Annotated in this window: 94 protein-coding genes and 1 pseudogene (1 of these 95 only partly in view); 55 read left to right on the forward strand and 40 right to left on the reverse strand. The window is 74.9% G+C overall.

The window, feature by feature from the left end:
- Window positions 1-420, reverse strand: the 5' portion of a protein-coding gene (locus A2CP1_RS04000; RefSeq protein ID WP_012632175.1) for a MarR family winged helix-turn-helix transcriptional regulator. 84 nt of this gene lie to the left of the window's left edge; the window shows 420 of its 504 coding nt (coding positions 1-420); it begins with the start codon at window positions 418-420; the stop codon falls past the left edge of the window.
- Window positions 421-576: 156 nt separating this feature from the next.
- Here A2CP1_RS04000 and A2CP1_RS04005 point away from each other — a divergent pair, with 156 nt between their 5' ends.
- Window positions 577-2340, forward strand: coding sequence for a sensor histidine kinase (locus A2CP1_RS04005; RefSeq protein ID WP_012632176.1), 1764 nt, complete (start codon window positions 577-579; stop codon window positions 2338-2340).
- A gap of 29 nt (window positions 2341-2369) precedes the next feature.
- Entirely contained in the window at window positions 2370-2849 is a 480-nt protein-coding gene (locus A2CP1_RS04010; RefSeq protein ID WP_012632177.1) for a YbhB/YbcL family Raf kinase inhibitor-like protein, read from the forward strand.
- A 10-nt stretch (window positions 2850-2859) separates the two neighbouring features.
- Here A2CP1_RS04010 and A2CP1_RS04015 read toward each other — a convergent pair whose 3' ends face one another.
- Window positions 2860-3330: an aminoacyl-tRNA deacylase gene (locus tag A2CP1_RS04015; protein WP_012632178.1), complete on the reverse strand. Its 471-nt coding sequence runs from the start codon at window positions 3328-3330 to the stop codon at window positions 2860-2862.
- 149 nt (window positions 3331-3479) lie between these two features.
- On the opposite strand from A2CP1_RS04015, the gene A2CP1_RS04020 reads away from it, so the two are divergent.
- The gene (locus A2CP1_RS04020; protein WP_245529976.1) at window positions 3480-4001 is read left to right on the forward strand and encodes a hypothetical protein; all 522 of its coding nucleotides are present in this window, start codon (window positions 3480-3482) and stop codon (window positions 3999-4001) included.
- Here A2CP1_RS04020 and A2CP1_RS04025 read toward each other — a convergent pair.
- On the reverse strand, window positions 3998-5068 hold the full coding sequence (locus A2CP1_RS04025) for a 4Fe-4S binding protein (RefSeq protein ID WP_012632180.1): 1071 nt from the start codon (window positions 5066-5068) through the stop codon (window positions 3998-4000). The genes A2CP1_RS04020 and A2CP1_RS04025 overlap by 4 nt on opposite strands.
- Before the next feature lie 125 nt (window positions 5069-5193).
- Window positions 5194-6099 carry an EamA family transporter RarD gene (gene rarD, locus A2CP1_RS04030; protein ID WP_012632181.1) on the reverse strand — a complete coding sequence of 302 codons (906 nt, stop codon included), beginning with the start codon at window positions 6097-6099 and terminating at the stop codon, window positions 5194-5196.
- Window positions 6100-6216: 117 nt separating this feature from the next.
- Here rarD and A2CP1_RS04035 point away from each other — a divergent pair, with 117 nt between their 5' ends.
- The 3 genes from A2CP1_RS04035 to A2CP1_RS22745 are packed head-to-tail and all read left to right on the forward strand — an operon-like array spanning window position 6217 to window position 8388.
- A complete protein-coding gene (locus A2CP1_RS04035) occupies window positions 6217-6678 on the forward strand; it encodes a universal stress protein (protein WP_012632182.1) in 462 nt (153 codons plus the stop codon).
- A 35-nt stretch (window positions 6679-6713) separates the two neighbouring features.
- On the forward strand, window positions 6714-7700 hold the full coding sequence (locus A2CP1_RS04040; RefSeq protein ID WP_012632183.1) for a dihydroorotate dehydrogenase-like protein: 987 nt from the start codon (window positions 6714-6716) through the stop codon (window positions 7698-7700).
- A gap of 46 nt (window positions 7701-7746) precedes the next feature.
- Entirely contained in the window at window positions 7747-8388 is a 642-nt protein-coding gene (locus A2CP1_RS22745) for a diacylglycerol kinase (protein ID WP_245529977.1), read from the forward strand.
- A gap of 172 nt (window positions 8389-8560) precedes the next feature.
- On the opposite strand, the gene A2CP1_RS04050 is transcribed toward A2CP1_RS22745, so the two are convergent.
- Entirely contained in the window at window positions 8561-8887 is a 327-nt protein-coding gene (locus tag A2CP1_RS04050) for a hypothetical protein (RefSeq protein WP_232288366.1), read from the reverse strand.
- A 263-nt stretch (window positions 8888-9150) separates the two neighbouring features.
- Here A2CP1_RS04050 and A2CP1_RS04055 point away from each other — a divergent pair, with 263 nt between their 5' ends.
- From A2CP1_RS04055 to A2CP1_RS23395, 4 genes are all read left to right on the forward strand, one after another.
- Window positions 9151-9570 (forward strand): rubrerythrin family protein, encoded by a 420-nt coding sequence (locus A2CP1_RS04055; protein WP_011419823.1) that lies wholly within the window; start codon window positions 9151-9153, stop codon window positions 9568-9570.
- Between the two features lie 116 nt (window positions 9571-9686).
- Window positions 9687-11054 carry a heterodisulfide reductase-related iron-sulfur binding cluster gene (locus A2CP1_RS04060; RefSeq protein WP_012632185.1) on the forward strand — a complete coding sequence of 456 codons (1368 nt, stop codon included), beginning with the start codon at window positions 9687-9689 and terminating at the stop codon, window positions 11052-11054.
- Window positions 11055-11073: 19 nt separating this feature from the next.
- Window positions 11074-11634 carry a DUF3501 family protein gene (locus A2CP1_RS04065; protein ID WP_012632186.1) on the forward strand — a complete coding sequence of 187 codons (561 nt, stop codon included), beginning with the start codon at window positions 11074-11076 and terminating at the stop codon, window positions 11632-11634.
- Window positions 11635-11979: 345 nt separating this feature from the next.
- On the forward strand, window positions 11980-12117 hold the full coding sequence (locus tag A2CP1_RS23395; protein WP_012632187.1) for a hypothetical protein: 138 nt from the start codon (window positions 11980-11982) through the stop codon (window positions 12115-12117).
- 22 nt (window positions 12118-12139) lie between these two features.
- Here A2CP1_RS23395 and A2CP1_RS04070 read toward each other — a convergent pair whose 3' ends face one another.
- The gene (locus A2CP1_RS04070) at window positions 12140-12763 is read right to left on the reverse strand and encodes a 3'-5' exonuclease (RefSeq protein ID WP_012632188.1); all 624 of its coding nucleotides are present in this window, start codon (window positions 12761-12763) and stop codon (window positions 12140-12142) included.
- A gap of 114 nt (window positions 12764-12877) precedes the next feature.
- Between A2CP1_RS04070 and A2CP1_RS04075 the strand changes: the two genes are divergently transcribed.
- Window positions 12878-13735 (forward strand): EAL domain-containing protein, encoded by an 858-nt coding sequence (locus tag A2CP1_RS04075; protein ID WP_012632189.1) that lies wholly within the window; start codon window positions 12878-12880, stop codon window positions 13733-13735.
- A 141-nt stretch (window positions 13736-13876) separates the two neighbouring features.
- On the opposite strand, the gene A2CP1_RS04080 is transcribed toward A2CP1_RS04075, so the two are convergent.
- The 3 genes from A2CP1_RS04080 to A2CP1_RS04090 form a co-directional block, all read right to left on the reverse strand.
- Entirely contained in the window at window positions 13877-15688 is a 1812-nt protein-coding gene (locus A2CP1_RS04080; RefSeq protein WP_012632190.1) for a DUF294 nucleotidyltransferase-like domain-containing protein, read from the reverse strand.
- Between the two features lie 66 nt (window positions 15689-15754).
- Window positions 15755-16264 carry an adenylyl-sulfate kinase gene (locus A2CP1_RS04085; RefSeq protein WP_012632191.1) on the reverse strand — a complete coding sequence of 170 codons (510 nt, stop codon included), beginning with the start codon at window positions 16262-16264 and terminating at the stop codon, window positions 15755-15757.
- A complete protein-coding gene (locus A2CP1_RS04090; RefSeq protein ID WP_012632192.1) occupies window positions 16261-17373 on the reverse strand; it encodes a phosphotransferase in 1113 nt (370 codons plus the stop codon). The genes A2CP1_RS04085 and A2CP1_RS04090 overlap by 4 nt, the downstream gene beginning before the upstream one ends.
- 134 nt (window positions 17374-17507) lie before the next feature.
- Between A2CP1_RS04090 and A2CP1_RS04095 the strand changes: the two genes are divergently transcribed.
- The 5 genes from A2CP1_RS04095 to A2CP1_RS04115 all read left to right on the forward strand — a co-directional run bounded on the left by A2CP1_RS04095 (window position 17508) and on the right by A2CP1_RS04115 (window position 22431).
- Window positions 17508-18305 (forward strand): prolipoprotein diacylglyceryl transferase, encoded by a 798-nt coding sequence (locus A2CP1_RS04095; protein WP_012632193.1) that lies wholly within the window; start codon window positions 17508-17510, stop codon window positions 18303-18305.
- Between the two features lie 15 nt (window positions 18306-18320).
- The gene (locus A2CP1_RS04100) at window positions 18321-20177 is read left to right on the forward strand and encodes a molecular chaperone DnaJ (RefSeq protein ID WP_012632194.1); all 1857 of its coding nucleotides are present in this window, start codon (window positions 18321-18323) and stop codon (window positions 20175-20177) included.
- Window positions 20178-20354: 177 nt separating this feature from the next.
- Entirely contained in the window at window positions 20355-20894 is a 540-nt protein-coding gene (locus tag A2CP1_RS04105) for a hypothetical protein (protein WP_012632195.1), read from the forward strand.
- A 105-nt stretch (window positions 20895-20999) separates the two neighbouring features.
- Window positions 21000-21368 (forward strand): response regulator, encoded by a 369-nt coding sequence (locus tag A2CP1_RS04110; protein ID WP_012632196.1) that lies wholly within the window; start codon window positions 21000-21002, stop codon window positions 21366-21368.
- A 43-nt stretch (window positions 21369-21411) separates the two neighbouring features.
- Window positions 21412-22431 (forward strand): NAD-dependent epimerase/dehydratase family protein, encoded by a 1020-nt coding sequence (locus A2CP1_RS04115; protein WP_012632197.1) that lies wholly within the window; start codon window positions 21412-21414, stop codon window positions 22429-22431.
- 55 nt (window positions 22432-22486) lie between these two features.
- Here A2CP1_RS04115 and A2CP1_RS04120 read toward each other — a convergent pair whose 3' ends face one another.
- Entirely contained in the window at window positions 22487-23806 is a 1320-nt protein-coding gene (locus A2CP1_RS04120; RefSeq protein ID WP_081444571.1) for a hemolysin family protein, read from the reverse strand.
- A 223-nt stretch (window positions 23807-24029) separates the two neighbouring features.
- Here A2CP1_RS04120 and A2CP1_RS04125 point away from each other — a divergent pair, with 223 nt between their 5' ends.
- Complete coding sequence (locus A2CP1_RS04125; protein ID WP_012632199.1) at window positions 24030-25160, forward strand: Acg family FMN-binding oxidoreductase; 1131 nt, start codon at window positions 24030-24032, stop codon at window positions 25158-25160.
- Window positions 25161-25248: 88 nt separating this feature from the next.
- Here the strand turns inward: A2CP1_RS04125 and A2CP1_RS04130 are convergent, their stop codons facing one another.
- Window positions 25249-26409 carry a N5-glutamine methyltransferase family protein gene (locus A2CP1_RS04130; protein ID WP_012632200.1) on the reverse strand — a complete coding sequence of 387 codons (1161 nt, stop codon included), beginning with the start codon at window positions 26407-26409 and terminating at the stop codon, window positions 25249-25251.
- Between the two features lie 58 nt (window positions 26410-26467).
- Here A2CP1_RS04130 and A2CP1_RS04135 point away from each other — a divergent pair, with 58 nt between their 5' ends.
- Window positions 26468-29287: a 2-oxoglutarate dehydrogenase E1 component gene (locus A2CP1_RS04135; RefSeq protein WP_012632201.1), complete on the forward strand. Its 2820-nt coding sequence runs from the start codon at window positions 26468-26470 to the stop codon at window positions 29285-29287.
- An 18-nt stretch (window positions 29288-29305) separates the two neighbouring features.
- The gene (odhB, locus tag A2CP1_RS04140) at window positions 29306-30619 is read left to right on the forward strand and encodes a 2-oxoglutarate dehydrogenase complex dihydrolipoyllysine-residue succinyltransferase (RefSeq protein ID WP_012632202.1); all 1314 of its coding nucleotides are present in this window, start codon (window positions 29306-29308) and stop codon (window positions 30617-30619) included.
- A gap of 16 nt (window positions 30620-30635) precedes the next feature.
- Here odhB and A2CP1_RS04145 read toward each other — a convergent pair whose 3' ends face one another.
- From A2CP1_RS04145 to hrpB, 5 genes are all read right to left on the reverse strand, one after another.
- Entirely contained in the window at window positions 30636-31385 is a 750-nt protein-coding gene (locus A2CP1_RS04145; protein ID WP_012632203.1) for a DUF72 domain-containing protein, read from the reverse strand.
- A complete protein-coding gene (gene ligD / locus A2CP1_RS04150) occupies window positions 31382-33358 on the reverse strand; it encodes a DNA ligase D (protein ID WP_168165111.1) in 1977 nt (658 codons plus the stop codon). The genes A2CP1_RS04145 and ligD overlap by 4 nt, the downstream gene beginning before the upstream one ends.
- 102 nt (window positions 33359-33460) lie before the next feature.
- Complete coding sequence (locus A2CP1_RS04155) at window positions 33461-34030, reverse strand: hypothetical protein (RefSeq protein ID WP_012632205.1); 570 nt, start codon at window positions 34028-34030, stop codon at window positions 33461-33463.
- 92 nt (window positions 34031-34122) lie between these two features.
- Window positions 34123-34725, reverse strand: coding sequence for a hypothetical protein (locus A2CP1_RS04160; RefSeq protein WP_012632206.1), 603 nt, complete (start codon window positions 34723-34725; stop codon window positions 34123-34125).
- Between the two features lie 75 nt (window positions 34726-34800).
- Complete coding sequence (gene hrpB / locus A2CP1_RS04165) at window positions 34801-37383, reverse strand: ATP-dependent helicase HrpB (RefSeq protein ID WP_012632207.1); 2583 nt, start codon at window positions 37381-37383, stop codon at window positions 34801-34803.
- A gap of 276 nt (window positions 37384-37659) precedes the next feature.
- Here hrpB and A2CP1_RS04170 point away from each other — a divergent pair.
- Window positions 37660-38024: pseudogene (locus tag A2CP1_RS04170) on the forward strand (Hsp20/alpha crystallin family protein).
- 223 nt (window positions 38025-38247) lie between these two features.
- On the opposite strand, the gene clpA reads toward A2CP1_RS04170, so the two are convergent.
- Together clpA and A2CP1_RS04180 are read right to left on the reverse strand one after the other, a co-directional pair.
- Window positions 38248-40530, reverse strand: a complete 2283-nt coding sequence (clpA, locus tag A2CP1_RS04175) for an ATP-dependent Clp protease ATP-binding subunit ClpA (RefSeq protein WP_012632209.1) — start codon at window positions 40528-40530, stop codon at window positions 38248-38250.
- A gap of 2 nt (window positions 40531-40532) precedes the next feature.
- Window positions 40533-40859 carry an ATP-dependent Clp protease adaptor ClpS gene (locus A2CP1_RS04180; RefSeq protein WP_012524901.1) on the reverse strand — a complete coding sequence of 109 codons (327 nt, stop codon included), beginning with the start codon at window positions 40857-40859 and terminating at the stop codon, window positions 40533-40535.
- A 130-nt stretch (window positions 40860-40989) separates the two neighbouring features.
- On the opposite strand from A2CP1_RS04180, the gene A2CP1_RS04185 reads away from it, so the two are divergent.
- Window positions 40990-42951, forward strand: coding sequence for a S9 family peptidase (locus tag A2CP1_RS04185; protein ID WP_012632210.1), 1962 nt, complete (start codon window positions 40990-40992; stop codon window positions 42949-42951).
- Between the two features lie 21 nt (window positions 42952-42972).
- On the opposite strand, the gene aat is transcribed toward A2CP1_RS04185, so the two are convergent.
- From aat to A2CP1_RS04200, 3 genes are all read right to left on the reverse strand, one after another.
- Window positions 42973-43674 (reverse strand): leucyl/phenylalanyl-tRNA--protein transferase, encoded by a 702-nt coding sequence (gene aat, locus A2CP1_RS04190; RefSeq protein ID WP_012524903.1) that lies wholly within the window; start codon window positions 43672-43674, stop codon window positions 42973-42975.
- A 67-nt stretch (window positions 43675-43741) separates the two neighbouring features.
- A complete protein-coding gene (locus A2CP1_RS04195) occupies window positions 43742-44509 on the reverse strand; it encodes a hypothetical protein (RefSeq protein ID WP_012632211.1) in 768 nt (255 codons plus the stop codon).
- 153 nt (window positions 44510-44662) lie between these two features.
- The gene (locus A2CP1_RS04200) at window positions 44663-45541 is read right to left on the reverse strand and encodes a sigma-70 family RNA polymerase sigma factor (protein ID WP_012632212.1); all 879 of its coding nucleotides are present in this window, start codon (window positions 45539-45541) and stop codon (window positions 44663-44665) included.
- A 282-nt stretch (window positions 45542-45823) separates the two neighbouring features.
- On the opposite strand from A2CP1_RS04200, the gene A2CP1_RS04205 reads away from it, so the two are divergent.
- The 16 genes from A2CP1_RS04205 (at window position 45824) to A2CP1_RS04280 (ending at window position 64831) form a co-directional block, all read left to right on the forward strand.
- Window positions 45824-46474 (forward strand): cytochrome c3 family protein, encoded by a 651-nt coding sequence (locus A2CP1_RS04205; RefSeq protein ID WP_012524906.1) that lies wholly within the window; start codon window positions 45824-45826, stop codon window positions 46472-46474.
- Window positions 46462-49419 carry a Fe-S-cluster-containing hydrogenase gene (locus A2CP1_RS04210; protein ID WP_012632213.1) on the forward strand — a complete coding sequence of 986 codons (2958 nt, stop codon included), beginning with the start codon at window positions 46462-46464 and terminating at the stop codon, window positions 49417-49419. Before A2CP1_RS04205 ends, A2CP1_RS04210 begins: the two co-directional genes overlap by 13 nt.
- Window positions 49416-50852 (forward strand): NrfD/PsrC family molybdoenzyme membrane anchor subunit, encoded by a 1437-nt coding sequence (gene nrfD / locus A2CP1_RS04215; protein WP_012524908.1) that lies wholly within the window; start codon window positions 49416-49418, stop codon window positions 50850-50852. The genes A2CP1_RS04210 and nrfD (A2CP1_RS04215) overlap by 4 nt, the downstream gene beginning before the upstream one ends.
- Complete coding sequence (locus A2CP1_RS04220) at window positions 50849-51376, forward strand: DUF3341 domain-containing protein (RefSeq protein ID WP_012632214.1); 528 nt, start codon at window positions 50849-50851, stop codon at window positions 51374-51376. The genes nrfD (A2CP1_RS04215) and A2CP1_RS04220 overlap by 4 nt, the downstream gene beginning before the upstream one ends.
- Before the next feature lies 1 nt (window position 51377).
- Window positions 51378-51950, forward strand: coding sequence for a c-type cytochrome (locus tag A2CP1_RS04225; RefSeq protein WP_012632215.1), 573 nt, complete (start codon window positions 51378-51380; stop codon window positions 51948-51950).
- Complete coding sequence (locus A2CP1_RS04230; RefSeq protein ID WP_012632216.1) at window positions 51947-53131, forward strand: hypothetical protein; 1185 nt, start codon at window positions 51947-51949, stop codon at window positions 53129-53131. Before A2CP1_RS04225 ends, A2CP1_RS04230 begins: the two co-directional genes overlap by 4 nt.
- Window positions 53128-53565, forward strand: a complete 438-nt coding sequence (locus tag A2CP1_RS04235) for a hypothetical protein (protein WP_012632217.1) — start codon at window positions 53128-53130, stop codon at window positions 53563-53565. The genes A2CP1_RS04230 and A2CP1_RS04235 overlap by 4 nt, the downstream gene beginning before the upstream one ends.
- Window positions 53562-54437, forward strand: a complete 876-nt coding sequence (locus A2CP1_RS04240; protein ID WP_012632218.1) for an SCO family protein — start codon at window positions 53562-53564, stop codon at window positions 54435-54437. The genes A2CP1_RS04235 and A2CP1_RS04240 overlap by 4 nt, the downstream gene beginning before the upstream one ends.
- Window positions 54434-55486: a cytochrome c oxidase subunit II gene (coxB, locus tag A2CP1_RS04245; RefSeq protein WP_012524914.1), complete on the forward strand. Its 1053-nt coding sequence runs from the start codon at window positions 54434-54436 to the stop codon at window positions 55484-55486. The genes A2CP1_RS04240 and coxB overlap by 4 nt, the downstream gene beginning before the upstream one ends.
- The gene (locus tag A2CP1_RS04250; RefSeq protein ID WP_012524915.1) at window positions 55464-57128 is read left to right on the forward strand and encodes a cbb3-type cytochrome c oxidase subunit I; all 1665 of its coding nucleotides are present in this window, start codon (window positions 55464-55466) and stop codon (window positions 57126-57128) included. The genes coxB and A2CP1_RS04250 overlap by 23 nt, the downstream gene beginning before the upstream one ends.
- Window positions 57118-57747 (forward strand): cytochrome c oxidase subunit 3 family protein, encoded by a 630-nt coding sequence (locus A2CP1_RS04255; RefSeq protein ID WP_012524916.1) that lies wholly within the window; start codon window positions 57118-57120, stop codon window positions 57745-57747. The genes A2CP1_RS04250 and A2CP1_RS04255 overlap by 11 nt, the downstream gene beginning before the upstream one ends.
- 14 nt (window positions 57748-57761) lie before the next feature.
- Complete coding sequence (locus tag A2CP1_RS04260) at window positions 57762-58154, forward strand: cytochrome C oxidase subunit IV family protein (protein WP_012524917.1); 393 nt, start codon at window positions 57762-57764, stop codon at window positions 58152-58154.
- A gap of 249 nt (window positions 58155-58403) precedes the next feature.
- Window positions 58404-58790 carry a sensory rhodopsin transducer gene (locus A2CP1_RS04265; RefSeq protein WP_012632219.1) on the forward strand — a complete coding sequence of 129 codons (387 nt, stop codon included), beginning with the start codon at window positions 58404-58406 and terminating at the stop codon, window positions 58788-58790.
- A complete protein-coding gene (locus A2CP1_RS04270; protein ID WP_012632220.1) occupies window positions 58787-60568 on the forward strand; it encodes a thiamine pyrophosphate-requiring protein in 1782 nt (593 codons plus the stop codon). Before A2CP1_RS04265 ends, A2CP1_RS04270 begins: the two co-directional genes overlap by 4 nt.
- Window position 60569: 1 nt before the next feature.
- The gene (locus A2CP1_RS04275; protein ID WP_012632221.1) at window positions 60570-61667 is read left to right on the forward strand and encodes an enolase C-terminal domain-like protein; all 1098 of its coding nucleotides are present in this window, start codon (window positions 60570-60572) and stop codon (window positions 61665-61667) included.
- A gap of 11 nt (window positions 61668-61678) precedes the next feature.
- Window positions 61679-64831 (forward strand): FAD-binding and (Fe-S)-binding domain-containing protein, encoded by a 3153-nt coding sequence (locus tag A2CP1_RS04280; RefSeq protein WP_012632222.1) that lies wholly within the window; start codon window positions 61679-61681, stop codon window positions 64829-64831.
- On the opposite strand, the gene A2CP1_RS04285 is transcribed toward A2CP1_RS04280, so the two are convergent.
- Window positions 64798-65331, reverse strand: coding sequence for an O-acetyl-ADP-ribose deacetylase (locus A2CP1_RS04285; protein WP_012632223.1), 534 nt, complete (start codon window positions 65329-65331; stop codon window positions 64798-64800). The two genes, A2CP1_RS04280 and A2CP1_RS04285, sit on opposite strands and share 34 nt — an antisense overlap.
- 291 nt (window positions 65332-65622) lie before the next feature.
- On the opposite strand from A2CP1_RS04285, the gene A2CP1_RS04290 reads away from it, so the two are divergent.
- Window positions 65623-67023, forward strand: coding sequence for a sigma-54-dependent transcriptional regulator (locus tag A2CP1_RS04290; protein WP_012632224.1), 1401 nt, complete (start codon window positions 65623-65625; stop codon window positions 67021-67023).
- A gap of 122 nt (window positions 67024-67145) precedes the next feature.
- Here A2CP1_RS04290 and ccsB read toward each other — a convergent pair whose 3' ends face one another.
- Window positions 67146-68003 carry a c-type cytochrome biogenesis protein CcsB gene (ccsB, locus tag A2CP1_RS04295; RefSeq protein ID WP_012524924.1) on the reverse strand — a complete coding sequence of 286 codons (858 nt, stop codon included), beginning with the start codon at window positions 68001-68003 and terminating at the stop codon, window positions 67146-67148.
- Between the two features lie 10 nt (window positions 68004-68013).
- Window positions 68014-69642, reverse strand: a complete 1629-nt coding sequence (locus A2CP1_RS04300; protein WP_012632225.1) for a cytochrome c biogenesis ResB family protein — start codon at window positions 69640-69642, stop codon at window positions 68014-68016.
- Between the two features lie 321 nt (window positions 69643-69963).
- Between A2CP1_RS04300 and A2CP1_RS04305 the strand changes: the two genes are divergently transcribed.
- The gene (locus tag A2CP1_RS04305; RefSeq protein WP_012632226.1) at window positions 69964-70629 is read left to right on the forward strand and encodes a hypothetical protein; all 666 of its coding nucleotides are present in this window, start codon (window positions 69964-69966) and stop codon (window positions 70627-70629) included.
- A 33-nt stretch (window positions 70630-70662) separates the two neighbouring features.
- On the opposite strand, the gene A2CP1_RS04310 is transcribed toward A2CP1_RS04305, so the two are convergent.
- The gene (locus A2CP1_RS04310) at window positions 70663-71688 is read right to left on the reverse strand and encodes an ATP-dependent DNA ligase (protein ID WP_012632227.1); all 1026 of its coding nucleotides are present in this window, start codon (window positions 71686-71688) and stop codon (window positions 70663-70665) included.
- Window positions 71689-72058: 370 nt separating this feature from the next.
- Between A2CP1_RS04310 and gltB the strand changes: the two genes are divergently transcribed.
- Both gltB and A2CP1_RS04320 read left to right on the forward strand, forming a co-directional pair.
- Window positions 72059-76669, forward strand: coding sequence for a glutamate synthase large subunit (gltB, locus tag A2CP1_RS04315; protein ID WP_012632228.1), 4611 nt, complete (start codon window positions 72059-72061; stop codon window positions 76667-76669).
- Window positions 76670-76671: 2 nt separating this feature from the next.
- Entirely contained in the window at window positions 76672-78159 is a 1488-nt protein-coding gene (locus A2CP1_RS04320; protein ID WP_012632229.1) for a glutamate synthase subunit beta, read from the forward strand.
- 72 nt (window positions 78160-78231) lie between these two features.
- Here A2CP1_RS04320 and A2CP1_RS04325 read toward each other — a convergent pair whose 3' ends face one another.
- The 7 genes from A2CP1_RS04325 to fdhD all read right to left on the reverse strand — a co-directional run bounded on the left by A2CP1_RS04325 (window position 78232) and on the right by fdhD (window position 88103).
- Window positions 78232-78891 (reverse strand): hypothetical protein, encoded by a 660-nt coding sequence (locus A2CP1_RS04325; RefSeq protein WP_012632230.1) that lies wholly within the window; start codon window positions 78889-78891, stop codon window positions 78232-78234.
- 235 nt (window positions 78892-79126) lie between these two features.
- Window positions 79127-80488: an OFA family MFS transporter gene (locus tag A2CP1_RS04330; protein WP_012632231.1), complete on the reverse strand. Its 1362-nt coding sequence runs from the start codon at window positions 80486-80488 to the stop codon at window positions 79127-79129.
- A 51-nt stretch (window positions 80489-80539) separates the two neighbouring features.
- Window positions 80540-81553: a GTP 3',8-cyclase MoaA gene (gene moaA / locus A2CP1_RS04335; RefSeq protein WP_012632232.1), complete on the reverse strand. Its 1014-nt coding sequence runs from the start codon at window positions 81551-81553 to the stop codon at window positions 80540-80542.
- Window positions 81537-82736 carry an NrfD/PsrC family molybdoenzyme membrane anchor subunit gene (gene nrfD / locus A2CP1_RS04340; protein WP_012632233.1) on the reverse strand — a complete coding sequence of 400 codons (1200 nt, stop codon included), beginning with the start codon at window positions 82734-82736 and terminating at the stop codon, window positions 81537-81539. Before nrfD (A2CP1_RS04340) ends, moaA begins: the two co-directional genes overlap by 17 nt.
- Window positions 82736-83668 carry a 4Fe-4S dicluster domain-containing protein gene (locus A2CP1_RS04345; protein ID WP_012632234.1) on the reverse strand — a complete coding sequence of 311 codons (933 nt, stop codon included), beginning with the start codon at window positions 83666-83668 and terminating at the stop codon, window positions 82736-82738. The genes nrfD (A2CP1_RS04340) and A2CP1_RS04345 overlap by 1 nt, the downstream gene beginning before the upstream one ends.
- Before the next feature lie 20 nt (window positions 83669-83688).
- Entirely contained in the window at window positions 83689-86979 is a 3291-nt protein-coding gene (fdh, locus tag A2CP1_RS04350; RefSeq protein WP_012632235.1) for a formate dehydrogenase, read from the reverse strand.
- Between the two features lie 257 nt (window positions 86980-87236).
- Window positions 87237-88103 carry a formate dehydrogenase accessory sulfurtransferase FdhD gene (gene fdhD / locus A2CP1_RS04360; protein WP_012632236.1) on the reverse strand — a complete coding sequence of 289 codons (867 nt, stop codon included), beginning with the start codon at window positions 88101-88103 and terminating at the stop codon, window positions 87237-87239.
- 305 nt (window positions 88104-88408) lie between these two features.
- Here fdhD and A2CP1_RS04365 point away from each other — a divergent pair, with 305 nt between their 5' ends.
- Both A2CP1_RS04365 and tpx read left to right on the forward strand, forming a co-directional pair.
- Window positions 88409-90523 carry an ATP-binding domain-containing protein gene (locus A2CP1_RS04365; protein ID WP_012632237.1) on the forward strand — a complete coding sequence of 705 codons (2115 nt, stop codon included), beginning with the start codon at window positions 88409-88411 and terminating at the stop codon, window positions 90521-90523.
- 130 nt (window positions 90524-90653) lie between these two features.
- Window positions 90654-91217, forward strand: a complete 564-nt coding sequence (gene tpx / locus A2CP1_RS04370) for a thiol peroxidase (RefSeq protein WP_280959886.1) — start codon at window positions 90654-90656, stop codon at window positions 91215-91217.
- Window positions 91218-91293: 76 nt separating this feature from the next.
- On the opposite strand, the gene A2CP1_RS04375 is transcribed toward tpx, so the two are convergent.
- The 5 genes from A2CP1_RS04375 to A2CP1_RS04395 all read right to left on the reverse strand — a co-directional run bounded on the left by A2CP1_RS04375 (window position 91294) and on the right by A2CP1_RS04395 (window position 98569).
- A complete protein-coding gene (locus tag A2CP1_RS04375) occupies window positions 91294-93315 on the reverse strand; it encodes an ABC-F family ATP-binding cassette domain-containing protein (RefSeq protein ID WP_012632238.1) in 2022 nt (673 codons plus the stop codon).
- Window positions 93316-93374: 59 nt separating this feature from the next.
- Window positions 93375-95006 (reverse strand): L-glutamate gamma-semialdehyde dehydrogenase, encoded by a 1632-nt coding sequence (pruA, locus tag A2CP1_RS04380; protein ID WP_012632239.1) that lies wholly within the window; start codon window positions 95004-95006, stop codon window positions 93375-93377.
- Between the two features lie 122 nt (window positions 95007-95128).
- On the reverse strand, window positions 95129-95755 hold the full coding sequence (locus A2CP1_RS04385; protein ID WP_012632240.1) for a hypothetical protein: 627 nt from the start codon (window positions 95753-95755) through the stop codon (window positions 95129-95131).
- 97 nt (window positions 95756-95852) lie between these two features.
- The gene (locus A2CP1_RS04390; RefSeq protein WP_012632241.1) at window positions 95853-97253 is read right to left on the reverse strand and encodes a sigma-54-dependent transcriptional regulator; all 1401 of its coding nucleotides are present in this window, start codon (window positions 97251-97253) and stop codon (window positions 95853-95855) included.
- Window positions 97250-98569 carry a sensor histidine kinase gene (locus A2CP1_RS04395; protein WP_081444572.1) on the reverse strand — a complete coding sequence of 440 codons (1320 nt, stop codon included), beginning with the start codon at window positions 98567-98569 and terminating at the stop codon, window positions 97250-97252. The genes A2CP1_RS04390 and A2CP1_RS04395 overlap by 4 nt, the downstream gene beginning before the upstream one ends.
- A gap of 139 nt (window positions 98570-98708) precedes the next feature.
- Here A2CP1_RS04395 and A2CP1_RS04400 point away from each other — a divergent pair, with 139 nt between their 5' ends.
- The 4 genes from A2CP1_RS04400 to A2CP1_RS04415 all read left to right on the forward strand — a co-directional run bounded on the left by A2CP1_RS04400 (window position 98709) and on the right by A2CP1_RS04415 (window position 104041).
- Window positions 98709-99638 carry an ABC transporter ATP-binding protein gene (locus A2CP1_RS04400; protein WP_012632243.1) on the forward strand — a complete coding sequence of 310 codons (930 nt, stop codon included), beginning with the start codon at window positions 98709-98711 and terminating at the stop codon, window positions 99636-99638.
- The gene (locus A2CP1_RS04405; RefSeq protein ID WP_012632244.1) at window positions 99635-100396 is read left to right on the forward strand and encodes an ABC transporter permease; all 762 of its coding nucleotides are present in this window, start codon (window positions 99635-99637) and stop codon (window positions 100394-100396) included. The genes A2CP1_RS04400 and A2CP1_RS04405 overlap by 4 nt, the downstream gene beginning before the upstream one ends.
- A gap of 141 nt (window positions 100397-100537) precedes the next feature.
- Window positions 100538-101353, forward strand: a complete 816-nt coding sequence (locus A2CP1_RS04410; RefSeq protein ID WP_012632245.1) for a hypothetical protein — start codon at window positions 100538-100540, stop codon at window positions 101351-101353.
- Window positions 101354-102253: 900 nt separating this feature from the next.
- Window positions 102254-104041: a RecQ family ATP-dependent DNA helicase gene (locus A2CP1_RS04415; protein ID WP_012632246.1), complete on the forward strand. Its 1788-nt coding sequence runs from the start codon at window positions 102254-102256 to the stop codon at window positions 104039-104041.
- Here the strand turns inward: A2CP1_RS04415 and A2CP1_RS04420 are convergent.
- Entirely contained in the window at window positions 104036-104617 is a 582-nt protein-coding gene (locus A2CP1_RS04420) for a hypothetical protein (protein WP_012632247.1), read from the reverse strand. The genes A2CP1_RS04415 and A2CP1_RS04420 overlap by 6 nt on opposite strands.
- An 8-nt stretch (window positions 104618-104625) precedes the next feature.
- On the reverse strand, window positions 104626-105297 hold the full coding sequence (locus A2CP1_RS04425; RefSeq protein ID WP_041450430.1) for a hypothetical protein: 672 nt from the start codon (window positions 105295-105297) through the stop codon (window positions 104626-104628).
- 132 nt (window positions 105298-105429) lie between these two features.
- On the opposite strand from A2CP1_RS04425, the gene A2CP1_RS04430 reads away from it, so the two are divergent.
- The 8 genes from A2CP1_RS04430 to sufT all read left to right on the forward strand — a co-directional run bounded on the left by A2CP1_RS04430 (window position 105430) and on the right by sufT (window position 112647).
- Window positions 105430-105987 carry a YaeQ family protein gene (locus tag A2CP1_RS04430; RefSeq protein WP_012632249.1) on the forward strand — a complete coding sequence of 186 codons (558 nt, stop codon included), beginning with the start codon at window positions 105430-105432 and terminating at the stop codon, window positions 105985-105987.
- Window positions 105988-106163: 176 nt separating this feature from the next.
- Window positions 106164-106637 carry an SUF system Fe-S cluster assembly regulator gene (locus A2CP1_RS04435; protein ID WP_012632250.1) on the forward strand — a complete coding sequence of 158 codons (474 nt, stop codon included), beginning with the start codon at window positions 106164-106166 and terminating at the stop codon, window positions 106635-106637.
- Complete coding sequence (gene sufB, locus A2CP1_RS04440; protein ID WP_012632251.1) at window positions 106634-108073, forward strand: Fe-S cluster assembly protein SufB; 1440 nt, start codon at window positions 106634-106636, stop codon at window positions 108071-108073. The genes A2CP1_RS04435 and sufB overlap by 4 nt, the downstream gene beginning before the upstream one ends.
- Before the next feature lie 80 nt (window positions 108074-108153).
- Entirely contained in the window at window positions 108154-108960 is an 807-nt protein-coding gene (sufC, locus tag A2CP1_RS04445) for a Fe-S cluster assembly ATPase SufC (RefSeq protein ID WP_012632252.1), read from the forward strand.
- Window positions 108957-110270 carry a Fe-S cluster assembly protein SufD gene (gene sufD / locus A2CP1_RS04450; RefSeq protein WP_012632253.1) on the forward strand — a complete coding sequence of 438 codons (1314 nt, stop codon included), beginning with the start codon at window positions 108957-108959 and terminating at the stop codon, window positions 110268-110270. Before sufC ends, sufD begins: the two co-directional genes overlap by 4 nt.
- Window positions 110267-111556, forward strand: a complete 1290-nt coding sequence (locus tag A2CP1_RS04455; RefSeq protein WP_012632254.1) for a cysteine desulfurase — start codon at window positions 110267-110269, stop codon at window positions 111554-111556. The genes sufD and A2CP1_RS04455 overlap by 4 nt, the downstream gene beginning before the upstream one ends.
- Before the next feature lie 40 nt (window positions 111557-111596).
- Window positions 111597-112046 (forward strand): Fe-S cluster assembly sulfur transfer protein SufU, encoded by a 450-nt coding sequence (sufU, locus tag A2CP1_RS04460; protein ID WP_012632255.1) that lies wholly within the window; start codon window positions 111597-111599, stop codon window positions 112044-112046.
- Between the two features lie 43 nt (window positions 112047-112089).
- The gene (sufT, locus tag A2CP1_RS04465; RefSeq protein ID WP_012632256.1) at window positions 112090-112647 is read left to right on the forward strand and encodes a putative Fe-S cluster assembly protein SufT; all 558 of its coding nucleotides are present in this window, start codon (window positions 112090-112092) and stop codon (window positions 112645-112647) included.
- A gap of 18 nt (window positions 112648-112665) precedes the next feature.
- On the opposite strand, the gene A2CP1_RS04470 is transcribed toward sufT, so the two are convergent.
- Entirely contained in the window at window positions 112666-113028 is a 363-nt protein-coding gene (locus A2CP1_RS04470; RefSeq protein ID WP_245529978.1) for an FHA domain-containing protein, read from the reverse strand.
- Between the last annotated feature and the right edge of the window lie 140 nt (window positions 113029-113168).

Genomic DNA, 113168 nt, shown 5'->3' on the forward strand with positions numbered 1-113168 from the left:
CGCACGGCGCACCGCGTGCTCGACGGTGCCGCCCTTCAGCGCGTTCACCTCGCGCCCGCGCCGCGTGAGCCGGAGGAGCACGCGCCGCGCGTCGCAGGGGTCCGCCACGCGCTCGAGCAGCCCGCGCCCGGCGAGCCGCTTCAGCACGCCGGTGAGCGTGCTCGGGTGCAGGTGGAGGATCGCGGCAAGCTCGCCTGCCGAGATGCCCGGGTAGCGGCCGACGATCCGGATCACCAGCCGCTGCGGGCCGGTCACCCCGTGGCGCGCCTCCATCCGCTTCGACGCGGACTGCAGCGCGTGGTCCATGCTCCACAGCGCGCCCATGAACTCGAGCACCGGTCCGAGGTCGGCCCCGTCCGGCCGATCGCGCTGCTCGGCGCCGCGTGCCTCGGCGCCGTTCTTCTGCGGCTTCCCACCCATGGCGTCAGTCTGTCCCGTCTGGGGCGTTCGTCCAAGCCGAAAGTCGCACCTGAATCACCCGTTTGGCGCATCCGCACCGGGCTCCATGTCGCCTTGTGGTCCTCGGAAGGGTGGTGTCGAATGCGGCGACTGGGTGCTCGTCGGGGGACCGCACCAATGGATCGTCGGGAGTCACCGCAGGCGGCCGCGCCGGAGGCGTGGGAGTCCGAGCGCGCCGCCCGCCAGACCGCGGAGGCGGCGGCGGCGCGGATCGCGCGCCTGCAGGCCGCGACCGCGGCCCTGTCCGGCGCGCGCACGCCCGACGAGGTGGCCGAGGTGGCGCTGCGGGAGGGCATCGCGGCGCTCGGCGGAGCCCACGGCTTCCTGCTCGTGCCGGGGCGGGGTGGACTGCTGGACGTGCTCCGGTCCGCCGGCGTGCCGGACCCGGTGGCGCACGCCGCGGGCAGGCTCGACCACACGCCGGCCACCGACGCGTGGCGGAGCGGGGAGCCGGTCCTGGTGACGAGCGACGCCGAGCTCGCCGCGCGCTACCCGGTGGTCGCCGAGCTGCGCCGGCAGGTGGGCGTGCTCGGTGGCCTCGCCGCGCTGCCGCTCCGGGTCCGCGACCGCGTCATCGGCGTCCTCGCGGTCTCGTTCCAGGGCGACCAGGCGTTCGCGCCGGAGGCGCGCGCCTTCGCCGAGGCGCTCGCCGCCCAGGCGGCGCAGGCGCTCGACCGGGCCCGGCTGCTGATCGCGGAGCGGGTGGCGCGCGCCGCGGCGGTGGCGGCGCAGCAGCGGCTCGCGTTCCTGGATGCGCTCGCGGCGCTGCTCGCGGATCGGCTCGACGAGGCGGAGCTGCTGGACGGCGTGGTCCGGACCGCCGTGCCGACGATGTGCGAGTTCGCGGCGGTGCTGCTCCCGGACGCCGGGGGCGCGCTCGTGCCGGTGGCGCAGGCCGACGCGGCCGGGCTGGGACCGCGCGCGCTGGCGCTCGTCGCGGAGCGGCAGGCCGGGCTCGAGGCGGTGGTGTCCGGCGGTGCGCCGCTCGTGGTCGGGCCACGCGAGGGGGACTCCCGGCCGATGACGGTGGCGGCGGCGGGCCTGTCGGTGCAGGGCCGGAGCCTGGGCGCGCTCGTCGCGGCGAGCGCCGATCCCTCCCGCTGCCGCGGCCCCGCCGACCTGGCGCTGCTCGCCGACGTGGCGCGGCGCACGGCGCTGGCGCTCGCGCACGCGCGCCTGTTCCGGGAGGTGCAGCGCGGCGCCGAGGCGCGCGAGGAGTTCCTGCACGTCGCCTCGCACGAGCTGCGCGGCCCGCTCGGCAACCTGCGCCTGGCGGTGGACCTGCTGGCGCGCGACGTGCGCGCCGAGCGGGGCAGCGCGCTCGACGGCCGCCTGCGCAAGGTGGCGCGACAGGCCGAGCGGCTGGCGCGCCTGTCCGACCTGCTCCTCGACGTCTCGCGCATCTCGGCGGGCCGCATCCAGCTCCAGCCCGAGCCGGCCGACCTCGCCCAGCTCGCGCGCGACGCGGTGGCGCGCGCGGGCGACGAGGCGGAGGAGGCGGACTGTCCGCTCGTGCTGGACGCGCCGGCGCCGGTGCCGTGCACGGTCGACGTCCAGCGCCTGGACCAGGTGATCACGAACCTGCTCTCGAACGCCATGAAGTACGGGCGGGGCGGCGAGGTGCGGGTGGCGGTGCGGGCCGACGAGGGGCGGGCCGTGCTGGAGATCGCCGACCAGGGGATCGGCATCGCGCCCGAGCACCAGGCCCGCATCTTCGAGCGCTTCGAGCGCGCCGCCCCGGCCCGGCAGTACCCGGGGCTCGGGCTCGGGCTCTGGATCGTGCGCAAGCTGGTGGACGCGCACGGCGGGACGGTGCGCCTGGACAGCGCCCCGTCCCGGGGCGCCACCTTCACGGTCGAGCTGCCCCTCGACCGCGGCTGACGGCCCCGCCGCCGGCAGGAGGAGGCCGCGTGCCGCTCGCCATCGACTCGACCGCGTTCGCCGCCGGGGCCGAGATCCCCGCGCGCCACACCTGCGAGGGCGAGGACCTCTCGCCGACGCTCCGCTTCTCCGGCGTGCCCGCCGCCGCGCGCGCGCTGGCGCTGGTGGTGGACGATCCCGACGCGCCGGATCCGGCTGCGCCGCGCACGGTGTGGTCGCACTGGATCCTCTACGACCTGCCGCCGGCCACCCCCGGCCTGCCGGAGGGCGTCCCGCCCGACGCGCTGCCGCCCGGGACGCGCGAGGGGCTGAACGACTCGAAGCGCACCGGCTACGGCGGGCCCTGCCCGCCCATCGGCCGGCACCGCTACTTCTTCACGCTCTACGCGCTCGACGCGCCGCTCGGCGACCTGGGCCGCCCCACCCGCGCGCGCGTGCTCGAGGCGATCCGCGGGCACGTGCTCGAGCAGGCCCAGCTCATGGGCACGTACCAGAAGCGCGGGCGCTGACCCGCCGACGCTACATCCGGACCCGGCCCAGCTCGTCCACCACCGTGGCGTGCTCCTCGCGCAGCCACTCGTCGGTGCGCAGGCGGACCGCGTCCTCGTGCGTGCCCCCGCGCATCACGATCCAGGGCTGCTGCGCCAGCGCCGCGTCCACGTAGATGGGCAGCCCGAACACGCCGAGCGGCGGCTCGGCGCCGGCCTCGCACGGCTCGAAGCGGTTCGCGAAGGCCGTCTCCGGCACGAACCCGGCGTGCGCAGCGCCGCTCACGCTCCGCAGCACGTCGAGGTCGACCACGCGATCCGCGCCCACCACCGCGAGCGCCATGGCGCCGTCGAGGCTCACCACCACCGTCTTCGCCACCCGCGTCCCGCTCACGTGCTCCGCGGCGGCGAGGCGCTGCGCCGCCACCGCGCGCAGGTGGATGGTGTGCGCGCAGCCGGGGTGGTGCGCGCGCAGGTACCGGTCGATGCGCTCGGGGATCATGGCGCCCTCCTGTCCGTACGCGTTGACCCATATCCAGCCCGCCGCCCGGGCGGGAGGCGCCCAGGTGGAACCCCACCGGCGGGCCAGGCGCCCGGCCGCGCTGCGACATCCTGCCGCGGCGCGGCGCCGGGATGGGCTACAGTCCGCCGGTGCCCCCGCCCGCCGATGAAGCCGGCGCGTTCGCGCCCGTGCTGCTGGTCCTCGCCGCCGCCGTCGCGGCGGCGGTGCTCGCCGGCGTCCGCACGGCAGGCGGGCGCGCGTTCGCCCAGCGCGCCGCCGGCGGGGCGGCGGGGGCGGCGGCCGCGATCGCCCTCGCGCTGGCGGCGCAGGCGCTCGTGCCGCGCACCTCGGGCGAGGCGCTCGTCGGGCTGTACCTGCTGCTCATCGGCCCCGGCTTGTCGGCGCTGGTCGCGGGCGGCGTGCTCGCGGTGGAGGTGCTGGCCCGGCGCGGCGTCTCGGTGTTCGGGCTGGCGCGCACCGCGGCGGCGTCCTCGCTCTCGGCGCTCGCCTGGCTGGTCGGGTTCCCGATGCTGTTCGGGCGGCCGGCGTGGGTGGTGGCGGTCGGCTGGGCGCTCGCCCTGGCGGCGGTGGTGGCGGTCTCCGCGGCCGCGCACGGGCTGGGCAGCCGGCGGCGCGCGGCCGCGCCCCGCGCGCCGGGCTCGCGCGGCTAGCCGATCCCCATCACCCGGTACGCCCAGCGGAACGCCTCGGGCGGCACGATCGTCTGCCAGAACCCGGTCGCCGCGGCGATCGCCCAGAACCCGATCATCACCCCGAGCGTCAGCGCGGGCACGAGCCACGGCGAGAGCGTCCGCGCGCCCTTGCGCGTCACGCCCAGGCAGTCGCGCGTGGTGCACGCCGCGACGCACGACATGCAGCCGGTGCACTCGGTGGAGAGCACGCGGAGCTTGGTGTGGACCTGGATCTCGTTCGGGCAGGCGCGGGTGCAGGCGCGGCAGTCGTTGCAGGCCTCGGGGTCCCGGCGCACCGACACCGGCGAGAACCAGCTCACCACGCCGAGCAGGGCGCCGTACGGGCACAGGTACCGGCACCAGAAGTGCTTCACCACCAGCGACAGGAGCGCGAGGACCCCGACGACGGCGAGGAAGGTCGTCGAGGGGTGGAGGAGCAGCTCCAGCATCTTCGCGTCGGCGACCACGTTGTAGGGCGCCTGCATGAAGCCCTCGATGGCGGCGAGCGGCATCTGGACGAACACCGTCCAGACGAAGAAGCCGAGCAGGAGGTACTTCAGCGACGCGAGCGGAAGGTCCAGCCAGCGGGGTACGCTCGGCCAGCCGCGGCGCCACAGGAGCTTGCGCCCCAGCCACTCGAACGCGCGCGAGATCGTTCCCACCGGGCACACCCACGAGCAGAACGCCTTGCGCGCCACGAACGCCGTCGCGAGCGCCGCGAGCAGGATGGTGAGGCCGGCCGGGTGGATCTCGTCCCAGTAGCGCGTGAGCACGAAGCGCTTCAGCGACACGAGCGCGGCGATGGGCAGGAACGCCTCGACCGACGGTGGGCGCGCCACGTCGATGGGCCCGCCGCCGCGGACCGCGTCGTAGAAGCGCAGGAACTGCCAGCCGACCAGCAGGAGGAACGCGAGGTAGGCGAGCTGCACCGCCCACCGGACCCGGGGGAGGCTGCGCCACGGGTTGGTCCAGCGCTCGCCGCGCTCGGCGGCGGGCGGGGGCGGGGTGGGGAGCGCGGTGGGGAGGACGTCGAGCTTCGGGTTCACGGGGAGCCTTGCGGTGCGGGGGCGGCGCGAACCTACCTCGCGGGCCCCGGCAGCACCATCGGGCGGGGGCTCGGCCGGTGCAACGCCCGGCGCCCCGGCGGGATTCCCGCGCCCGGATCGCGGCCTCAGGCGGCCCGGGCGGCTCCGGAGGCCGCTGCCTCCACCCGCCGGACGCGCGCGAGCGCGTCCCAGGTGTACGCCGCCAGCGAGACCCAGATGCACCCGAAGGCGATCGCGTGCGTGCGCGTGAACGGCTCCCGGAACAGCGCCACGGCCATCAGGAACTGGATCGTCGGCGTGATGTACTGGACCAGCCCCATGGTCGAGAGGCGCAGGCTCCGGACGCCGATCGCGAACCAGACCAGCGGGACGGTGGTGACCGGCCCCGCCGCCACCAGGAGCGCGGTGCGCCATGCGCCGTGGCCGAACGCGCCCTCGCCGCCGGTCCCGCGCAGCACCAGGTAGGCGAGCGCCACCGGGGCGAGCAGCGCGGTCTCGGCCAGCAGGCCGCCGATGGGATCGATGCCGGCGCGCTTGCGGAGCAGGCCGTAGAGGCCGAACGAGAGCGCGAGGCTGAGCGGCAGCCAGGGCACGGTCCCGAGCCGCACCACCAGCACCGCCACGCCCGCGCCGGCCAGCGCCACCGCGAGCGCCTGCACGCGCGAGAGGCGCTCGCGCAGGAACGCCATGCCGAGCAGCACGTTGACGAGCGGGTTCACGAAGTACCCGAGGCTCGCCTCCAGCACGCGGCCGGCGTTCACCGCCCAGATGTAGATGAGCCAGTTCGCCGCGATGAGCACCGCCGTCACGGCGAGCACGCCGCGCCGGCCGGGCCGGAGCGCATCGCGGAGCTGGCCGGACCGCCCGCCCAGCAGGACGATCCCGGCGAGCAGGACCACCGACCACAGCACCCGGTGGGCCAGGATCTCGGGGGCCGGGACGCCGTGCAGCGCCTTGAAGTACAGGGGAAAGGCGCCCCACAGCAGGTAGGCGGCGAGCGCGTAGGCGAGGCCTCGGGACCGGGATTCCACGGGGCGGCATCCTAAGGCCCTGCGCGCCGAGGCGCACCCGATTCCCCCCTCCGGCCTGTCCGCAAGGCGGCGCCGAGGTTAGGATCCCCTCCGGACCTCCGGGAAAGAGGGGACGCGATGCCGAACGCCGACTGGAAGCGGATCTGCTGCCCCATCGACTTCTCCGACGCCTCGCGCGCGGCGATGGAGGTCGCCGCCGACCTGGCCCGCCGGAACGCGGGCTCGCTCACGCTCCTCCACGCCTACCCGGTGCCCGGCTACACGTTCCCCGACGGCTCGGTGGTGGCCAGCCCGAAGATGATGCAGGACCTGGCGGAGCAGGCGAAGCGGCACCTCGACGAGTGGCGCCGGGAGGCCGAGGCGCTGGGCGCGCCGGCGGTGGACACCGCCACCGCGGTGGGCGAGCCGGCCGCCGAGATCGTGGCCTGGGCGGCGGACCAGCGCGCCGACGTGCTGGTGCTCGGGACGCACGGGCGCACCGGCCTGGAGCACGCGCTGATGGGCTCGGTCGCGGAGCGCGTGGTGCGCCGCGCGCGCTGCCCGGTGGTCACGGTGCACCCGCACGGCCCGGCGAAGTAGGGGAGGGCGGCGGACGGCGCCGCCGGGGGAGACGCATGGCCGACCTCGTCACCGAGTACATGGGGCTCGCCCTGCCGAGCCCGGTCGTGCTCGCCGCGTCCGCCCTGTCGAACCGGCTGGAGAACCTCCAGGCCGCGGAGGCGCACGGCGCGGGCGCGGTGGTGCTCCGCTCGCTGTTCGAGGAGCAGCTCGAGGGGGCCGGCGCGACCATCGCGGCCGCGCTGGACGGCGCCGCCTGGGCGAGCCCCGACGTGCGCGCGCACTTCCCGCCGCAGCGGGTCGGGCCGCACGAGTACCTCTCGCTCGTCGAGCGGGCCAAGCGCGCGCTGGAGATCCCGGTCATCGCCAGCCTGAACGGCTCGGCCGCGGGCGGCTGGACCGAGTTTGCCCGGGACATCGAGCAGGCGGGGGCGGACGCGCTGGAGCTGAACCTGTACGCGGTGGAGGCGGATCCGGCGGTGAGCGCGGCCGAGGTGGAGGCGCGCTACCTCGAGGCGGTCTCGGCGGTGCGCGACGCGGTGACGATCCCGGTGGCGGTGAAGCTCTCGCCCTACTTCACCGCGCTCGCCCACTTCTGCGCGCGGCTCGACGCGCTCGGCGTGAACGGGATCGTCCTGTTCAACCGCTTCCTCCAGCCCGACCTCTCGCTGGAGCGCATGGCCGCGGTGCCCACCATGTCGCTCTCCACGCCGGCCGAGGCGCTGGTCCCGCTGCGCTGGATCGGCATCCTGCACGGCCGCGTCCGCGCGCACCTCGCCGCCACCACCGGCGTGCACGACGGGCTCGGCGCGGTGAAGCAGCTCCTCGCCGGCGCGCAGGTGGTGCAGGTCGCCTCGACGCTGGTGCGGCACGGGATCCCGCAGCTCGGCAAGATCGTGGCGGGCGTCGACGACTGGCTGGACCGCCGCGGCACCGGCACCGTGGACGAGATCCGGGGGCTGCTCTCGCAGCGCGCGGCGCAGGACCCGGGCGCCTACGAGCGCGCCCAGTACGTGCACCTCATCCTCTCCCAGAACATCTAGCCGCGCTCGCGCCCGGCCCCGCGTCCGTGGCACCATGCGCGCGACCATGCGCGCCCGCGAGCCCCACCCCGCGCCCCCGCCGCCCGCCGCGCGCGGCCACCACGGGCTCGCCGCCAGCTTCGGCTTCGCCTGGACCGGCCTCGCCGAGACCGCGCTGCGCGACCGCAACCTCCGCATCCACCTCGCGCTCGGCGTGCTCGCCGCCGCCTTCGCGGCCGCCGCGCCCCTCTCGCCGGCCGAGCGGGCCCTGCTGCTGGTGCTGGTGGCGCTCGTCCCGGCGGCGGAGGCGGCCAACTCGGCGCTGGAGGCGGCGGTGGACCTCGCCTCGCCGGGCCGGAGCGAGGGGGCGCGGATCGCGAAGGACGCCGCCGCCGGCGCGGTGCTGGCGCTCGCGGCGGGGAGCGTGCTCGCGTTCCTCGCCATCCTCCCGCCCGCCTGGCCGGCGCTGTGGGCCCGCGCCGGCGCGCTCGCGCCCGCGGCCGCCGGCGCGCTCGGCACCGCCGCCGCCGCCGGCCTGCTCCCCGGGCCGCTGCCGGGCGGCCGCGGCGTCCGGGCCGCGCTCGCGCTGGGCGGCCTCGCCGGGCTCGTGCCGCTCGCGCGCGCGGCCGAGGCGCAGGCCGGCACGGCGGCCGCCGCGCTGCTCCTCGCGCTCGCCGCCGACGCCGCCCGCCGGCGCGCCGCCCGCTGAGAGCACGTGAACCCATCCCCTCCCGTCGCCGCGGCGGCCGATCCGCGTCGCATCGCTTCGTTGCTCCTCCCTCACATGCCGACGGGCATGCTCGGTCGTCGCGCCTCGCGCTGCTCGCGGCTCGACCGCCTGGCTCGGTCCGGGGATGGATTCACGCGCTCTGAGGCGGCGTTCAGCTCGGGTCCGGCTCCTCGCGATCCGCCTGCGGCGGGTCCGTCCGCGCCGGCAGCCGGCGATCGTCGGGCGCAGGCGGGATCTGCGCCAGCGACCGGGCCTGCGCCTCCGGCTCGTCGTCGCCGTGCACCCGCTCGGCCTCGCGGTCGTCCTGGTCCTGCGTCCACGTGGTGGGCGCGGACGACAGCCCCTCGAGCGGCCGCTCGCCGTGGGTGTTCTCGGTCTCGAGGTCCTTCAGCTCCTGCTCGCGGCGCAGGCGCAGCTCGCGGTCGCGCTGGCGCTCGTCGGGATCCGCCATGGTGCCCTCCGCACCGACGGTGCTCACCGGCGAGCCTCCCCGCAGCGCACGGGCGGGCCGGGGCCCGTGCCCCGCGCGCGGCGACGTTCACGTACCGTGAATGGCGCGACGCGCCGCACGGCCCCCACAGGGTCTATGAATTCGGCGCCGTCGTCGCTACCACTCCCCCACCGCAACGAGCGACGGCCCGAGCGCCGGTGCTCCCGGCGGGCACGACGCGTGCCCGCCGGGGGATCGCGGCTCCGCCCGAGCGCGGATCGATCACCCTCACCCGAAAAAGGAGAAGTGACATGGCCCAGCTGAAGGGAAGCAAGACCGAGCAGAACCTGAAGGACGCGTTCGCGGGTGAGTCGCAGGCCAACCGCCGCTACCTGTACTTCGCGAAGATCGCCGACGTGGAGGGCTACCCCGAGGTCGCCGCCAACTTCCGCGACACCGCCGAGGGCGAGACCGGCCACGCGCACGGCCACATGGACTTCCTGAAGCCGGTCGGCGATCCCGCCACCGGCCTCCCGATCGGCGACAGCGTCGCGAACCTGAAGGCCGCCATCGCCGGCGAGACCCACGAGTACACCGACATGTACCCGGGCATGGCGAAGACGGCGCGCGAGGAGGGCTTCGCGGAGGTCGCCGACTGGTTCGAGACGCTGGCGAAGGCGGAGAAGTCGCACGCCGGCCGCTTCGACAAGATGCTGAAGACGATCGCCTAGGCGGTGCCCGATCCGCCGGCCTCGCCGGCGATCCTGCTGCGACGACCCGATGCGCCCCCATTGGGGAGTGCATCGGGTCGTTTCGTCCCCACCGATCCCGCGGGAGACTCCGCTCCATGAGCACCCCGACGCACGAAAAGACCGTCTCCTTCAAGCCCACCCCGGGCCTCTCCTACGATCCCACCGAGGAGCGCTACTGGGACCGCGCCGCGCTCGACGGCGAGGTGCTGCGGGCGTTCGAGATCTGCAACGGCTGCCGCATGTGCTTCAAGTACTGCGACAGCTTCCCGAAGCTGTTCTCCTTCGTGGACGACCGGCACGACGGCGACGTCACCCGCGTCACCGAGGCCGAGACCCGCGAGGTGATGGACGCGTGCTTCCAGTGCAAGCTGTGCGAGGTGCAGTGCCCGTACACCCCGCGTGACGGGCACGAGTTCCAGCTCGACTTCCCGAAGCTGGTCCACCGCTACCGCGGCGTGAACCGGCGCGGGAAGGCGCCCACCCTGCGCCAGCGCGTGCTGAACGACCCGGACGCCGCCGGCAAGCTGGCGCGCCTGTCGCTCGGCATGGCGAACGTCGCGAACCGCGCCCGGCCGCTCCGCGTGCTGATGGAGAAGGTGGTCGGCGTGCACCGCGACAAGCTCCTGCCGGAGTTCGCCGCCGAGCCGTTCGACGCCTGGGCGGAGAAGCACGGGCACGTCCAGGCCGAGCCGGGCGGCGACGCGGTGCTGTTCCAGACCTGCTTCGTGCAGCACAACGAGCCGGACCTCGGCAAGGACGCGCTCTACGTGCTGAAGCGCAACGGCGTGGACGTGCGGGTCGTGAAGGGGCTGCGGTGCTGCGGCATGCCGGCCTGGGAGACGGGAGACCTCGAGTCGCTCCGCCGCTGGGCGCACCGCGACCTCGAGCTCCTCCTGCCGTACGTCGAGAGGGGCGCGAAGGTGCTGGTGGTGAACCCCACCTGCTCGATGATGATGCGCCGCGAGTGGCCGCACCTGCTCGAGGGCGAGGACCGGGCCCGCGCCGAGAAGCTCGCGCCGGCCGTGATGGACGTGTCGGAGTACCTCTGGTCGATCCGCAACGAGCCGCGCTTCGACGCGACCTTCGCGTCGGTGCCGCCCGGCGGCAAGGTGGCGTACCACGCGCCCTGCCACCTGCGCGCGCAGGGGATCGGCTTCAAGGGGCGCGACCTGCTGCGGAAGATCCCCGGCGTCACGGTGGCGTCCACCGTGATGGAGTGCTGCGGGCACGACGGCACGTTCGCGATGACGGTGGAGGGGTTCGAGCCCTCGCAGCGCGTCGGCAAGAAGGCGTTCGACGGGATGAAGGCCGCCGAGGCCGAGGTGTGGGCCACCGATTGCCCGCTCGCGGCCGTGCAGTTCCAGCAGCACGCGGGCAAGAAGCCCCTGCACCCCATCACCCTGCTGGCGCGGGCGTACCGCGGCGAGGGGTTCGGGCCGAAGCGCGAGGGAGGCGAGCGATGAGCAGCGAGGGAGGCGAGCGATGAGGAAGGTCCGGCGCGACGAGATCCTCGACCCGTCCACCTACGAGCGGTCGCGCGAGGAGGTCCGCGCCGCGGTGCTGCAGGCCAAGGCCCGGCGCCGCGTGCACGTGGGCGGCGTGCTCACGTTCCTGTTCGAGAACACCGCCACCGTCCGCTACCAGATCCAGGAGATGGTGCGCGCCGAGCGGATCACGCGCGACGAGGACGTCCGGCACGAGCTCGACACGTACAACGAGCTGCTGGGCGGCCCGGGCGAGCTGGGCGTGTCGCTGCTCATCGAGATCGCCGAGCCGGAGGAGCGCGACCGGCGGCTGCGCGAGTGGCTGCAGCTCCCGGAGCACCTCTACCTGCTGCTCCCCTCCGGCGAGAAGGTGCGCGCCGCCTACGACCCGCGGCAGGTCGGCACCGACCGGCTCTCCTCCGTCCAGTACCTGAAGTTCGACGTGCGGGGCGAGGCGCCGGTCGCGATCGGGTGCGACCTGCCGGCGTTCACCGTGGAGACCCGCCTCGACGAGGCGCAGCGCGAGGCGCTCGCGGCCGACCTGAAGGCCGGCGGCTAGGCGGGGGTTCACCGGTCGTGCGTGGCCGCGGGCCGCACCCTCGCGGCTGTCCCCCCGTCGTGCGAGTTCCACCTACCCTGTGGGCGACGCACCATGGCTGGGTTCGCGCCGGATCGCCGGCGTAGGGGGCGCGAACGGGGGGAGCCGATGCGCACGCACCATCCGTCGTCGCGGGCATTCCGGCGGGCCGCGCCCGAGGGGCCGCGCTGGCTTCCCGGGAGCGTCCCGGTGCCCCGGCTGCGGCCGGCCCTCGAGGCCGGTCGCGCCCCCACCGCGTTGCCGAGGGGCCAGGGGACCGTTACGAGGATCCGGAGCGGCGCGCTCCGCGTCGCCCGGAGGACTCCGATGCCCCGCGCTCCCCGCATCGCCCGCGCCCAGGCCGTCGCGCTCGCCCGCACCGAGGCGCTCGACCACCGCTGGACCGGGTGGCTCACGGCCGCCGTCGCCGTGGCGCTCCTGGCGGCGGGGCTCCTCGGCCTGTAGCCGCCCCGGGCGTCTCGCCCGGTCAGCGCAGGTCGCGCAGGGTCCGCGCGGCGACCTGGCGCCGGAGCACCAGGAACAGCTCCGCGGTGGCGACCGCGTCGGTCAGCGCGTCGTGCTGGCCGTAGTCGGGCAGCCCGCGCTGCCGCCGCGCCGCGAGCAGGTTCAGGTCCGGCTCCATCGACGGCGCGTCCGGGTTCACGAACCGCTGCCGCTTCGCGGCCTTGATGAGCAGCGCCACCGTGTCCACCACCGGCGGCTCCGGCCAGCGGCGGCCGCACCGGCGGTAGGCGCGCTTCAGGAACGCCACGTCGAGCGACGCCTGGTGCACGAGCAGCGCACCCTCCCGCGCCCGCAGGTCCACGTCCGCCAGCACCGAGTCGAGCGACGGCGCCGTGGCCACGTCGTGCGGGACGAGCTGGTGGGCGAGGATCGAACCCGGGTCGATGGCGGCGGCCGCCGCCTCCGGCCGGATCAGGGTCGAGAACGACTCCCCCAGACGGACGCTGCCCTGGCGCACGGGGACCATGCCCACGGCCAGGATCGCGTCCCGGCGGGGGTCCAGACCGCCGGTTTCCAGGTCGAGGGCCCAGTAGACGACGCTGTCCCACGAAGGGGAGGGCCAGAACACGTGGTCGTTTCCTAGCATGAGGCGCTATCGGGTGGCAGCATGTAGGCGCTTGCACGACGTCACCTACCACACCCTAGCTTCGCACACCTTCCTGGCCGTCCCGGGCCGGGACATCGCGCCGGGGTCCCGCCGATGAGCGCCGTCGCCTGGCAGTACGGTCCCGAGGGCGTCGAGGCAGAGCTCCACGGTCTCGTCCCGCCGGAGGTGGACCCCACCCCCGCCGCGCCCATCCCGTTCGACCTGCACACCGTCGAGACGCGCCCGCGCATGCCGCGGCCGCTCGACCTGGACGAGATCCGCCGCGTGCTCGACGACGGGCGCTTCTGGACCGAGTACCAGGCCATCGTGCACTGCCGCACCGGGCGCACGGTCGCGTTCGAGGCGCTGGCCCGCTTCCGCCACCGCAGCGGCCGGCCCATCCCGCCGGATCGCGTGTTCCCGCTGCTGCGCGACGAGCCGGCGCTCCTGCTCCGCGCCGAGCTGACGCTGAAGCTGCACCAGGTCGAGCACGCGCCCCGGGCGCCAGTGTTCGTGAACCTCGACCCCGACTCGTGGACCCGCGCCGGCGATCGCCACCAGAACCCGTTCCTGGCGCTGTTCGGCTCGGCGCAGAACAAGGTGGTGGTGGAGGTGACCGAGGCGCTGGCCCGCACCGAGGCGCTCGCCGCGCGCGACATGCTCGCGTCGCTCCGCTCGCGGCACGTCACCGTCGCGCTCGACGACGTCGGCGCGGTGGACGGCCTGCTCTCCTTCGAGGCGATGACCGAGGCCGAGGTGCTGAAGTTCGACCGCTCGCTCATCCCGCGCTTCGAGAACCCGCGCTACCGCGCGCTGGTGCAGGCGCTCACGCGGATGGCGCGCGAGGTCGGCGCGCACACCGTGCTCGAGGGCGTCGAGACCACCGCCGAGTTCGTGCTGGCGCGCGACCTCGGCTTCGACCTGGTGCAGGGCTTCCTGTTCAAGGACCGCGCGCGCGTCGCCGGGCGGTAGGAGCGCGTCGGTCCGCGAGCGAAGCGAGCCGCCGGGGCGACCGGCGCGGAAGCGGCGAAGCCGCTCGCGCCGGCGCACGGGACCCGGCGAGCAGGGCGGGGCCCCATGGAGCTCTGCTCCATGGGGCGGGGCGCAGCCCCGTCAGAAAAGGTCGGTCCGGTAGTGGTAGGACGCCCGCTCCTGCCAGACCTCGATGGCGCGGAACGCGTCGCGGAGCCGGCTCCGCTCGATCGAGGACAGGTCGGACATCGAGACCACGTTCGACGGGATCTTCCCGTCCGAGATGGTCCGGAGCTGCTCGCGCAGGCGCAGGCGCAGGATGTAGCGGTACGCCTCGGAGAGCGTGTCGCAGGTGTCCTGCTCGATGAGCCCGGCCTTCACCGCGGCGGCGAGGCGCTCCAGCGTGTTCGAGGAGCGCGCGCCGGCCTCCAGACCGTAGACGCGCGCCAGGAACACGATCGGGCTCACGCCCTTCAGCTTCAGGTCGAACTTGGAGGACTCGCTGCGCAGCCGCAGCATCAGGCCGCCCGGCGCGTGGAAGGTGAGCGCGCTCTTCGCCATCGCGGCGAGGAAGGTGCGGGCGTTCCGCGCCCGGCGCACGATCGCCTCCAGCGGCTCGGGGTCGAGCGAGCCCTGCGCCACCCGGAAGTCGAAGAAGATCGACGCCTCGAGGAGCGCCTGCGGCGTCGGCCGGTCGAGCCAGGCGCGGAAGCGCTCCTCCCACTCGGCCAGCGAGCCCTGCCACCGCGTCGCCATGTAGCCGCCCGGACAGCGCGGGAACCCCGCCGCCACCAGGTCCGCGTTGGCCCGCTCCGCCATGGCCGCGAAGTAGGCCCGCGCCTCCGGCGTGTCGTCGCGCCAGGCGAGCGCGTTGTCCTGGTCGGTGAGGATCATCTGCTCCTTGCGCCCCTCGGAGCCGAACACCAGCCAGCCGTACGGGCACGGCGGCGGACCGAGGTCGTCCTCGGCCCAGCGCAGGATCCGGCCGGCCAGCGTCTCGTTCAGCCGCGCCACGAACCCGCCGATCACGGTCGGCTCGAGCCCGCCCGCGAACAACGCCGAGACCATCTCGCTCACCTTGGTCCCGTAGCCGGGCAGCGCGTCGCGGCCGCCCAGCCGCTCCAGCCGCTTCATCACCGCCACCGGCCCGGACGCGGTGCACTTCAGCAGGTCGGTCGCGGTGAGCACGCCGGCGATCTCGCCGCCGTTCCGGGTGATGGGCAGGTGGTGCACGCCCGAGTCGAGCAGGATGCGCCAGGCCTCGTACACCGGCACGTCGCCGCCCACCGTCCGGAGCGGCGCGGTGTACACGTCGAGGACCGGCGTCTCCGGCCCGCGCCCCTGCGCCAGCACCCGCGCGCGGAAGTCACGGTCGGTCACGATCCCGGGCGGCTCCGAGTCCACGATGAGCGAGCCCACCCCGCGCTCCGCCATCACCCGCGCCGCCTCGCCCACCGTCGCCGCCGGCGCGATCCGGACCGCCGGCCCGCGCAGCAGGGTCGAGACCGGGACGGCCAGGTCGGGCTGGAAGCTCGCCACCTGCGAGCGCTCCAGGCTGTTCCGGAGCCGCTCGGCCAGCCCGGACGCGAAGTGCCCGGCGAACGGCCCGTAGGCGAGGAGCGCCTGGAACTCCTGGCGCGGCAGCCGGTACGCGAGCAGGTCCTCCTCGACGGTCACGTCCAGCGTCGCCTTGCCGGAGATGAGCGAGGTGAACCCGAACACCTCGCCCTCCTCGAGGAGCTGGAGCGTCTGGCCCTCGCGCTCGAGCCGCACCGCGCCCTTGCGGATGACGTACAGGTGCTCGGACGGCGTGCCGCCGCGCTCCAGGACGCGCGTGCCGGTCGGGAAGAACACGATCTCGAGCGCGCGCGCGGCGTCGCGGAACGCGTCCGCCGGCAGCGCGTCGAACGGCGGGGTCCCGCGGACGAACGCGACCGGATCGAGGGCGGCCATCCCGCGAGGATAGCAGAGCGGCGCGCCCGCCCCGCGCGCCCGCCGGCGCTGCAGCTTCCGGGGGACTCACCCGTCCTCGAGCAGCGCCGCCGCGGCGGCGAGCGCCTCCCGGTCCTCCCCGCCGCCCCGCGCCACCACCTCCGGCGCGCGCGGCGGCTCGTAGGGCGCGCCGCCGCCCGGCAGCTCCGGCGCGCCGCCCGCGCGCGCCCGTGCCCAGAGCCCCTTGGGATCCCGGGCCGCGCAGGCCTCCGGCGTCGCGTCGATCCAGACCTCCACGAACCGCGGCGCCCGGACCCGGACGCGGTCGCGGAACACGCGCCGGGCGGCGGTCGCGGCCACCACCACCACCAGCCCCTCGCCCGCGAGCAGCAGCGCCAGGTTGCCCAGCGTCTCGTAGAACGCCGCGCGCGCGGCCGGGTCGTAGCCCGGCGCCGGCGAGAGGGCGGCCCGCACCGCGTCGCCGTCGAGCAGCACCGCCGGCCGATCCGCCGCGCGCACGCGCGCCACCAGCGCCCGGCCGAAGGTGCTCTTGCCGGAGGCGGGGAGCCCGGTCACCCACACCACCGCGCCGCTCATGCGCCCTCCCCGGCGAACAGGGCGTCCGCGTCGCCGGGCTCGAGCCGCCCGGCGTCGAGCGTCCGCTCCGCCAGCCCGAGGAGCCGGTCGCGCGCGGGCGCCGCGAGGTGCGGGTAGAAGCGCGGGCAGGCGAGGACCAGCGCGCGCCACGCCAGGTACGCCGGCGCGGTCTCCAGCACGCCGCGGTCGCCGGTGCCGGCGAGGTAGCGATCCCAGGCGCGCCGCCAGAGGGCGCGCAGCCCGCCCGCCCAGGCGCCGAGGTGGCCCAGCGCGAAGAACGGGTAGTTCACGGTGAGCGCGACCACGTCGTCGGCCGGGTCGCCGGCCCCGCCGCGGGAGGCGTCGAGCAGCGTGAAGCCGGTGCCGTCCTCGCCCGGGCCGGGGGGGCGGAACACCACGTTGAACGGGTGGAAGTCGCCGTGCGTGCGCGCGAGCCGGCCGGCCCGCGCGCGGAGCGCCCAGCGCGCGGCGAGGCACCGCTCCTCGAGCGCCCGGAGCCGCGCCGGCGGGGCGGCCGGCACGTCCGGCGGGTACGCGTCCACCAGGCCGAAGATCCCCTCGCCGTGGCCGAGCAGGTCGCGCACCGCGCGCCGCCACGCGGCCGGGTCGTCGAGGCGCTCCGCGTGCAGGCGCACCAGGTAGTCCACCAGCGCGTCGGCCCGGGCGCGGTCGAGCGGCCCCGCGCCGTGCACGGCCACGCGCCGGAGGTCGTCGGCGTAGAGCGTCCCGTCGGCCCAGTCGGTGGCGAGCCAGAACTCGCCGGCGCCGCCCAGCGACACCAGCCGGCCGTCGCCGGCGATCGCCCCCACGTCGAGCGCGCGCACGTGGCGCGGGAAGCGGTCGAACAGGTCGTACGCGAGCAGCGCGCCCTCGGCGCGGTCGGCGCGCCGGTCGTGGCCGAACTCGTTCGGCGCCTGCGTGCGGAACACGAAGCGCCGCTCGCCGCCACCGGGCAGCCGCACCGTCACGCGCAGCGGCCGGCCGTAGCCGACCGCCTTGTCGCCGCCCGCGTCGGGGCCGAGCGGCTCGATCCGCGAGACCGCGCCGCCCGGGAACAGCGCGGCGGCGAGCGCGCCCAGCGCCTCCGCGCCCGGGATGGTCGGAGCCATGGCCCACCTCCTCCTCCGCGAGGATAGGCCCGCGCGGGCGGGCCGGGGCCGGCGACCTCCGGGTCGCGGCGGGGTGCCGCGGAGGGCTGGCTTTCGCGTGGACCGCCGGCCGTCCGGGAGGTAAAGCTGCGCCGATGCCCCTCGCGATCATCCCCTGGTTCGAGCTCCCCAGCGCCTCGCTCGGCCCGTTCACCCTCCAGTCCTTCGGCGTGCTCTCCGCGCTCGGGATCCTCGCCGCCGTCCAGCTCTCCGCGCGCGGCGCGAAGCAGCTCGGCAAGGACCCGCAGGTCATCCTCGACTTCGCGGTGGTGGGGGTGCTGGCCGGCGTGGTGGTCGGGCACCTCGCGCACCTGTTCTTCTACCACCCGGAGGAGCTGCAGGACCCGCTGCGCATCTTCAAGTTCTGGGAGGGCCTCTCGTCGATGGGCGGCCTCGCCGGCGGCATGATCGCCGCGGCGGTCTACTTCCGGCGCAAGCGCGTGCGCTTCACCGCCTACGCCGACGCGTTCGCGCTGGGCGTGGCGCCGGGCTGGGGGATCGCGCGGGTGGGCTGCTTCACGGTGCACGATCACCCGGGCCGGCTCACCGACTTCTTCCTCGCGGTCCGGTTCCCGGACGGCCCCCGCCACGACCTCGGGCTCTACGAGGCCATCCTGCTGCTGGCGCTCGGGGCGGTGCTGTGGGCGCTGCACCGCCGCGACGTGCTGCGCGGCCGGCTGCTCCCGCTGCTCGCGCTCGTCTACGGGATCGGGCGGTTCCTCCTCGACTTCCTGCGCGCGACCGACGTGTCCTACGCCGACGCGCGCCACCTCGGCCTCACGTTCGCTCAGTACTTCGCGGTGGCGCTCGTCGCGTACGCGGCGTGGGGCTTCACGCGGCGGACGTCCGACGAGGAGCGGGTCCGGGTCTCCACCGGCGTCGGCCGCCGGTGATAGAACCGGGGGCGCATGTCCCCTCGCGAGCGAGCGCTCGGGCTCGCCCGGCTCCCCGCCCCGCCCCCCGGACCGGCCGATGCGGCCGAGGCCCGGCTGCGGGCGCTGCTCGACGACATCGGCGCGCTGGATCGCGAGCTGGAGGCGTGCTCGGCGGAGCTGGCGGCGTTCGCGCACCGCTGGGAGCGCGCGCTGGGCGACGCGTTCGCGGAGCTGGCGGCCGCGGAGCGGCTGGTGCGGACGCTCCAGGCGCTGGAGGACGGGCTCGCCGCGCTCGCCGAGCGGCTCCGCTCGGGCGCGCCGCCGGAGCGGCCGCGGCGCGATCGCCGGCGGGCCGCGCCGCCGCCCCCGGACGGCGACCCGTCGGACGCCGGCGGGCGCGCGCCGGCCGGCGCGGGCGAGGGCGGCGAGCTCGAGCCGCTCGAGGACGAGGCCGCCGCGCTGAAGCGGCTCTACCGGCGGCTGGCGCGGCTCCTCCACCCCGACCTCGCCCGCGACGCCGGCGAGGAGGCGCGGCGCTCCGGGCTCATGGCCCACGTGAACGCGGCCTACGCGCGGGGCGACCTCGCCGGCCTGCAGGTGATCGCGGAGCGGCTCGGCGCCGGCGAGGTGGTGGAGGGGATCGACGAGGCCGAGCGGCTCGCGCGCATCGAGCGGCGCATCGAGACGCTCCGGCGCATCGCCGCGTCCCTCGCGCGCGAGCGCGACCGGCTGCGCGCCAGCGACACCGAGCGGCTCCGCGCCGAGGCGGAGCGCCGGCGCGCCGCGGGCGGCGACCTGGTGGAGGAGACGCGCGCCGAGCTGGCCGCCGACGCGGAGGCGGCGCGGGCCGACGCGCGGGCGCGCCTGTCGCGGGCGGCGGCCGCGGCGGCGGAGCTGTCGCGCGCGAGGAGGAAGGCCATGGACGGCATCGAGCGGCGGGGGCCCACCGGCGCGCGCCGCGCGTTCGACCCGCTGGGCGAGAGCGCGCTGGTGCGCCAGGGCGCGGCGCGGCTGGAGCGGCGGAGCGCGAGCGCGGAGGCGCGCGCGCTGGCGCGGGCGCTCGAGGACGCGGCGCGCGCGGCGCCGTGGGAGGTCGCCCTCACCTGCCTCGCGTTCTTCGCGGAGGAGGGCGGCCGGCGCGTGCCGGAGGCGATGGCCACGGCCGCGGCGCTGGAGGCGCGCTGGGACGCGCTGCGCGCCGGGTGGCCCGGGGCGCCGGACCTGGGGCGGATGCTCGCGCGGCTCCCGAGGCACCTCGTGGTCGGCGCGCGAGAGGGCGGGGGCGAGGTCCACGCCGGCGTGCAGCTCGCCGCGGCCGACCTCGCGGCGGGCGTCCGCATCGCGCTCGACCGGCCGGCGGTGGCGGAGGTGGCGCGGGCGGTGCTCGCCGCGCTCGGGCCGGAGGAGGCCTGCCCGCGCTGCCGGGCGCGCGGGCCGGCGCGCCACCTGTACCGCACCCGCGGTCTCGACGCGCTGCACGGCATCGCCTGCGCCGCGTGCGGGGCGGTGCTGCGCAGCTACTGGCGGTACGGCGAGGTGGACGGGCTCGAGGCGCTCGCCCCGCACGCGCTCCGGCTCGGCCTGGTGGCGGAGGTCACCGCCGCGCTCGCCGGCACCGCCATCGGCTTCCAGCTCCTGCCCGCCGAGGCGGAGGCGCTCACCGCCGAGCGGCTGCGGCGTCGCTTCGCCGAGCTGTACCTGGGGCCGTGCGAGGTGGACCTCGCGCCAGCGGCGGTGCAGGTGCTGGGCGACGGCGGGCCGCTCGGCAAGGGCGCGCGGGTCCGCGGGCGCGGTCCGCTCCGCCTCGCGGTCGCCGCGGGGGCGGGCACCACCGCGGAGGAGCTGCTCGAGCTGCTGCGCTCGCGGATCGAGCGCCGCTTCCGGCGCTGACGGCGGAGGCGCGGCGCGGGCCTGCCGGCGCCGGGCTGCTGCCCCCAACGGACGCAGGGGCGGGTGGGCGGGTGCGGCCGGCAATTGCCCGACGGGGGGGCGGGCGGCCACGGCAGCGGCGGCGGGCATTGCTTACATCGGAGGGAGCGGGTGCGACCGCCCGCCGCGGAGGCTCCGATGAAGACCTGCACCCTGTGCGCCTCGACCCTCGACGTCGGCGCGAGCGCCTGCCCGAACTGCGGGATCGCCGTGCCGCAGGCCCGGCGGCCGTCCCGGCTCGCGCGGACCGCGCGGGCGAGCGTGGTCGCGTTCGCCGGGCTGGCGGTGCTCGGGGCCCTCGCGCTGCCGGTGCTGGGGCGGGTGCGCGGCGGCGACTGCGAGCCGCACAGCTGGGCGGACTGGCACGTCGCCATGGCGCGGGCGTGCCTCACGCCCGACTACGTCTGCGAGAACATGACCTCGGCGAAGATGCTCGAGGACCCGCAGCTCGCGGCCGAGCTGCGCCACGCGCTGCGCGGTGGGCGCGGCGGAGCGATCGCGCACCTCGACGCGCTGGTGGCCCACGTGCGCGAGGCCTACGGCTGCGCCTCGGCCGACTCCTCCCGCCCGGCGCCGGCGCTGGATCCGCCGGACCGGCGCCTCCCGCCGGGCCACCCGCCCGTCCCGGCGACGCCCGCGCCGCCCATCTTCCAGGCGCCCTCGTCGCTCACCATCTAGCCCCCCACCGCCAGGACCTCCGCCCGGGCACAGGCGGGGCGGAGCAGGCCAGGCGACTGCCGCGCCGGCGGCCGGGATGCTAGAACGGCCGGTGTGGGGGATCCCGTGAACGGTCGCAGCATCCTGCTCGTCGAGGACGACGACGCCATCCGCGAGAGCGTGGCCGAGTGCCTCGACGCGGAGGGCTACGCCGTCGCGACGGTGGAGAACGGCGTGGCGGGCCTGGAGTGGCTGCGCCGGTCCGGGCGGCCGGACCTCGTCGTGCTCGACCTCGTCATGCCGGTGATGAACGGCGCCCAGTTCCTGGAGGCCGTCCGCGGCGACCCTTCGCTGCGCGACCTGCCGGTGGTGCTCATGACCGCCGCGCTGCCCTCGGCGCAGCTCCCGGTGCCGGTGGCGGACGGCTACCTCACGAAGCCGTTCGAGCTGGACCAGCTCCTCGAGACGGTGGCCCGGCACGCGCGGCGCCGGTGACCGGGTCCTTGTCGTGGCCGCAGGGCCGGGGTAGACCGGCCCGGTGAACGTCCTCGTGACCGGCGGTACGGGCCTGGTGGGCGGCGCGGTGGCGCGCGCCCTGCTCGCGCGCGGGCACTCGGTGCGGCTGTACGCCCGCGCCTCCAGCGACGCCGCCGCGCTGGAGGCGGCCGGCGCGGAGGTGGCGCGCGGCGAGCTGGACGACCGGCCGGCGCTGCGCGCGGCGCTGGCGGGCCGCGACGCGGTGGTCCACTCGGCGGGCGTGGTGGGCTTCGGGCCGGGGCTGGAGGCGGCGCTCGAGGCGGTCAACGTGCGCGCCGTCGAGGCGGTGCTGGGCGCCGCGCTGGACGCGGGGGTGTCGCGCGCCGTGCTCACCTCGTCCACGGCGGTCATGGGCGGCACCGCCGCGCCGGAGGTGGCCGACGAGGCCAGCGCCGGCAACGCCGAGGCGCTCGGGATGCCCTACTTCGTCTCGAAGCTCCGGGGTGAGCGGGCCGCGCGGGCGCTCGCCGCGCGCGGCCTGGCGCTGGTGGTGGTCCGCCCGGCGTACGTGCTCGGGCCGGGCGACGTCCACGGCTCGTCGGCGTCGATCCTGCTCGCGTTCGCGCAGCGCCGCATCCCCGCGTACGTGGAGGGCGGCGCGTCCTTCTGCGACGTGCGCGACGTGGCGGAGGGGCACGTGGCCGCCCTGGAGCGCGGGCGCCCCGGCGAGGCGTACGTGCTCGCCGGCCACAACCTGGCCATGTCGGAGATGATCCGGCGCGCCTGCGCCATCGCCGGCGTCCCGCCCCCGCCGCGCGTGCCGGTGCCGCTGGCGCTCGGGTTCGCCGCGGTGCAGGAGCTGGCGGCGCGCGCGGCCGGCCGGCGGCCGCGGACGAGCCGCGGCCTGGTCCGCGCCAGCGCGCTGTACACGTTCGCGTCCTCGGCGAAGGCGGAGCGCGAGCTCGGCTACCGCGTCCGACCGTTCGAGGAGATGGTCCGCGACACCTACCGCTGGGCCATCGCCACCGGCCGCCTGCGGCCGGACACGCCCGAGCTGAAGGCGCTGAACGACGGCCCGTGAGCCGCGAACACCTTCGGGTCGCGGGTCACGTCCTCCGCTGCTCCGCTGGCGCGGGTCACGCCTCCGGCCCGGCCGCGCCGTTCTCCTCGCTCGCGCCCGCGCCGGCCTCGCCGGGCGGCGGCGGCACGAGCCGCACCCGCCGCACCACCCGCGGCGTGGCCTCCACCACCTCGGCCTCGGTGCCGTCCGCGAGCCGGAGGCGCGCGCCGCGCTCCGGCATCGCCCCGGCCACCGCGATGACCAGGCCGGCCACCGTGGTGTACCCCTCGCCCTCGGGCAGGTCGATGTGGAGGGCGCGGTTCACCTCGCGGATGGGCGCGTCGCCGCGCACCACCGCGGCGCCGCCGGGCTCGACCTCGAACAGCGGCTGCGGCTCCTCGGCCTCGCCCAGGATGTCGCCGACCAGCTCCTCGACCAGGTCCTCCAGCGTGAGGATCCCGGCCATGCCGCCGTGCTCGTCCACCACCACCGCGATCTGCGAGCGCCGCCGCTGCATGTCGCGGAGCACGTGCACCGCCTTGGCGCCCTCGGGCACGAAGTGCACCGGCCGCACCAGGTCGGCGAGCACGATGAGCTCGCGCTCCCAGGCCATGGCGGCGAGGTCCTTCGCCATCACGTAGCCGATCACGTCGTCGAGCGTGCCGTCGTACACCGGCATGCGCGCGCGGCCCTCCTCGAGCAGCAGCCGCTTCAGCTCCTGCTGGTCCGCGTCGGCGGGCAGCGCCTTCACCCGGCTGCGCGGGACCATCACGTCGCCGGCGGTGAGGTCGCGGAACGCGAGCGCGCGCGAGGCGATCTCCGCGGTGGGCGCATCGAGCGCGCCGGCGCGGCCGGCCTCGTCCACGAGCTGCTCCAGCTCCTCCGCGGACAGCCGCGCCTCGGCGAACGTGGTGCGGTCGCCGAACGGGCGCAGCAGCAGGTTGGACGAGGCCGTCAGCAGCCACACGACCGGGCGGACCAGGTGGGAGAGACCGAGCAGCGGCCGGCCCACCAGGAGCGCGTAGCGCTCGGGGGCGCGGAGCGCGAGCGACTTCGGCACCAGCTCGCCCAGCACCAGCGACAGGAAGGACACGAGCGCGACCACGAGCGCCAGCGAGAGCTGGTGCGCGTACGGCGCGAGCGGCGGGATCCGCTCGAGGACCGGGGCGAGGCGGCCGGCGATCGACGCGCCGCCGAACGCCGCGGCGCTGGCGCCGATGACGGTGATGCCGACCTGGACCGTGGCGAGGAAGCGCTCGGGGGCGTCGCGCAGCCGGAGCACCGCGCCGGCGGCGGCGCGCCCCTGCTCGACCAGCTGGGCGAGCCGCGTCTTGCGCATCGCGATGACCGCGATCTCCGCGCCGGCGAACACGCCGTTCGCGACCACCAGGGCCAGGACGATCAGGAGCTCGACGGCCGTGTCGTACAGGTGGCGCTCCCTCCCCGGATGGCCGCGGCCCCGGGGACGCCGCCGCTCGCGTGCGTGGCCGCGCCTGCGCGCAGCCGCGCACGCGGCAGGGGTCCGCCCGGGCGGGGACTCCCGGCGTGCGAAGGAGAGGTTTACCTGAAACGCTCCCGCAGCGCCGCTGCCCCGTGTGCCCGAGGCTCGGGAGGGACCCATGTTCGTCGATGCGCAGGCGCTCCCCGCGCCGGATCCGCGGGCCTTCCCGTCATGGGGCGGTCCCGCCGAGCGGCTCCGCTTCCTCCTCGCGTACGCCGTGCTCGCGCCGTCGCGCCACAACACGCAGCCGTGGTGGTTCGAGGTGCGCGGCGGCGAGGTCGGCATCCACGCCGACGGCGCGCGCGCGCTGCCGGAGGTGGATCCGGACGGCCGCGAGCTGGTGATGGCCTGCGGCGCGGCGCTCGCGAACCTGCGGCTCGCCGCGGCGCACTTCGGCCACGCCACCTCGGCGGAGATCATCGGCACGCACCGGCGCGACGGGCTGGTGGCCCGCGTGCGCCTGGAGGAGCAGCGGGCGCTGTCGCCGGAGGACGAGGAGCTGTTCCAGGCCATCCCGCGCCGCCGCACCAACCGGCTGCCGCTCGACGGGCGCGAGCCGCCGGAGGGGCTGGTCACGCGGCTGCTGCGCGAGGCGCGCGGGGAGGGGGCCTGGCTGCGGCCGGTGGAGGCGCACCAGCGCCGCGCGGTGGCCGAGCTGGTGGCGGAGGGGGATCGCCGCCAGTGGACCAACCCGCGCTTCCGCGCCGAGCTGGCCGGCTGGATCCACCCGAGCGGCAACGGCCGCCGCGACGGGATGCCGGCGTACGCGGTGGGCATGAGCGACGCCGCCGCCCGCCTGCAGCCGCTGGTGGCCCGGCTCTCCAACCCGGCCCGCGCCGAGGCCGAGCGCGACCGGCGCCGCGCGCTCGCCTCGAAGTCGCTGCTCGTGCTCTCCACCGCGCACGACGGCCTCGCCGAGTGGATGGTCGCCGGGATCGCGCTCCAGCGCATCCTGCTGCGCGCCACCGCGGCGGGCCTCACCGCCGCCTTCTTCAACCAGCCGATCGAGCAGGACGCGCTGCGCGGGCCGCTCCGCGAGGCGGTGGGCGATCCGGGCATGCCGCAGCTCCTGCTGCGGCTCGGCTACGGGCCGGAGGTGCGGCCCACGCCGCGCCGGAGCGTGGACGAGGTGCTGCGGCGCCTCGACGCCGCCGCGCGCCCGGCGCCGCTCGTGCTCCGTCGCGCGCCGCCCATGTCACCGATGGTGGATCCGGCGGCGGCCGCGATCGCTCCGGGGCCTCCGGCGTAGCAGGGCTGGCGGCGGGCGGGCCGCGCGGGTGCGTCCGCCGCTCCCCCTCCTCCCGCACCAGGGAGCGGGAGGAGGGGGTCTTTCCTCTTCAGTCCCGGCCTCGGCCCCGGCGCAGCCGGTGGAGCCGCGTCACCTCGGCGGCGCGCGCCGCGTGCAGCGGGTCGGCGCGGTCGCGCGAGCGCGGGTGTGCCGGGCGCGCCTCGCGGACGTCCACCCCCTCGAGCCCGGCCGCGCGCGCCAGCCGCTCGACCTCGCCCGGCGGGCGGAGCCCGAGCCGCTCGGCCAGGTCGGAGAGGACGATCCACGCCTCGCCGCCGGGGGCGAGGTGCGCCGGGAGCCCGCGCACCAGCCGCTCGAGGAACGCGCCGCCCGGATCGTAGACCGCCCGCTCGAGCGGGCCGCGCGCCGGGCCCGGGATCCAGGGCGGGTTGCACACGATCACGTCCGCCAGGCCCTCCGGGAACAGGTCCGCCTCCACCACCTCGACCTGTCCGGCCAGCCCGAGCCGGGCCGCGTTCTCCCGGGCGCAGGCCACCGCGCGCGGCTCGAGGTCGGTGGCGATCACCCGGGCGCCCGCCCGGGCCAGCACCAGCGCGAGCACCCCGGTGCCGGTCCCGACGTCGAAGGCGCGCTTGCCGTCCAGCGGCCGCTCCTTGGCCGCGGCGCCGACCAGGTCCACGTACTCGCCCCGGATGGGTGCGTACACTCCGTGAAACGGGTGCACCCGCGCCCCGAGCGCCGGGACCTCCACCCCGCGCCGCCGCCACTCGTGCGCGGCGACCAGCCCGAGCAGCTCCCGCAGCGGCAGCAGCGCGGGCCCGTCCGGCGGCGGCCCCAGTCCCTCGGCGCAGGCCGCCGCCACGTCCGGCGCGCGCCGCAGGGCGATCCGCCACCCGGGCTCGACCGGCACGAGCAGCCGGGCCAGCACCTCGTGCTCGAGCCGCATCCGCTCCCGCTCCGCGCGGAAGGCCGCCCCCAGGCCTGCGCCCCTGGGCGCAGGGTGCTCGAGGCGCCGGCCCATGGCCGCGAGGAGCTGGCGGGCGTTGTGGTAGTCGCCGGCGTAGACCAGCCCCTCGCCGCGCCGCGCCCGGGCCAGCGCCTCGCCGGCGCGGGTGGCGTCGCCGGCCGGGCCGAGGCGGGCCGGCGGGGGCGCCGAGCCGGACGCCCAGCGCGCCCTGTGCTCCCCGGTGGCATCCCGCCACACCAGCTCCCGGGGCGGCGTCCCGGCGGTCGGTTCGGTGCGCGTCATCGGATCGCGTGCGGTTGAGCGGCCAGGCGGGGGGTGTCTGGATTAAGAAGAGCGCGCCATGTCATCGCCGCCGGAACCCCAGGCGCTGCCCAGCGCGCCCAGCCTCTCCTTCGCCGAAGACCTCTACTACGCGTGGCTCGCCGATCCCAGGTCGGTGGACGGATCCTGGCGCACGTATTTCGAGGGCTTGCCCGCCGCGCCGGGCGCCGCCCCCGCGCCCGCGTCCTTCCCCCGGCGCCGGCCGGATGGCGCCGCCGGCCCGCAGCCCTCGGCGGGCGCGGGCGGCGACGCGGCCTTCCAGGCGAAGGTGGACCGGCTGGTGCAGGCGTACCGGGAGTACGGGCACCTCCGCGCCAACCTCGACCCGCTCGGCCTGGTCCGCCCCGCCGAGCCGTTCGCGCTCGACGCGTTCGGCCTCGGGCCGGCGGACCTCGACCGGCCCTGCGCCGACGCGGACGGCCGCGGCGATCGCACGCTGCGCGACCTGGTGGCGAGGCTGGAGGAGACCTACTGCCGGACGCTGGGCGTCGAGCTCGCCCACATGCACGACCAGGACCTGCGCGGCTGGCTCGAGCAGCGGATGGAGCGCACCCGGAACCGGCTCTCGCTCGCGCCGGACGTGAAGAAGCTGCTGCTCCGCAAGATCGTCGAGGCGGAGAGCCTGGAGCAGTTCCTGGGGACGAAGTTCCTGGGCGCGAAGCGCTTCAGCGTGGAGGGCGCCGAGGGCTTCGTGGCGCTGCTCGAGTTCCTGGTCGACCGGGCCGTCGGCCACGGCGTCCGCAACGTGGTGATCGGCATGGCGCACCGCGGGCGCCTCAACGTGCTCGCGAACGTGGTCGGCAAGCCGCTGCGCCAGATCTTCGCCGAGTTCCGCGACAACGCCATCGTCAACGCGACCGGCGGCGACGTGAAGTACCACCTCGGCCACTCGACCGACCGCGAGACGCCGGACGGCGTGCTGGTGCACCTGTCGCTCGCGTTCAACCCGAGCCACCTGGAGTGGATCGACACGGTGGTGCAGGGGCGCGTGCGCGCCAAGCAGGACCGCTACCACGACTTCGAGCGCGTCCGCTCCCTGCCGGTGCTGGTGCACGGGGACGCGGCGTTCGCCGGCCAGGGCATCGTGGCCGAGGCGCTCAACATGTCGCAGCTCGAGGCCTACGGCGTGGGCGGCACCATCCACGTCATCGTGAACAACCAGGTGGGCTTCACCACCTCGCCCCGCGACGCGCGCTCCACCACCTACTGCACCGGCCCGGCCCGGATGCTCCAGATCCCCATCATCCACGTGAACGGGGAGGACCTGGAGGCGGTGGCGCAGGCGGTGCTGCTCGCCGCCGACTTCCGCCAGCGCTTCCACCGCGACGTGGTCATCGACCTGTGGGCCTACCGCCGCCACGGGCACAACGAGGGCGACGAGCCGTCGTTCACGCAGCCGGTGATGTACCGCGCCATCTCGAAGCGCCCCACGCTCCGGCAGCTCTACGCCGAGGCGCTGGAGCGCGAGGGCTCGGTCACGCGGGCCGAGGTGGACGCGATGGCGGCCGAGTACCGCGCCCGCCTCGACGCGGCCTACCAGGCGTCGGCGCAGATCGCGGTGCAGCCGGGCGCGCAGGAGGCGGGCGGCTTCTGGGCCGGCATCAAGGGCGGCGCGATCACCGGCCCGGAGCCGGAGACCGCGGTGGCCGAGGCGGTGCTCGCCCAGGCCGCGGCCGGGCTCACCCAGGTGCCGCAGGGCTTCCACGTGCACCCGAAGCTCGCGAAGGTCCTCGAGGCGCGCGCCGAGATGGGCCGGGGCGCGCGGCCGCTGGACTGGGCCACCGCCGAGGCGCTCGCGTTCGCCACGCTGGCGCTGGAGGGCCGCCGCGTGCGCCTGGTCGGCCAGGACAGCCGCCGCGGCACGTTCAGCCACCGCCACGCGGTGCTGTACGACCACCAGACCGGCACGCCCTACTCGCCGCTCGCGCACCTGCGCGAGGGGCAGGGCGCGGTGGAGATCCGCGACAGCCTCCTCTCCGAGGCCGCCGCGCTCGGCTACGAGTACGGCTACAGCCTGGAGATGCCGGACGCGCTGACGCTGTGGGAGGCGCAGTTCGGCGACTTCGTGAACGCGGCGCAGGTGATCATCGACCAGTTCCTCTCGTCGGGCGAGGCGAAGTGGAACCGGCTCTCCGGCCTCGCGCTGCTCCTGCCCCACGGCATGGAGGGGCAGGGGCCGGAGCACTCCTCGGCGCGGCTGGAGCGCTTCCTCGAGCTGTCGGTGGACGACAACTGGTACGTGGTGAACGTCACCACGCCCGCGCAGTACTTCCACGCGCTGCGACGCCAGGTGTACTCGCCCTGGCGCAAGCCGCTGGTGGTCATGTCGCCGAAGAGCCTGCTGCGGCACCCGAAGGCCGTGTCGCCGCTCGGCGAGCTCGCCGAGGCGCGCTTCCGCCCGGTGATCGCGGATCCCGTCGCAGACCCGAGCGAGATCACCCGCGTGGTGCTGTGCTCGGGCAAGCTCTACTTCGACCTCGCGGCCGCCCGCGAGGCGCAGGGCGCGCGGCACGTGGCGCTGATCCGGCTGGAGCAGCTCTACCCGCTGCACGCGGACGACATCCTCGACGCCATCGCCGCGTTCCAGCCCGGCGCCGAGATGGTCTGGGCGCAGGAGGAGCCGTCCAACATGGGCGCCTGGGACTACGTGGACCTGCACCTCTCGCCGCGGCTGCCGTCGCGGCTCGACCTCGTCTCCCGCCCGCCGTCGGCCAGCCCGGCGTCCGGCTCCGCCACGCGCCACAAGCTGGAGCAGCAGCAGCTCGTGGCCGAGGCGCTCGGGGACCCCGTCCCCCGCATCCACCGCACCGACACGCGCGCCGCCGCGCACGAGCACTGATCCACCCGGAAGAACACCATGTCCATCCAGCTCAAGGTCCCGAACATCGGCGAATCCGTGCAGACGGCCACCATCGGCACGTGGCTCAAGAAGGAGGGCGAGCCGGTCCAGGCCGACGAGCCCGTGGTGGAGGTGGAGAGCGAGAAGGCCACCGTGGCGGTCCCGGCGCCCGCCGCCGGCGTGCTGCGGAAGGTGCTCCGGCAGTCGGGCGAGACCGTCGCCATCGGCGAGGTGATCGCCGAGCTGGACGAGGGCGGCGCCGCCCAGGCCGCGGGGGCCTCGCCGTTCGGCTCCGGCCCGGTGCCCGGCGGCACCGTCCCCGCCGCCCGCGGCGACGGCGCCCCGGCGCCGGCCCCGGCTCCCGCCATCGCACCTGTCGCTTCCGCACCGGCCCGGGCCGCCGCCGCGGCGCCCGCGCCCGCCGCGCCGCCGGCGGCCCCGCCCGCGCCTGCCGCCGCCGCCGGGTTCCGAGCGTCGCCCTCGGCGCGCCGCAGGATGGCCGAGCTGGGCGTGACGGCCGGGCAGGTGGAGGCGATCGCCACCGGCGGCCAGATCCGCAGGGACGACGTGGCCCGCGCGCTCGAGGCGCGCCCGGCCGCCCCCGCACCCGCGGCCCCGGCCGTGGCTGGCCCGCGCGAGCGCGTGGTCGCGATGACCCCCCTGCGCCGCACCGTGGCGCGCCGGCTGGTCGAGGCGCAGCACACCGCGGCGCTGCTCACCACCTTCAACGAGGTGGACATGTCGCGCGTGCTCGCGCTCCGCGAGCAGCACGGCGAGGCGTTCCTGAAGCGCCACGGCGTGAAGCTCGGCTTCATGTCGTTCTTCGTGAAGGCGTCCATCGAGGCGCTGCGCGCCTACCCGGGCGTGAACGGCGAGATCCGCGGCGACAGCATCGTCTACAAGGACCACTACGACGTCGGCGTGGCGGTGGGCGGCGGCAAGGGCCTGGTGGTCCCGGTGATCCGCGACGCGGACGCGCTCTCCTTCGCCGAGGTCGAGGCGACCATCGGCGAGCTGGCGAAGAAGGCGAAGGAGAACCGCATCACCATGGAGGACCTCGCCGGCGGCACGTTCACCATCTCGAACGGCGGCATCTACGGTTCGATGCTCTCGACGCCCATCATCAACCCGCCGCAGTCGGGCATCCTCGGCCTGCACAAGATCCAGAAGCGCGCGGTGGTGGACGCCGACGACCAGGTGGTGGTCCGCCCGATGATGTACCTGGCGCTCTCGTACGATCACCGGCTGGTGGACGGCCGCGAGGCGGTCTCCTTCCTCGTGAAGGTGAAGGAGTGCATCGAGGATCCGGAGCGGATGCTGCTGGAGGTCTGACGCGGCGCGCCGGGCTTCACCCACCGTAGAGCCCGGCCTCCGGCGCGGGGCGGCCCTGGCCGACGAGGTCGAGCAGCGCGAGCGCGTCGCGCACGGCGTCGCCGCGCAGGTCGTTGTTGAAGTAGACCCACGCGGCGCGCCCGCGCGCCGACCAGCCGAGCAGGTCGCGCGCCACCGGCGCCAGGGCCTCGCGCCCGTAGCGGCCGTGGTACCTGCCGGTGGTGCCGTGGAAGCGCAGGTACCGCCAGCCGCCGGTCGGGCGCGGGGGTGGGCGCGGGAGGAGGTCGTGCTCGCAGAACGCGGCGCCGTGCGCGTCCAGCACCGCGCAGGCCTCGTCCACGTACCAGCGCGCGTCCCGCACCTCCAGCGCGTGCCGCCCGGGCGGCAGGCGCGAGAGGAAGCGGTCCAGGCGCTCCAGGTCCGGCTTCATGCCGGGCGGGAGCTGCCACAGGACCGGCCCGAGCTTCGGCCCGAGCGGCGCGAGCGGCACGAAGAAGCGGTCCAGGCCGCGCTCGGTGTCGAGCAGCCGCTTCATGTGCGTGAGGTAGCGCGAGCCCTTCACGGCGAAGCGGAACCGGGCCGGCACCACCGCCCGCCAGCGCGCCGCCGCCTCGGCGGTGGGGAGCCGGTAGAACGTGGCGTTCAGCTCGACCGTGTCGAACAGGGCGGCGTAGCGCGGGAGCCAGGCGCGGGCGGGGAGGTCGTCCGGGTAGAGCACGCCGCGCCAGTGGCGGTACTGGAAGCCGCTCGTCCCGACCCGGATCACCGCCGCCCCCCGCCCCGCGCCGGCTGGTCCACCGGCGCGGCGCCCACCGCGGCGAGGTGCGCGTCGCCGAGCGGCCGGGCGGCGCGCGCCCAGCCGGCCCACGGATCCGCGCCGAGCCGCGCCAGCCGCCGCGGGACGGTGCGCGCGTCCAGCCGCTCCGGCCGCAGCCGCGGGCCCAGCTCGTCCCAGGCCACCGGCACCGAGGCCGGCGCGCCCGGCCGCGCGCGCAGCGAGAACGCGGCCACCGAGGTGTTGGTCCGGTTGTTCCGCAGGTAGTCGAGGAGGATCTTCCGCTCGCGCCCGGCGCGCGCGAGCGCCACGGTGAACGCGCGCGGCTCGTGGCGCGCCACCGTGGCGGCGAGCCCGCGCGCGAACGCGAGGCAGTCCTCCCAGCGCCGGCGCGGCACCAGCGGCGTCACCACGTGCAGCCCCGCGCCGCCGGTGGTCTTCACGAACGCGGCGAGGCCCAGCGCCTCCAGCGCCGAGCGCAGCAGCCGCGCCGCGCGCACCACCTCGCGCCACGGGACCTCCGGCCCCGGGTCGAGGTCGAGCACGATCCGGTCCGGCTGCTCCAGCGCCTCCACGGTCGAGTTCCAGGTGTGCAGCTCGAGGACGTCCATCTGCACCAGCGCGAGCAGCGCGGCGCGGTCGTCGGCGATCAGGTACTCGCCCAGCTTGGTCTTCTCCTGGATGCGCACCCGCCGCACGGCGGGCGGCGCCCAGGTCTTCGAGTGCTTCATGAAGCGGCACTCGCCGGCGATGCCCTCCGGGCAGTGGAACAGGGTCAGCGGGCGGCCGCGCAGGTGCGGCACCATCGCGCCGGCCACCGCGTCGTAGTACCGGGCCACGTCGGCCTTGGTGAGCGCGGCCCGCCCGTCGCCCGGGAACACGGTGCGCTCCGGGTGCGAGAGCCGGACGCCGCCGATCACCACCTCGCCGGCTGCGCCCGCCGCCGCGCGGCGCCTGGCGCGACCCGCGGCCGCCGGCGCAGGCGCAGGCGCCGGTGGGACCGGCGGGGCCGGTGGCGCGCCGCCGGGGACCTCGCGCACCACGTCCGCGGCGCGCTTGTCCTCGCGCAGCCCCTGGAACGACGGATGCCGCACCTTCCCGTCGTCGGTCCACTCGGTGAACGCCACCTCGGCCACCAGCTCCGGCCGCACCCAGTGCGCGATCCGCCCGAGCGCGCCCGGCGGCCGGGGCGTGAACGGCGGGTCGGCGCGGCCCAGGCGATCGAGGCGCGCGCGCAGCGCCCGCGCCGACGCCTGCGTGAAGCCGGTGCCGACCTTCCCGGCGAAGCGCAGCGCGCCGCCCTCGTGGAAGCCCACCAGCAGCGCCCCGATGCCCTGGCGGCTGCCCTCGGGATCGGTGAACCCGCCGATCACCAGCTCCTGGCGGGCGAGGCACTTCGCCTTCGTCCAGGTGGTGTTCCGCCCGGGGCGGTACGGCGCGTCGGCGCGCTTCGAGACGATCCCCTCCAGGCCGAGGCGGCACGCCTCGCGGAGCACCTCGGCGCCCGGCGCCTCCACGTGCGGCGCGTACCGGAGCACGGCGCCGCGCGCGCCGAGGAGCCGGCGCAGCGCGTCCTTGCGCTCGAGCAGCGGCCGCCCGGACAGGTCCTCGCCGTCCAGCCAGAGCAGGTCGAACACGAAGTAGGCGAGCGAGCGGCGGCCCCCGGAGAACGCCTGCTGGAGCGCCTGGAAGCTGGTCCGGCCGCCGGGCAGCACCGCCGCCACCTCGCCGTCGAGGAGCGCGCTCCGCGCCGCCAGCGCCTCGGCGGCCTGCGCCACCTCGGGGAACTGCGCGGTCCAGTCGTTGCCCCGCCGGCTCCACAGCGTGGCGCGCCCGCCCTCCAGCGAACAGCCGATCCGGTAGCCGTCGTACTTCGTCTCGTGGACCCAGCCGTCCCCCGCCGGCGGGGTCGCGACGAGCGTCGCGAGCTGGGCGCGGTAGATCGGGACGGGCGCGCGGGCCACGCGGGAAAGCTCACCACCCCCGGCGTGGCGGGGCAAGCGGCGCCCCCGGCGGGCGCCGGCGGGGCAGGCCGGCATCCAGGGGCGCGCCGCCGCGGCGGAGCGTCAGCCGTCGACCGGGCTGAGGTAGGTGATGGCGATGAGCGCCAGCCCGAGCTGAGGCATGACCGGCTGGTCGAGGTCGGCCGCCTCGCCGCGCAGCCGCACGCCGGGCTGGGCCCGGGCCTCCTCCACGCGGCAGTCGATCAGGTTGCCGTTGAACCGGCAGACCTTGCCGCCGGGGTTGGGAAGGCCGGGGCCGGGCCGGAAGCGCAGGCGGATCTTGAGGTCGCCGAGGTTCCCGAGCACCGCCAGCTCCTTGCCCCAGCGGAGAAAGTGCAGGTCCGCGCCGGGAGCGGTCAGACGGCCGTCGGCCCCCGGCTTCAGGATGTAGTTGCGGCCGACCAGCGTGCCGGCCCAGGTGCCGTCCGGCCGCCGCGTCATGTTCACCCGCGGTCCCACCACGCGCCAGGCGTTGAACGAGGTGCTCTCTCCCCGGGTCTGGATCTCGCCGGTGGGCACGTACTCCTCCGGCGGCTCGCCGGGCGGCGTCGCGGAGAGCGAGAGCGGCTGGGTGGACGCGCCGGCGCAGGAGAGCGCGAGCGCGGCGGCGGCGGCTGCGACGGGTGGGCGCATGCCCCCGAGCTTACCTCGCCGGTTTCACTCCGCGGAAGCCCGCCCGCCGGATCGGCGGCGGCGTGGCGCAGCCGCCGCCGCGCGGACGTGCGCTACGGGTTCGGGTCGCGGACCTGGAGGTGCTCCGACGGCGCGCTGACGCCCTCGATGTACATGATCGAGAGCAGCGCCAGGCCGAGCTGCGGCATCACCGGCGCGTCCAGGTTCGCGGCCTCGCCGTGCAGCCGGATGCCGGGCATCTCGCGCGACTCCTTCTCGCGGCAGTCCACCAGGTTCCCGCGGAACTGGCACGTCTTGCCGCGCACCGTGGGGACCCCGGGGCCCGGGTGGAAGCGCACGCGCACGCGCAGGTCGCCGAGGTTCCCGAGCACGGCGAGCTCCTCGCCCCACCGCACGAAGTGCAGGTCCGCGCCCGGCGCGGTCAGGCTGCCGTCGGCGCCCGGCTTCAGGATGTAGTTGCGGCCGACCAGCGTCCCGGCCCAGCTCCCGTCGGCGCGGCGGCTCATCTGCACCCGCGGGCCCACCACCTGCCAGGCGTTGAACGAGGTGCTCTCGCCCCGGGTCAGCACCTCGCCGGTGGGCGCGTAGTCCGCCGGGATGGTGCCCGCGGGGAGCGGCGAGAGGGGGAGCGGCTTCGTGCCCATGCCCGCGCAGGAGAGCGCGAGGAGGGCGGCGGCGGGCAGGTAGGTGCGCATGCGGCGGAGCTTACCGCGGCGTTTTCACCGAGGGGAAGGGGCCCGCCCGGTCGGACCGGGCCCCTGGCCGCGAGCTCAGCGCCGCCGCGGGGCCGGCGGCGCGGCGGTCCGCGGGTCCTCGGGCCAGGCGTGGCGCGGGTAGCGCCGCGAGAGCTCGCGCCGGAGCGCCGGGTAGTGGCGATCCCAGAAGCCGGCCAGATCGGTGGTGACCTGCACGGCGCGCTGGTTCGGCGCGAGCAGGTGCAGGACCAGCGGGACGCGTCCCCCCGCCGCGGCGGGCCCCTGCGCGAGGCCGAAGAAGTCCTGCAGGCGGCTCTCGATCCAGGGCGGCTTGCCGGCCTCGTAGTGGATCCGGACGGTCCGCCCGCCCGGCAGCGTCACCCGCTCCGGCGCCAGCCGCTCCAGCGTCGCGCGCGCCCGCGGCTCGAGCCGGCCGAGCAGCGCGCCGGGGAGATCCGCCTCGCGCAGCTCCGCGAAGCTCCGCCGGCCGCGCGCCGCCTCGCGCAGCGCGGCGGCCAGCTCCGCCTCGCCCGGCGCGGCCAGGCCCGCCTCCGGCGCGTGCTCCGCCGCGAACGCCATCCGCGCCACCAGCGCGTCGAGCGCCCCCTCCGGCGCGAACGCCCGCGCCCCGCGCGCCAGCGCCTGCGCGGCGAGCGCGTCCGCGATCGCGTCGGGATCCGGCCGCGCCGCGCGCGCCTCCTCCAGCACGAGCTCGCGGTAGAGCAGCCGCTCCGCCACCTCGACGCGCTCGGCCTGGGCGTTCCACTGGACCGCCTCGTCGTAGCGGAGCGCCTCCGGGAACAGGTCGAGCAGCAGCTCCTGCGTCACCGCGCTGGCGAGCCGCACCCGCGCCTCGGCCGCCCGCGCGCCCGGCGCGCGCCGGTCGCCCCGCCGCGCCTCCGCGTCCACCGCCACGAGCAGCGGTGCCTCGCGCACCACGCTGGCCGGGTCGAGCCGGGCGCTCCCGCCGCCGACCAGCACCACCTCGTCCGAGCCCGGCGCGCGCCGGCGCGCCACGCGGTCCGGGTAGGCGGCCAGCGTGGCGCGCAGCAGCGCCGCCTCGCGGGCCGGCGCGTCGCCGGGGGCGGGCGCTGGGACGGCGCGCGGCAGCGACCGGGCCAGCCGCTGGAGCTGGCGGCGGCTCCGCTCCACCGCCTGCGCCGCGCCCGGGCTCACGCCCATGCGCCGCAGCCGGTCGGGATCGAAGCGCGCCCGGGCCGCCTCCTCGAACGCCTGCGCCAGCTCGAGGAGGTCGGACGGGCCGGTGGGCGGGAGCGCCGACCCCTCCAGCGCGCGGCGCTCGCGCAGGTCGCGCTCGCCGAGCAGCGCCGCGAGCAGGGCGCCGTCGTCCGGCACGCCGCGCGCGGCCGCCTCCACCAGCAGCCGCCCGAGCCGCGGGTGGAGCGGGAAGCGGAGCATGGCGCGGCCGGCCGCGGTGGGCGCGCCGGCGGCGTCCACCGCGCCGAGGTCCGCGAGCAGCGCGCGCGCCGCCTCGAGCGCGGGCGCGGGCGGCGGCTCCAGCCACTCGAGGTCCGCGGCCGCCCCGAGGCCGGCCAGCGCCAGCAGCGTCTCCGACAGGTCCTCGCGCAGGACCTCCGGGACCTCGAACTCCGGCCGGGCGTCGTGGTCGTGCCGCGTGTAGAGCCGCACCGCGCGCCCGGGCCGCGTGCGGCCGGCGCGCCCGGCCCGCTGCGCCGCCGACGCGCGGCTGATCTTCTTCACCTCCAGCGTGGGCAGGCCGGACCAGGGCGAGTGCGAGGCGATGCGGGCCAGGCCCGAGTCCACCACCGCCACCACGCCGTCGATGGTGATCGAGGTCTCGGCCACGTTGGTGGAGAGGATCACCTTCGGGCGCGGCCCGGGCCGGACGGCGCGATCCTGCTCGTCCGGCGGCAGGTCGCCGTGCAGCGGCAGCACGTCCACGCCGGCGGTCGCGGCCCAGGCGGCGAGCGCCTCGCGCGCGCGCCGGATCTCGGCCGCGCCGGGCAGGAACACGAGCACGTCCCCGTCGATCCCCTCGCGGTGCAGCCGTCGCACCGCCCGCGCCACCCGCTCCTCCAGCCGCAGGTCCGGCGCGGCCGCCTCCTCGGGCGAGAGGTGCTCCACCGCGACCTCGAAGCGCCGACCCTCGGAGCGGAGCGCCGGCGCGCCCAGGAACGCCGCCACCGGGCCAGCGTCGAGCGTCGCCGACATGGCCACCAGCTTCAGGTCGGGGCGGGAGGTGCGCTGCAGCCGCCGCAGGAACGCGAGCGCCAGGTCGCCCTGCAGGTGCCGCTCGTGCAGCTCGTCGAGGACCACCGCGCCCACGCCGGGGAGCGCGGGCTCGGAGAGGAGCCGCCGGGTGAGCAGCCCCTCGGTCACGTAGCGGATGCGGGTGCGGGGGCCGGCCACCTCGTCGAAGCGCACCTGGTAGCCGACCGTCTCGCCCGGCCGCTCGCCCAGCTCCTCTGCCACCCGCCGGGCGGCCATGCGGGCCGCGAGCCGGCGGGGCTCGAGCACCACCACCTCGCCCGCGCCGGCCAGCCCGGCCTCGTGCACCGCGCGCGGCACGCGGGTGGTCTTCCCCGCGCCGGGAGGCGCCTCGATCACGAGCGACGGCCCGGCGCGGAGCGCCGCGATCACCTCGGGGAGGAGCGGGTCGATGGGGAGCGGCTGCACCGGCCCCTTCTAACCCGGCGCGGGGAGGAGGAGAACCGTTCCGGGGGCGCAGGGGGCGCGCTTGACAGCTCCCGGCGCGGACCTACGTGGATGGGCGAGGGCGCGAGGCGGCGCACCGAGTTCCGAGCCCCGCCGCCGCACGCCCGGGCCATCCCGACCACCCCGTACCAGCGCGCGGCCGCGATCCGTCCGCGCGAGGAGGACACGACCATGCTGACCCTGCTCAGGAACACCGATCCCGGCTTCGCCGCGCTCTCTGCCGAGGTGAGCCGGCTCATGAACGACATCACCCAGCCGGGCGCCCGGGGCTACGGCCTGGCGCCCAGCGCGGACATCGTCGAGACCGAGGCCGGCTTCCAGGTGGTGCTCGATCTGCCGGGCCTCGACCCGGCGGCCATCAAGCTCGACATCGAGAACGACACGCTCACCGTGCAGGCCGACCGCAAGCAGCCCGCGCTCGCCGACGGCGCGAACCTGCACCGGAGCGAGCGCCGCTTCGGCACCTCTTCCGGGCGTTCACGCTCCCGAAGACGGTGGACGGCGCGCGCGTCGAGGCACGCTACGACGCCGGCGTCCTGGCCGTCACGCTGCCGAAGCGCGACGAGGCGAAGCCGCGGACCATCGCGGTCCAGGTGAAGTAGCGCCGCGTCATCTCGATCGGATGATGCACGAAGCCCCTGCCGTCGCGACGACGGCAGGGGCTTCCTTCTGACGGGGCGGCGCCCCGCCTCACGGAGCGGAGCTCCGCGGGGCCCCACCCTGCTCGCCGGGTCCCCTGCGCAGCCGCGGGCGGCTTCGCCGCGCGCGCGGCGGCGCCCCGGCGGCTCGCTTCGCTCGCGTGCGATCCACGGATCGCGAGCTGCGCTACGCCGGCTCGGGCACCGGCTTCGGCGCCGGGGCGGCGACCGTCAGCACCAGCTTCGCGCCCTCCGCGTCCACGTCCACGCGGACCGTGCCGCCGGCGGCGAGGTCGCCGAACAGGATCCGCTCGGCGAGCGGCTTCTTCAGCTCGTTCTGGATGAGCCGCGCCATGGGGCGGGCGCCCATCTTGCGGTCGAAGCCGTGCTCGGCGAGCCAGGCCCGGCCCTCGGCGGTCAGCTCGATGCGGACCTTCTTCTCCGCGAGCTGCCCCTCCAGCTCCTTCACCATCTTGTCCACCACCCGCAGGATCACCTCGGGGGCGAGCGAGTCGAACGCCACCCACGCGTCGAGCCGGTTGCGGAACTCGGGCGTGAAGGTGCGCTCGATGGCGTTGCGCGCGTTGCCCGGATCCGACTGGTCGGTCCCGAAGCCGACGCGGCGGGCGGCCAGCTCGTGCGCGCCGGCGTTAGTGGTCATCACCAGCACCACGTGGCGGAAGTCGGCCTTGCGCCCGTTGTTGTCGGTGAGCGTGGCGTGATCCATCACCTGGAGCAGCAGGTTGTAGATGTCCGGGTGGGCCTTCTCGATCTCGTCGAGCAGCAGCACCGCGTACGGCGTCTTGCGGATCGCGTCGGTGAGCAGGCCGCCCTGGTCGAAGCCCACGTAGCCCGGGGGCGCGCCGATGAGCCGGGAGACCGTGTGCTTCTCCTGGTACTCGGTCATGTCGAAGCGCAGGAACTCGACCCCGAGGATGCGGGCGAGCTGCTTCGCCAGCTCGGTCTTGCCCACTCCGGTGGGCCCGGAGAACAGGAAGCTGCCGATGGGCTTCTCGGGCGACGCCAGGCCCGAGCGCGAGAGCTTGATGGCGCTGGCGATGGCGTCGATGGCCTGGTCCTGCCCGTAGATGACCTTCCGCAGCTCGGGCACGAGGCTGCGGAGCTGCGCCTGGTCGTCCGCCGAGACGGTGCGCTCGGGGATCTTGGCGATCTTCGCGACCACCCGCTCCACGTCGCGGCCGGTGATGCGGCGGTGCCGCCGGGCCTCCGGGCGCATCCGGTCGCGCGCGCCGGCCTCGTCGAGCACGTCGATGGCTTTGTCCGGCAGCTGCCGGTCGTTGATGTGCTTCGCCGACAGCTCGGCGGCGGCCCGGAGCGCGCGCGGCGTGTACTCCACGCCGTGGTGCTCCTCGTAGACCTTCTTCAGGCCGCGCAGGATCTTGACCGTGTCCTCGACCGAGGGCTCGTGGACCTCGATCTTCTGGAAGCGGCGGGCGAGCGCGTGGTCGCGCTCGAACGTCTGCTTGTAGTCGTGGAACGTGGTCGAGCCGATGCAGCGCAGCTCGCCCGAGGCGAGCGCCGGCTTGAGGAGGTTCGACGCGTCCATCGAGGAGCCGGTGGTGGCGCCGGCGCCGACGATGGTGTGGATCTCGTCGATGAACAGGATGGCGTTGGGGGTCTTCTTCACCCCGGCGATGACGCCCTTCAGCCGCTGCTCGAACTCGCCGCGGAACTTGGTGCCGGCGAGCAGCGCGCCCATGTCGAGCGAGTAGATCGCCGCCTTCTCCAGGACCGCCGGGACCTGCTTCTCGTGGATGCGGAGCGCCAGGCCCTCGACGATGGCGGTCTTGCCCACGCCCGGCTCGCCCACGAACACCGGGTTGTTCTTGCGGCGGCGGCAGAGCACCTGGATGGTCCGCTCGATCTCGGCGTCGCGGCCGATGAGCGGGTCGATCTGACCCTGCGCGGCGCGCTCGACCAGGTTCACCGTGAACGTGCGGAACGGATCCTTCACCGGGCGCGGGGCGCCCTCGTCGCCGTCGCCCTCGCCCTCGGCGCCGCCCGGCGAGTCCTCGCCGTCCTTGCTCACGCCGTGGGAGATGTACTGGAGGATGTCGAGGCGGCGGACGCCCTGCTTCTCGAGCAGGTAGACCGCGTGCGAGCCGCGCTCGCGCGTGATGGCGACGAGCACGTCGCCGGCGTTCAGCTCGGTGCGGCCCGACCCCTGCACGTGCCAGGCGGCGCGCTGCAGCACCCGCTGGAACGCGGCGGTCTGCTCGGGATCCTGGCCGGCGGCCACCGACTCGAGCGTCCGGTCGAGGTACTCCTCCAGCTCGCGCTCGAGCAGCTTCAGGTCGGCGCCGCAGGCGAGCAGCACCTCGGACGCGACCTTGTCCTTGGTCATGGCGTGGAGCAGGTGCTCCAGCGTCACGTACTCGTGGCGCCGGCGGCGGGCCTCGCCCACCGCGGCCTGGAGGGTCTGCTGCAGCTCCTTGGACACCGTCACCATCGCTACTCCGGCTCGATCGTCACGAGCAGCGGGTATTCCGCCTCGCGCGCCAGGTCCATCGTCTTCCGCGCCTTCGTCTCGGCGATCTCGTAGGGATAGATACCGGCGACCCCCACCCCGTGCATGTGAACGTGGAGCATGATCCGGTGGGCGGACTCCGGGTCGTGGTTGAAGACCGTCATGAGGACGAAATCCACGAACTCCTGCGTCGTGTAATGGTCGTTGTGCAGCAGTACCCTGTACAGCGGCGGGCGCTTCGTCTCCCGCTCCGCGCGCGTCTTGGGGACGACGACCTCCGTATCGCCCCCGGGACGGGTTCGTTCAGCCATGGCCGTCCATTCTAATGCGTCCGGCGGACCCGGCGCGCACCCGCAGGCCCCCTGCGCGCGGACCCGGGGCTCCCCCGCAGGACCGAGCCGGCTGCTCGCCTTCTTCCCCGGCCTCGCCTAGAGGTGGGGAATGCACGCCTTCCTCCTCGCATGCCTCGTCGCGGCCGGCGCCGTGGCCGCCCCGCTCGACCTCGCCCCGGTCCCGGGCCGCCCCAACCTGCTCCAGCTCGGCGTCCCCGAGGTCCCCCCGGAGGTGTCCGCCCGCCTCGAGCAGTACGAGAACGCGCGCGCCGCGGTCCTCCGCGACGTGTCGCCGGACGGCCGGGCCATGCTGGTGACCACGCGGTTCGGCAGCACCGCCCAGCTCCACCTCGTGCTGGCGCCGCTGGGCATGCGCGAGCAGCTCACGTTCGGCGACGAGCCGGTGTCCGACGCCGCGTTCCTGCCGGGCCGGCCGGAGCGACTGCTCTACCTGCAGGACAAGGGCGGCGGCGAGTTCTTCCAGCTCTACGGCCTGGACCGGCGCACCGGCCGCTCGGAGCTGCTCACCGACGGCCGGAGCCGCCACTCGGACCTGGTGGTCTCGCCGGACGGCCGGCGCCTCGCGTACTCGGGGACGGGCCGCAACGGCAAGGACGCGGACGTGTACGTGGCCGAGGCCGACCGGCCCGGCGCCGCGCGGCGCGTGGTGGAGGCGGAGGGGAGCTGGTCGGCGCTCGACTTCTCGCGCGACGGGCGCCGGCTGCTGGTCCGCCGGTACCGCGCCGCCTCCGACGCCGACCTCGAGCTGGTGGACCTCGCGACCGGCGCGCGGACGCCGCTGCTCGCCGGCAAGGGCTCGGTGGGCGGGGCCGCGTTCTCCGCGGACGGGAGGTACGCGTACGCCATCACCGACCGCGGCGCCGGGCACGCGGCGCTGGTCCGCGTGGACCTCGCGCAGCCGGAGGCCGCGCCGCGTCCGGTCGCGCCCGGGGTGGCCTGGGACGTCGAGCAGGTGGTGGTGGCGCGCGACGGCACCGTGGCCTTCACCGCCGACGCGGACGGCGTCTCGCTGCTCCACGTGGTGGACCCGCGCACCGGCCGGCTGCGCGGCGTGGCGCTCCCGGGCCGGGGCGTCGCGACGCTCCGGTTCCCCTCCGGGCGGAGCGACCTCCTCGCGGTCGGGCTGGTGAGCGCCACCTCGCCCTGGGACGCCTGGACGGTCGAGCTCCGCGGCGGGAAGGCGGTGCGCTGGACGCGCTCGGAGGTGGGCGGGCTCGATCCGGCCGGGTTCGTGGAGCCGGAGCGGGTCCGCTACCCGAGCGCCGGCGGCGCGGAGGTGCCGGCGCTCCTGTACCGGCCGCGCGGCGGCGGACGGGTCCCGGTGGTCGTGAACTGGCATGGCGGCCCCGAGAGCCAGCACCGGCCGGCGTTCAGCCCCATGGTGCAGTTCCTGGTGGCGGAGCTGGGCGTGGCGGTGCTCCAGCCGAACGTGCGCGGCTCCGCCGGCTACGGGAAGGACTGGCTCGCGCTCGACGACGGGGTGCGCCGCGAGGAGGCGCTGAAGGACGTCCCGGCCACGTTCCAGTTCATCGCCTCGAGGCCCGACCTCGACGCCTCGCGCGCGGTGGTGTGGGGCGGCTCCTACGGCGGCTATATGGTGCTCGCGACGCTCACGCTGTTCCCGGGCCTGGCGAGCGCCGGCGTGGACGTGGTGGGCATCTCCTCGCTGCCGAGCTTCCTCGAGAGCACCCAGGCGTACCGGCGCGACCTGCGCCGCGCCGAGTACGGCGACGAGCGCGTGCCGGAGGTGCGCGCGGTCCAGGAGCGGATCTCGCCGCTGGGCCGGGCCGGGGCCATCCGCGTGCCGCTGCTCGTCATCCAGGGCGCGAACGACCCGCGCGTCCCGCGCTCCGAGGCCGAGCAGATCGTCCGGGCGGTCCGCGCGAACGGGCAGGAGGTCTGGTACCTCGTCGCGCTCGACGAGGGGCACGGCTTCAAGAAGAAGGAGAACCGCGACCACGCCGACGCGGTCACGGTGGCGTTCCTGCAGCGGATGCTGGCCGGCGCGCCCCCCGCCGCGCAGCAGCGCGGCGCCGCCTCGGCACGCTGAGGCCAACGTCCGGCGCGCCGACTAGCTCGGCGGGCCCGCTCCGCCGAGCTGCCACCGCCCGCGCAGCGTGGGCTGCTCCAGCGCGCGGGCGAGCCGGGCCAGGAACTCGGCGCGCGGGATCTCGCGCGCGCCGAAGCGGACCAGGTGCTCGGTGCGGACCTGGCAGTCCACCAGCTCGACGCCCGCCGACCGGAGCCACTCGACGGAGCGCACGAACGCGACCTTGGACGCGTCCGGCGCGTCGGCGAACATGGACTCGCCGAAGAACGCCGCGCCCAGCGAGACGCCGTACAGCCCGCCGGCGAGCGCGTCGCCCTCCCACGCCTCGAAGGAGTGGGCGACGCCCAGGCGGTGCAGGCGCACGTACGCGTCCACCATCTCGCCGGTGATCCAGGTGCCCTGCTGGCCGGGGCGGTCCCGCTCGGCGCAGCGGCGGATGACCCGCTCGAACGCCTCGTCGGCGCTGACGCGGTAGGCGCCGCGCCGCAGCGTCCGCTGCAGCGAGCGGGGCACGTGCAGCGCGGCGGGGTCGAGCACCAGCCGCGGATCCGGCGACCACCAGAGGATGGGGCTCTCCGCGTCGAACCAGGGGAAGATCCCCTCGGCATAGGCGGTGAGGAGCCGCTCCGGCTCGAGGTCGCCGCCCACCGCCAGCAGCCCGTCGGGCTCGGCGAGCGCGGGGTCCGGGAACGCGGGCTCGCGGGGCAGGCGGAAGATGGGCACGCCGGGATTGTAAGCGAGCCGCGGCCCCGCGTGCGCCGGGGCCGCGGCGCCGGCGCGCCGCGCGCCGTCAGAACCGGCCGGAGAACGCGACCGTGGGCGCCGTCCTGATCACCGGATCGCGCGCCGGGCTCCCAAGCCCGTCGAACGCCACCGGGCGGCGCACCTCGCTGTCCTCGCGCGCGTCCAGGGTGGCGTGGACCGCGCCGAACGCGGCGCCGACGATGATGCCGATCCCGGCCCCCATCGACAGGTCCCGCTCCCAGTGGTCCCAGTCGTTCACGAGCGCCACGCCGGTGCCGACCAGGAGTCCGCCCACGCCGCCGTACGCGGCGTCGGTGACGATGGTGGCGAGCGGATTCCGGCGCTCGCGGGTGTACCGGTCCACCACCACCGGGCTGCCGTACGCGGGCGGCGGGTTCACCACGGTGGTGCTGGGCGGCTGGTCGCCGGAGCCGGTCCCCTGCGGCGGGTTCACGACCACCTGCTGCGACGCCGCCCCGCCGGGCGTGTTGTTGCCCGAGGTCGCGGAAGAAGACGACGACGGGGCCGCGCCAGAGCTCGCCGAGGATGGCGCGGACGACGGCGCCGACGACGGCGCCGACGACGAGGGCGCCACCCCGGTCCCGCTCGCCGCCGGCGGCGGGGCGGGCTGCGCCTGCGCCGGTGGCGGGCTCGCCTGCTGCGGCGGTGGGTAGGCCGGCTGGGACGGTGGGTAGGTCTGCTGCGGCGGCGGCGGCGGGTAGTACGGCGGCGGCTGCTGCTGCGGCGCCTGCGCGCCGGCCGCGCCGGACGCCAGCACCGCGACGACGATCGCCGATCCCCTGTCGAGCCTCATACATCCCCCTCGGGCGCTCGGAGCGCCGCGTACCCCAAAGCTGGGGCCTGGCCCCGCCGAGGCGCAAACCGGAAGGGGCGGTCGGGGGAGGGCAACCTGAGCCGGGCGCCTCCCGGTCGGCGAGCGGAGCGCGCCGCCGGGGCGGCGCGTGCTTCAGGAGTGCAGCTCGACGAACTTCTTGATCGCCTGGCGCACGGACGCCTGCACCTTCGCCGGCACCTCGGGCATCGGCGCGGCCTTGCAGAGCGCCAGGGTGCGCTGGAGGGAGTCGCAGCGCGACTGGCACGCCGGGCAGCCTGCCAGGTGCTTCTCCATGTCGGCGCACACGTTCGCGCTGATCTCGCCCTCGAGGTGGCGGGAGAAGAGCTGGACGATGTCCGGGCAGGTGACGTCGGGACCGGACGGCGCGGCCGGTCGCGCCGCGGGCGCGGCCTCAGGCGCGGCCGCGGCCGGGGCCTCCGGGATCCCGAGGAGCGGCACCAGCGCCTCGCGCACGGCCACGCGGGCCCGGTGGAGCCGGCTCTTCACCGCCTCCACGCTCAGGCCCATCACCTCGGCGACCTCGGGGGCGGAGAGCCCCTCGACGTCCCGCAGCACCAGCACCTCGCGGTACATGGGGTCGAGGCGCCCGATGGCGGTCTCCAGGGCCTGCTCGATCTGGCGCCCGGCGAGCGACTCGTCCGGCGTGCGCCCGGGGTCCGCGACCTGCCGCGCCTCGGCCCCCGGCTCGCGCTGGTCGAGGGAGGTCTCCTCGGCCGGCGCGAACTTCGAGCGGCGGCGCTTCTTGATGCAGAAGCTCCGGGCGATCGTGTACATCCACGTCGAGACCGACGACGCGCCGCGGAAGTCCTTCACCGTGCGTGCGGCCGCGAGCAGCGTCTCCTGGAGGATGTCCTTCGCGTCCTCCGGATCCCGGCACATCTTCAGGCCGAAGCGGTAGACGCGCCGCTGGTGGCGCGTGAGCAGCTCGTCGAGCGCACGGCGGTCGCCGGTCCGGGCGCGGTCGATCAGGGTGGCGTCGCTGGTTTCCATGGTGTCTCCCGTCCTTCCTAGTCCACCCGCGATCCCCTCACAAGCGCGCGGTCGTCGCGGGTCCGGTCCGGCCTCCATTCACTGAGCGTGATGCGCACCCGGCGTGCTCGACCGGCGGGGGCGCCGGGCACCGAGGGCGGAGCGGGTTTAGGGGGCAGGCAAGCGACTCGCCCCTTCAGAGACCTTCCGCCAGTGGGTGGCGCCGAACAGTTTACGCCCCGGCGCGGGCCCCGGAACGTGGTGCAGCAGGACACGTCTGCCTCGGGGTGCGCGACCCACTCGATGAGCGCACTGTTCACGCCGAGATCCAACGCTCTCTTCCGCCTCGTCCTCGTCCTCCTGATCGCCGGCGCCGGCGGGACGGTCGCCGCGTTCATGGTGTACTGGCGCGTGCCGTACGGCACCGGCCAGCAGGAACAGGTGGCGCAGCCGGTCCAGTTCGACCACCGGCACCACGTCCAGGACGACCTGATCGACTGCCGGTACTGCCACAGCACGGTGGACCGCGCGGCGAGCGCGGGCATCCCCTCCACCGAGCTCTGCCTGAACTGCCACGCGCAGGTCTGGAACAAGAGCCCGCTGCTCGACGTGGTCCGCGCGAGCTGGTTCGCGAACGAGCCCATCCGCTGGATGCGCGTCCACAAGCTGCCGGACTTCGTCTACTTCAACCACTCCATCCACGTGAACAAGGGCGTCGGCTGCGTCGAGTGCCACGGCCGCGTGGACCAGATGGCCGCCATCGAGCAGGTGCAGCCGCTGACGATGGGCTGGTGCCTCGACTGCCACCGCAACCCGTATCCCCGCCTCCGCCCGCCGGAGGAGGTCACCAACATGGCCTGGAAGCCGGACGGTGACCCCGCCGCGATCGGGAGGGAGATCGCGAAGAAGTACGACGTCAAACCGCGCACGAGCTGCTACACATGCCATCGCTAGGGCTTCCCATCTACGGACAGAAGCAGGGTGCGGGTCTCGACGCGCGCCGCTGGCGCAGCGTCGAGGAGGCCGCCGAGGCCAGGGAGGTGCCGCCGGGCGAGTTCCCGGACGACGCCGCCGCGGTCCCGGAGGGCTTCACGCGCCGCGGGTTCCTCCAGGTGCTCGGCGCCTCGGTGGCGCTGGCGGGCCTGGAGGCCTGCAAGCCGCCGCGCGAGAACGTGGTCTCGTACGTACGGCCGCCGGCCGGCGTGACCCCGAGCCTCCCGAGCGCCTACGCCACCGTCGCGTCGCGCGGCGGGTACGCGGTGGGCGTGGTGGTCACCAGCCACGAGGGCCGGCCCACCAAGATCGAGGGCAACCGCGAGCACCCGTCGAGCCGCGGCGGGAGCGACGCCATGCTGCAGGCGTCGATCCTCGACCTCTACGACCCGCGCCGGCTGAAGGGCTTCACCCGCGCCGGCCGCCCGCTCGGGTTCGCCACGCTGCTGCGCGAGGTCTCGGCGCTGGCCCGGTCGCACGCGCAGGACGGCGGGGCGCGGCTGCGCTTCCTGGTCGAGCCGACCAGCTCGCCGGCGGTCGCCGACCTCCGCCGGCGGATCCTGGAGCGCTTCCCGCGCGCCCGCTTCGACGCGTGGGCGCCGGTGGGCGCCGACGCGGGGCGCGCCGGCGCGGCGATCGCGTTCGGCAAGCCGCTCGACGCCGCGGCCTCCCTCGCCGACGCGGACGTGATCCTCTCGCTCGAGTCGGACTTCCTCGCGCTCGAGGGCGACAGCCTGCGCCTGGCGCGCGAGTTCGGCGCGCGGCGCACCGCCGAGCGGATGAACCGGCTCTACGTGGCCGAGTCGGCCTACACCGTGACCGGCGGCGCCGCCGACCACCGCTTCCGGATGCGCTCCGCCGACGTGCTCGGGTTCGGGCGCGCGGTCGCCGCGGAGCTCGCCGCGAAGCACGGCCTCGCCCAGCTCGCGCCGCTCGGCGCGCCGGCCGGGGGCGAGCGCGCGAAGGCGGCCGCGGCGGTCGCGGCCGACCTGGCCCGGGCGCGGGGCCGCTCGGCGGTGCTCGCCGGCGACCGGCAGCCCGCGGCGGTGCACGCGCTCGCGGCGGCGCTGAACGGCGCGCTCGGCAACGCCGGCAAGACGGTCGCGTACCGCCCCACCGCGCTGCTCGATCCGGCCGCCGGGCCGGACCGGCTCCGCGCGCTCGCCGGCGAGCTCGAGGCGGGCAAGGTGGACGCGCTGGTGGTGACGGCCTGGAACCCGGCGCACACCGCGCCGGCCGACGTGCCGCTCCGCAAGCTGCTCCCGAAGGCGAAGGACACGATCGCGCTCGCGCTCCGCGAGGACGACACGGTCCGGCTCGCGACCTGGAAGATCGCGGCCACCCACCCGCTGGAGGCCTGGGGCGACCTGCGCGCCGCGGACGGCACCGCCTCCATCCAGCAGCCGCTCATCGCGCCGCTGCACGAGTCGCTGAGCGAGCTCGAGCTGCTCGCGGCGTTCCTCGACGAGGGGGACCACGGCACCTGGCGCATCGTGCGCGAGGGCTGGCGGCGCCGCGCCGGCGAGGCCGGGTTCGACGGCCGCTGGGACGGCTGGCTCGCCGCGGGCGTGGTCGCGGGCAGCGCGGTGCCGCCCGAGCCCGCGCAGGCGGACCTGGCCCGGGTCGCGGAGGCGGTGCGCGCGGTGGCCGCGCCGGGCGCCTCGCTCGAGCTCGGCTTCGCCGCCGACTACAAGGTGCTCGACGGGCGCTTCCTCGAGAACGCCTGGCTGCAGGAGTACCCGCACCCGATCACCAAGCTGACCTGGGACAACGCGGCGCAGCTCTCGGCCGCGACCGCGAAGCAGCTCGGCGTCGAGTCGGGTGACCTCGTCGAGCTGTCGTGGCGGGGCCGCACGCTCACCGCGCCGGCTCTGGTGGTCCCGGGCCACGCCGACGGCTCGGTGCTGCTCACGCTCGGCTACGGGCAGGCGCTGTCCGGGCCGGTGGGGAAGGGCGTGGGCCACGACGCCTACGCGCTCCGCACCTCCGACGCGCCCTGGTTCGGCGCCGGCGTGGAGGTCCGCAAGACCGGGAAGCGGCACCCGCTCGCGACGACGCAGGAGCACTTCTCGATGCAGGGCCGGGCCATCGCGCTCGCGCTCGACGCGCCGGAGCTCGCCCACGCGAAGCACGAGCTGGACGAGCACCGCGGCCCGCAGGCCACCATCCACGAGCCGGTGGACTACTCGAAGAACGAGTACCGCTGGGGCATGGCCATCGACCTCTCGCGCTGCATCGGCTGCGGCGCGTGCACGGTCGCCTGCCAGGCCGAGAACAACATCCCGGTGGTCGGCAAGGAGCAGGTGCTCCGCAGCCGCGAGATGCACTGGCTGCGGGTGGACCGCTACTTCGAGGGCCCGGTCGAGGATCCCGCCTCCGTCTCCCAGCCGCTCGCGTGCGTGCACTGCGAGGCGGCGCCCTGCGAGTACGTGTGCCCGGTGAACGCCACCGTGCACTCGGAGGAGGGCCTGAACGAGATGGTCTACAACCGGTGCGTCGGGACCCGGTACTGCTCCAACAACTGCCCGTACAAGGTGCGCCGCTTCAACTGGCTCGACTGGCACGGGACGCTCGAGCCGACCGAGAAGATGGTGCACAACCCCGACGTCACGGTCCGCGCGCGCGGCGTGATGGAGAAGTGCACCTACTGCACGCAGCGCATCGAGCACGCGCGCATCGACGCGCGCTCGAGCGGCCGGAAGATCGGCGGCGACGAGGTGGTCTCCGCCTGCCAGCAGGCCTGCCCCACCGAGGCGATCGTCTTCGGCAACCTGAACGACCCCGGCTCGGCCGTGTCGAAGCGGCACGCGGACGCCCGCCGCTACGACCTGCTGCACGAGCTCGGCACCCGGCCGCGCACCGCCTACCTCGTCAAGCTCCGCAACCCGAACCCCGACCTCGCATGACCACCGCGACCAAGACGATCGAGCGCGTCGATCCGCTCGAGACCTCGCCCGTGCTGGTCGGCCGCCCCGACGACCGGGCGCTGACCGAGAGCCTGCTCGAGCCGGTGCTGGGGCCCACGAAGAAGGGCTGGCTGGTGATGCTCGTCCTGTTCGGCGGCGGGATGGCCTTCTGGCTCCTGTCGCTCTACATGACCCTGTTCGTCGGCATCGGGGTGTGGGGCAACAACATCCCGGTCGCCTGGGCCTACGACATCACCAACTTCGTCTGGTGGATCGGCATCGGCCACGCCGGCACGCTGATCAGCGCGATCCTGCTGCTGTTCCAGCAGAAGTGGCGCACCTCCATCAACCGCTTCGCGGAGGCGATGACGCTGTTCGCGGTGGCGATGGCCGGCGCGTACCCGGTCATCCACCTCGGGCGCCCCTGGCTGTTCTGGTGGCTCATCCCGTACCCCGCCACCACCCAGATCTGGCCGAACTTCAAGAGCGCGCTCCCCTGGGACGTGTTCGCGATCTCGACCTACGCGACCGTCTCCTTCCTGTTCTGGTACCTCGGGCTCATCCCCGACCTCGCCACCCTGCGCGACGCGGCGAAGACCCGGGCGCAGCGCGTCGTCTACGGGATCATGTCCTTCGGCTGGCGGGGCTCGGCGCGGCACTGGCAGCACTGGCGCATCGGCTACCTGCTCATGGCCGGCCTGTCCACGCCGCTGGTGGTGTCGGTGCACACCATCGTGTCGTTCGACTTCGCCATCTCGCAGCTGCCGGGCTGGCACACCACCATCTTCCCGCCGTACTTCGTGGCCGGCGCCATCTTCAGCGGCTTCGCGATGGTGATGACGCTGATGATCCCGGCGCGGAAGGTGTTCAAGTTCGAGCACGTCGTCACCGCGCGCCACCTCGACAACATGGCGAAGGTGATCCTCGCGACCGGCCTGATGGTCACCTACGGCTACGTGATGGAGTGGTTCATCGCGTGGTACTCGGGCAACGACGCCGAGTGGTTCGCCTTCTACAACCGCGTCGTCGGCGACTACAAGCTGGTGTACGCGATGCAGATCTTCTGCAACGTGGTGGCGCCCCAGGTGTTCTGGGTGCCGGCGCTGCGGCGGAACGTGATGGTGCTGTTCCTCGTCTCCGTGCTGGTGAACTTCGGCATGTGGGCGGAGCGCTTCGTCATCATCGCGGTGACGCTCACCCGCGACTTCGTCCCCGGCTCCTGGGCGAACTACACGCCGACGTGGGTCGACTGGGGCCTGCTGTTCGGGTCGATCTCCACCTTCTCCGTCCTGTTCCTCCTGTTCCTGCGCTTCCTGCCGGCCATCCCCATCTCCGAGGTGAAGGAGCTCCGCCGCGAGCTGGAGCACCAGGATCACCACGCCGCGCAGGGCGGGCAGGCCGTGGCGCAGGGCGCGCACGCGGAGCGGGCATGAAGACGTACGTCCTGGGAGAGTTCGGCGCGGAGGCCGCGCTCCTCGACGCGGCGCGCACGCTGCGCGCGCGCGGCGGGGCCACCCTCGACCTCCACTCACCGTACCCGCTGCACGGCGCCGAGGAGGCGCTGGGCCTTCGCAGGTCCACCGTGCCGCTCGTGGCGCTGGTGGCCGGGATCACCGGCGCCGTCTCCGGGTACCTGCTGCAGTGGTACACGGTCGGCTACGACTGGCCGCTCAACGTGGGCAACCGGCCGCCGCACAGCGCGCCGGCGTTCATCCCGGTCACGTTCGAGCTCGGCGTGCTGTTCTCCGCGCTGAGCATCTTCGTCGGCCTGCTCGCCGTCTACTTCGGCTTCCCGCGCGTCCACCACCCGGTGTTCGAGGTGGAGGCGTTCCGCTCCGCCAGCATCGACGGCCTGTGGCTCTCGGCCGAGGTGGAGGCCGGCGACGCCGACGCGGTCGCGGCGGAGCTGCGCCGGCTCGGCGCGCGCCTGGTCTCGGTCGTCCCGGAGGGGAAGTGAGATGACCCGCCGCCTCGCCCTCTTCCTGCCGCTCCTCGCGCTGACCGCCTGCCCGCGGCTCGACCCGATGCAGCGCCAGCAGAAGTACAAGGCCTACCAGTCCAGCGAGTACTACGCGAACGGCCTCGCCATGCGGCACCCGCCCGCCGGCACGGTGCCGTACGGCCCCCGGCTCGACCCGGCGGTCGCGACCGGCCGCGGTCCCGACGGCCGCCCGGTGCAGCTCATGCCGGTGCCGGTGGACGCGAAGCTGCTCGCGCGCGGGCGCCAGCGGTTCGACGTGAGCTGCGCGGTGTGCCACGGCGTGCTCGGCGACGGCGAGAGCCAGGTCGCGATGAACATGTCGCTGCGCCGGCCGCCCTCGCTGCACCTCTACCGCGATCGCCCGGACGGCTACATCTACCAGGTGATCACCGAGGGCTTCGGGCTCATGCCCTCGTACGCCGCCGAGATCCCGGTGCAGGACCGCTGGGCGATCGTGGCGTACGTGCGCGCCCTCCAGCTCAGCCAGAACGCATCGCTCGACCAGGTGCCCCCCGACGCCCGCGAGCAGCTCCAGAAGGAGGGGCGATGACCCTCACCCCGTACCTGGGCGGCCGGCGCCTCATGACGATCGCCGCCGCCGCCGGCGCCGCGGGCCTCGCCGTCACCGCGCTCGGCGCGGCGGTCGGCGATCCGCGCCGCGCGCTCTACGCCTACCTCGTCGCGTTCGTCTACTGGCTGGGCCTGGCGCTCGGCGCGCTCATCCTGCTCGGCGCGCTGCACGCGTCGAACGCGCGCTGGCCGGTGGTCCTGCGCCGCTTCCTCGAGCACCTCCCGGCGGTGATCCCGCTGTTCGTGGTGCTGTTCATCCCCATCCTGCTCGGCCGCGGCCACCTGTTCCCGTGGGTGGACCCGCACGGCCTGCAGGGCGAGGTCCTCCACGCGGTCGAGCACAAGAAGCCCTACCTCAACGTGCCGTTCTTCGTGATCCGGGCCGCGATCTACTTCGCCTGCTGGATCGGGGTCGCGCACCTGCTCCGGGCCTGGTCGCTCCGCCAGGACGAGGTCGGCGGGCACGACCTGACCCGGCGCCAGCGCGCGCTCGGGGCGGGCTCGCTGCCGTTCGTGGCGCTCACGCTCACGTTCGCGGCGTTCGACTGGATGATGTCGCTCGACCCGCGCTTCTTCTCGACCATCTTCGGCGTGTACTGGTTCGCCGGCAGCTTCGTCGGCGCGTTCGCGGTGGTCATCATCGCCGCCAACGCCACGCGGCTCGATCCGAACCAGTTCGGCGCGCACATGAACACCGAGCACTTCCACTCGCTCGGCAAGTTCCTGCTCGCGTTCACCGCGTTCTGGGCCTACGTCGCGTTCTCGCAGTTCATGCTGATCTGGATCGCGAACGTGCCGGAGGAGGTGCCCTGGTACATCCTCCGCATCGAGGGCGGGTGGAAGGCGGTGGGCGTCTTCCTCGCGCTGTTCCACTTCCTGGTGCCGTTCTTCCTGCTGATGAACCGCGCCATCACCCGCAACCCGGGCCGGCTGGCGAAGGTCGCGGTCTGGATCCTGTTCGTCCACTGGATCGACCTCTACTGGCTGCTGATGCCCCACCTCGACCCGGGCGGCCCGCGGCCGTCGCTGTGGGACCTCTCCGCCTTCGTGGGCGTGGGCGGCGTCACCGTGGCGTTCGCGCTGGCCCGCATGCGCGGCACGGTGGCGGTCCCGGTCCGCGATCCCTACCTCGAGGACTCGCTGAGGTACCTGCCGCAATGAGCGACCACGTCGAACACGCCCACGGGGTCCGGTCCGAGGAGGACCGGATCGACACCGGCAAGATCATCGCGGTCGGCGTGGCCGCGCTGGTGCTCTTCTTCATCGGCTCCTACGCCGCCATCGCCTACCTGCGGGACGTCCGCGCCTCGCGCGAGGCGCCGCCCATCCCGGCGGAGATCGGCCAGAACAAGATCGGCATGGTGGAGCAGCAGCTGTTCGAGCTCTCCGTGCGCGGCGAGCGCGATCGCGCCGCGCGCCGCGAGCGGCTCGCGTCGTACGGCTGGGTGGACCGGGGCGCCGGCGTGGTGCACCTGCCCATCGACCGCGCCATGGACCTGGTGGTCCAGGGGATCCGCCCCATGCCCGCGCCGCCGGTGGAGCCGGTGCCGTCGCAGGCGCCCGACCTCGGGCCGGGCCCGGGAGGCCAGCCGTGACGCGCGCGATGCTCCGGCGCGCCGGGGCCGGCCTGGCGCTCGCGGCCGCCGCGGCGCTCGCCGCGCCTGCGCCGGCGGCCGCCCAGTTCTGGCGCCAGCGCGAGGGGGGCGCGGGCCCGTCGCCGGACGTGCCGCCGGTCGCCCTCGAGGACGTCCGCGTCGAGGAGAAGCTCGGCGCGGCGGTCCCGCTCGACGTGTCCTTCACCGACTGGAAGGGCCAGCCCTTCTCGCTGCGCCAGGCGTTCGACGGCAAGAAGCCGGTGGTGGTCGCGCTCGTCTACTACGACTGCCCCATGCTGTGCGGGCTCATCCTCTCGGGCATGGGCAAGGCCATGCGCGAGAACGGGCTCGAGCTGGGCCGGGACTACCAGGCGGTCACCATCTCCTTCGATCCGGAGGAGGGGCCGGCGCTCGCCGCCGAGCGGCGCCGCGGCTACCTGCAGTCGATGGGCCGCTCCGACGCGGGGACCGACTGGCCGTTCCTGGTCGGCACGGCGGAGGCGTCGCGCCAGATCTCCGACGCGGTCGGCTTCTACTACAAGAAGGACCCGGCCTCCGGCGAGTGGGCCCACCAGGCGGCGATCTTCGTCATCACGCCCGACGGGAAGGTCTCTCGCTACCTGTACGGCATCGACTACCCGCCCAAGGACTTCCGGCTGTCGGTCGTCGAGGCCGCCAGCGGCAAGGTCGGCACCAGCTTCGATCGACTCCTCCTCACCTGCTACCGGTACGACCCCGCCTCGCGGAAGTACGAGCCGTACGCGTTCGGCATCGTGCGCGCCGGCGCGGCCGTGGTGCTGGTGGCCCTCACCGGCCTGATCGCCGCGCTGGTCTGGCGCGAGCGGCGGGCCAAGGCGAGGCAGACGGCATGAACGACCTCCTGCGAAGAATGCTGTTCCTCCCGGACCAGGCGAGCGACTACGCGCGCCAGGTGGACGGGCTCCACTACTTCGTCATCATCACCACCATGCTCGCGGCGGCGGGCGTGTTCGCCACCGCGATCTACTTCTTCGTGCGGTACCGGCGCCGGGCGGACACCGACGTCACCCCGCGCGTCGAGCCGAAGGCCATCCACGAGGTCATCTTCGTGGGGCTGCCGCTGGCGTTCTTCCTGGTGTGGTTCGCGATCGGCTTCCCGCAGTTCGCGAAGCTGCAGACGCCGCCCAAGGACGCGATGGACGTCTACGTCCAGGGCAAGAAGTGGATGTGGAAGTTCGCGTACCCGGGCGGCCCGAACTCGGTGGACGTGCTGCGCGTCCCCGCCGGCCGGCCGGTGCGGCTGCTCATCACCTCGCGCGACGTGATCCACTCGTTCTACGTGCCGGCGCTCCGGGTGAAGCAGGACGCGCTCCCGGGCCGCTACACGCAGACGTGGTTCAACGCCGACCGGCCGGGCCGCTACGAGATCTTCTGCGCCGAGTACTGCGGCCTCGCGCACTCCGGGATGATCGGCGAGCTGGTGGTGATGCCGGCGGAGGAGTTCGATCAGTGGCTCGCCACGCAGGGGCGCGGGGTGGCGGGGTCGCAGGACGGCACGCCCGTCCCCGGCGAGCCGGTGCGCCCGGCCTCCAACGTCATCGAGGAGGGGCGGCGGCTGGCCAGCGAGCAGGGCTGCCTGAAGTGCCACTCGGTGGACGGCACGCGGCACATCGGGCCGACCTGGGTGGACCTCTACGAGCGGAACGAGAAGCTCCAGAGCGGGAAGAGCGTGCAGGCCGACGAGGGGTATCTCACCAAGTCGATGATGGATCCCGCCGCGGACATCGTGGCGGGCTACCAGAACGTGATGCCGACCTACCAGGGCAAGCTCGCACCGCCCGAGGCGGCGGCCATCGTCGAGTTCATCAAGTCCTTGAAGACCCCGGCGGTCCAGAGCGGTCCGTCGGAGGGCCCGGTCTATGAGTCCATCCCACGCAAGTGACGTTCCCGTGTACAACCCGCGGAACTACCTCAACTCGCCCGCGACCGGCCTGAAGTCCTGGATGCTGACCCAGGACCACAAGCGGATCGGGGTGATGTTCCTGGTCGCGGCCACGGTGTTCTTCGCCGTCGGCGGCCTGTTCGCCATGCTCATCCGGATCGAGCTGCTCACGCCCGGTCCGACGATCATGGACGCGATGACGTACAACCGGATGTTCACGCTCCACGGCGTGGTCATGATCTTCCTGTTCATGATCCCCGCCATCCCGAGCGGCTTCGGCAACTTCCTGGTGCCGCTCATGCTCGGGGCCAAGGACGTGGCGTTCCCGAAGCTGAACCTCCTCAGCTTCTACCTCTACCTGCTGGGCGCCGCGATCGCGCTGTACGGGATGATCCACGGCGGCGCGGACACCGGCTGGACGTTCTACACGCCGTACTCGACCACCACCGCCACCAAGGTGGTGCCGATCCTGCTCGGCGCGTTCGTCCTGGGGTTCTCGTCGATCCTCACCGGCCTGAACTTCATCGTCACCACGCACACCATGCGCGCCCCCGGGATCGGCTGGAACCGGGTGCCGCTGTTCGTGTGGTCGATCTACGCGACCAGCATCATCCAGATCCTCGCCACGCCGGTGCTGGGCATGACGCTGCTGCTCGTCGCGGTGGAGCACGCGTTCGGCTGGGGCATCTTCGATCCGGCGCGCGGCGGCGACCCGGTGCTGTTCCAGCACTTCTTCTGGTTCTACTCGCACCCCGCCGTCTACATCATGGTGCTGCCCGCGATGGCGGTGATCTCCGAGGTGGTCTGCGCGTTCTCGCGCAAGAACATCTTCGGCTACAAGGCGGTCGCCTACTCCTCGCTCGGCATCGCCTTCGTCGGCTTCTTCACCTGGGGCCACCACCTGTTCGTCTCGGGCCAGTCGGCCTTCGACGCCGGCGTGTTCGGGATCCTCTCGATGTTCGTGGGCATCTTCACGGCCATCAAGGTCTTCAACTGGACCGCCACGCTGTACCAGGGCTCGATCGCGTTCAAGACGCCGTTCGCCTACTTCGTCGGCTTCCTGTTCTTCCTGGTGTTCGGCGGGATGACCGGCGTGGCGGTCGCCACCGTGTCGCTCGACGTCCACTGGCACGACACGTACTTCGTGGTGGCGCACTTCCACTTCATCATGGTGGGCGCGACCGTGATGGCGTTCCTCGCCGCGCTCCACTACTGGTTCCCGAAGATCACCGGCCGCATGTACCCGGAGGGCTGGGGGCTGGTGGGCGCGGTGATGGTGATCCTGGGCTTCAACTTCACCTTCATCCCGCAGTTCCTGCTCGGGAACGAGGGCATGCCGCGCCGGTACTTCTCCTACCCGGAGCGGTTCTGGGCGCTCAACGTCGCCTCCACCGCCGGCGCCTCGGTGCTGGCGATGGGCCTCGTCATCATCCTCGTCTACCTGCTGGTGGCGCTGAAGTGGGGCCCGATCGCCGGCTCGAACCCGTGGCACTCGCGCGGATACGAGTGGGACACGGCCTCGCCGCCGCTCCCCGAGAACTTCGAGGAGACCCCGGTCTACACGCGCGGACCGCACGAGTACGACGAGGACTCCTACGCCAACCCTCCCCCGGTCGCCCCCGAGCCGAAGCATGCAAGCTAGCCCGCTCGCACACCATTTCGAGAACATCGAGAAGCAGTCGCACGCCGAGCGGCTCGGCATGTGGCTGTTCCTCGCCTCCGAGGTGCTGCTGTTCACCGCGCTGTTCGCGGCCTACGCGGTGTACCGGTACCTGTACTCGGACGCGTTCGCCGAGGCGAGCCGCGCCATCGAGACCTGGCTCGGCCTGGTCAACACCATCATCCTGGTGACCAGCTCGTTCACGGTCGCGCTCGGGCTGAACGAGGCGGTGAAGGGGAACGGCAAGAAGACCGGGCTGTGGTTCGCCGTGTCGGTCGCCTTCGCCGTCGCGTTCCTCGCGCTCAAGGCGGTCGAGTACAGCCACCACTTCCACGAGGGGCAGCTCCCGGGCCGCTACTACTCGTTCCAGGAGCTGCAGGCGCCGGGCGCGTCGCTGTTCTTCGCGCTCTACTTCCTCATCACCGGCCTGCACGGCGTCCACGTGATCGTCGGCATGACGATCCTGGCGGTGGTGGGCGTGAAGGCGGCGCGCGGGAAGTACACGGCGGCGTACCACACGCCGGTCGAGCTGGCCGGCCTGTACTGGCACCTCGTCGACCTCATCTGGATCTTCGTCTTCCCCCTCATCTACCTCGTGTAGGGAGCGACATCTCCATGGCCGACACCCGACCGATCGCGCACGAGGAGCACCAGGCGACCCACCACGCGCACGGCATGCGCTACGTGGTGGTGTGGATCGCCCTGCTCGTGCTCACCGTCGTCACCTACGCCGCCTCGCGCGTCCACCTGCCCGGCGGCTGGCACGTGGCGGTGGCGCTGCTCATCGCCATCGCCAAGGGCGCGCTGGTGGCGCTGTTCTTCATGCACCTGTGGGATCAGCGGGGCGCGAACCGCCTCGTCTTCGTCACCTCGCTCGCGTTCGTGGCGCTGCTCATCGGGCTCACCATCCTCGACAACGCCACCCGCTTCCCGCTCGCGAACCCGCCCGGCAGCGCCGGCGCGCTGCCCTGGGGCGGCGCGGATCGCGATCCGCCGAAGCTGCCGTAGCCCGGGCCGCCGGCCCGCCCGACCCTCCCGCTCCCCGGTGGCCCCGCGCCGCCGGGGAGCTTCCGTCCCGGGGCCCGCCCGGCCGCCGGCGCGCCCGGCCCGCGCCCGGCGTCCGCCGCGCCCCCGGTCCGCATCCCGGGCGCTCCGCCCCGCGCCGCTCGCGATCCGGCCCGCGCGTTCGCATCTCTGATGCGGCGCCCCGCGGCGCGCCGGCCGCGGGGCCGCGCGACGGGGCGCGGGAGCCGCACCTTGCGAGCCATCGGTCACCGCACCTGGGCCATCCCGGAGGGCTACCTGCCGCCCCGTGGGCGGCCGGAGGACCGCGCGCTGGAGAGCCACGAGGCCGCCTGCGTGCTGAACGCCGGCGACGAGGACGCGCACCTCGAGCTCCGCGTGTTCTTCGCCGACCGCGAGCCGGCCGGACCGTACCGGCTCACCGTGGGCGCCCGCCGCACGCTGCACCTGCGGCTCGACGACCTGCGCGACCCGGAGCCCATCCCGCGCGGCACCGACTACGCGACGGTGATCCGGTCCGACGTGCCGGTGGTGGTGCAGCACACCCGGCTCGACGCCCGCCGCGCGGAGAGCGCGCTCATGACGACGCTCGCGTGGGCGGCGGCGGAGGAGGGGGCATGAACGTCGGCGAGTTCCTGCTGCGCCGGCTGGTGGAGTGGGGCGTCCGCCGGGTGTTCGGCTATCCGGGCGACGGGATCAACGGGATCCTGGGCGCGTTCCGGACCGTGGACGCGCTGCGCTTCACCCAGGTCCGCCACGAGGAGATGGCGGCGTTCATGGCCTGCGCGCACGCGAAGTTCACCGGCGAGGTGGGCGTGTGCCTGGCCACCTCGGGCCCCGGCGCCATCCACCTCCTGAACGGCCTGTACGACGCGCGCATGGACCACCAGCCGGTGGTCGCGATCGTGGGCCAGACCGCGCGCGCCGCCATGGGCGGCTCCTACCAGCAGGAGGTGGACCTGCCCTCGCTGTTCAAGGACGTGGCGCACGAGTACGTGCAGACGCTGATGGTGCCGTCGCAGGCCCGTCACCTGGTCGACCGGGCCGTGCGCATCGCGCGGGCGGAGCGGACCGTGACCGCGATCGTGGTGCCGAACGACGTGCAGGGCCTCGAGTACACGTCGCCCCCGCACGCCCACGCCACCGTCCACAGCGGGGTGGGCTGGGAGGCGCCGCGGGTGGTCCCGGCCGCCCGCGACCTGCGCCGCGCGGCGGAGGTGCTGAACGCGGGGCGGCGCGTGGCGATGCTGGTGGGCGCCGGCGCGCTCGGCGCGGCGCGCGAGGTCGCCGAGGTGGCCGACGTGCTCGGCGCCGGCGTCGCGAAGGCGCTGCTCGGCAAGGCGGTGCTGCCCGACGACCTGCCCTGGGTGACCGGCGCCATCGGCCTGCTCGGCACCAAGCCCTCCTGGAACCTGATGAGCGGCTGCGACACGCTGCTGATGGTGGGCTCCTCGTTCCCGTACCCCGAGTTCCTGCCGAAGGAGGGGCAGGCGCGCGGCGTCCAGGTCGACCTCGACGGCCGGATGCTCTCCATCCGCTATCCCATGGAGGTGAACCTGGTGGGCGACGCCGCCGAGACGCTCCAGGCGCTGCGGCCGCTGCTGCGGCGCAAGGAGCACGGGTCCTGGCGCGAGAAGATCGAGTCCGACGTGCGCCGCTGGTGGAAGGTGCTGGAGGCGCGCGCCATGAACCCGGCCACGCCGGTGAACCCGCAGCGCGTCTTCTGGGAGCTGTCCCGGCGCCTGCCCGATCGCGCCATCCTCTCGGCCGACTCCGGCTCGTCCGCGAACTGGTACGCGCGCGACGTGCGCGTGCGCGAGGGGATGCTGGCGTCGCTCTCCGGCAACCTCGCGACCATGGGACCGGCCGTCCCGTACGCGATCGCCGCCAAGTTCGCCTACCCGGACCGCGTGGCGGTGGCGCTGGCGGGCGACGGCGCCATGCAGATGAACGGGCTCGCCGAGCTGGCCACCATCGCCCGCTACTGGCGCGAGTGGTCCGACCCGCGCCTGGTGGTCTTGGTGCTCGACAACGGCGACCTCAACCAGGTGACCTGGGAGCAGCGGGTGATGGAGGGCGACCCGAAGCTCGAGGCGTCGCAGACGCTGCCGCCGGTGGACTACGCGGGCTTCGCTGCCTCGCTCGGCCTCGCGGCGGTGAAGGTCGAGCGGCCGGAGGAGATCGGGCCGGCCTGGGACCGGGCGTTCGCCGCCGACCGCCCGTGCCTGGTGCAGGCGCGGACGGATCCCAACGTGCCGCCGCTGCCGCCGCACATCACGCTGGAGCAGGCGAAGGGCTACCTCGAGGCGATCCTGAAGGGCGACCCGGAGCGCGGCGCCATGGTCGTGCGCTCGTGGCGCGACGCGCTGGAGGGCGTGCTGCCCCACCGGAAGGGCTGACGTGGCGCGCGGCGAGGCCACCGTGGAGCGGGTGCACGCGGCCGCGTACCGCGTGCCCACCGACGCGCCCGAGTCGGACGGCACGCTGGCCTGGGACGCGACCACGCTGGTGGTGGCCGAGGTGGAGGGCGGCGGCGCGCGCGGGCTCGGCTACACCTACGCGGACGCGTCCGCCGCCGCGGTGGTGAACGGCCTGCTCTCCGAGGCGGTGCGGGGGGTGGACGCGCTCGACGCGCCCGCCGCGAGCCGCGCCATGCGCCGGGCGCTGCGCAACGCCGGGCCGGCCGGCGTCGGCGGCATGGCGCTCTCGGCGGTGGACGCGGCGCTCTGGGACCTCCACGCGCGGCTGCTGGGGGTGCCGCTCCTCGCGCTGCTGGGCCGTGCGCGGCCGGCCGTCCCGGCCTACGGGAGCGGCGGCTTCTGCTCGTACGCGCCGGAGCGCCTGCGCGAGCAGCTCGGCGGCTGGGCGGCGGCGGGCTTCCCGGCGGTGAAGATGAAGGTCGGGCGCGACCCGCGCGCCGACCGGGAGCGCGTGCGCGCGGCGCGGGAGGCGATCGGCGCGGCGGGGCTGTTCGTGGACGCGAACGGCGCCTACGGGCGCAAGCAGGCGCTGGCGCTCGCCGCGGCGTTCGCCGACGAGGGCGTCACCTGGCTCGAGGAGCCGGTGCCGTCCGACGACCTGGCCGGCCTGCGCCTCGTCCGCGAGCGCGCGCCCGCCGGGATGGACGTGGCCGCGGGCGAGTACGGGCACGACCCGGCCTACTTCCGCCGCATGCTCGAGGCGGGCGCCGTGGACGTGCTGCAGGCGGACGCGACCCGCTGCGGCGGGGTGACCGGCTTCCTGGCCGCGGCGGCGGTGGCGGCGGCGTTCGGTGTCCCGCTGTCGTCGCACTGCGCGCCCTCGCTCCACGCGACCCTGATGTGCGCGGTGGAGCGGGCCGCCCATGCGGAGTGGTTCCACGATCACGAGCGCATCGAGGCGCTGCTGCTCGAGGGCGCGCCGCGCCCGTCCGGTGGCGCGCTCGCGCCGGACCTCTCGCGCCCCGGCCTCGGCCTCGAGCTCCGCGCGCGCGACGCGGAGCGCTGGGCGGTGGCCTGAGGGGAGGGGCGATGGAGCAGCCGGAGGCGGGCGGGCGGTATCTCATCCCTGGGCTGGGCCGGTCGGCGGATCCGGCCGCGCGCCTGCGCGCCGAGCGCGAGCCGTACCGGCGCGGCGGGCCGTTCCCGGCGGAGGCGGCGCGGGCGCTGGCGAGCGATCTCGCGCGGGCGGTCGAGGGCGAGGTGCGCTTCGACGACGGCGCGCGCGCGCTGTACGCGACCGACGGGTCCAACTACCGGCAGGTGCCCATCGGCGTGGTGGTGCCGCGCAGCGTGGACGACGTCGTCGCCACGGTGGCCACCTGCCGCGCGCACGGGGCCCCGGTGCTCTCGCGCGGCGGCGGGACCAGCCTGGCGGGCCAGTGCTGCAACGTGGCGGTGGTGATGGACTTCTCGAAGTACGTGTCGCGCGTGCTGGAGGTCGACCCGGGGAATCGCCTGGCGCGCGTCGAGCCGGGGTGCGTGCTCGACGTGCTCCGCGCCGCGGCGGAGCGCCACCACCTCACGTTCGGCCCCGATCCGTCCACGCACGATCACTGCACGCTGGGCGGGATGATCGGGAACGACTCCTGCGGCGTGCACTCCATGATGGCGGGCCGGACCGCCGACAACGTGCGCCGGCTCGAGGTGCTCACCTCCGACGGCCTGCGCACCTGGGTGGGCGAGACCTCCGACGCGGAGCGCGCGGCGGTGGTGCGGGCCGGCGGCCGGAAGGGGGCGCTCTACGCCGGCCTCGCGGCGCTGCGCGACCGGGTCGGGGACGAGGTGCGGGCGCGCTTCCCGCGCATCCCCCGGCGCGTGTCCGGCTACAACCTCGACGAGCTGCTGCCCGAGCGCGGCTTCCACCTGGCGCGCGCGCTCACCGGCAGCGAGGGCACGCTCGTCACCATCCTGCAGGCGGAGGTCCGGCTGGTGAACAGCCCGCCCGCGCGCGCGCTGCTCGTGCTCGGCTTCCCCGACGTGTTCGCCGCCGCCGACCGCGTCCCCGAGGTGGCGGCGCTCGGGCCCATCGGCCTGGAGGGGATCGACGAGCGGCTGGTGGAGGACATGCGCCGCAAGCGTCTCCACCCGGAGCGGCTGCGGCTGCTCCCGGACGGCCGCGGGTGGCTGCTGGTGGAGTTCGGCGGGGCCGACCGCGCCGAGGCCGAGGCGCGCGCGCGGCGCTGCATGGACGCGCTCGGCGGCGGCCCGCGCGCCCCCGCGATGAAGCTCTACGACGACCCGGCGGAGGAGGCCATCGTCTGGAAGGTGAGGGAGTCCGGGCTGGGCGCCACCGCGCGCGTGCCGGGGAGGCCGGACGCGTGGGAGGGGTGGGAGGACTCGGCCGTGGCGCCGGAGCGGCTCGGGGAGTACCTGCGGGCGCTGGACGGCCTGCTGCACGGGTTCGGCTACCACGGCGCGCTGTACGGCCACTTCGGCCAGGGCTGCGTCCACACCCGCATCGACTTCGACCTCACCACCGCGTCGGGCATCGCGCGCTACCGCGCCTTCGTGGAGGCCGCCGCCGACCTGGTGGTCTCGCTGGGCGGCTCGCTCTCGGGCGAGCACGGCGACGGCCAGTCGCGCGGCGAGCTGCTGGTGAAGATGTTCGGGCCGCGCCTGGTGGACGCGTTCCGCGACTTCAAGCGGCTCTGGGATCCCGGCTGGCGGATGAACCCGGGCAAGAAGATCGACGCGTACCGGCTCGACGAGAACCTGCGGCTCGGGGCCGGGTACGTGGAGCTCCGGCCCCGCACCGCGTTCGCCTACCCGGAGGACCAGGGCAGCTTCGGCCGGGTGGCGGCGCGCTGCGTCGGGGTGGGCGAGTGCCGGCGGGACGAGGGCGGCGTGATGTGCCCGAGCTACCGGGTGACGCGCGAGGAGAAGCACTCCACCCGCGGCCGGGCGCACCTGCTGCACGAGCTGATGCTGGGCGATCCGCTCCGCGGCGGCTGGCGCTCGCCCGAGGTCGCCGACGCGCTGCACCTGTGCCTCGCCTGCAAGGGGTGCAAGAGCGACTGCCCGATGAACGTGGACATGGCCACCTACAAGGCCGAGTTCCTGTCGCACCACTACCGCGGCCGGCTGCGGCCGCGCGCGGCCTACGCCATGGGCCTGGTGGCCTGGTGGGCCCGGGCGGCCTCGCTCGCGCCGGGCGTGGCGAACGCGCTCGCGCGCGCGCCGGGGCTCTCCGCGCTGGCGCGGCGCGCGGGCGGGATCGCCCCGGAGCGCGCGCTGCCCGCGTTCGCGCCGGTGACGTTCCGGCGCTGGTTCGCCCGCCGGCGGGCGGCGGCGCCGGGCGCGGCCGCCGGGCGCGGGCGCTCGGTGGTGCTGTTCCCGGACACGTTCACCGACTTCTTCCACCCGGAGATCGGCATCGCGGCGGTGGAGGTCCTGGAGGCCGCCGGCTGGCAGGTGCGCCTCCCGCGCCGGCGCCTCTGCTGCGGCCGCCCGCTCTACGACCACGGCATGCTCGACCTGGCGCGGCGGCTGCTCCGGCAGGATCTGGACGCGCTGGCGCCCGCCGCCGAGGCCGGGACGCCGGTGGTGGTGCTCGAGCCGAGCTGCGCGGCGGTGTTCCGCGACGAGCTGCCCAACCTGCTCCACGGGGACCGGCGCGCCGACGCGCTCGCCGGCCGGACGCGGCTCCTCTCCGAGCTGGTGGACGAGGCGGGCGACGCGTTCCCGGTGCCGCGGCTCGACCGCCGCGCGCTCGTGCAGGTGCACTGCCACCACCACGCGGTGATGGGCGAGGGGGCCGCGCGGCGGGTGCTCGCGCGCATGGGGCTCGACGCCGAGGTGCTCGACGCGGGCTGCTGCGGGATGGCGGGCTCGTTCGGCTTCGAGGCGGGCGACCGGTACCGCGTGTCGATGGCGGTGGGCGAGCGCGGGGTCCTGCCGGCGGTGCGGCGCGCCCCGGCGCAGGACCTGGTGCTCGCCGATGGGTTCTCCTGCCGGACGCAGATCGAGCAGGGCACCGGCCGCCGCGGGCTCCACCTGGCCGAGGCGCTGCGGCTCGCCGCGGAGCCCGGCGCCGCCGCGCTCGACGCGGAGGCGTGGGCGCGCGGCCGGCGGCCGCGGAGGGCGGCCCGCGACGTCCTGCGCGAGGCGGCGCTGCTCGGCGCCGGCGCGGCCGCGCTCGCCGCGCTCGCCTACGCGGGCAGGACCGCGAGGACGCGCTCGTAGGCGGCGGCGTCCTCCGGCGAGAAGCAGCAGAACACCGCCCGGCGGACCGGGCCGCCCGCCTCGAGCGCGCGCCGCACCTCGTCCACCGCGATGGGCGTGGCCCGCTTGATGGGGAAGCCGTACGCGCCGGTGGAGATGGCCGGGAAGGCGATGGAGCGCAGCCCGTGCTCCGCGGCGAGCCGCATCGAGGCGCGGTAGCAGGAGGCGAGCGCGGCGTCCTCGCCCGCGCCGCCGCCCTGCCACACCGGGCCGACGGCGTGGATCACGTGGCGCGCCGGGAGGCGGAAGCCGGGCGTGATCTTCGCTTCGCCGGTGTGCGCGCCCCCCAGCGCCCGGCACGCCTCGCGCAGCTCCGGGCCGGCGGCGCGGTGGATGGCGCCGTCCACGCCGCCGCCCCCGAGCAGCGAGGCGTTCGCCGCGTTGACGATGGCGTCCACCTGCAGGCGCGTGAGGTCCCCCTGCACGAGCGCGATGCGGCCGTCGAGCCAGGTCCGTTCCATGCTGCCGTCGTAGCCACGTGCCGCGCCCGCGGCAAGCGGGCGGGGGAGAACCCTGCGCCGCGCGGCCGCAGGTGCGCACCGGAGCACGGCCGCACGGAATGCGCGCCGGCCCGGGCCGGCCCCCGCGCCTGGCCCGGCGCGGGCCTGCCCGCGGAAAAGCACCGCCGGGCCGCGAAGGTGCGGGCGGATGCGACGCTGCGCACGCAGCGTGCGGGCGGGCGGCGCGCAATTCGTGCACGCAAAGGCGGTTGATTCCCGGGTACGGGAGTTGCTATCCCCCGCCCCGGCAAGATGAAGCGCGACCGCATCCTCGTCATCGATGGCAACCCGCTCGACGGGGCCGGCCTCAGGGCCGCCCTGTGCGAGCGCGGCTTCGACGCGGTCGAGGCCGCCAGCGCGGAGCGCGCGCTCGGGCTCGTCCCGAGCTTCCAGCCCGCCGCGGTGCTGGCCGACGTGACGCTCCCCGGCTGCGAGGCCGGCGAGCTGGTCGGCCGCCTGCGCGAGCTCGGGTCCGACGCGGCGGTGGTGGTCGCGGCGCCGCACGACCGGCTGGAGGCGGCGGTCCAGGCGCTGCGCGCCGGGGCCGAGAGCTTCCTGGTCCGCCCGGTGGACGCCGGCCAGGCGCTGGTGGTGCTCCAGAAGGCGCTCGAGAAGCGCGGGCTGCGCCGCGATCGCGCCGAGCTGCGCGAGCGCGTCCGCGCGCGCGCCGCGCTGGTGGGCACCGCGCCGGAGATGCAGGGTGTGGTCGAGCTGGTGCGCCGCGTGGCGCCCACCAAGGCGACGGTCCTGGTGCTGGGCGAGTCTGGCACCGGCAAGGAGCACGTCGCCCAGGCGCTGCACGAGGCCTCGCCCCGGCGCGACCGGCCGTTCGTGCGGGTCAACTGCGCGGCGCTCTCGGAGGCGCTGCTCGAGTCCGACCTCTTCGGCCACGAGCCGGGGGCGTTCGCCGACTCCGAGGAGCGCCACGTCGGCAAGCTGGAGCTCGCCGACGGCGGGACCCTGTACCTGCACGAGGTGGGGAGCCTGCCGCCGCCGGTCCAGGTGAAGCTGCTCCGGGTGCTCCAGCAGGGCGAGATGGAGCGGATGGGCGGCCGCGAGACGCTGCGGGTGGACGTGCGCGTGGTGGCGGGCGCGCAGCACGACCTCGCCGAGGAGGTCCGCGCCGGCCGGTTCCGCGACGACCTGTACTACCGGCTCAACGTGGTGGCGGTGGCGCTGCCCCCGCTGCGCGAGCGCAAGGGCGACATCCCCGCGCTGGTGAACCACTTCCTCGATGTGGCGGCCCGCACGCAGGGGAGCGAGGTCGTCGGCGTGACCCCGGGGACGCTCTCGGCGCTGTTCGCCTACGACTGGCCGGGCAACGTGCGCGAGCTGGCGAGCGTGGTCGAGCACGCGGTGTCGGTGGCGCGCGGGCGCGAGATCACCGCGGAGGACCTCTCGCCGGTGCTGCACGGCGCCCGCCCGGAGGAGAGCGGCGCCTCCGCCCTCATCCCCGGCGCCACGCTGTTCGAGATCGAGCGCGAGGCGATCCTGCGCACGCTCGAGCAGTGCGGCGGCTCGACCGCCCGCGCGGCGGAGGTGCTGGGCGTCTCGGTGCGGAAGATCCAGTACCGCCTGAAGGAGTACCGGAGCGGCGTCCCCGGACGCCGGCCCCCCGAGCTCGAGGACGCCTACGCCGAGGCGCACAAGTAGCGCGCCGCCGGCCCGAGCCCCGCTCCCTTCCCGCCCGCGGGCCCGAAAAAAAGACCGCCCGGCAGTGGTGTGCCGGGCGGCCCCGAGCGCGCGGGGGCGCGCGCTCTCCCTGGAGATCGGTGCTACCCGGTGTAGACGTGCGCGCTCTCCTCGGCGGTGGGCAGCATGCTCATCCCGAGGTACGTGAACATCACCACCGCGAAGCCGAGGAGCACCAGCCACGCGGCGCGGTCGCCTCGCCAGCCGCGCACCTTGCGCAGGTGCAGGTAGGCCCCGTAGACGAGCCAGGTCACGAGCGACCAGTTCTCCTTCGGATCCCACACCCAGAAGTCGCCCCAGGCGCTCTTCGCCCACACCGAGCCGACCAGCAGGCCGACCGTGAGCAGCACGAACCCGAAGCGGATGAGCTCGTAGGTCATCTGCTCGAGGTCGAGCGCCTTGCCGGTGAGGATGGTCCCGGCGCGCAGGGTGGTGAGCCGCTGCAGGAGCGGCACGCGCGGGGCGAGGAGCTGCACCGCGGCGAGCAGCGCCGCGAGCGCCACCGCCGCATAGCCCACGAAGTAGACCACCACGTGCGGCACGAACCAGGCGGACTGGAGCGCCGGCGGCAGCTTCACGATCTCGGCGTCCCACTTGCCGAGCGCGTAGCCGAGCAGCGCCAGCGTGAGGAGCGCCGCGAGCGCGCCGAACACGCGGGTGCGGTAGAGCCGCTCGAACGCGAGGTACACCACGCCGGTGGTGAACGCGAAGAACACCAGCGACTCGAACAGCGACTTGAACGGCGCGCGGCCCGCCTCGATCCAGCGCTCCACGATCAGGCCGGCGTTGAACGCCAGCGCGGCGCAGAGCAGCGCGGTCGCGGCGCGCCCGACCAGCGCGCGGGTGGAGCGCCAGGCGGCGGCGTAGAAGCCGGCCGCGGCCGCGTACAGCGCGCCGGTGGCCACGAAGAAGGGGTGCTCGGCGAGGATGTACTGGAGCATCGCGTTCTCCTCAGGCGGCCTGCGCGGGGGAGGTGGGGACGCCGGGCTGGGCGCGGCGGCGCGCCTTCAGGCGCGGCTCGACGTAGAACATGTACGCCACGCCCAGGCTGATGAGCGCGAACCCGGCGAACACCCAGGCCACCCCGGGGTCGTGCACCGCCTCCAGGCCGGAGTAGCTGGGATCCTGCGGGTTGTAGTTCACCTGGTAGAGCGTCCAGCCCGCGAACGTGACCGGCTCGTTCACCGCCACCACGGTGCGCAGCGACTCGTCGCCGCGCGTGGCGGTGACCGTCGAGAGGAACGCCTTCACCTCGCCGTCGCGGCGCTCGAAGACCAGCGCGTGATCGGCGTCGAGGAACAGCGCCTCGGGCCGGTCCGCGGCCATCACCTTCTCGGCCGCCGTGCCGTCGCGCACCGCCTCGAGCCGGACCACCGGGCGCTTCCACTCGGCCGACGCCGTGGCGGGCACCTGCGTCCGCTGCGCCTGCGGGACGAGCGCGCCGAGCCTCACCGCGCCCCCCGCGAGCGCGAGCCCCTCGGCGAGCGGGACCTCCGACTCGCCGTCGGCGGTGTGGACGACCACCTTCCGCTCCGCGCCGGAGACGAGGAACGCGGTGAGCGCGCCCGGCGGGGCGGCGGGGCGCTCCCAGCCGAACACCACCGCGGCGCGGCCGTCGGGGGTGGCGAGCCGCTCGCCCGGCAGCAGCCAGCGCGTCTGCCCCTCCAGCGTCGCCTGCAGCGCGGGCTGCCCGCCCGCCGCGACCGGCGCCACCTGGTCCTGCAGCGTGAAGTCGGGCCAGATCTCCTTCAGGCGGAACGTGTCGCCGCCGGGCAGGAGGTGGCGCTCGAGGTCCGGGTCGAAGCTCGCGGCGAGCTTCCACTGACGGTGCGTGCCGTGCTCGTCCCGGACCAGCTCCTGGCGGTAGTAGCCGACGCGGTACTCGGTCTCGTAGTTCACGAGGTCGAACCGATCGAGGCGCAGGTCGAAGCCGAGCGGCGCCGCGCCGCCGGTGCCCATCCCCGCCTTGGTGACGCGCACGTGGGTGGCCGTCTCGCCGCCCGCGTGCAGGTCGATGCGGCCGCGGATGGAGAGCGCGGCCGACGCGGCCGCACCGCCCAGCGAGGTGACGAGGCCGAGGTGGCACAGGAAGAAGCCGGCGTTGCGCGCGCGGAGCGGCCAGCGCTGCGCCGCGGACGCGATCACCGCCGCGCCGAACAGCGCCATGAGCCCCGCGAACGGCAGGCCGTGGAAGACGTCGTCGAGGTGCAGGCCGAGGATCACCGGCGCGGCCGCGCCGTAGCGGAGCCGGTAGAACTCGGCCGGCTTGCCCTGCAGCACCAGCGTGCCGACGATGGCGAACACCGCCAGCGCCACCAGCAGCGTGGAGGTGAAGCGGAAGCCGGCGATGGTGGCGCGCAGCCGCCCGGGCGTGAGCAGGGCCACCGCGAGCACCACCGCGCCCGCGATGCCGCTCGCCACCACCAGCGTGAGCGCGCCCGGCGGGACCCAGACCTGGAGCAGCGCGCCGGCGAGCAGCGCGCCGGTGACGAGCAGCGCGGTGAGGCGCGCTTCCATCACGGCGGGCGCCTCGGCGGCGCCGGCGGGCCTGGGCGTGGGGCGGGTCGGGCTGTCGGTCACTGGCACCTCCGATGCGGCCGTTCGACGCGCACCCTGAGCAATCGCCGTGCCCCGTCCGAAGCGGCCAACACCGCGGGATCGCGGGCAGACCCGGCCGTCCCGGCGGGTACGCACCGCAGGAAAAGCGACCTCGGCGTGGATCGGCGCAAACGGTGCGTGAGGGCGGGGGAGGCCGTCGCCCCGCCCTCGAGGACCGAACCGGCGAGGGCTCGTGGCTCTTCCCGGCGGGCGGCGGGCGGCCGGCCCGGCTGCCGGATCGACCCGCACGGACGGTGCGAGGCCGCCTCCCGCCCGCGCCGGCACGCTCCTTACCTTTGGAGCATGCCAAGCGACCGCATCGAGTTCGGGAGCGTCCTCGCGAAGGAGGGCTCCGACAAGAAGGTCTGGCTCATCGTGATCCCGCTCATCGTCCTCGTGGCGGCGGGCGTGGTCTGGGCCGCCGCCACGGTGTCGAAGGCGGACACGTACCGCACCGAGGCCGAGCGCAGCCAGGCGCAGGTCTCGGAGCTGCAGAAGACCATCGAGGAGCGCGACAAGCTCCTCACCCAGGCGCGGGCCGACGAGGGGCTGCTCACCAGCTCGGGCCAGGCCGCCGCGCTCCTGTTCGCCGATCCCAAGGCCAAGGAGCCGACCGAGAGCGGCATCGTGGTGGCCATGCCCGACCAGAAGGCGGTGCGGGTCATCCTGTACGGGCTGGTCGCGCCGCCGCAGGGCGAGGAGTACGTGGTGGCGGCGCGGGCGAAGGACGGGACCCGCAAGCCGCTCGGCCGCGTGGTGCCGAGCGCGGACGGCAACGGCTTCCTGCTGGCGAAGGACGTCCCCGAGGGGACGGTGCGCGTGGACCTCGTGCTCGCGCAGGCGGGCGCGAAGGAGCTCGCCGAGGCGACGCCGCGGGTCTCGGCGCGCCACCCGACCTCCGCGAGCGAGCGCGGCATCCTGGTCGAGCAGCCGGCGGCGGCGGTGCAGGCGCGGCGCGGCCGGAGATGACCCCGCGGGCGGCCCCCGGCGGCCGCCCCGCGATCAGCCGAAGCGGGCCTCGCCGCCGGGCAGGTCGCGCATCACGCACTGCGCGGGCGCCTTGTCCGGGCGGACGCGCAGCAGGCGCGCGCCGTGGCGCAGGCGGCCGCCGGCCGCGTGCCGGTAGGCCACCTCCACCACCAGCTCCGGCCGGACCGGGATCCATTCGGTGGAGCGCCCGCGCGCCCAGCGCGACGGGCCGCCCGGCGCCTCGCCGGTGAACCCCGGCGCGCCCGGCGCCGCCAGCGGCTCGAGCAGCGCGGCGAACCGCTCGCGCTGCCGCGGCGCGAGCGTGACGTGCCCCACGTGGTGGAGGCGGCCGTCGGGGCCGTGCAGGCCGAGCAGCAGCGAGGCCGGTGGCCCGCCGCGCTGCCCGCGCCGGAACCCGCCCACCACCGCGTCCAGCGTCACCACCCGCTTCACCTTCACCATCGCGTCCCGCTCGCCGGACGCGTACGGCACGCCGAGGCGCTTCGCGATCACGCCGTCGGTGCCGGACGGCGTCGCCAGCCAGGCCTCCGCGTCCGCGCGCCGCAGCGTCGCCGGCGACACGGAGAGCTCCGGCGGGAACCCGGGCGCCTCGCGCAGCAGCGCGGCGCGGCGCACCTCCAGCCGTGACTCCACCAGCCGCCGGCCGTCGCCGTCCACCAGGAGGTCGAAGGCCACGAGCCGCGCCGGGGTCTCCCGGGCGAGGCGCTGCACGCGGGACTCGGCCGGGTGGATCCGCTGCAGGAGCGCGTCGAAGGAGAGGGCCAGCCCGGAGGGCACCACGATCTCGCCGTCGAGCACGAGCCGCGGCGCGCGGAGCGAGCGCCCGGCGGCGACCAGCTCGGGGAAGTAGCGACCGAGCGGCTGGCCTGCCTTGGACTGCAGCACCACCTCGGCATCCTGCTTGAATAGAAGGCAGCGAAAGCCATCCCACTTCGGCTCGAACTGCCAGCCGTCGTCCGCCGGGAGCACGTCCGCGAGGCGCGCTTCCATGGGCGGAAACGGCGGCAGCACGGGGAGATCGAGGGGTGGCCAGGCCACGGGAGCGCTCCCATCGACGTTGCAGCCCACAGCCTCCACGCGCAATCCGCTGCCCGCCGCGGCGGCACGCTGCACGATTACCGGGCGACCGCGTGCACGCTTTCCGTGCACCGCTGCCCGCGCGTCGCGCGCATCCCGAGTTTCACGCCCGCTGCCTTGACGCGCTCGTCCCGGCTCGGGGACACTCGCCGGTCCATGTCAGAGACGCGGTGCGCGCGCCGGCGGCTGCGGCGCGGCGCCAGGGGATCCCGGCGGGAAGGATCGCTCCCTGGCGCGTGGTCGATGCATCCCGAACATCCATCGAACGGCTCGACCGGCCACGGGCGCGTGCCGGGCTGGTGACGATTTTCCCGTACGACTGAAGGTGAAGATGACCGAGACCGGCTATCCCCCGAGGCAGGGGCTGTACGATCCGCAGAACGAGAAGGACGCCTGCGGCTTCGGGTTCGTGGTGGACATCAAGGGGCGCGCGTCCCACGACATCCTCGAGAACGCGCTCACCGTGCTCGTGAACCTCGAGCACCGCGGCGCCGCGGGCGCCGAGGCGAACACCGGCGACGGCGCCGGCATCCTGTTCCAGACCCCGCACGCGTTCCTCCGCGCCGAGGCGGAGCGGCTCGGCTTCGCGCTGCCCGCCCCGGGGGCCTACGCCGCCGGCATGGTCTTCCTGCCGCCGCACGAGGGCGGCCGCGCCGCCTGCGTCCGCATCTTCGAGGAGGGGGTCCGCGCCGAGGGGCTCGACGTGCTCGGCTGGCGCGACGTCCCCACCGACCCCGCCACGCTCGGCCCCACCGCCCGGTCCAGCCAGCCGGTGATCCGGCAGATCCTGGTCGGCCGCGGCGCGGGCTGCGCCGACGAGGCGGCCTTCGAGCGCAAGCTCTACGTGGTCCGCCGCCTGGTGGAGAAGCGGGTGAGCCGCTCCGCCATCCCCGGCCGCACGCACTTCTACGTCCCGTCGCTCTCCTGGAAGACCGTCGTCTACAAGGGGATGCTGAACGCCGGGCAGCTCCGCGAGTTCTACCTGGACCTGTCGCGGCCCGAGGTCGTCACCGGCCTCGCCATGGTGCACTCGCGCTTCTCCACCAACACCTTCCCGTCCTGGTCGCGCGCGCACCCGTACCGCTACATCTCGCACAACGGCGAGATCAACACGCTGCGCGGCAACATCAACTGGATGCACGCGCGCCAGTCGATGATGCGCTCGTCGCTGTTCGGCGAGGACCTGCAGAAGATCCTCACCGTCATCGACACCGAGGGCTCCGACTCGGCCATGTTCGACAACGTGCTCGAGCTGCTCACGCTGTCCGGGCGCGAGCTGCCGCACGCCATGATGATGATGGTGCCGGAGCCGTGGGCGCGGCACGAGGCGATGAGCCCGGAGAAGCGGGCGTTCTACGAGTTCCACTCCTGCCTGATGGAGCCGTGGGACGGCCCCGCCTCGATCGCGTTCACCGACGGTGTCCGGGTGGGCGCGGTGCTCGACCGGAACGGCCTGCGCCCGAGCCGCTACTACGTCACCAAGGACGACCTGGTGGTGATGGCCTCCGAGGTGGGCGTGCTCGACCTGCCCGCCGACCGGATCCTGAAGAAGGGCCGGCTGCAGCCGGGCCGCCTGTTCCTGGTGGACACCCGCGAGCAGCGCATCGTCGGCGACGACGAGCTGAAGGAGCGCATCGCCCGCGAGAAGCCGTACGCGTCCTGGCTGGAGCAGTACACCGTCCGGCTCGACCAGCTCCCGAAGCCCGCGCGCGTCATCGAGCCCGACCACGAGACCGTGCTCCGGCGCCAGGAGGTGTTCGGCTACACCGCCGAGGACGTGAAGATGATCGTCACGCCCATGGCGACCGACGGCACCGAGCCCATCGGCTCGATGGGCACCGACACGCCGCTGGCGGTGCTGTCGGAGAAGCCGCAGCCGCTCTTCAACTACTTCAAGCAGCTCTTCGCGCAGGTGACCAACCCGCCGGTGGACGCCATCCGCGAGGAGATCATCATGGCGGTGGAGACCTCCGTCGGGCCGGAGGGGAACCTCCTCGAGCCCGGTCCGGAGTGCGCCCGCCAGCTCGCGCTGCCCGCGCCGGTGATCCGCAACGAGGACCTGGAGCGGATCCGGGCCCTCGACGGCGGCCCGGCCTCGAAGGGCCTGAAGGCCATCACGCTGCCCATCCTGTTCCGCGCCGCCGACGGTGGCAACGGGCTGCGCAAGGCGCTCGAGGACCTGCGCTGGAAGGCGTCGGAGGCGATCGCCGAGGGGCACAACCTGCTCGTGCTCTCCGACCGCGGCCACGACGCCGAGGACGCGCCCATCCCGTCGCTCCTGGCGGTGGCGGCGGTGCAGCACCACCTCATCCGCGAGGGCACCCGCACCCGCTGCGGCATCGTGCTGGAGTCCGGCGAGCCGCGCGAGGTGCACCACTTCGCGCTGCTCATCGGCTACGGCGCGTCGGCGGTGAACCCGTACCTCGCGTTCGAGACCATCCACGACCAGGTCCAGCTCGGGCTCATCCCCGGGCCGGCCGCCGACGCCGAGAAGAAGTACGTGAAGGCGGTGGCGAAGGGCATCGTGAAGGTGATCTCGAAGATGGGCATCTCGACCATCCAGAGCTACCACGGCGCCCAGGTGTTCGAGGCCATCGGCCTGAACCAGGACTTCATCGACGAGTACTTCACCTGGACCGCCACGCGCGTGGGCGGCGTGGGCATCGACGTGGTGGCGCGCGAGGCGCGGCTGCGCAACGAGCGCGGCTTCCCGCCCAAGCGCCCCATCGTGCACACCAGCCTCCCGGCCGGCGGCCAGTACAAGTGGCGCAACGGCGGCGAGCACCACCTGTTCAACCCGGAGACGGTCCACAAGCTCCAGTACGCCTGCCGCACCGGGAACTACGCGCTCTTCAAGGAGTACAGCGCGCTGGTGGACAACCAGGCCCGGAACCTGTGCACGCTCCGCGGCCTGATGGACCTCGTCCCGGGCCCGCGCCCGGTGCCCATCGACGAGGTCGAGCCGGTCGAGTCGATCCTGCGCCGCTTCAAGACCGGCGCGATGAGCTACGGGTCGATCTCCAAGGAGGCGCACGAGTCGCTCGCCGTCGCCATGAACCGGATCGGCGGCAAGTCGAACACCGGCGAGGGCGGCGAGGACCCGGCGCGCTACGAGAAGCTGCCGGGCGGCGACTCCAAGAGCTCCGCCATCAAGCAGGTGGCCTCCGGCCGCTTCGGCGTCACCAGCCAGTACCTGGTGAACGCGCGCGAGCTGCAGATCAAGATGGCGCAGGGCGCGAAGCCGGGCGAGGGCGGGCAGCTCCCCGGCACCAAGGTGTACCCCTGGATCGCGAAGGTGCGGCACTCCACGCCGGGCGTGGGCCTCATCTCGCCGCCGCCGCACCACGACATCTACTCGATCGAGGACCTGGCGCAGCTCATCCACGACCTGAAGAACGCGAACCACCGCGCGCGCGTCTCGGTGAAGCTGGTGGCCGAGGTGGGCGTGGGCACCATCGCCGCCGGCGTGGCCAAGGCGCACGCCGACGTGGTGCTGGTCTCCGGCCACGACGGCGGCACCGGCGCCTCGCCGCTCACCTCCATCAAGCACGCCGGCATCCCCTGGGAGCTCGGCCTGGCCGAGACGCACCAGGTGCTGGTGATGAACGACCTGCGCTCGCGCATCGCGGTGGAGGTGGACGGGCAGCTCAAGACCGGGCGCGACGTCGTGATCGGCGCGCTGCTCGGGGCCGAGGAGTTCGGCTTCGCGACCGCGCCGCTGGTGGTGCTCGGCTGCGTGATGATGCGCGCCTGCCACCTCAACACCTGCCCGGTGGGCGTCGCCACCCAGGACCCGCGGCTCCGCGCCAAGTTCACCGGCGACCCGGCGCACGTGGTGACGTTCATGCGGTTCATCGCGCAGGAGGTGCGCGAGTACATGGCCGACCTGGGCTACCGGACCATCGAGGAGATGGTGGGGCGCTCGGAGCGGCTGGAGATGCGCCGCGCGGTCGACCACTGGAAGGCGCGCAACCTCGACTTCAGCCGGATCCTGTTCAAGCCCACCGTGCCCAAGCACTACGGGCGGACCTGCCAGATCCCGCAGGACCACGGCATCGACAAGACGCTCGACGCCACCGTGCTGCTCGACCTGGCCAGGCCGGCCATCGAGTCGCGCCAGCCGGTCCGCGCCACGCTCGCCATCCGCAACACCAACCGGGTGGTGGGCACCATGGTCGGCTCCGAGATCACCCGGCGCCACGGCCCGGCCGGCCTGCCGGACGACACGATCCGGCTGCACTTCCAGGGCTCGGCGGGCCAGTCCTTCGGCGCGTTCGTCCCGCCCGGCATGACGCTGCTGCTGGAGGGCGACGCGAACGACTACGTGGGCAAGGGGCTGTCGGGCGGCCGCGTGGTGGTGTTCCCGCCGCGCCAGGCCGGCTTCGTGCCGGAGGAGAACGTCATCATCGGGAACGTCGCGTTCTACGGCGCCACCGCCGGCGAGGCGTTCGTGCGCGGGATCGCCGGCGAGCGCTTCTGCGTGCGCAACTCGGGCGTGTCGGCGGTGGTGGAGGGCGTGGGCGACCACGGCTGCGAGTACATGACCGGCGGCAAGGTGGTGGTGCTCGGCCCGACCGGCCGCAACTTCGCGGCCGGCATGTCGGGCGGGGTCGCGTACGTGCTCGACGCCGACGGCGCGTTCGCGCGCCGCTGCAACCGCGACATGGTGACGCTCGGGCCGGTGGCGGACCCGCAGGAGGCGGCGCAGGTGAGGGCGCTGGTGGAGAAGCACGCCGCCCTCACCGAGAGCGGGCACGCCCGCCGGCTGCTCGACGACTGGGCCGGCACGCTGAAGCGGCTGGTGCGGGTCATGCCGAACGACTACCGGCGCGTGGTGGAGGCGCAGGCGCGGATGCGCGAGAAGGGCCTCACGCCGGAGCAGGCGGAGCTGGCCGCCTTCGAGGAGAACACCCAGGACGCCGCGCGCGTGAGCGGGAACTAGACATGGGCAAGCCGACCGGATTCATGGAGTTCCCGCGCGAGCCGAAGCACGAGCGGCCGCCGCTGGAGCGCATCGCGGACTGGAGCGAGGCGCACCCCGCCTACCCGGAGCAGACGCTCCGGCAGCAGGGCGCGCGGTGCATGGACTGCGGCATCCCGTTCTGCCACACCGGCAAGATCATCGCCGGCATGGCGGCCGGGTGCCCGGTGCAGAACCTCATCCCGGAGTGGAACGACCTCGTCTACCGCGGGCAGTGGGAGGAGGCGTACATCCGCCTCGCCAAGACCAACAACTTCCCCGAGTTCACCGGGCGCGTCTGCCCGGCGCCGTGCGAGGGGAGCTGCACGCTCGGCATCCACGAGCCGCCCGTCACCATCAAGACCATCGAGGCGGAGATCGTGGACCGGGCGTTCGCGGCCGGGCTGGTGCGCCCGCAGCCGCCGCCGGAGCGCACCGGCAAGCGGGTGGCGATCGTCGGCTCCGGGCCGGCGGGCCTCGCCGCCGCGCAGCAGCTCAACAAGGCCGGGCACGCGGTGACGGTGTTCGAGCGCGCCGACCGGGTGGGCGGGCTGCTCATGTACGGCATCCCGAACATGAAGCTCGACAAGGCGCTGGTGGAGCGGCGGGTGAAGCTGCTCGCGGACGAGGGGGTGCGCTTCGTCACCGAGACCGAGATCGGCCGGCACATCACCGCCGACCGGCTGGTGAAGGACTACGACGCGGTGGTGCTGGCCGGCGGCGCCACGCACGCGCGCGACCTGCCCATCGAGGGCCGCAGCCTCCAGGGCATCCACCTCGCCATGGAGTTCCTGCACGCGAACACGAAGTCGCTGCTCGACTCGAACCACGAGGACGGCCGGTACATCTCGGCGAAGGGCAAGCACGTGGTCGTCATCGGCGGCGGCGACACCGGCACCGACTGCGTCGGGACCGCCATCCGGCACGGCGCCCGCAGCGTGACCCAGCTCGAGATCATGGCGCGCCCGCCCGACCAGCGGCCGCGCGACAACCCCTGGCCGCAGTGGCCCAGGGTCCTCAAGACCGACTACGGCCAGGAGGAGGCGAAGGCGGTCTTCGGGCACGACCCGCGCCGGTTCTGCGCGCTCACCAAGCGCTTCATCGGCGACGCGCAGGGCAAGGTGAAGGAGCTGCACCTGGTGGAGGTGGAGTGGGTGAAGGGCCCCGACGGCCGCTCCGGCCCGAAGGAGATCCCGCACACCGACCGGATCATCCCCGGCGAGCTGGTGCTGCTCGCGCTCGGCTTCGTCGGCCCCGAGAAGCCCGTGCTGCAGCAGTTCGGCGTGAAGCTGGACGACCGCGGCAACGTGTGGACGGACGAGCACCGGATGACGAGCGTGCCCGGCGTGTTCGCCGCGGGCGACATGGCCCGCGGCCAGTCGCTGGTGGTGTGGGCCATCCGCGAGGGGCGCCAGGCGGCGCAGGCGGTGGACCAGTTCCTCTCGCACGGCGAGACGGTCCTGCCCCCCTGACCCGGAGACGCGAGGTCCCGCCCGCCCCGGGAACGCGCCCGGGGTGGGCGGGGCCACGCTCGCCGGCGGCGGCTACCGCGTCCCGGTCGATCCGCCCTGCACCTCGATGCGGATGGCCTGCGGCTGCCCACCCTGCTCCGAGTAGGACGCCCGGACCTGCGCGCCCTCCTTCACGTCGGAGATGGAGGCCCGCTTCCCGTCCTTCATCACCGGCGTGTCGGCGCCGACCTTCAGCTTCAGCTCCTGGCCGCCGGCCTGGTCGCGCAGCACCAGCTCCTGGCTGCTCGCGCTGACCACCTGCCCGGTGGCGGTCTTCTGCTCGCCCGCCTGGGCGGTCGCGCCCGCGGTGCCCGCGGCGCTGCCGGTGCCCGCCGCCTGCGCGGACTCGCGCCGCGCCTGCTCGGACTCGGCCGTCGCGGTCTGCGACTGCTGCTGCGCCGCCTGCTCGTGCTGCTGCGCCTCGCCGGTCTTCTGGCCGGCCTTCTGCTGCGCCTCCGCGAGCTTCTCCTGCGACTCGCGCACGTCCTTCTGCGCGTCGGCCGCCTCGTCGTGCCGCTTCGCGGCCTTCTTCGACTCGTCCGCCGCCTGCTCCTGGCTGCGCTCGGCCTGCCGCGACGCCGTGGCGCCCGGGGCGGAGCCCTGCTGCGTGCGATCACCCTTGTCCTGGCAGCCCGCGGTGACGAGCAGCGCCGCAGCCCCGAGGGCCAGGCCCAATCCGCGACTCACGTCCATGTCGTACCCCTCCCGGCGCCGTTGCTGGCACCGGCGCTCAAGAGCGGGACGCGAGTGCGGAGGGCCCGGGCGGGCGCCCGCGCACGCGCGCACCGTGCGCCGCGCGCGCGGGCCGGAGGGGCAGGGCTCCCTCGACTGCGCGCCGCCTGGCCTCGCGGCGCTGCGCTCGGGATGGGCGCGTCCGATCCGCTCACCCCGAGCGCCGGCAGGCCGGAGGCTCGCCGGAGGCGAGGGCTCAGGCGTGCACGCGCCGCGGCGGCATCAGGTGACGCCAGCGGCTGCCCTCGTCGCGCGCCGCCCCCGGTCGCCGCGTGACGATCGGCAGGATGGCCGCGACGAGCAGCATGACCGCGATCACCGGCAGCGCGCCGGAGAACGAGCCGGTGAGGTCCTTCACCCGCGCCACGAAGATGGGGCCGACGATGCCGCCCACGCCCCAGGCCAGGAGGATCCACCCGTAGTTCACGCCCATGTACTTCGTGCCAAAGTAGTCGGCGGTGAACGAGGGCATGGTGCCGAACCCGCCGCCGTAGTCGAGCAGGACGATCGCGAACAGGAGCGCGACCAGCGGCAGCGAGTGGACGCCGCCCACGGCGAAGAAGATGACGACCTGCGAGCCGTAGATGAGCAGGTAGGCGAGGTTGCGGCCGATGCGATCCGAGATCGCGCCCCAGAAGAAGCGGCCCAGGCCGTTGAACAGCGCGATGAAGCCGTAGACGGCCAGCGCGCTCTCGGGCGAGGCGCCGGTGAGCTCGCGCATGATGGGCACCGCGTTCGAGATGAACAGGATGCCGGCGGTGACGTTCAGGAACAGCATCGCCCAGAGCGCCCAGAACTGCGGCGTGCGCAGCGCCTCCGAGGGCGGGTAGTCGCGCGCCACGCGGACCGCGGGCGCGGCGGCGGGCGCGGGCGACGCCGCGGCGCCTGCGGCGGGCGCGGGCACCACCGCGGTCGGGTTGCGCATGGCCAGCGCGCAGATGCCGCCGACCACGGCGAACACCACCCCGGACCAGAGGAACGTCTGCATCACGGTCGAGATCGCGCCCGGCGACATGGCCGCGGCCGCGTCGCCCGCGTGCCGCGCCGCGAGGACCCGGCCGGCCTCGCGCGACGCCTCGGCGAAGGCGGCGACGTTCTTCAGCAGGTTGTTGTAGATGAACGCGCCCAGGCCGAAGCCCATCACCACCATGCCGGTCCCGAGACCGCGCTTGTCCGGGAACCACTTCGTCACCGCCGCGACCGGGGTCACGTACCCGAGCCCCAGCCCCAGGCCGCCGATCACGCCGTACGTGGCGTAGATCCAGGGCGCCCCGAAGCGCGCCGTCCCCAGCCCGGCGAGCACGTTCCCGAGGCCCCACAGCACGATGCCCGTGACCGCCACCGGCCGCGGCCCGGAGCGGTCCTGCCAGCGGCCGCCCAGGATCGCGCCCACGCCCAGGAAGAAGATCGAGAGCGCGAACGCCCATGTGGTGGTGGTGCTGGACCAGCCGAACGCCGCGATGAGCGGCTGGGTGAACAGGCTCCACGAGTAGACGGTGCCGAGGCACGCCATGGTGATGGTGCCGGCCACCGCGATGAACCAGCGGTTCGACGTCATGTCCCTCCCCCTTCCCCTCACCGGCGGCACGTCCTGCGCCGCCGGCCCCGATCACCCGCCGAGGCCGCGCATGGGCAGGAGCACCAGCCCGGACCCCGCGTCCTCCATGTGGTGGCGGGGCGCCTTGCGCCAGAGCGCGCCGCGCACCGCCTCCGCCAGCCCCTCGTCCTGCGCGCCGCCGCGCATCAGGTCGCGCAGGTTCACCCGGTCCTGGCCCCCCAGGCACGCCTGGAACCCGCCGTCCGCCGCCACCCGCGCGCGGTTGCAGTCCTCGCAGAAGTTCTCGGTCATGGCGCCGATGAAGCCGACGAGGCCGGTGCGCCCGGCCGCGTCGCGCGCGCGCATGTGCCGGGCCGGCCCCCAGCCCTTCCAGCCGTCCGGCTCGAGCGCGAAGCCCTGCGCCTCGAGCCCGGCGCGGACCTCCGCGAGCGGCACCGGCACGCCCCCGCCGAACGGCATCTGCTCGATGAAGCGCGGGAGCGCGCCGCGGTCCCAGGCGTACCGCACCAGCGCGCCCAGCTCGTCCTCGTTCACGCCGCGCATCACCACCGTGTTGAGCTTCAGCGACCGGAAGCGGCCCGCCGCCGCGTCGATGCCGGCCAGGATCCGGTCCAGGCGCGCGCCCTTCCCGGACACGCCGCCCAGCCGCTCCGGCACCAGCGTGTCGAGCGAGACGTTCACCGCGCCCAGCCCGGCGGCGCGGAGCGGCGCCACCAGCTCGTCGAGGCGGTGGCCGTTCGTGGTCAGCGCGACCTCCTCGATGCCCGGGGTGGCGGCGGCGTCGGCGACGATCTCCACCAGATCCTTGCGGAGCGTGGGCTCGCCGCCGGTGAGCCGCACGCGCCGGACGCCCAGCCCGGCGAAGACGCGCACCAGCCGCGCGATCTCGGGGCGCTGCAGGAGCGCGTCGGGGGCCTCGTGCTCGGCCGGGGAGCAGTAGGTGCACCGGAAGTTGCAGCGGTCGGTGAGCGACACGCGCAGGTAGCGGATGAGGCGCCCCTGGGCGTCGGCCAGGGCCGGCCCCTTGCGCGGCGCGGCGGGCGTGGGTTCACGGAGCTGCTCCATGCTCGGCGGTCTCCTTGCCCGTGGGATCGATGCCGGGAGGGGACGGCATGCGAGGGCGGGCCCCTTCCTTCCTAGCCAGCTCCGCCGCCCCGCGCCCGGCGCGCTGCATCTCGAAGGTCGCGTGTGGGTCACGGGCGGACGTCCGGCCCGCGGCCACCACCCCGAAGCGCAGCGCCAGGGTGCCCAGCAGGGCCAGCGCGCCCGACGCGGCGTGTCGTCGCCGCCACGCCCGCTCCGGCAGGAGGTCCACGATCGCCGAGGCGACGAGCAGGCTGCGGGCGGTGCGCAGCAGGAGCCCGCCCCGGCCGCGCCGGAGCGCCCGCTCGACCCGCGGCACGGCCCCGGCCTCGCGGTGCAGCGCGTGCGACAGGGCCAGCTCCGCCCCCTTCGCCACCAGCCCGAACCGGTGGGCCATCTCCCCGCCCGGCCCCGGCGTGCGCCACAGGTCGAACAGGCCGCCCGCGCTCACCGCCCCGGAGAACGCGAACAGCACCGGCAGCGTGTTGCGGGTGGCCTGCCAGACCGGCACCGCCGTGTTGGCGAGGAGGACGCCGGTGTAGCCCACGAGCGGCAGCCCGAGCACCGCCGCGCCCGCGGCGGCGACGCCGGCGGAGCGCTCGAGCGCGCGCGGCGCCGCGACGAGCGCGGGCAGGGCGGCCGCGCCGGAGAGCGCGCCGAACCCGGTCAGCACCCAGGTGCCCATGTTCATGGGGGAGGTGGGCCGGAACACGCGCAGCATGTTGAGGAAGCGCGAGGGGCGGCCCAGGTCGCGGACGAGGAGCACCGCGCTCGCGGCGGCCCCGCCGGCCGCCACCAGCCGGCAGCGGCGCACCAGCGCGGCGGTGCCCTCGCCGCCCGCGATCGACGCCGCCGCGCCCAGCACCGCCGACGCGCCCGCCAGCCCGCCCACGAAGAAGTACGCCGGGATCTCCCAGCGCCACACCGGCTCCCTGAGCACCGGCTGGCCGTAGTAGCTCGGGCCCTCCGCCGCCGCGAGCGCCTCGGCGGGCAACTCCCCCCAGGCGCGCTCCCCCGGCCGGTCGTGGCCGGTGGCCGCCCCCTCCAGCTCGCGCACCTGCTGGCCCGAGCCCTCTCCCAGCAGCTCGCCCAGCCGCGGGTCCACGTTGCGCCCGTCGCGCGGGCGGGCCGACTCGCGGGCGGGATCCGTGCGGGTGCCCATCATCACGCCCTCCTCGCCGAGAGCACCGCCCCGAGCGCCAGCGCCGCGAGCGACACCACCCCCGTGGCCATGGCGCGCCAGCTCGCCACGATCTTCGCGGTCGGCACCACCGGATCCGGCGGGAGCCCGTACACCTCGGGCCGGTCGCAGAGCAGGAAGAACGCGTGCAGCCCCTCGGTCCCGGGCTGGCTCTCCGCGGTCTCGCCGTAGAGGCGGGCGTCGGCGACGCCGCGCGCGCGGAGCTGCTCGACCCGGTTCCGGGCCCGCTCGCGCAGGTCCGCGAGCGAGCCGAACTGGATCGAGGCGGTGGGGCAGGCCTTGGCGCAGGCCGGCACCATGCCGCCCTCGAGCCGGTCGTAGCAGAGCGTGCACTTCCAGGCGCGCCCGTCGTCCTCGCGCCGGTCCACCACGCCGAACGGGCAGGCCGACACGCAGTAGCCGCAGCCGTTGCAGACGTCCGGCTGGATGTACACCGAGCCGAACTCGGTGCGGAGGATCGCGCCGGTGGGGCAGGCCTCCAGGCAGCCGGCGCGCTCGCAGTGCTTGCAGACGTCGCTCATCATCAGCCAGGAGAACTTCCCGAGCGCCTGCTGCGAGGGGCCGAGCGCGACCGGCACGTCGGCGAGGTGGGTGGGGGCGACGTCGTGGAGCAGCGACGTCGGCGCGGGCTGGCCGAGCGGCCGGAGCTCCGCGAACGCGCCCGCGCCCGCCTCGATCCCGTCGCGCGGGCTGCCCTGGCCGGGCAGCGGCTCGGTCCGCTCGACGAACGCGACGTGCCGCCAGGTGGACGCGCCCAGCGTGCCGGTGTTGTCGTAGCTCATCCCGGTCAGCGAGAAGCCGTCGTCGGGGAGCTGGTTCCACTGCTTGCACGCGACCTCGCAGGCCTTGCAGCCGATGCAGAGCGTCGTGTCGGTGAAGAACCCCATCTCCTGCACGGGACGCCTCCTTGCGGCGATCAGCGGGGTTCGGGCGGCTCCACCGGCGGGCTGCGCTGCTTCGCGTGCAGGCCGGGGAGGTCGCGCGGTGCGTGGATCCGCGGCTCGGGCTCGCGCAGCGCCACGCCGTCGGTGACCGAGCGGCGGCCCTGCGAGTGGCGGCCGGGCCGGATGGCGCCGGTGAGCGCCTTCGACTCCTGGATGCTGACGTTGGGATCCGCCACGAAGCCGATGAGCTCGTTCGCCGGATCGCCGGTCACCCGGCCCACGTAGCTCCAGTGGTAGGGCAGGCCGATGGTGTGCACCGTCCGGCCGCCCTTCACCCGGAGCGGGCGCACGCGGTCGGTGACCAGCACCCGGCACTCGATCTCGCCGCGCGCGGTGGTGATGGTGGCCCAGCCGCCGTTGCGCAGGCCGCGCTCGGCGGCGAGCTCGCGCGACACCTCGCAGAACATCTCCGGCTGCAGCTCGGACAGCCAGGACAGCCAGCGGCTCATCCCGCCGGCGGTGTGGTGCTCGGTGAGGCGGTAGGTGGTGAGGACGAACGGGAAGCGCGGGTCGCCCCAGGCGGCGTGGTACGGGTTGTCGCGGCGGTGCCACTCCATGCGCGCGGGGTTGCACTGCTGCGGGTAGAGCGGGTTCTCGAGGACCGACTCCTCCGGCTCGTAGTGCGTCGGGAACGGACCGTCGAGGAGGCCGGACGGCGCGAACAGCCAGCCCTTGCCGTCCGCCTGCATGATGAACGCGTCGTCGCCGGAGATGGCGGCGGTGCCGCGGGCCCCGGGCGGCGGGCGGTAGGAGGGCGGCCGGTCCTTGACGAAGTCCGGCACGTCGTAGCCGGTCCACTGCCGCTTGTCCTCGTCCCACCAGACGTAGCGCTTCCGCTCGGACCAGGGCCGGCCCTCGGGATCCGCGGAGGTGCGGTTGTAGAGGATGCGGCGGTTGGCGGGCCAGGCCCAGCCCCAGTCCGGCGCCACCCAGTGCTGCTCGCGCTCGGGCCGGCGGCGCGCGGTCTGGTTCACCCCGTCCTTGAAGCACCCGGAGTAGATCCAGCAGCCGCACGCGGTGGAGCCGTCGTCCTTCAGCTCGGCGAACCCGGGCACCGGCTTGCCGTCCGCCACCGTGAACCCGTTCACCTCCTTCAGCACCGCCGCGGCGTCGGGGTCCTCCTGCGGGCCGCGGGTCGGGTAGTCCCAGGTCAGCGCCTGGATCGCCCGATCCTTCGGATCGCCCGACCCGGCGTAGAGCGCCTTGAGGCGCTTGCCGAGGTGGTAGGTGAAGTGCAGCTCGCTGCGGCAGTCGCCGCGCGGCTCCACCGCCCGGTGGTGCCACTGCAGCATGCGCTGCGTGTTCGTGAAGGAGCCGTCCTTCTCGGTGTGGGTGGCGGCCGGGAAGAAGAACACCTCGGTGCGGATCTCCTCCGGCCGCACCTCGCCGCGCGCGATCTCGGGGGCGGTGCGCCAGAACTCCGCCGTCTCGGTGAGCGTGAAGTCGCGCACCACCAGCCAGTCGAGCTCGCGCAGGCCCTTGCGGTGCAGGGCGCCGTGCATCGATCCGACGGTCGGGTTCTCGCCCATCACGAAGTAGCCCTTCAGCTTCCCGTCGGCCATCTCGGACACGGTCACCATGTGCGAGTGGTTGCCGGTGAGGCGCGGCAGGAGGTCGAACAGGAAGTCGTTCTCCGCGGTGGCGGCGGTGCCGAACCAGGCCTTGCACAGCGAGACCACGTACTTGCGGAACTCGCTCCACCAGTGCGTCGCGGAGGCGTTGTTGTTGACGTACTGGTCGAGGCCGCGGTCGGGCAGCGAGGCGTGCGGCATGGGCAGGTAGCCGGGCAGGATGTCGAACAGGGTCGGGATGTCGGTGGAGCCCTGGATGGACGCGTGGCCGCGCAGCGCCATGATCCCGCCGCCCGGCCGCCCGATGTTGCCGAGCAGCAGCTGCAGGATCGCCGCGGTGCGGATGTACTGCACGCCCACGGTGTGCTGGGTCCAGCCCACCGCGTAGCAGAACGCGCCGGTGCGCTCGCGCCCGGAGTTCCGGCCCAGCGTCTCGGCGACCTTCAGGAAGAGCGCCTGCGGGATCCCGCAGGTCTCCTCGACCCGCTCCGGCGTGTAGCGGGCGAAGTGCTTCTTGAGGAGCTGGAACACGCAGCGCGGGTGCTGCAGCGTCGGGTCGGTCTCGCGCTCGAGCATCTTCGTGCCGCGCAGGTCGCTGCGGCCGGCGCCCTTCTCGCCGTACACGAGCTTGTGGCCTGCGGCCGGCACGACGCCGTCCACGCCCTGGTACTTCCAGGTCTCCCACGAGTAGCTGTTCGACTGCGCGTCGAAGCCGCTGAAGAAGCCCTCCAGCTCCTCGGTGTCGCGGAAGTTCTCGTCGATGATCGTCGAGGCGTTGGTGTACGCGAGCACGTACTCCTTGAACCAGAGGTCGTGCTCGAGCACGTGGTGGATGATCCCGCCCAGGAACGCGATGTCGCTGCCCGGTCGGATGGGGACGTGCAGGTCGGCCACCGCGCTGGTGCGGGTGAAGCGGGGATCCACGTGGATGACGGTGGCGCCCCGGTTCTTCGCCTCCATCACCCAGCGGAAGGCCACCGGGTGGCACTCGGCCATGTTCGACCCCTGCACGACGATCCAGTCGGAGTTCTGGAGGTCGCCGGGGAACGTGGTGGCGCCGCCGCGGCCGAACGAGATCCCCAGACCGGGGACCGTGGAGCTGTGTCAGATCCGCGCCTGGTTCTCCACCTGCACCACGCCGAGCGCGGTGAAGAGCTTCTTGAGCAGGTAGTTCTCCTCGTTGTCGAGCGTGGCGCCGCCGAGGTGGGCGATGCCGAGCGTGCGCCGCACCTGGTCGCCGTGGTGCTCGGCCCCCTCCTCCTCGATCCGCTCCTGCCACGTCTCGTCGCGCGCCTTCTTCACCCGCCGGGCGACCATCTCCATGGCCTGCTCGAGCGGCAGGGTCTCCCACGACGTGCCGCCGGGCCGGCGGTAGAGCACCTGCTCGAGGCGGTGCGCGCCGGTCACGAGCTGGAACGTCGCCGCGCCCTTGGGGCAGAGGCAGCCCTGCGAGACCGGGGAGTCGGGGTCGCCCTCGATGTCGATGATCTTCTCGTCCTTCACGTAGACGAGCTGCCCGCAGCCGACCGCGCAGTACGGGCAGACGGACCGCGCCACGCGATCCGCCGACGCGGTGCGTGGCGCGAGCGAGCGCGTGCGCGGCGAGGCGGCCGTCGAGCCCAGGCCCGACGGATCGCGGTCGTGGAGCTGGCGGAGCACCGGCCAGTCCGAGAGGACGGGAAGCTTCGGCATCGCAGGGATCTCCTGCGCTGAAGCTCCGTCTCGGCCGGTGCAGCGGCAACCGGCCCCGCGCCGCCAGGGCGCGTGCGCTCAGAGCGCGTGAATCCATCCCCGGACCGAGCCAGGCGGTCGAGACGCGAGCAGCGCGAGGCGCGACGACCGAGCATGCCCGTCGGCATGTGAGGGAGGAGCAACGACGCGATGCGACGCGGATCGGCCGCCGCGGCGACGGGAGGGGATGGGTTCACGTGCTCTCAGAGCGCGTGCTCTCAGGGCCCGGTCAGCCCGAGGCGCTCGCCGTTCGCGTAGACGTTCATGCGCTCGCCGCGCACGAAGCCGCAGAGCGTCACGCCGGCGGCGCGGGCCAGGTCCACGGCCAGGCTGGACGGCGCCGACACGCTCGCGATCACCGGCACGCCGGCCGCCGCGGCCTTCTGCACGATCTCGAAGCCGGCGCGCCCGCTCACCGCGAGCAGCGCCGGCGCGGGGCCGGCCGCGGCGCGCGGGCCGACGCGCCCCGCCCGCAGCGCGGCGCCGACCACCTTGTCCACCGCGTTGTGCCGCCCCACGTCCTCCGCGGACGCGATCGGCGCGCCGTCGCGGCCCACCAGCACCGCCGCGTGCAGCCCGCCGGTGCGCTCGAACACGGGCTGGCTGCGCGCCAGGATCTCCATGCCGGCCGCGACGAGCGCCGGCGCGACCGGCTCGCCCGCCGGCAGCGGGTGGATCCGCTCCATGAGGTGGTCGATGCTCAGCCGGCCGCAGACGCCGCAGGCGGCGCTCACCGGGACGAACCGGCGGCCTTCCAGGATCCGCTCGGGGTCGATGCGCATGCCGGCCGCGGACCGGACGTCCATCACGTTGCCGTACCCCTCCTCGCCGGGCCGGCCGCAGTGGATGACCGTTCCCACGTCCTCGACGCCGGCGATGATGCCCTCGGCGAACAGGAAGCCGAGCGCCAGGTCGGCGTCGGCGCCGGGCGTCCGCATGGTCGTCGCGAGCCGGTCGCCGTCCACGCGGATCTCGAGCGGCTCCTCGACGGCGACGGCGTCGCGCACGGCGCCGCCGTTTCGCAGCACCGTCCGCTCCGCCACGGCGCCCGCCGGCGCGGCGGCGCGCCTGAGGGAGGTTTCCATGGCGGGAAGGTAACGGAGCGGCCGCCCGCGCGGGCGGAAAAGAGCGGAGGTGGGGCGCGCGCCGGGCGGTCCGGTCGCGCGCCCCGGGAGCTGCCGCCGTGACCCGGCAGCTCGCGAGCGAAGCTAATCGACCCGCGCCGCGGACGCAGCGGTCCGGGCGGGACGTTTCGGGTCCGTCACATCCGTCCTCCTGCCCGCTCCGTGAGCGGTGCTGCTCCGGTGGGCAGGCGGCGCCGCGCGGCCGCGCAAGCGCTGCGCGCGGGCGCGTCGTGCGCCCGTCGGAGAGCCCGCTTAAGCTAGACCGCTTGCGAGCGATCCCTGCCAGCCCGGCGCCCGTTCTCGAGGGCGACACGCTCACCGCGGCGGCGCGCGCCATCGTGGCCGAGGAGGAGGCGCTCCTCGCCACCGTGCAGCGGGCGCTCGCGGCCCGGCTCGCGCCGGCGCGCGGGGAGGGCGATCTGGTCGGGCGCCTGAGGGACCTGCGCGACGAGGCGCTGGAGGCGACGCCCAAGGACCTGCCCACGGTCTTCCAGGAGATGGGCCTCCTGCGCGCGGTGATGGAGCGCGTCCGCCCCGACCAGCTCCCGGACCCCGCCGCGCCGTACTTCGCGCACCTGCGCGTGCACGAGGGCGGCGAGCGGCGCGACTACTTCCTCGGCCGCCACACGTTCGTGGACCGGCCCGCCGGCGTGCGCGTGGTGGACTGGCGGTTCGCGCCGGTGGCCGGGATCTTCTATCGCTACCGGGAGGGCGAGGAGTTCGAGGAGGCGTTCCCGGGCCGGGTCGCCACCGGCACGGTGGAGGCGCGGCGGGTGGTGGTGGTGGAGCGCGGGGTGCTGACCCGGATCGCGGCCGGCCCGCTGACGCTGGTGCGCGAGGGCGGGCGGTGGCGGGCGCTGGCCGCCGAGGCGGCGGCGCTGGGCGGCGGGGCGGGGTCGGCGGCGCGCGCCGGCGCGCTCGGGACCGGCGCCGGCGCGGCCGGCCGCGCGGGTCCGGCCGACATCACCGCGCTGCTCGATCCGGACCAGTACGAGGCGGTCGCCGCGCCCGCGGACCGCCCGCTGCTCGTGCTCGGCTCCGCCGGCAGCGGCAAGACCACCGTCGCGCTGCACCGGCTCGCCCGGATCGCCTTCGAGGACCCGCGGCGCTTCCCGCCGGCGCGGCTGCAGGTGGTGGTGCCGGAGCTCGGCCTGGCCCGGCTCGCGGCGCGGCTGCTCGAGCCGCTCGGCCTGGAGCGGTCGCCGGTCCGGACGCTCGAGTCCTGGTCGCGCGGCGCGTTCCAGAGCGTGTTCGGCGCCCCGCCGCCGCGCCTGTTCCCGGAGACGCCGCCGCTCGTCGCCCGGCTGAAGCGCCACCCGGCGCTCTACGAGCTGCTCCGCCGCCGGCCGCACGTCGCCCGGGAGCGGCCGGCCCTGGCGCGGCTGCGCCGCGAGCTCGGCGACCTGTTCGTCGATCGCGGGTTCCTGGAGGCGGTGGTGAAGGCGGCCGCGGGGACGCTGCCGGCGACCGCCGTCGACGAGACGCTCCGCCACACGCGGCTGCAGCTCTCCTCCTCGACCGAGGACCTGCTGGCGGGCGTGGACCCGGAGCGGCTCCAGACGCTGGACGGGAAGGCGGTGGACGAGGACACGCCCGAGGCCGCCGCCGGCACGCTCGACGTCGAGGACCTGCCCATCCTGCTGTTCCTCGCGGCGCTCCGGGCGGGCGCGCCGGCGCGGAAGGCGGCGCACCTGGTGGTGGACGAGGCGGAGGACGTGACGCTGTTCGAGCTGCACGTGCTCGGGCGGCACCTCGCCGGCACCAGCGTCACGCTCGCGGGCGACGAGAGCCAGCAGACCTTCGCGTCCTACGCCGGCTGGCCGCAGGCGCTCGCCGCGCTCGGCGCGCCGGCGGCGGCCACGGTGCGCCTCGCGACGACCTACCGCTGCCCGGAGCCGGTCGCGGCGCTGGCCCACGCCGTGCTCGGGCCGATCGCCCCGCCGGAGCGGCCGCGCGCCGGCCGGCGCGGCGCCCCCGTGTCGCGCTTCGACTTCCCCACCGAGGCGCACGCCCACCTGTTCCTGGCGGGCGCGCTGCGCGACCTGGTGGAGCGGGAGCCGGGCGCGTCCGCCGCGGTGGTGTGCAGCGGGCCCGAGGTCGCGCGCAGCCTGCACCGGCTGCTGGCCGACATGCCGGAGGCGAGGCTCTCGCTCGACGGCGCGTTCACGTTCCGTCCAGGGGTGGACCTCACCGACGTCGACGGCGTGAAGGGGCTCGAGTTCGACTACGTGGTGGTGCCGGACGCCACCGCCCGCGCCTACCCCGAGACCGACGAGGCGCGCCGCCGGCTCCACGTGGCCGTGACCCGGGCCGCCCACCAGCTCTGGATCGCGGCGCCGGGCACGCCCTCGCCGCTGCTGCGCGGCCTGCCGCGCGGCTGACCGTGCGCGCCGCGGTCCCGGAAGGGGCTGCGGGCGTCGAACGGGTAAGCGAGCGTTCAGCAGCCGGACTAGATTCGGGGCACCGAGCATCCGAATCCGGCTGGCGCGGCGGGCCGAGGCCCCGGCGCTCATGACCGGCAGTGAACCGTCCACGCGGGCGCGGCGCGTCCGCCATCACGAGGAGACCGACATGGCCCAGGTGACGCTGAAGGGGAACCCGATCCACACGAACGGCGAGCTGCCCGCCGTCGGCGCCAAGGCGCCGGACTTCACCCTCACCACCGGCGAGCTGAAGGACGTCACGCTGGCCGAGTGGAAGGGCAAGCGGAAGATCCTGAACATCGTCCCCAGCCTCGACACCGCGGTGTGCGCGACCTCCACCCGCAAGTTCAACGAGAACGCGGGCAAGCTCCCCAACACCGTGGTGCTGGTCGTCTCCGCCGACCTGCCGTTCGCGCAGAAGCGCTTCTGCACCACGGAGGGCCTGCAGAACGTGGTCCCGCTCTCGCTCGTCCGCGGGAAGCACATGGCGAAGGACTACGGCGTGCTGCTCCAGGACGGCCCGCTGGCCGGCCTCACCGCCCGCGCGGTGGTGGTGCTCGACGAGTCCGACAAGGTCGTCTACCGGCAGCTCGTCCCGGAGATCGGGCAGGAGCCCGACTACGACGCCGCGCTCGCCGCGGCGAAGCAGTAGCCCGACGGATCACGGGGTTCCCTGCGCCCCGCTCGCCCGCGCGCCCGCGGGCGGGCGGGGTTTCGCCGTCTCCGGCTCAGCCCTCCTGCATCGCCTGGAGCCGCTCCTGGGCGGCTTCCCACTCGGCGTAGCGCGTCTCCAGCTCGGACCGGGCGGCGGCCTGCCGCTCGATGAGCGGCTTCGCCTGCGCGAAGTCCTGGTACAGCGCCGGATCGGCGAGCCGGGCGGTGGTCTCCTTCTCGTCCTGCTCCAGCTCGGCGATGCGCGCCTCGAGGCGGGCGATCTCGTCGCGGACCGGCTTCTCGCGGCGGGCGCGCGCGTTGCGCGCCTCCGCCTCGGCGCGGCGCCGCTCCTTCTCGCTGGCCGGCGCGGCCCGCGCGGCCCCGTCGCCGCCCTTGCCGCCCGCCGCCCCGGGGGCGCCGTCGGCGGCGCCGGCCGCCTCGAGCTGGCGCTGGTGGTACAGCCAGTCGTCGAGGTTGCCCGGGCAGGGGACGATCCCGCCGTCCTTCACCTCCCAGATCACCGTGGCGAGCTGGTTCAGGAAGCTCCGGTTGTGCGAGACGAACAGGAGCGTCCCGTCGTAGCCCTTCAGCGCGTCGATGAGCGCCTCGGAGGAGTCGAGGTCGAGGTGGTTGGTGGGCTCGTCGAGGACCAGCAGGTTCGCCGGCACGAGCAGGAGCTTCGCGAGCGCCACCCGCGCGCGCTCCCCGCCGGAGAGCACGCCCACCCGCTTCTCCACGTCGTCGCCGGAGAACAGGAACGACCCGGCCACGCTGCGCACGTAGGCCTCGCCGCGGTCCGGCACGAGGTCCCAGAGCGTGTCGAGCACGGTGCGGTCCGGGTCGAGCGTGCCGAACGTGCGCATGGCGCCGGCGGCGTCCTCCGGGTGCTCGGGCCGCTCGAAGTGGTGCTGGGCGTAGTAGCCGGCGAGCACGCCGTGGCCGAGCTTCACCTCGCCGCCGTCCGGCGCGAGCTCGCCCGCCACCAGCTTCAGCAGCGTGGACTTGCCCGCGCCGTTCGGCCCGATCACGCCCACCCGCTCGCCGCGCTGGATGGCCGCGTCGAGCGAGCGGTAGACCACCCGCGGCCCGAACGCCTTGCGCACGCCCTCGAGCCGCAGCACCTCGCGCCCGGAGCGCGGCGCCTCGGCGAACCGGAAGCGCAGCGTGGCGCGGTGCTCGAGGACCTGCACCTCCTCCATCTTCTCGAGCAGCTTCTCCTTCGACTTCGCCTGCCGCGCCTTGGTGGCCTTCGCGCCGAACCGCTCGATGAAGGCCTCGAGCTGGGCGCGCTTCGCCTCCTGCCGCTCCGCCTGCGCGAGCAGCCGCTCCTCCTCCTCGGCCCGCTGGCGGCGGTAGTCGTCGTGGTTCCCGGCGTACGCGCGCAGCCCCTCCGGCTCGAGCGCCAGCACCCGGTCGATCTGCCGGTTCAGGAAGTCGCGGTCGTGCGAGATGAGCACCACCGCCTTGCGCGTGCCGCGCAGGAACGCGTCGAACCAGGTGAGCGTCGGCACGTCGAGGTGGTTGGTGGGCTCGTCGAGCAGCAGCAGGTCGGGGGCCTGCAGCAGGAGCCCGGCCAGCGCCGCGCGCATCTTCCAGCCGCCGGAGAAGGTGCGGGCGGGGCGGTCCAGGTCGCCGGGCCGGAAGCCCAGGCCCGAGAGGATCCGCTCGGCCCGGCGCCGGCCGTAGTGCTCCTCGAAGTGGTCCAGCTCCTCGTGCAGCTCGGCGAGCGCCTGCGACTGCTCGAGCTGCTCCTCGGCCGTGGCCGCCGCGGCGAGCGCGGCCTCGGCGCCGGCCAGCCGGTCCTCGAGCGCGGCGCGCCCGGGCACGGTGGCGAGCACCGCGTCGACCAGCGGCAGGTCCGCCAGCTCCGACACGTCCTGCGGCAGGTAGCCCACCCGCGCGCCGCGGCGGAACACCAGGTCCCCCTCGTCCGCCGCGATCTGGCCGGCCAGGATGCGCAGCAGCGAGGACTTGCCGGTGCCGTTCGCGCCCACCAGCCCGATGCGATCGTGCGGCCCGATGGAGAAGGCGGCGCGGTCGAACAGGACCTTGGGGCCGTACGCGAGCGACAGCCGGCTGGCGGAGACGAGGCTCACGGGGGCGAGGAAGTAGCCCGAAGCCGGCGCCGGGACAAGCCCGGCCGGTCCGCGCCGCGCTACCTCTCGCGCATGTACGGGTACTCGAAGCGGACCGCCGGGTCGAACGTCTCCTTGATCGAGCGAATCGAGACCCAGCGGTACAGGTTCGCGATGCTGCCGGCCTTGTCGTTGGTGCCGGAGGCGCGCGCGCCGCCGAACGGCTGCTGGCCGACCACCGCGCCGGTCGGCTTGTCGTTCACGTAGAAGTTGCCGGCCGTGTCGGCGAGGCGCCGGGTGAGGTCGGCCACCGCGTCGCGATCGCGGGCGAAGATCGCGCCGGTGAGCCCGTACGGCGACGTGGTGGAGCAGAGCTCGAGCGCCTCGTCGAGGCGGATGTCCGCGTAGACGTACACGGTCAGCACCGGCCCGAAGATCTCCTCCTCCATGAGCTTGAAGTGCGGGTTCACCGTCTCGATGACGGTGGGCTCGACGAAGAAGCCCTTCGAGTCGTCGCAGCCGCCGCCCGCCAGGATCTTGGCCTGGGACGACGCGCGCGCCACGCCGATGTGCTTGCGGATCGAGTCGAACGCACCGCGGTCGATGACCGCGCCCATGAACGTGGTGAAGTCCTCCACCTCGCCCATCTTGATCTCGGCCACCATGCCGAGCAGCCGCTCGCGGAGCTGCGGCCAGAGGCTCTCCGGCACGTAGGCGCGCGAGGCGGCCGAGCACTTCTGGCCCTGGTACTCGAACGCGCCGCGGACGAGCGCGGTGGCGGACGCGTCCACGTCGGCGGAGGGGTGCACGAACACGAAGTCCTTGCCGCCGGTCTCGCCCACGATGCGCGGGTACCCGTGGTAGCGCGGCAGGTTCTCGCCGATGGTGCGCCACATCTGCTGGAACACGCCGGTCGAGCCGGTGAAGTGCAGCCCGGCGAGGTCGGCGCTGCCGAGCGCGGGATCGCCCACCGCGCGGCCGGGGCCGGGCACGAAGTTGATGACGCCGGGGGGCAGGCCGGCCGCCTCCAGCACCTTCATCACGTGCCAGGCCGAGTAGATCGCGCTCGAGGCCGGCTTCCACACCACCGTGTTGCCCATGAGCGCCGGCGCGGTGGGCAGGTTCGCCGCGATGGAGGTGAAGTTGAAGGGCGTGACCGCGAAGACGAAGCCCTCCAGCGCGCGGTACTCGGTGCGGTTCCACTGGCCGGGCGGCGAGACCGGCTGGTCGTGGTGCATCCGCTCCATGAAGTGCGGGTTCCAGCGCCAGAAGTCGATGATCTCGCAGGCGGAGTCGATCTCCGCCTGGTAGGGCGTCTTCGACTGGCCCAGCATGGTGGCGGCGTTCAGCGTCTGGCGCCACGGGCCGGCCAGCAGGTCGGCGGCCTTGAGCAGCACGGCGGCGCGATCGTGCGGCGGCATGGCGGACCAGGTCTTGCGCGCCTCGAGCGCCGCCTCGATGGCGGCCTGGACCTCGGCGGGCCCGGCCTGGTGGAAGCGCGCCAGGCGCTGGCCGTGGCGGTGCGGCACGCGCACCTCGGCGATGCGCCCCGTGCGCACCTCGCGCCCGCCGATGACCAGCGGGATCTCGATCTCCCGCGAGGACAGCTCGGCGAGGCGCGCCTTCAGCGCGGCGCGCTCGGGGGTGCCGGGCGCGTAGGAGAGGACCGGCTCGTTGCGGGGATCGGGGATGCGGAAAGCGCCGTTCGACATCGGTGCCACCCTCCAAGGGCCGTTTCGGGCGCGCGCAACATAACCCCTCTCGGTGAATCCTGCCCAGGTCGCGGCAGGGGCGCGTGCCGGGCGAACCGCCGACGGCGGGCGGGCGCCGGAGGTCAGGCGCCGGGGTCGGGGCAGACCGGCGGGCCGCGGAACGCCACCGGCGCCGCCGCCACGGCCTGGTCGCCGCCGCCCGGCCGCGGCGCGTCGCGCGCGTCGAGCGTCCGCGCCCGGGGGCCCCAGTGCAGCCCCACCGAGGTCCCGGTGGTCATGGTGGCGAGCTGGACCGGCAGCACCGCCCAGTAGGCCGGCGCGGCGAGGTAGCCCACCAGGAGCGCCGCGGCGTGCCCCACCAGCGAGAGCGCGAACGCCTTCCACGCGCTCCCCGCCGACGGCCCGTTGCGCCCGAGCATCCCGCCCAGCACCGCGCCGAGCGGCGGCACGAACAGCGTGACCGCCGCGAGCCCGAACGCGGCCCGCCGGAAGTTGCCCACCGACGCCGAGACGGTGCCGGTGGTGAAGAGCTTGAACGTGGCGTAGGTGGCCGCGATCACCGCCGCGTCGCCCAGCAGCAGCCCGGCGCCCGAGCCGGCCAGCTCCCCGGTGCCGAACGGGCCGCGATCGAGGACGCGCACGCCGCCCGGGAGCGTCTCGGGCGCGGGCGGCCGGAGGTCGGGGACGCGCAGCTCGCCGGCCGGCTGGGCGGCGAGGAGCACGGCGGCGAGGGTGAGGGCAGGCGCCATCACCGGCACGATGCGGCGCGCGCGCGCCCGGCGGCGCCTCCGGCGGGGAGGGAAGTTGGGGCACGCGCGCGCGCCCGCGAGGTGGGCGCCACCAGCGCTAGCGCTCGCCCGCCTCCTCGTCGCCCCCGGCGAGCCCGTACTTGCGGAGCTTGTCGTGCAGCGTGACGCGCGACATGCCCAGCCGGCGCGCCGCCTCGCTCCGGTTCCCGCGCGCGGCGCGCAGCGCGTCCACGATGAGCCCGCGCTCGTACGCCTCGACGCGCTGCTTGAGCGGGAGCGGCGTGCTCTCCTCCGCCGGCGCCTCGGGCGAGCCGGCGGCGGGCTCGCCCGGCAGGAGCGACAGGTCGAGGCCGTCCGGCGGCGAGAGCGCCACCAGCCCCTCGATGGCGTTCTCCAGCTCGCGCACGTTGCCCGGCCAGCGGTGCGCCGCCAGGCGGTCGAACAGCGCCGGCGGCACGTGCAGCGGCGACGCGCCGAAGCGATCGGCGAAGCGCTCCAGGAAGTGGCGCGCCAGCACCGGGATGTCCTCGGGGCGGTCGCGGAGCGGCGGGATGGAGAGGTGGACCACGTCGAGCCGGTAGTAGAGGTCCTCGCGGAAACGGCCGGCGCGCACCAGCTCCTGCAGGTCGCGGTGCGTGGCGGCGATGACCCGCACGTCCACGGTGCGCGCCTTCTCGTCGCCCACCGGCCGGACCTCGCCCTCCTGCAGCACGCGCAGGAGCTTCCCCTGCGCCGGCGCCGCCAGCTCGCCCACCTCGTCGAGCAGGATGGTCCCGCCATCGGCCTCGCCGAACAGGCCGGGCCGCGACCGCACCGCCCCGGTGAACGCGCCCTTCACGTGGCCGAACAGCTCGGCCTCGGCCAGCTCCGGCGAGAGCGCGGCGCAGTTGAACCGGACGAACGGCCCGCCGGCCCGGCGCGACGCGCGCACGATGGCCTCGGCGACGCGCTCCTTGCCGGTGCCGCTCTCGCCGGTGATGAGCACGGTGACGTCGCGCGGCGCCACCCGGCCCACCAGCACCGCCAGCCGGCGCATGGCCTCCGAGGAGAACACCATCGACCGCGACAGGGCCAGCTCGCCGGCCAGCCGCTCGTTCTCGTCGGCGAGCCGCAGCGCCTCGACCGCGCGGCGCACCACGGCCAGCAGCTCCTCGGTCTCGAACGGCTTCTTGAAGTAGTCGTAGGCGCCGGCCTTCACCGCCTCGACCGCCTGCCGCTCCGAGCCGTGCGCGGTGATCACCACCACGCGCGTGGCCGGGTGGCCGGCGGTGATCTTGCGGAGCAGCGCCATGCCGTCCAGGCGCGGCATGCGCAGGTCGGTGAGCACGAGCGGGCACGGCTGCGCGCCGAGCTTCTCCAGCGCCGCCTCGCCGTCGGTCGCCTCCTCCACCTCCAGCCCCTCCGACGCGAGGATCTCGCGCAGCGTGTAGCGGACGCCCGGATCGTCGTCCACCACCAGCACCCGCGCCCCGCCGCGCCGCTCCGGCTGCTCGCTCATGCCAGCGCTCCCGTCCCCGCGCCGGCGGGGGTCGCGGGCAGGGTGAGCTCGGCCACCATCCCGCCGCCCGTGCGCGGGGAGAGGACCAGGTCGCCGCCGTGCTGCCGCGCCAGCGACCGGGCGATGGTGAGGCCCAGCCCGGAGCCGCTCGCCTTGGTGGTGAAGCCGGGCGAGAACGCGGCGTCGCGCACCGCGGGGTCGAGCCCCGGGCCGCGGTCCTGCACGAGGATGCGCGCCCCGCCGCCGCGCACCGGCGTCGCCACCAGCTCCACCGCGGCGTCCGCCGGGCTCGCGTCGAGCGCGTTCTGCACCAGGTTCACCAGGATCTGCTTCACCTTGCGTGGATCGCAGCGCGCGCGGACCCCGGCGCCGCGCGCCTCGAGCGCCACGCCGCGCTCGCGCGCCAGCCCCTCGTGCAGCGCCGCGACCTCGCGCGCCAGCGCGGCCACGTCGCAGTCGTCGAGCACGAGCGGCACGAGCGGCCGGGAGAAGTTGAGGAAGCCGTCCAGGATGGTCTGCATCCGGTCCACCTCCTGGCGGAGCACCGCGAGCCGCTCGGTGGGCTTGCCCGGGCCGACCCCCTGCGCGAGCAGGCCGGCCAGCCCCTTCACGCTGGCGAGCGGGTTCTTCAGCTCGTGCGCGATCTCGCCGGAGAGGGCGGTCAGCTCTTCGGCGCGCTCGGCGTAGGCGCGGAGCGAGTCCTGCTGCGCGGCGAGCGCGCGCCGGATGATGGCCTCGAACACCTTGCGGCCGGCCCGTCCGGCGAAGGCGATCGCCACCAGCACGACGGTGAGGAGCGCCGCGTGCAGCCACAGCCCCACCGGCACCGCCCGCCGCGCCGCCCCGCCGAGGAGCTCGATCTCGAGCGGTGCCGCGCCGGCGGCGCCGACCCCGGCGAGCGCCCAGACGGCCACCACCTGGAACGCGGTGAGCCAGGAGGACACCGGCGGGCGGACGAACACGTTCACGATCACCGCCAGGAGCACCGACACGTAGACGAACGGGCTCTGGAGGCCGCCCGTCGCCGCGGTGAGCAGCATCTGCGCGATCACCGCCACCGAGAGGTTGAGCCGGACCTGGCCGGGCGCGAGGCCGCCGCGCCGCCGGAAGCGGGCGTACTCGACGATGAAGAACGCCGAGACCGGCACCAGCAGGCCGCCGAGCAGCGCGCGCCGCCACCCCGCCGGCTCCTCCCAGGCGATCCAGGCGCCCGTGCCGACCAGCAGCGGCACCAGCAGCAGGCGCGCGCCGACGAGCTGCCCGAACAGCCGGGACAGCTCCTCGCGCTGGATCTGGTCGTGGCCGGGCGGTGGCATCTGCTCGATCCGTCGGGGGGCGGGGCGGCTCGCCGCGACCACCATACGACGGGCGGCGTTCCTGCGCACGGGCGGCGCACGGACGCGCATGCAGGAAGTCGAGCGGACGCCCGCGGGTCACGCTAGATTCGCGCGACCCATGGAACCCGTCGTGGAGATCCGCGGGGTCCGCAAGCAGTTCGGCGGGCTGACCGCGCTGGAGCGCGTGGACCTCGAGATCCGCGCCGGCGAGATCTTCGCCCTGCTCGGCCCGAACGGCGCCGGCAAGACCACCCTCATCTCGATCATCTCCGGCCTGCTCCGGGCCACCGAGGGCGAGGTGCGCGTGCTGGGCAAGGACGTGGTGCGCGACTACCGCGACACCCGCCGCGCCATCGGCCTCGTCCCGCAGGAGATCAACTTCGACCCGTTCTTCACGGTGGAGGAGACGCTCCGCATCCAGGCCGGCTACTTCGGCGTGCCGCTCGCCGAGGAGCGGCTGGTGGAGATCCTCCGCGCGCTCGACCTGCTCGGGAAGCGCAGCGTGAACAGCCGCGCGCTCTCCGGCGGCATGAAGCGCCGCCTCCTCATCGGCAAGGCGCTGGTGCACGACCCGAAGGTCCTGTTCCTGGACGAGCCCACCGCCGGGGTGGACGTCGAGCTGCGCCGTTCGCTCTGGGAGTACGTGCGCACGCTGCGCGCCCGCGGGACCACGGTGGTCCTCACCACGCACTACCTCGAGGAGGCGGAGGAGCTGGCCGACCGCGTGGGCGTGATCGACCGCGGCCGCCTCCTGGCGCTGGAGGGCAAGGCCGAGCTGCTCCGCCAGCACGGCGCGAAGACGCTGCGGCTGGTGCTGGACGTGCCGCGCGCGGTGGTCCCGCCCTCGCTGGCGGCGCTGGGCGGCAAGCTGGAGGAGGGCGGCGCGGCGGTGGCGGTGGAGGTACCGGCCGGCGAGGGGTTCGGCCCGGCGCTGCGCGCCGCGGCCGCGGCAGGCCTGGGGGTGAAGGACGTGGAGACCCGGCGCACCACGCTCGAGGACGTGTTCGTCCGGCTCCTGGCCGGTGGACAGGCGCGGGGGGACCGATGATCTCCCTGGGACTGCGGACGCTGTTCGCGAAGGAGGTGCGCCGGTTCCTGCGCGTACCGGGGCAGACCCTGCTCTCGCCGCTCGTGACCACCACGCTCTACTTCGTGGTGTTCGGCTACTCGCTGGGCGCCCGCCTCGCCGACGTCGAGGGCGTGCCCTACGCGCGCTTCATCGTGCCCGGCCTGGTGACGCTGGGCGTGGTCACGAACGCCTACCTCAACAGCGCCTCGTCGCTGTTCGTGATGAAGCTGCAGGGCACCATGGTGGACCTGCTCGTCTCGCCGCTCTCCTACGGCGAGGTGCTGGCCGGCTTCATGGGCGCGGCGGTGGTGCGCGGCATCCTGGTGGGCGGGGTGATGTGGGTGGTGGCCGGCCTGTTCGGTGGGTTCCAGCTCGCGCACCCGCTCACGGCGGTGGCGCTGCTGGTGCTCGTCGCGGTCGTGTTCGCCGCGCTCGGCGTCGTCACGGCCATCTGGGCCAGCACGTTCGAGCAGGTGAACTTCTTCCCGACGTTCTTCATCACGCCGCTCACGTTCCTGGGCGGCGTCTTCTACTCGATCGAGATGCTCCCGCCGGCGCTCCGGCGGCTCACCGCGCTCAACCCGATCTTCTACATGGTGGACGGGGTGCGGTTCGGGATGCTCGGGATCTCCGACGCCGCTCCATGGGTGGGGGCGGCGATGCTGGCGCTGCTGGCCGCGATCTCGGTGGGCGGCGCGTACGCGCTCCTCCGGTCCGGCTACAAGCTGAGGGGCTGAGCGGGCGGGCCCCCGCCTCCCACCTCCGGTGGACGCCCCATCCGGAGCTTTTCGGGATCGAATTCGGCCCGGCTTGGGTTTATGCTACGGCGCCCTCAGACCGGGGGAACGCGAAATCTCGATTCACGGAGGTCACTTCACATGCGTCGTCTGTCGGTCGTCCTGCTCTCCGCGCTCGCCGTGGCGGGATGCAAGAAGCAGCAGCCCCCGCCCCCGCAGCAGCCCGCCGCCGCCCAGCCGGCCGGCGCGCCCGCGGCCGCGCCCGTGGCGGGCAAGGTCCTCGAGCGCCTCGACGCGCCTCCGTACGTCTACCTCAAGCTGCAGACCGCCAGCGGCGAGGCCTGGGCCGCCGTCCCGCAGTCGGACGTGAAGGTCGGCGCCGAGGTCTCGATCGTCGGCGCCATGCCGATGAACGGCTTCGAGTCGAAGACGCTGCAGCGCAAGTTCGACGTGGTCTACTTCGGCACGCTCGGCGGCGGCGAGGCCGCGGCCGCGCCCGCCGGCATGCCCGGCATGGGCGGCGCGGCGCCGGCCGGCATGCCCCCGGGCATGGGCGGCGGCATGGGCGGCGGCGCCCAGCCCGACATGGCGGCGCAGCACGCGGCCGCCGCGGCGGGCCCGACCGAGGTCGGCGAGGTGAAGGTCCCGAAGGCCAGCGGCACCGACGCGCGCACCGTGGCCGAGGTGCACGCGCAGAAGGTCACGCTCAAGGAGAAGCCCGTCACCATCCGCGGCAAGGTGGTGAAGTACAACGAGGGCATCATGGGCAAGAACTGGCTGCACCTGCGCGACGGGTCGGGCACCGCCGGCAAGGACAACGACCTCACCGTCACGACCACCGACCGCACCTCGGTCGGCGAGGTGGTGACCGTGAAGGGCACCGTCCGCGTCGACAAGGACTTCGGCGCCGGCTACGCGTACCCGGTCATCGTCGAGGACGCCAAGGTCGCGAAGTAGTCCGCGACTCGTCGTCGAAGCGCTTCGCGGGCGCGGTCCTCCGGGGCCGCGCCCGTCGTCGTTCGTGGGCGGGTTGCCGACCTGTTCGGACGCAGGGCTACGTCCAGCGGGCCCTGTCCTGGAGACGGGCCGCCAGGTCGGCGGTTCCGGGCGCTCGCGGCGGTGCTCGCTCCGCAAGGCCAGTGACGTTGGATGGATCGCCGGAACCGGGCCCGTGGGATCGTGCAAGCCGACGCACCGGACGGGCCAGCCGCGCGTGCGGCGCCGCGACGGCGGATCCGGTGGGCAGCGCAGCGGCTGTCCACGGCGGTGCAGGTCTCGGATCCTGGGGACGTGCCGTGGGCTTGCTTCGCTGCGCGCCGGCGCGACCGCCCGGACCGACTCCGGTGGCGGCCTGACGTGGATGGGAGGCGTGGTGAGGACCCGCGCGCCCGGCCCCTTCGACCGGTGCCCCTCGAAGCCGCCAGTACGCTTCCCGTCCGCAGCGCGTACGCCCTCGCCCGCGACCGCGACTGTCAGCGCAGGCGCAGCCCGCGACGCCCCCTCTCGCGCGCGTATCCAGCCGGCGTGCGCGGCGAGCGTGTCTGAGGCCGCGCGTCGCGCCAGCGATACGCGCGGCCGAGTTCGCGAGCGCGCCCAGGTGTATCGGACGCGATCCGCGCGCGTCCTACGACCGAAGCCCCGCGCCGAGCATTCCTTCTCCACGTCGCGGGAGCGGGCGAGGGCGGGAGCGCACACGAGGACCCGCACCCACGGCCCCCCGGCTTCGAGCGAACGCAGGGCCCCCGGAAACACCGGAGCGGACGTCTCCGTGACCCGCCCCGCTGGAGTCGGTCCCGCGCGAGATTCGCCTCGCGGCCCGTTCCACAAACGGCCGGGCTCGTCTAGATTCCGCCGGACTTGGCCAGCGACGCCGACAGCCGCGCCCCCGCGCTCCGGGAGGTGGAGGACGAGGTCCGGGATCTCGCCCGCGCGGCCGAGGTGGACGCGCCGGCGGATCCGGCGGCGCGACGGCGCTGCGCGGAGCGGCTCGAGGCGCTGCGGGAGCGGTGGCGCGAGGCGCCGGCGCTGTTCGGGCCGGACACGGTGGAGCGGCTGCGCGCGGTGGCCGTCGCGCTGGCCCGCGCCCCGGCGGCCGCGCCGCCCGCGCCCGGCGCGGCCCGGGCCCTGCTGCAGGAGGTGTTCGGCCACGCCGCCTTCCGCCCCGGCCAGCAGGAGATCGTGGACGCGGTGGTGGCCGGGCGCGACTGCATCGGCGTCATGCCCACCGGCGCCGGCAAGTCGCTCACCTACCAGATCCCGGCGCGGCTGCTGGGCGGGACCACGCTCGTCGTCTCGCCGCTCATCGCGCTCATGAAGGACCAGGTGGACGCCATGGCGCGGGTGGGCCTGCGCTCCGCGTTCCTCAACTCGACGCTCTCGCCGGAGGAGCGGCGCGAGCGGGTCCGGGCGCTCCGGCGCGGCGAGCTGGAGCTGCTCTACGCGGCGCCCGAGGGGCTGGAGGCGTCCGTCGGCGACGCGCTGGAGGGCACCGCGCTCTCGCTCATCGCGGTGGACGAGGCCCACTGCATCAGCCACTGGGGCCACGACTTCCGCCCCGCCTACCGCAACCTGGCCGGGCTGAAGGCCCGCTTCCGCGCGCCGGTGCTGGCGCTCACCGCCACCGCCACCCGCGAGGTGGTGCGCGACATCGCCGGCCAGCTCGGCATGGCCGACCCGCTGGTCGTCCGCGGCTCGTTCCTCCGCCGCAACCTGCGCATCTCCGCGGTGAAGAAGGGCGAGGGGGTGCGCACCCGCGACGCGCTGCTGCGCCTGGTGCGCGCGCGCCGCGGGCAGAGCGGCATCGTGTACGCGCTCTCCCGGCGGTCGGTGGAGGAGACCGCCGAGCTGCTCCGCGACCACGGGGTGCGCGCCGGCGCGTACCACGCCGGCCTCGAGCCGGACGTGCGCGCGCGGGTGCAGGACGAGTTCCAGTCCGGCGCGCTCGAGGTGGTCGTGGCGACGGTGGCGTTCGGCATGGGGATCGACAAGCCGGACATCCGCTTCGTCATCCACCGCGACCTGCCGCGCTCCGTCGAGGCGTACTACCAGGAGATCGGCCGCGCCGGCCGCGACGGCGCGCAGAGCGACTGCGTGCTCTTCTACTCGTGGGCCGACGTGATGAGCTGGGACCGGCTCCTCGACGACGCCGAGCCGGAGGTCGCCGAGGTGCAGCGGCGCATGGCGCGCTCCATGTTCCGCCTGGCCGACGAGGACGGCTGCCGGCACGAGCGGCTGGTGGGCTGGTTCGGGGAGCGGATCGACCCCTGCGGCGACGCCTGCGACCGGTGCACCGGCGAGGACGTGCTCGCCTCGGCGCCGGCGCTGCCGCGCGGCGCCCGCGAGCGGCGGGGCGGCGAGCGCGCGCGCCGCGAGGGGGCGGGCCGGGGGCGGACGCGCGCCGAGCCGGTCGAGACCGCCGAGGCGGACGTGGAGCTGTTCGAGGCGCTCCGCGCCTGGCGCGCCGGCGAGGCGAAGGAGCGCGGCGTCCCGGCCTACGTGGTGTTCTCCGACGCGACGCTGGCGGAGATCGCGCTCCAGCGCCCCGCCGCCGAGGACGCGCTGCTGGACGTGAAGGGCGTCGGGCCGCGCAAGCTGGAGGAGTTCGGCGCCGCGCTGCTCGCGCTGGTGCGCGCGCACCGCTCATAGCAGCTGGGAGGCGTCGAGCTCCATCTCCAGGCGGAACCGGGCGGACACGTCGGCGTCGAACGCCGGGGTGGGCGCGTCGTAGGTGAGCTCCGCCCGCACCCGCAGCACGCCGGCGTCCAGGTAGCGCGCCAGGTCCACGCCCGGCGCCCCCGTCACCGCGATGGCGGTGGGCACGGCGATGGCGGTGGGCACGGCGCCCGACGGGCGGTCGTAGCGGGCGATCGGCACCGGCGCGCCGCCCGCCGGCGGGTAGACCGAGAGGACCACCGCCGCGAGGCCGCGCAGGTCGGTGCCCGACCCGGCCGCGAGCGCGAGGTCGACCTGCTCCAGCCAGAGCCGGGAGTCGACCGCCGGATCCGAGAGGCGGTCCACCTCGGCCCCGAGATCGTAGCCGAGGTCGGTCGAGAGGCAGCCCGGGCCGCAGTTCCCCACGCCGCCCCCGCGGTACGCGGGGAACCGCTGCGAGGGGAGCGTGAGCCGGAGCTCGGGCACCTCGATGGTGGCCTTGCCGAGCGGGCCGCACGCGGCGAGGAGCAGGAGCAGGGCGGGGAGGGTGCGGAGGCGGGCGGGGCGCATGGGACGTCCTAGAAGAAGTACTGGAGCCCGAGCTTCACCGACGGGATGAGCGCCGTGACGCGGGGGTCGCGGTAGGTGACCTGCGTGCCGCCCGGATCGCCGCTGACCGCGGTGCCGGACGCCTGCGCGCGGACCCAGGCCACCCCGCCGCGCACCGAGAACGCGAGGCCGCGCTGCGAGCCGAGCTCGAGCCCGAGGTGCGCCGCGGCCCAGGCGTACCCGACCTTCTTCAGCAGCGGCTTCATGCCGTCCGGCACGCCATCGTTCACGTAGCGTGACACGTCGCCGTCGAAGAAGCGCCCGCCCTCCACCGAGAGCGCCGGCGAGACCGCCCACTGCCAGGGGACGAGCGCGAGGCCGGCGTGGAGCCCCGGCGCCGCGGTGTTCCAGGCCGGGCCCGCGAACGCGCGCAGCGCCGGCACCGGCCGCCACGCCAGCGAGAGCGTGAGCCCCTCCGGCGCGCCGGCGTCGATCGACACCCCGAGCCACGGCGTGCGGGCCGGGGTCGCCCGGGCCGCGAGGCGCGGAGGCGGGGGGAGCGGCACGTCGTCCGCGGCGGCGGCGGCCGCCGGCCGGGCCGGCGCGGGCGGAGGCGGCAGCGGGACCTCGTCCGAGGCGCGCGCGGCGGGCGCGCCGGCGAGCGCGAGCGCGAGCAGGAGGGAACGCGAGGGCGGGAGCATGGGGTGCGGCAGGATAGCGCCGCGCATGCCGGCCGCGGAACGTGGGCGACCCTCCCACCCCGCGCCCGGGCGATCCGCCTCCGTGGCGTCCCGGCTGGCGTTCCGGCGCGCTTTCCGCCATCACTGCGGCCCATGGCGCTCCCCTCCACCCTCCACCAGCTCGACCTCCAGCTCGCGCACGTCGATCGTGGCGTGGAGCGCGCCCTGTCCCTGCGCATCGCGCGCCACCCCTCGGAGACGATGGAGCGGGTCTGGCTGCGGGCGCTGGCGCTCGCCTGGCAGTGGGAGGAGGGCATCGCGCTCGGGCCCGGGCTGTGCGAGCCGGACGCGGCCGACGTGCTGGCGCTCCAGCCGGACGGGCGCGCCGCGCTCCTGGTGCGCGTCGGACGGCCGTCGCCGGAGCGGGTGGTGCGCGACGTGTCCCAGAACGCGGGCGCGCGCGTGGCGGTCCTGTTCGAGGGACCGCGCACGATGGAGGCCTTCCTCCAGGAAGCCCGGAAGCTCCGGCTCGATCGCCTGGCGCGTGCGGAGCTGGCCGCAGTAGATCCCGACTTGCTCGGGGCGCTCGGGGCGCACGAGGACCGCCGGCTGAAGGCCGCCCTCACCATCGTCTCCGACCACCTGTACCTCGACGTGGCCGGCCGCTCGGTGGACGGGCCGCTGCACCGCGGCACCTACCCGGAACCCTAGTTCCGTCGGCCGGTTACCTCGTCGGGGCTTTCCCTGGCCCGATAGGCATGCATCCGCGGCCCCGCCCGTTAAATGAATGGGTATCTGGACTGTTTCGGTCCATGATGGCTCTCACCGGGTGCGCGCACGTGGCGCGCACGCCGTGAGCGCCCGCTCCGGCCCGCGGAGGCCGATCGATGATCAGGCTGTCGAAGCTCACCGACTACGCGATCGTGATCCTCGCGAACCTGGCGAGGGCGGGGGAGGGCACCCTCACCGCCCAGGATCTCGCCGAGCGCTCCAAGGTCCCGCTCCCGACGGTCTCCAAGCTCTGCAAGGAGCTGTCGAAGGCGGGGCTCGTGCTCTCGCACCGCGGGCGGCACGGCGGCTACGGGCTCGCCCGGCCGGCCGACGCCATCTCCATCGCGGAGATCGTCGAGGCGCTGGAGGGCCCCATCGCGCTCACCTCGTGCGTGGAGCCCGGCGCGCAGCCCGACGCGTGCGGCCTCGAGGCGACCTGCCCGGCCAAGGCGAGCTGGGACCCCGTCTCCCGCGCCATCCAGGGCGCGCTGCGAGGGCTGCCGCTCTCGTCCATCGTCCTGCAGCACTCCAACGACCCGAAGAACGCCGACACCGTGGACGTCGTCACCCTGGGAGCCCACGTCTCATGAGCACCGCGGAGCAGCTGAAGGAGCTGACCGAGCAGAAGTACCGGTACGGCTTCGTCACCGACATCGAGGAGGACAAGGTCCCGAAGGGCCTGTCCGAGGACGTCATCCGCCTCATCTCGGCGAAGAAGGGCGAGCCGAGGTTCATGCTCGAGTGGCGCCTGGAGGCGTACCGTCGCTGGCTCGCGATGGAGGAGCCGACCTGGGCGAACGTCCACTACCCGAAGATCGACTACCAGGACATCGTCTACTACTCCGCGCCCAAGCAGAAGAAGGCGCTCGGCTCCATGGACGAGGTCGATCCCGAGCTGAAGCGCGCGTTCGCGAAGCTGGGCATCCCGCTCGAGGAGCAGATGCGCCTCGCCGGCGTGGCGGTGGACGCGGTGTTCGACTCGGTCTCGGTCGCCACCACCTACAAGAAGAAGCTCGCCGACCTCGGCATCGTGTTCTGCTCGTTCTCCGAGGCGGTGCGCGAGCACCCGGAGCTGGTCGAGAGGTACCTCGGCTCGGTGGTCCCCTCGACCGACAACTACTTCGCGGCGCTGAACAGCGCGGTGTTCTCCGACGGCTCGTTCGTCTACGTGCCGAAGGGCGTGCGCTGCCCGATGGAGCTGTCCACCTACTTCCGCATCAACGCGAAGGACACCGGCCAGTTCGAGCGCACGCTCATCGTCGCCGACGAGGGCGGGTACGTGTCGTACCTGGAAGGCTGCACCGCGCCCATGCGCGACGAGAACCAGCTCCACGCCGCGGTGGTCGAGCTGGTCGCGCTCGACGGCGCGCACGTCAAGTACTCGACCGTGCAGAACTGGTACCCCGGCGACGCCGAGGGGCGCGGCGGCATCTTCAACTTCGTCACCAAGCGCGGCAAGGCCATGCGCAAGGCGAAGATCAGCTGGACGCAGGTGGAGACCGGCTCGGCCATCACCTGGAAGTACCCGTCGTGCATCCTGCAGGGCGACGAGTCGGTGGGCGAGTTCTACTCGGTGGCGCTCACCAACCACCGCCAGCAGGCGGACACCGGCACCAAGATGATCCACATCGGGCGCGACACCCGCTCGACCATCATCTCGAAGGGCATCAGCGCCGGGCGCGGGCAGAACACCTACCGCGGCCTGGTGAAGATGATGAAGGGCGCCACCGGCGCGCGGAACTACTCGCAGTGCGACTCGCTGCTCATCGGCGACCGCTGCGGCGCCCACACGTTCCCGTACATCGAGGTGCGCAACCCGACCGCCAAGGTCGAGCACGAGGCCACCACCTCGAAGATCAGCGACGACCAGCTCTTCTACTGCCGGCAGCGCGGCATCTCCGACGAGGACGCGGTCTCGATGATCGTGAACGGCTTCGCGAAGCAGGTGCTGAAGGAGCTGCCCATGGAGTTCGCCGTGGAAGCGCAGAAGCTCCTGGGCATGTCGCTCGAGGGGAGCGTCGGATGATGCCCAGGAGCTTCGGAGCGTTCCGATCACCGCGCAGAAGCGCCGTGGGCATGTCGCTGGAAGGGAGCGTCGGGTAGGCCATGGCCGTGAAGGACCACATCATGCTGAGCATCCAGGGGCTGCGCGCGAAGGTCGCCGACCGCGACATCCTGAAGGGCGTGGACCTCGAGATCCGCGCGGGCGAGATCCACGCGATCATGGGGCCGAACGGCTCGGGCAAGTCCACGCTGGCGGGCGTGCTGGCCGGCCGCGAGGCGTACGAGGTCACCGGCGGCACCGCCACGTACCTGGGGCAGGACCTGCTCGCGCTCGCGCCCGAGGCGCGCGCCGCGGCGGGCGTGTTCCTCGGGTTCCAGTACCCGGTGGAGATCCCCGGGGTCGGCAACCTCTACTTCCTGCGCACCGCGCTGAACGCGATCCGCCGGGCGCGCGGCGAGGACGAGCTGGACGCGATGGACTTCCTCGCGCTGGCCCGCGAGAAGATGAAGCTGGTGGACCTCGACCCGGCGTTCGGCAGCCGCTCGGTGAACGAGGGCTTCTCCGGCGGCGAGAAGAAGCGCAACGAGATCTTCCAGATGGCGGTGCTGGAGCCGCGCCTCGCCATCCTCGACGAGATCGACTCCGGCCTCGACATCGACGCGCTGCGGGTGGTGTCGCGCGGCGTGAACGCGCTGCGCCGGGCCGACCGCGCCGTGCTGCTCGTGACGCACTACAAGCGCCTGCTCGAGCACGTGGCGCCGGACCGCATCCACGTCATGGCCGGCGGGCGCATCGTGCGCTCCGGCGGGCCGGAGCTGGCCGACGAGCTGGAGCGCACCGGCTACGCCTGGGTGGACGGCGCGCGGCCGGAGGTGGAGCGCGCCGCCAGCGCGGGGGCGCTGTCGTGACCCCGGCGGAGCAGAGCCTGGCGGCCGCGTTCCGCGGCGGCGCGGGCGAGCCGGCCTGGCTGGCGGACGCGCGCGCGGGTGCGCTCGCGGCCTTCCGCGCGGCCGGCCTGCCCACCCCCCGCCACGAGGACTGGCGCTTCACCAGCCTGGCCGCGCTCTCGACGCTGTCGCTCGCGCCCGCGCCGGACGACGGCGAGGGCCCCGCGCGCGCGCTGCTCGCCGGCCGGCCCGCGCCCGAGGGCGCGCGCCTGGTGTTCGAGAACGGCCGCTTCCGCCGCGAGCTGTCGAGCGGGGCGCCGCTCCCGGCCGGCGCGGTCCTGGGGAGCCTGGCGGACGCGCTCCGCCACGCGCCCGAGGCGGTGCGGCCGCACCTCGGCCGCCTGGCCCGCGTGGACGGGCTCGCGTTCACCGCGCTGAACGGCGCCCTGCTGGAGGACGGCGCGTTCCTGCTGCTGCCCCCGGGCGCGCGCGTGGAGGCGCCCATCGAGCTCGTCTTCGCGACCGGCGCGGCCGGGCGCGCGGTGGCGGTGCACCCGCGGGTGCTGGTGGTGGCCGGCGAGGGCGCCCGGGCCACGCTCGCGGAGGTGCACCTCGGAACGAGCGACACGTACCTCGCCAACTCGGTGACGGAGCTGGTGCTGGGCGAGGGCGCCGAGATCGAGCACCTCCGGCTCCAGGACGAGGGCGCGCGCGCGTTCCACGTGAGCGCGCTGTTCGCCGAGCAGGCGGCCCGCTCGCGCCTCACCGCGCACGGCCTGGCGCTGGGGGGGCAGCTCGCGCGCAGCGAGGTGCGGGCGCGGCTGGCCGGCGAGGGCGCGGAGCTGGCCGTTTCGGGGCTCTACATGGCCGACGGCGCGCGCACCACCGACGCGTTCACCTGGGTGGAGCACGCGGTCCCGCGCTGCACCACCACCGAGACGTACAAGGGCATCCTGGACGGCCGCGCGCGCGGCGTGTTCGCCGGGCGGATCGTGGTCCAGCCGGGCGCGCAGAAGACCAGCGCGCGCCAGATGAACTCGAACCTGCTCCTCTCCGACGACGCCATCGTGGACACGAAGCCCCAGCTCGAGATCTTCGCGGACGACGTGAAGTGCGGCCACGGCGGCACCGTGGGCCAGCTCGACGAGGCGGCGCTGTTCTACCTGCGCTCGCGCGGGGTGGAGGAGGCCGAGGCCCGCAGCCTGCTCATCTGGGCGTTCGCGGCGGAGATGGTGGACCTGGTGCGGCCGGCCGGCCTGCACGCGCGCGCGCGGGAGCTCGTCGCGGCGCGGCTGCCGGCGGGGCGGAAGGTGCTGGAGGCGGCGGCATGAGCACGGCGGAGGCACAGGCGGCCGGCGGGCGGGCGGCGCGGCCGGAGGCGCGCGAGGGCGCGCGCGGCGCGTTCGACGTCGAGCGGGTGCGGGCCGAGTTCCCCATCCTGGCGCGGCCGGTGCGGGGCAAGCCGCTCGCGTACCTGGACAGCGCCGCCACCGCGCAGAAGCCGCGCGCGGTGATCGACGCGGTCCGCCGCTACTACGAGGAGGACAACGCGAACGTGCACCGCGGGGTCCACCTGCTCTCCGAGCGCGCCACCCGCCTCTACGACGGGGCGCGCGTGAAGGTGGCCCGGTTCCTGGGGGCGAGCGATCCGCACGAGGTGGTGTTCGTGCGCGGCACGACCGAGGCGGTGAACCTGGTGGCGCAGACGTTCGGGCGCCAGCGGGTCGGGCCCGGCGACGAGATCCTCGTCACCGAGCTCGAGCACCACTCGAACATCGTGCCGTGGCAGCTCCTCTGCCAGGAGAAGGGCGCCACGCTGCGCGCCGCGCCGGTGTCGGACGCGGGCGACCTCGACGTGGAGGCGCTCGACCGGATGATCGGGCCGCGCACGCGCCTCGTGGCGGTGGCCCACGTCTCGAACGCGCTCGGCACGGTGAACCCGGTGGCCGAGATCGTGGCGCGCGCGCACGCGAAGGGCGTGCCGGTGCTGGTGGACGGCGCCCAGGCGGTGCCGCACCTCGCGGTGGACCTGCCCGCGCTCGGCGCCGACTTCTACGCGTTCAGCGGCCACAAGCTGTACGGGCCGACCGGCATCGGGGTGCTGTGGGGGCGCAAGGCGCTCCTCGACGCGCTGCCGCCGTGGCAGGGCGGCGGCGACATGATCCTCTCGGTCTCCTTCGAGAAGACCACGTTCAACGCGGTCCCGCACCGGTTCGAGGCCGGCACGCCGAACATCGCGGGCGCGGTCGGGCTCGCGGCCGCCATCGACTGGCTCTCCGCGGTCGGGCTGGAGGCGGCGGCGGCGCACGAGGACGCGCTCATCGCCCACGCGCTGGACGCGCTCCGCGAGGTCCCCGGGATCCGCCTGATCGGCACGCCGCGGCGGCGGGCCGGCGTCATCTCGTTCCTCCCGGGCGACGTCCACCCGCACGACGCCGGCACCATCCTCGATCGCCACGGGGTGGCGGTCCGCGCCGGGCACCACTGCGCCCAGCCGCTCATGCGGCGCATGGGCGTGGCGGCCACGGTGCGCGCCTCCTTCGCCGCGTACAGCACGCGGGCCGACGTGGACGCGCTCGTCCGCGGCCTGCACGCGGTCCGGGAGGTGTTCGCGTGACCGCGTCCCGTCGCCGCCGACCGTCCCAGGGAGCCTGCCCGTGTCGGAGCTGAGCGATCTGTACCAGGAGGTGGTCCTCGACCACGGCAAGCGGCCGCGCAACTTCGGTCCGCTGCCAGGGGAGACCCACCACGCCGAGGGGCTGAACCCGCTCTGCGGGGATCACTTCGTGGTCCACGCCAGGGTGGACGGTGGCCGGCTGGCCGAGGTGCGCTTCGAGGGGAGCGGCTGCGCCATCTCGAAGGCGTCCGCCTCGGTGATGACCGGGGTGGTGAAGGGCAAGACCGCCGAGGAGGTGGACCGGATCTTCGAGCGCTTCCACCGGCTGGTGACCGAGGGCCCGGCGCCGGAGGACGAGGAGGCGCTGGGCAAGCTGGCGGTGTTCGGCGGGGTGCACGAGTACCCCACGCGCGTGAAGTGCGCGAGCCTCGCGTGGCACGCGCTCCGCCAGGCGCTGCGCGGCGAGGACGCGCCGGTCAGCACCGAGTAGCGAGCACCCCCGAGGCAGCGCGCCGAGGCACGCAGGAGCGGACATGGATCGCACACCCACCCATACCTATCGTGACGTCGAGGCCGTGCAGGTGCCCAGCGGCCACCTGGTGCTGCTGCCGCAGGGCACCTGGCTGGTGGTGCAGCAGGCGCTGGGCGGGCAGTTCACCGCCATGACCGAGATGGGCGGGCTGGTGCGCATCGACGGCAAGGACGCCGACGCGCTCGGCGACGCGTTCGTCGAGGAGGCGCGGCGGTTCGAGCAGCAGCGCAGCGCCGCCGCCGAGGGGCCGTTCGAGGAGCAGAAGGTGTGGGACGCGCTCGGCACCGTCTACGACCCGGAGATCCCGGCCAGCATCGTGGAGCTGGGGCTGGTGTACGCGGTCGCGGCCGAGCCGGTCGAGGGCGGCCACAAGGTGCGGGTCGTCATGACGCTGACCGCGCCGGCCTGCGGCATCGGGCCGGTGCTGGTGGACGACGTCCGCCGCAAGGTGGTGGGCGTGCCCGGGGTGAAGGACGCCGAGGTGGACCTGGTGTTCGACCCGCCCTGGGATCCGTCGCGGATGAGCGAGGCGGCCAAGCTCCAGCTCGGCTTCATGTAGGCGCGGGCCGGCGCGCGGCTACGCGTCCACCGCGTACTTCAGCACGGTGGAGGCGATGCGGAGCACGTCGCCGTGCCGGAGCGTCTGCTCCTTCACCTGCTTCGAGTTCAGGAACGTGCCGTTGGTGGAGTCGAGGTCCACCAGCACGTGCACGCCGCCCGACACGAAGATGCGGGCGTGCCGGCGCGAGGCCTGGTCGGACCCGATCACCACCGTGTTCCCGTCGTCGCGGCCGAGGGTGACGTCCTCGTCGCCGAGCGGGTAGCGCGTCCCCTGCCGGCCGGCGTCGCCGGAGTGGACCACGACGAGCGCGGCCCGGACGGTCTCGGCGCGGCCGGCCTGCTGCGGGGCACCGCTCGCGCGGGTTTCGTCGAAGTTCATGTCCATGGCGTTAGCACGGGCCGGGTCTCGCGGTGAAGGGGCTGCCCGGGGCCGCCGTCGCGCGAACGTCGCCATCGCTCCTCCCTCCCGAGCGGCCCACCGACACCTCGCCGGGTCGGCCGTCCCGCCGCCGCCGGGCC

The organism is Anaeromyxobacter dehalogenans 2CP-1 (assembly GCF_000022145.1).
Taxonomy (GTDB): Bacteria; Myxococcota; Myxococcia; order Myxococcales; family Anaeromyxobacteraceae; genus Anaeromyxobacter; species Anaeromyxobacter dehalogenans.

Excerpts from the sequence above, each read along its gene's own strand:
- A2CP1_RS04035 (WP_012632182.1), top strand. The coding sequence starts at position 6,217 with ATGCCGAACGCCGACTGGAAGCGGATCTGCTGCCCCATCGACTTCTCC.
- A2CP1_RS04405 (WP_012632244.1), top strand. The coding sequence starts at position 99,635 with ATGATCTCCCTGGGACTGCGGACGCTGTTCGCGAAGGAGGTGCGCCGG.
- A2CP1_RS04385 (WP_012632240.1), bottom strand. The coding sequence starts at position 95,755 with ATGGCGCCTGCCCTCACCCTCGCCGCCGTGCTCCTCGCCGCCCAGCCG.
- A2CP1_RS04135 (WP_012632201.1), top strand. The coding sequence starts at position 26,468 with ATGTCATCGCCGCCGGAACCCCAGGCGCTGCCCAGCGCGCCCAGCCTC.
- A2CP1_RS04075 (WP_012632189.1), top strand. The coding sequence starts at position 12,878 with ATGAGCGCCGTCGCCTGGCAGTACGGTCCCGAGGGCGTCGAGGCAGAG.
- A2CP1_RS04125 (WP_012632199.1), top strand. The coding sequence starts at position 24,030 with ATGTTCGTCGATGCGCAGGCGCTCCCCGCGCCGGATCCGCGGGCCTTC.
- A2CP1_RS04105 (WP_012632195.1), top strand. The coding sequence starts at position 20,355 with ATGAAGACCTGCACCCTGTGCGCCTCGACCCTCGACGTCGGCGCGAGC.
- A2CP1_RS04305 (WP_012632226.1), top strand. The coding sequence starts at position 69,964 with ATGCCAAGCGACCGCATCGAGTTCGGGAGCGTCCTCGCGAAGGAGGGC.
- sufT (WP_012632256.1), top strand. The coding sequence starts at position 112,090 with ATGGATCGCACACCCACCCATACCTATCGTGACGTCGAGGCCGTGCAG.
- ccsB (WP_012524924.1), bottom strand. The coding sequence starts at position 68,003 with ATGCTCCAGTACATCCTCGCCGAGCACCCCTTCTTCGTGGCCACCGGC.
- A2CP1_RS04395 (WP_081444572.1), bottom strand. The coding sequence starts at position 98,569 with ATGCCACCGCCCGGCCACGACCAGATCCAGCGCGAGGAGCTGTCCCGG.
- A2CP1_RS04040 (WP_012632183.1), top strand. The coding sequence starts at position 6,714 with ATGGCCGACCTCGTCACCGAGTACATGGGGCTCGCCCTGCCGAGCCCG.
- A2CP1_RS04085 (WP_012632191.1), bottom strand. The coding sequence starts at position 16,264 with ATGAGCGGCGCGGTGGTGTGGGTGACCGGGCTCCCCGCCTCCGGCAAG.
- A2CP1_RS04260 (WP_012524917.1), top strand. The coding sequence starts at position 57,762 with ATGGCCGACACCCGACCGATCGCGCACGAGGAGCACCAGGCGACCCAC.
- A2CP1_RS04255 (WP_012524916.1), top strand. The coding sequence starts at position 57,118 with ATGCAAGCTAGCCCGCTCGCACACCATTTCGAGAACATCGAGAAGCAG.
- A2CP1_RS04425 (WP_041450430.1), bottom strand. The coding sequence starts at position 105,297 with ATGCTCCCGCCCTCGCGTTCCCTCCTGCTCGCGCTCGCGCTCGCCGGC.
- sufB (WP_012632251.1), top strand. The coding sequence starts at position 106,634 with ATGAGCACCGCGGAGCAGCTGAAGGAGCTGACCGAGCAGAAGTACCGG.
- A2CP1_RS04055 (WP_011419823.1), top strand. The coding sequence starts at position 9,151 with ATGGCCCAGCTGAAGGGAAGCAAGACCGAGCAGAACCTGAAGGACGCG.
- A2CP1_RS04130 (WP_012632200.1), bottom strand. The coding sequence starts at position 26,409 with ATGACGCGCACCGAACCGACCGCCGGGACGCCGCCCCGGGAGCTGGTG.
- A2CP1_RS22745 (WP_245529977.1), top strand. The coding sequence starts at position 7,747 with ATGCGCGCCCGCGAGCCCCACCCCGCGCCCCCGCCGCCCGCCGCGCGC.
- A2CP1_RS04410 (WP_012632245.1), top strand. The coding sequence starts at position 100,538 with ATGCGTCGTCTGTCGGTCGTCCTGCTCTCCGCGCTCGCCGTGGCGGGA.
- A2CP1_RS04455 (WP_012632254.1), top strand. The coding sequence starts at position 110,267 with ATGAGCACGGCGGAGGCACAGGCGGCCGGCGGGCGGGCGGCGCGGCCG.
- A2CP1_RS04180 (WP_012524901.1), bottom strand. The coding sequence starts at position 40,859 with ATGGCTGAACGAACCCGTCCCGGGGGCGATACGGAGGTCGTCGTCCCC.
- moaA (WP_012632232.1), bottom strand. The coding sequence starts at position 81,553 with ATGGAGCAGCTCCGTGAACCCACGCCCGCCGCGCCGCGCAAGGGGCCG.
- A2CP1_RS04420 (WP_012632247.1), bottom strand. The coding sequence starts at position 104,617 with ATGCGCCCCGCCCGCCTCCGCACCCTCCCCGCCCTGCTCCTGCTCCTC.
- A2CP1_RS04285 (WP_012632223.1), bottom strand. The coding sequence starts at position 65,331 with ATGGAACGGACCTGGCTCGACGGCCGCATCGCGCTCGTGCAGGGGGAC.
- A2CP1_RS04195 (WP_012632211.1), bottom strand. The coding sequence starts at position 44,509 with ATGAGGCTCGACAGGGGATCGGCGATCGTCGTCGCGGTGCTGGCGTCC.
- A2CP1_RS04095 (WP_012632193.1), top strand. The coding sequence starts at position 17,508 with ATGCCCCTCGCGATCATCCCCTGGTTCGAGCTCCCCAGCGCCTCGCTC.
- A2CP1_RS04015 (WP_012632178.1), bottom strand. The coding sequence starts at position 3,330 with ATGATCCCCGAGCGCATCGACCGGTACCTGCGCGCGCACCACCCCGGC.
- A2CP1_RS04200 (WP_012632212.1), bottom strand. The coding sequence starts at position 45,541 with ATGGAAACCAGCGACGCCACCCTGATCGACCGCGCCCGGACCGGCGAC.
- A2CP1_RS04070 (WP_012632188.1), bottom strand. The coding sequence starts at position 12,763 with ATGCTAGGAAACGACCACGTGTTCTGGCCCTCCCCTTCGTGGGACAGC.
- A2CP1_RS04270 (WP_012632220.1), top strand. The coding sequence starts at position 58,787 with ATGAACGTCGGCGAGTTCCTGCTGCGCCGGCTGGTGGAGTGGGGCGTC.
- A2CP1_RS04090 (WP_012632192.1), bottom strand. The coding sequence starts at position 17,373 with ATGGCTCCGACCATCCCGGGCGCGGAGGCGCTGGGCGCGCTCGCCGCC.
- A2CP1_RS04320 (WP_012632229.1), top strand. The coding sequence starts at position 76,672 with ATGGGCAAGCCGACCGGATTCATGGAGTTCCCGCGCGAGCCGAAGCAC.
- A2CP1_RS04330 (WP_012632231.1), bottom strand. The coding sequence starts at position 80,488 with ATGACGTCGAACCGCTGGTTCATCGCGGTGGCCGGCACCATCACCATG.
- A2CP1_RS04280 (WP_012632222.1), top strand. The coding sequence starts at position 61,679 with ATGGAGCAGCCGGAGGCGGGCGGGCGGTATCTCATCCCTGGGCTGGGC.
- gltB (WP_012632228.1), top strand. The coding sequence starts at position 72,059 with ATGACCGAGACCGGCTATCCCCCGAGGCAGGGGCTGTACGATCCGCAG.
- A2CP1_RS04390 (WP_012632241.1), bottom strand. The coding sequence starts at position 97,253 with ATGAGCGAGCAGCCGGAGCGGCGCGGCGGGGCGCGGGTGCTGGTGGTG.
- A2CP1_RS04160 (WP_012632206.1), bottom strand. The coding sequence starts at position 34,725 with ATGCGCACCTACCTGCCCGCCGCCGCCCTCCTCGCGCTCTCCTGCGCG.
- nrfD (WP_012524908.1), top strand. The coding sequence starts at position 49,416 with ATGACCACCGCGACCAAGACGATCGAGCGCGTCGATCCGCTCGAGACC.
- A2CP1_RS04155 (WP_012632205.1), bottom strand. The coding sequence starts at position 34,030 with ATGCGCCCACCCGTCGCAGCCGCCGCCGCCGCGCTCGCGCTCTCCTGC.
- A2CP1_RS04060 (WP_012632185.1), top strand. The coding sequence starts at position 9,687 with ATGAGCACCCCGACGCACGAAAAGACCGTCTCCTTCAAGCCCACCCCG.
- A2CP1_RS04400 (WP_012632243.1), top strand. The coding sequence starts at position 98,709 with ATGGAACCCGTCGTGGAGATCCGCGGGGTCCGCAAGCAGTTCGGCGGG.
- A2CP1_RS04100 (WP_012632194.1), top strand. The coding sequence starts at position 18,321 with ATGTCCCCTCGCGAGCGAGCGCTCGGGCTCGCCCGGCTCCCCGCCCCG.
- A2CP1_RS04235 (WP_012632217.1), top strand. The coding sequence starts at position 53,128 with ATGAGCGACCACGTCGAACACGCCCACGGGGTCCGGTCCGAGGAGGAC.
- A2CP1_RS04080 (WP_012632190.1), bottom strand. The coding sequence starts at position 15,688 with ATGGCCGCCCTCGATCCGGTCGCGTTCGTCCGCGGGACCCCGCCGTTC.
- clpA (WP_012632209.1), bottom strand. The coding sequence starts at position 40,530 with ATGGTGACGGTGTCCAAGGAGCTGCAGCAGACCCTCCAGGCCGCGGTG.
- A2CP1_RS04220 (WP_012632214.1), top strand. The coding sequence starts at position 50,849 with ATGAAGACGTACGTCCTGGGAGAGTTCGGCGCGGAGGCCGCGCTCCTC.
- nrfD (WP_012632233.1), bottom strand. The coding sequence starts at position 82,736 with ATGATGGGCACCCGCACGGATCCCGCCCGCGAGTCGGCCCGCCCGCGC.
- A2CP1_RS04205 (WP_012524906.1), top strand. The coding sequence starts at position 45,824 with ATGAGCGCACTGTTCACGCCGAGATCCAACGCTCTCTTCCGCCTCGTC.
- A2CP1_RS04225 (WP_012632215.1), top strand. The coding sequence starts at position 51,378 with ATGACCCGCCGCCTCGCCCTCTTCCTGCCGCTCCTCGCGCTGACCGCC.
- tpx (WP_280959886.1), top strand. The coding sequence starts at position 90,654 with ATGACCGGCAGTGAACCGTCCACGCGGGCGCGGCGCGTCCGCCATCAC.
- A2CP1_RS04230 (WP_012632216.1), top strand. The coding sequence starts at position 51,947 with ATGACCCTCACCCCGTACCTGGGCGGCCGGCGCCTCATGACGATCGCC.
- A2CP1_RS04435 (WP_012632250.1), top strand. The coding sequence starts at position 106,164 with ATGATCAGGCTGTCGAAGCTCACCGACTACGCGATCGTGATCCTCGCG.
- fdhD (WP_012632236.1), bottom strand. The coding sequence starts at position 88,103 with ATGGAAACCTCCCTCAGGCGCGCCGCCGCGCCGGCGGGCGCCGTGGCG.
- A2CP1_RS04470 (WP_245529978.1), bottom strand. The coding sequence starts at position 113,028 with ATGAACTTCGACGAAACCCGCGCGAGCGGTGCCCCGCAGCAGGCCGGC.
- A2CP1_RS04325 (WP_012632230.1), bottom strand. The coding sequence starts at position 78,891 with ATGGACGTGAGTCGCGGATTGGGCCTGGCCCTCGGGGCTGCGGCGCTG.
- A2CP1_RS04185 (WP_012632210.1), top strand. The coding sequence starts at position 40,990 with ATGCACGCCTTCCTCCTCGCATGCCTCGTCGCGGCCGGCGCCGTGGCC.
- A2CP1_RS04250 (WP_012524915.1), top strand. The coding sequence starts at position 55,464 with ATGAGTCCATCCCACGCAAGTGACGTTCCCGTGTACAACCCGCGGAAC.
- pruA (WP_012632239.1), bottom strand. The coding sequence starts at position 95,006 with ATGTCGAACGGCGCTTTCCGCATCCCCGATCCCCGCAACGAGCCGGTC.
- coxB (WP_012524914.1), top strand. The coding sequence starts at position 54,434 with ATGAACGACCTCCTGCGAAGAATGCTGTTCCTCCCGGACCAGGCGAGC.
- A2CP1_RS23395 (WP_012632187.1), top strand. The coding sequence starts at position 11,980 with ATGCCCCGCGCTCCCCGCATCGCCCGCGCCCAGGCCGTCGCGCTCGCC.
- A2CP1_RS04290 (WP_012632224.1), top strand. The coding sequence starts at position 65,623 with ATGAAGCGCGACCGCATCCTCGTCATCGATGGCAACCCGCTCGACGGG.
- A2CP1_RS04065 (WP_012632186.1), top strand. The coding sequence starts at position 11,074 with ATGAGGAAGGTCCGGCGCGACGAGATCCTCGACCCGTCCACCTACGAG.
- A2CP1_RS04005 (WP_012632176.1), top strand. The coding sequence starts at position 577 with ATGGATCGTCGGGAGTCACCGCAGGCGGCCGCGCCGGAGGCGTGGGAG.
- A2CP1_RS04430 (WP_012632249.1), top strand. The coding sequence starts at position 105,430 with ATGGCGCTCCCCTCCACCCTCCACCAGCTCGACCTCCAGCTCGCGCAC.
- odhB (WP_012632202.1), top strand. The coding sequence starts at position 29,306 with ATGTCCATCCAGCTCAAGGTCCCGAACATCGGCGAATCCGTGCAGACG.
- sufC (WP_012632252.1), top strand. The coding sequence starts at position 108,154 with ATGGCCGTGAAGGACCACATCATGCTGAGCATCCAGGGGCTGCGCGCG.
- A2CP1_RS04210 (WP_012632213.1), top strand. The coding sequence starts at position 46,462 with ATGCCATCGCTAGGGCTTCCCATCTACGGACAGAAGCAGGGTGCGGGT.